Here is a 115,343-nt window from a genome sequence, read left to right as displayed (position 1 = left end):
GTCTGCGCAAGCGCGGCTTCGGTGCCGCGATAAAGCCGTGCCAGATCGCGCAGAACGCGCTCCACGAAAAACGTATCCACATGGCGGAACTCCGCCGAGATCTGCGCGACGAATTCCAGCGCGAGCTTTTCCAGCCAGCCGCTTGCGTCGGCGTAGAGCATGGCGATCTGCCGCGTTTCCCAGGCGCGATTGGGGAAGGTACTCACCTTTCGCGCCCGCCAGGCATCAGCGGCCTTGCACATGGGCGCCATGACCGCCTCGATTTCCTTCACAACGTCTGCGGCAGCTGCACGCGAGCGCGCCAGCGACTGAACGTCGGAGGCCGGATCATCGATCAGGAGTACGATCCGGCGGTTGCGATAACGCGCGACAGCGGCCGAAAGCAGCGTCATGGCGATAACGCGCCGCTCTTCCCGATAGGAGGGAATGAGGATGGTGATCGACGGCGCTTTGTCGCCGAAGAGATAGTCGGATTCAGCACAATCCGGAGCAGCTTGGCGCCGGCTGCGCCGCGCCAGCCCGTAACGGCTTAATTCGTAGGAGAAGCAGCAAAATACAAGGCAAATAAGAATAACCGCATACGCAACCCGTTGAAATAACGGTATATCGGCAACAAAGATCACAAAATAAACAAACCAAAAGAACAAAGCGAGGGAACACAGAGAAACAGCGGCGGAAAACGCCGTTTCTTTGCGACCATATCCTCCAAAATGGATCGGCCTGTATATTAGTTTTCCCAAAATCAATATTATTTCCCGACCGATTCACAAGATGCCGAGATTTAGTACATCAACCACATAAAAGGCAACTTCAATGTAGAAAACCCCTTACATTTAAGATATTTTTCATGGAAACAAAAAAATCTGATCACCAGTAATAAATATAACTCGGAGCCAGCGCACTGTGCAGACCTTGAATTTCCGCCAAAACAACGATCTAATTCCCGCTTTGCGCGGGATATTCCACCATCTGCACTCCCATCTGCGCTTACGCTTCTTGATCGTGACGACAGTCTCTCTTGCAGCCTGCGGATGCGTTACGGCCCAATCAACCTATCCGGACATGGTGAATGCCGGCGACGCCGCAATGGCGCACAAGCAATATGCCTCGGCCCTGCGCTCCTACATGAAAGCGGCAGAGCGCAATGATTCCTGGGGCGAACTGAACGTTGCGAAAATCTACGAGAATGGTCAGGGCGTGCCAAAGGACGATGCCGCCGCCGCCGATTGGTATGCAAAATCCGCGCAGCATGGAAATCCCTGGGCCATGAACAGCCTGGGATCGATGTATGAAGAGGGCCGTGGCGTCGCCAAGGACGCCGTCAAGGCAGCGGACCTTTATGCGCGCTCTGCCGAACAGGGAAACCCCTGGGGGCTCTACAATCACGCGCGCGCGCTTGAACTCGGCTTCGGTGGCCAGAAGGACATCGCAAAAAGCCTGCAGCTTTATCAAAAGGCCGCAGAGCTCGGAAACGCCTGGGCACAGTACACGCTGGGCGACAAATATGCAGCTGGCGATGGTGTCGCGCTCAACAACAAGACCGCCGTCGAATGGTACCGGAAATCCGCCGATCAGGGCAATGCCTGGAGCCAGTACAAGCTCGGCGTACTGCTGGAAGGCGCAACGGATGTGCCCGCTGATCTCCCCGCCGCCTTTGCCTCCTACAAGAAGGCTGCAGCTCAGGGCAATGCTCTGGCACAGGCCAATATGGGCCGGATGCTGGAAAACGGCCAGGGGACGGCCGCCAACCGGGAAGAAGCGCTGCGTCTTTACAAGCAATCGGCGGCCAATGGCGGCCCTGCCTGGGTGTCTGCACGCATAAAAGCACTGCAAAAGTAGCCGTTCGCGCCACCAGCACCCTCATTGCGCGCCGGCGATACTGCAATCTTCACGTCCGCCTCAAGCGCCTGGTAGCCAACCGCCGCTGCCGGGCGCGCAAGACAGCGTCGTTCACCCGCCGCCCGCCAAGGGGCGGCGGCGCATCCGGCCGGACAGCGACAAAGCCGGCAGACAAGCCATGCCGGATAAGGGCAGCCCCTTGCAAGGTTGCCTGCCCGTCTCAATATGAATTGTCTCTCCACCGTCATCACTCTGTCGGCGGCTCAATCTTCGTCCAGCGAGACATCCTAATGGCCAAGTCGCTTCACCTTACCGCCTTCATGCGTCCCGTCAGCCTTCATACCGGCGCCTGGCGCTATCCAGGTGCCTATGCGGATGCCAATTTCAACTTCGGCCATCTGAAATCCTTTATCCAGACGCTGGAGCGGGCGAAGTTCGATGCCTTCTTCATGGCCGATCATCTCGCCGTTCTCAATATGCCGGTGGAAGCCTTGAAGCGCAGCCATACGGTGACCTCCTTCGAGCCGTTCACGCTTCTCTCGGCGCTTGCGGCCGTCACCGACAAGATCGGCCTTGCCGCCACCGCCTCCACCACATTCGACGAGCCCTATCACGTGGCACGCCGGTTCGCCTCGCTCGACCATATCAGCGGCGGACGCGCCGCCTGGAACATCGTCACCACCTCCAACCCGGATAGCGCCCGCAATTTCGGCCTTTCCGAGCATGTGGAGCATGGCGAGCGCTACAAGCGCGCCCGCGAATTCTTCGACGTCGTCACGGGCCTCTGGGACAGCTTTGCCGACGATGCCATCATCCGCAATCAGGAAAGCGGCATCTTCTTCAATCCGGAGAGACTGCACGTGCTGGATCACAAGGGTGAGGAATTCAGCGTCCGCGGGCCGCTGAACATCGCCCGCCCCGTCCAGGGCTGGCCGGTCATCGTACAGGCTGGCCAGTCGGAACCGGGCAAGCAACTGGCCGCCGAGACGGCGGAGGTTGTCTTTGCCGCCCCGCGCGATCTTGCCACCGCAAAGTCGCTCTATGCCGATATCAAGGGCCGCATGCCGGCCGTCGGCCGTGACCCGAAACACCTGAAAATCCTGCCCGCGGCCATGATCGTCATCGGCGACAGCGTGGAGGAAGCCAAAGCCAAACGCGCCAGGCTCGACAGCCTCGTTCACTACGACAGCGCCATTGCCTCGCTCTCCATCGCGCTCGGTCACGACGCCTCCGGCTTTGATCCGGATGCCGCCCTGCCGGAGATCCCGGAAACCAATGCCAGCAAGAGCGGGCGGGCACAGGTACTGCGACTGGCGGAGCAGGAGAAATTAACCGTTCGCCAGCTTGCGCAACGCTATGGCGGCTATGCCGGCCTCGCCTTCATAGGCACACCCCAGACAATCGCCGACGAGATGGAAAACTGGCTGAACGAAGAGGCCGCCGATGGCTTCACCTGCGTCTTCCCGTTTCTGCCGCAAGGGCTGGAGGACGTCACCGAGAAGCTGGTGCCTGAACTGCAGCGGCGTGGCCTGTTTCGAACGGATTATGAGGGCACGACCCTGCGTGAGCACCTTGGCCTGCCCCGGCCTGCCAACCAGTTCTTTCCCGCAGAATAATCAGCCTGCTCGCGGCATCAGGAGCGACGATGAAGGCCTACCGCCGTGCATGTCAGGCGGGCGCCTTCTCCTCGGGTGGCAGATCGATCCAGTGGCGCGATGCCGTCGCTTCAAGGACCGCGTCCAGCACCCGCTGGTTCGCCAGTCCGTCGAAGAAGGTCGCCCCCTTTGCCAGCCGCCGCCCGCCGGCGATGGCCGCCGTCACTTCCCGCAGCGCCGCGACGACGGAAACGTTCCAGATGCCCTTGTTCAGCCCCGGCAGCGCGGCGTTCGGATCCTCCACGGAAATGTCCTCGAACGACTGTCCGGCGGGCGCGTACATCAACCTTTCAGTCTCGTTGTCGAGAAGGAGCGTGCCGCGGGAGCCGAAGACCTGTGTGACATTGCCCATGTTGTGGGCGGCAACGCCGCTCATGAATATCTGCGCCAGCGCCCCGCTTTGCATCTGCAGCGTCAGGTGGGCAAGATCGTCGGCGGTCGCCGTCCAGCTTTCGCCGGTCCGCTTGTCGGTCCGGTCGGGAACCATGGTCAGCGCCTGTCCGATCACCGAGGCGACGGGCCCCAGCCACCAGCGCACGAGATCCACCTGATGGCTGCCATTGGCGCCCAGCCGCCCGCCGCCCTTTTCCGCCAGCGACCACCAGTCACCCTTAGGCCGCGAGGCCGGATCGGCCCAGGACGAGCCGATATTGGCGATATTGACGTGACGAATCTCGCCGAGCGCGCCCTCGCCGATCAGTTCCGCCATCCGCTGGCGGTTCGGGTTAAAGCGCAGCTCGTGGTCGATCATGTGAACGCGTCCGAGCGCTTCCGCCTTTTCCAGCATGGCGGCCGCTTGCGTGGCATTCATCGCTGTCGGCTTTTCGCAGACCACATGCGCGCCAGCATCCAGTGCGGCAAGCGTCATCGGGTGATGCGTGTCGGTCGGCGTCGAGATTAGCACAAGGTCGAGGTGGTGGGCGGCAAGCATGGCGCGCCAGTCGTCATAGGCATGCGGGACCGCAAAAGCGTCTGCGGCATCACGAGCGCTTTCGATCCGGCTTGCGGCAATCGCCACCACTTCGGCCCCTTCCACGTGGCGAAGCGCCGGCAGATAGGCAGCGCGGGCGAAACTTGCGCCGATGATTCCAACTTTCATGAGGGATGTCCTTGGGGTCAGCCGAGCGTCTTCAGGCGCGGATCGAGGAAATCGCGCAGCCAGTCGCCCAGAATGTTGAAGGAAAGCACCGTCATGACGATGGCGATGCCGGGATAGAAGGCCAACCACCACTTGTTGGCCAGAAGCTGGTCGCGGCTCTCCGCCAGCATCGATCCCCAGGTGGGAACAGACGGCGGCACACCGAGGCCGAGAAAAGAGAGCGATGCTTCCGACAGGATGACGCTTGCCACGTTGAAGGAGGCAATGACGGTGAGCGGCGCCATGATATTGGGCAGGATGGTGCGGAAGATGACAGACACCGTGCTGTCGCCCAGCGCACGGGCCGCCTCCACATATTCCTTTTCGCGCAGCGACAAGGTCTGGGCCCGGACGATGCGGGCATAGGTTACCCATTGTCCGACGCCCAGCACCAGAATGATGTTGGCAAGCCCCGGCCCCAGAATGACGAGGAACATGATGGCGAAGAGGATGAAGGGAAAGGCGAGCTGGATATCGCCGAGCCGCATGATCACGTCATCGATCCAGCCGCCGAAATAGCCCGACACCAGCCCCGCCACGACGCCGATGGTGCCGCCAACCAGGATGGCGCTGATGCCGACCAGCAGCGAAACACGCGCACCGTAAAGGAGCCGCGAGAAGACATCGCGCCCGAGCCCGTCGGTGCCAAGCAGGAAGAGCGTCTTGCCCCGGCCCTCGGTCATGGGGCCGGCGAGCCGCAGCATGATGTTCTGGCGGTTGGGATCGAGCGGCGCGATCTGCGGACCGAAGAGGGCGGCGAAGATGACGCAGACGAGGATGAGCAAGGCCAGAAGCGGCCATTTCGCCGCGACCATGCTGCGCCAGGCGCGCCTGAATTCCCGGCGTCGATAATTCATGGCCGGTTGTGGGAGGCCTTGGGTTGCTGAAGCCATGGTTCGGACCCTTACAGTTTCACGCGCGGATCGATCCGCACATAGATCAGATCGACAAGGAGATTGAGGCTGATGAAGATGACCGAGAGCATGATCACGCAGGCCTGCACGACGGGAATGTCGCGCTGGTTGATCGCGTTGAACACCAGCCGGCCGATGCCGGGCCAGGAGAAGATCATCTCGACGACCACGACACCGCCAAGCAGGAAGCCGAATTCCAGCCCGACCATGGTAACGACCGGCAACCAGGCATTGCGCAGCGCGTGATGAATGACCACGGCGGCTTCCGGAATGCCCTTGGAGCGGGCGGTTCTGACGAAATCCTGCCCCAGCACTTCCAGCATGGAAGAGCGCACCAGCCGTGCATTGCGCGAGAGCGAATAGAAGCCCACCGCGACACCCGGCATCACGAGATAATAGAGCGCCATCGGCAACTGGCTGAAGGCCTCCACCACATGGCCCTGCAGCAGGGGCACCAGGAACGGCACATGGCCCGAGATCGGCAACCAGCGGAGATAAAGCCCGAAGAACATGATCATCATGATGCCGAGCCAGAAGCTCGGGATCGACTGTCCCAGCATGCCCATGGTCATGATCGACCCGTCGAGCGCCGAGCCACGATAGAGCGCCGCAAACACGCCGAGCGGAATGGCGAGCACGATCGCAAAGATCATGGCAAACAGCGTCAGCTCGATGGTGGCTGGCAGGGCCTCCAGGACCGCTTCGAGAGCCGGGCGTTTATAGGAGAGCGACGTTCCGAAATCGCCCTGGACCAAGTGACCGACGAACGTGAAATACTGCTCGTACAATGGACGGTCGAAGCCGAGCGCCACGCGCGTCTGCTGGATCTCTTCTGCCGTCGCACGCTCCGACACATAAAGATACGTCGGATCGCCGCCGATCTGCAACGCGACGAAGCTGATCGCAGTCACGCCCAAAATCACGATGATGCTCTGAAGCAACCGGCGAATGATGAAAGTCCACATGCCACGTCCTGTCTCGTCTGTGATGGCTTGCGCTGCGCAGGCTGATCCTGCGCAGCGCGGGGGCTGCTATTTCAGGGAGGCGTCGAAGAGATCGATTTCCTCGTCACGCCGAGGCTTCCAGGCGACGCGCTTCGACACGCCGTAGAAATCCGGCTGGAAATAGAGTTGCAGCCAGGGGCCTTCCTCGTAGAAGAGTTTCAGCATGCGATTGATGACCGGCCGGGCTTCGGCCACCGAGGGGGCGGCCAGCGCCAGCTTCCAGTCGTCGAACCAGCGCGGATCTGTCCAGCTCTGGTAGTTGGTGGTGGCGTCCGGCGTCGAAAACAGGCTCATGTCGTAGAGCGGGTTCCAGGTGACGCCCCCCTGCCCCAGAAAGAACAGCGGCGCCATTTTCTTGGCCCGCAGCAGCGGCGAGTAGACGGAGGCCCATTCGAGAAGCTCGACATCCGTCTGGACGCCCACATCCGTCAGATATTGACCGATGGCCTGCACGACATTGGCGTCGTTGAGATAGCGGCCGCGCGGACCCTGCAGGCGGATGTGAAACCGCACGCCATCGGCGCCACGCGGATAGCCGGCCTCGTCCAGAAGCTTTTCGGCCATGGCCGGATCATAGGGCACCGGCTTCAGGTCCGGATTGCCGTTCGGCGGATTGACGAGGCTTGTGGCCCGCTCGCAGGTGGTGCCGAGCAACTGGCTGCAGATGCCCGGCACATCCACCGCATATTGCAGGGCAAAGCGCACCTTGGGGTTCTGGATTTCGGCCGCACCCGGCATGCCGGCGGCATTGGGACTGAGGTTGTAGCCCACCTGCATGCGGCGCGTGCCGCTCACCTTTTCCACCGCTGCCGTGCCGGACGCATCGATGGCGCCGATCTGGTCGGGCGACACGTTGGTGATGATGTCGACATTGCCGGCGATCAGTTCGGCCGTGCGGGTTGATGCCTCGGGAATGATCCGCCAGACGATCCTCTTGAAACGGCCGGGATCCTTGACCTTTTCCAGAACGATCTGCGCGCCGCGTTGCCAGGACACCAGCCGGTAGGACCCGGAGCCGACCGGGTTCGTGGACGCCTGCTCCAGCGTCATCGCCTCGTAGGCATCCTTACAGTGGATGTAGATCTGCGCCATCATACCAAGCGCGAGCGTCGTCCTCGCCGACAGGTTGATACGCACCGTCAGATCGTCCACCACCTCGGCGGACTTGAAGCCGAGCGTCGGAAACACGAAGCCTGCCGAATTGCCGGTGAACTTCTTGGACTTGTCCGCCGGCCGGTTGAAAGAATAGGCGACATCCTCTGCTGTCAGCGCCTCGCCGTTGTCGCAGGTGAGGTTCGGCTTGATCTTGACGAGATAGGAGAGGCCGTCGGCACTCACATCGGTTTTCTCCGCAAGATACGGCTTGATCTCGCCCTCGAAGTTGACGGTGTAGAGCGTTGCGAAAATGTGCTTGGCGATATTGGCGTTATCCCGGCTGGAAATCTGGGCGGGATCGAATGTGGAAGCGTCGGCGCTGAGGCCGACCACCAGTGTGTCTGGCGGCGGTGCGGCCTGCGCGGCGGCAAGGCCGCAGAGCAAGGCGCAGCCCGTTGCCAGGATGCGGATCAGGCTTGTCATCGTGGGTTCCCCTTCAAGACGTTTTTGTCTTTGATTATGCCCATGCAGTCCCGATCGCCGCCGCCCCTGACGAAAAGAGCGGCGGCGACTGTCATCCGATCACTTGTTCAGCTTGGCGTCGAAGAGATAGACCTTCTCGTCGCGCCGCGGCGCAAAGGCGACGCGCTTGGAAACGCCGTAGAAATCCGGCTGAAAGTAGAGCATCAGCCACGGCGGGTCGTTGTAGAAAACGTCCAGCATCTGGTCGATGATCTTGCGCTGGTCGGCAGCCGAGCCGGCGGCCGCAATCTTGGCCCAGCCGTCGAACCAGGCCGGATTGCTCCAGGAGGTGTAGTTCGTGCCGGCGGTCGGCGTTGATAGATCGGTCATGTCGTAGAGCGCCGACCAGGTGGCACCGCCGCTGCCGAGGAGGAACAGCGGGCCTGCATCGTGCTTGGAAATCAGCGGCACGTATACCGACGACCACTCCAGCAGTTCGACATCCGTCTTGACGCCGACATCGCTCAGATACTGACCGATGGCGAGCGCCACATTGGCATCGTTCAGATAGCGGCCGCGCGGCGCCTGCATCTTGATCGTGAAACGGGTGCCATCGGCGCCCCGCGGATAGCCTGCGGCATCCAGCAGCTTTTCCGCCTGGTCGGGATCATAGGGATAGGGTTTTAGCGCCGGATTGGCATTCGGCGGATTGACGAGGCCGGTGGCGCGGGTGCACTCGAAGTTCAAGAGTTGCTTGCAGATCGCCGGCACATCGATCGCGTATTGAAGCGCCTTGCGGACATCCGTCTTCTGGATGGCCGCACCGGCCGGGGTTTTGGCAAAATCGTCGCGCAGGTTGAAGCCCACATAGATGCGGCGCGTGCCGGCAACGCTCTTCACCTCGGCGACGCCGGACTTGTTGATCGTCTCGACCTGATCGGGCGCGACATTGGTGATGATGTCGACATTACCCGCCATCAGTTCGGCGGTGCGCGTCGAGGCTTCCGGAATGACCCGCCAGACGATCGTCTTGAAGGTTGCCGGCTCCTGGCGCTTCTCCAGCACGATCTTGGAGCCGCGATCCCAGGAAACGAGACGATAGGGACCGGATGCCACCGGCTTGGTGGCGGCATCCTGCAGGCTCATCTTCTCGTAGCTGTTCTTGCAGTGCATGAAGACTTCGGCGATCAGGCCGAAGGAGACCGGGTTCTTCTGGCCGAGCTTGACCTTGACCTCGAGGTCCGACACCGCTTCCGCGCCCTTGAAGGCGATGGAGGAATAGACGAAGCCCGGCGTGTTGCCGGTGAACTTGTTGGCGGGGTCTGCAGCGCGGTTGAAGGAATAGGCGGCATCCTCGGCGGTGAAGGCCTCGCCGTCCTCGCAGGTGAGGCCGGGTTTCAGCTTGTAGGTATAGGACAGACCGTCCGGCGCTTCCTTGTAGGATTCGGCCATCTGCGGCACGATTTCGCCGGTCGCGCTCACCTCATAGAGCGTGCCGAAGATATGCTTGGCGATGTTGGAATTGTCGCGGCTGCTGATGGCGGCCGGATCGAAGGTGGTTGCGTCCGCGGAAATGCCGAGGACGAGCGTGTCATCCGGCGGCGCGGCGGAGGCGATGCTGGCGGAGGCCATAAGGGCCGCCAACCCGGCAATGAAAAGACCGTTCTTTCCCATTTCTGAAGTTCCTTGCCCTCTGTGGTTATTCTTGGCTTGTCTGCTTTGGCCGATCGATCGCCCCGTCACGTCATGAGATCGGCAATCTGGATGGCTTGCCCTGTCCGGGAGGACTGAATGCAGGCTTCCACCATCTGGAGCGAATGGAGATGGTCGCGGCCCGAACACTCGAGCGGGCCCTCGCCCCGAAGGGCTGCGACGAAACGGATGAGGAGTGCGGAGGCATCGTCGATCCACTGCCGGTAGGCCGGCAGCGGCACCTCGGTCAGGGCGCCCTCTGCACGCCGGGCAAAACCCAGCGATCCGAACTGATCCTTCTGGATGACTACGCCTTCTGCGCAATCATGACGCCATTCGAAGCCGGGTACGCTCCAGTTGCCCTGCCATGTGCCCTGGTATTCGGTGACGACACCATTGGCGAAGGTGATGATGGCGCTGACATTGGCGTCATCGGCATACATCGACCACGGCGGATTGAAGGTGCGGGCATAGATCGACACGGGCTCCGCACCATAGACGAAACGCATCAGGTCGAAATGATGGATCGACTGCTCCCAGAGCATCGGATGCTGCATGGTGAGCGGGTACTTGTTGAGATGCGGCAGGTAACCATCCCGCCAGCGCTCGTAGGTGAAGCGCGAGAATGCGGGTTGCCCGACCTCGTCGGCAAACAGACGCAGCGCCTGGCGCGTAACCGGCAGATAGCGGAAGTTGAGCACCACCATCAGCGGCACGCCGGCGGATTCCGCCATGGCGACATAATCGCGAGCGCGAGGCACGCTGTCCGCCAGCGGTTTTTCGGCAAGGATCGGCAGGCCTGCACGGCAGCAGGCCTCGATCTGCGCTTCACGCCCGGTAGGCGGCGTGCAGAGCAGCACCGCATCGGCCGGAAGATGGTCGATCAGCGTCAGATCCGCGCCGGTCACCGCATCCGGGCACTGGTCTGCGGCGCGGGTGCGGTTGGCCTCCAGCGGGTCGATGAGGCCGACGATCCGGCAATCGGCATTGGCCTGCAGGACCTTGATCCAGTACTGGGCGCGGGCGCCGAGGCCGACGATGATGAAACGCAGCGGCGTCATGAGCGAACCTCCGACATCAGGTGCAGGCCGCGCTCCAGCGGCGTCCAGGCAAAGCCCTTAAGATCCGGGCGGCGCGAGACCATCGGCACCCGCCTTGGCCCGGTTTCGTCTGCACGCTCCGCGACTAGGCCGGGCGTGCGCGCGGCAATCGTTTCGGCAAGTGCGAGATCGGAGATGATCTCCCCGGATGTCAGATGCATGAGGCCGCGCGCCTCTGCGCGGATCAGGCGGTCGATCGCTGCGGAAAGATCCGGCAGGAAGGTCCAGTCGCGCCGCGATTGCGGACTAGCGACGTCAAGCGGCATTCCCTTCTGCGCAGCGTCGAGCCATTGGCGGACCGGCGAGACGAAGCGACGTGTCGGGCGGCTTTCCTCGTGCGGTCCGTAGAGCGGCCCAAGCCGCAGCACGAGCGTTTCCGGCCGCGCCAGGGCGATCACTTCGCCGGCACGCTTTGCCAGCGCATAGGCGGACGTGCCCTGCGGCGCGACGGCCTCATCCAGCAGTTCGGCCTCATCAAAGGCGAAGACACCGGACGAGGACAGAAAGATGAAGCAGCCGATCCCCCGCGCCACGGCCTGATCGAGGCAATCGATCAGCAGGGTGACGTTGTCCCGCACATGGGCAATCTCGGAGATCCCGAGGCATTCCGGCGGCGTTGTCAGCGCCGCACCATGGATGACGATGCCGATGGTCTCGTCCATCGCGGCCCGCAGTGTCTCAGCGGTCAACTCCGCCTCGATCAACCGGATGCCGGCAAGCCGGCTTCGCGTCGCGGCATCGAAGGCGCGATCGAGCGCCGTGACCGGATAGCCCAGCGCCCAAAACCCCTCGGCCAGATGCGAGCCGACGAAACCGCCGCCACCGGTGATGAGAATACCGGGCCGGGTCATGGCGCGACCTCCAGCCATTTCAGGTCGATTTCCGAGGCGGATCGGCTGTGCTGCGACACAAGAGAGAGCACACGGTCCAGGTCGCGGGCGGTAAGTGCCTCCACGATCGGCGGATGATTGGCCGCAACCTGGCGCAGGTCCGCATTGGCGCGATTGCGCAGAGCCATGATCTGCCGGATGCGCAGCGCCAGATGATCCCAGAGCGTCAGCAGCAGGCCGTGATCGGCAAGCCGGATGAGGGTGCGATGAAAGGCGGCATCGGCGGCAATCAGGGCCACGAGATCGGCCGCATCGGCTGCGGCAAACATCGCCGACACATGCTCGCTCAGCGGGCTAACATCCGCGCCGCTCTCGATGATACGCCGGACGGCGAAGGCCTCGAACTGCTCGCGGATGCTGTAGATTTCCTCGACGGATTTGGCCGTCAGCGGCTTTACCCGCTTGCCCTTGTAGGGAAGGTTGTCGATCAGCCCGTCGGCTTCGAGGATCTGGATCGCTTCGCGCACCGGCGCGCGCGACACGTTCAGCTGCTCCGCTAGCGCCGCCTCGACGATCGGCGTGCCGGGCCGCAACCGGCCCTCCACGATGCCGGTGCGCAGCATGTCGGCCACCACCAGCCTCAGCGGCAGGCTTTCGATACGGGCGATATCGGCCTGTGGCTCAACCATGCGCGCCTCCTACCATCGCCTTCTCCGGGTCCGGGCCGACGAGAAGCCGCGCGATCGGCAGATGCACGTCGTCGTTTTGCGAACCGCGCCACATCAGCACGGCAAAACTGCCCTCGCGATCCAGAACACGGGCGCCCGCATGCCAGATGCCGGGCCGGTAGACGACGCCGAGGGAGCCCGGCATCACGAAGGCCCTGAGCGCGCTGATCAGGGGCCGACCGTCCGCATCGGAGGGCGCCACCATCACCAGATAGCGCGATACATCGAGAGGCAGAAAAACCTGGGCCGCGTGCGGGTGATGTTCCAGGCTGTCGAGCGCGACCGGGCATTCGCTGGGAGCAATGCGGTTGGTGTGCAGCACCGGTGCGCAGTCCGGGCGGGCCGCACCCAGCCAGTCCGAATAGAACCGCCGATCGCCGATCACGCCCGGCCTGTCTATGAAGCCGCCGAACGGCGCAAAATCCTGCGCGGATAGTCCCTGCTCCAGAGGCACGAAATTCATGTGCTCTCCTTTGCAGCCAGCGCGTCGAAGGGCATTTCGGCCTTGCAGTGGCGGGCGATATCCTGCCGCCGCGCCATCCAGACGCCCTCACAGCCCGCCACGTGATCGAGAAAACGTTCGAGACCGGAGGCGCGGCCGGGATGACCGATCACCCGCGGATGCAGGCCGACCGACATCATGCGCGGCTGCGACCGGCTTTCCTTCAGCAGCATGTCGAAGGTTTCGATCAGGAATTCCGCATAGCTGCGGCCTGTGACCCAGCCGCCCTGTACGAACTTGGCGTCATTGGTGACGAGAGAATAGGGAACGACAAGATGCGGGCGTCCATCGACGCGGACCCAGTAGGGCACCTCGTCATTATAGGCATCGCTGTCATAGTCATAGCCGCCATGCTCGACCACCAGCCGCCGGGTCGCGGCACTGCGGCTGTAGCGGGAATACCAGCCGGCGGGCGGACGGCCCACGGTTGCAACGATACTGTCGAAGGCGCGGGCGATATGCTCGCGCTCGGTCGCCTCGTCCAGCCGGTAATGCTCCACCCACCGCCATCCGTGGCAGGCAATGTCCCAGTCGGTGCGGGCAATGGCCGCTGCCACCTCTGCATTGCGCTCCAGCGCCTGGGCGCTGGCAAACACCGTCAGCGGCAGATTGCGCTCGGTAAACAGCCGGTGCAGACGCCAGAAGCCGACACGGCTGCCATATTCATACATGCTTTCGGATGCGAGATCGCGATCGCCGGGGGGCACGCGCGGCTGGTTGATCTCCAGCAGCGCGGTTTCCGAACGGCCATCACCGTCCGCGACCGAATATTCCGATCCCTCCTCGTAGTTCAGGACGATGTTGACCGCGAGGCCGCTGTCACCCGGCCAGCGGAACTGAGGAGGTCGATTGGCATATCCGATGAAATCTCGCATGGTGCCCCCTGACGCCCTGCCGGCTCACGCCGGCCAGACGCGCGCTCCCTCGACCTTGTTGAAGAAGCAGCACCAGTCGCCGGTGTTGACGTTCGGCAGGGCTCTCAGACCAAAGATCATGCCATCGGCAGGCGCCACGAGTTCGGCAAGTTCATCCCCGAAGATGTTGACGATCCGGGCAATCGACTGCCCCTTGGTCATGGGCTTGAGGAAATCCACGCCGGGCGTCGGAATGAAGATGCCGGAGGCAGGCGCCAGCAGCGCCTCCTGCTGGCCCTTCGTCGCATCCGTCGGATAGGTCGCGGTCCCCGGATACATCTTGTAGTGCCTGAGGATGTTGAGGATCGAGTTCGCCAGTTCGCGGGCGACATGGGCAAAGCGTTCCGGCGAGGTGGCGGAGCGTCCGCCAAGCTCGACGGTGATGCCCGTCTTGCCGATCTCCTTCATCTGCGCCATGGGCGAGCCCTTGGGCAGGAAGTTGGACATGATGCAGCCCCAGCCCTCGCCCATGGCCATGGCCAGTTCGACCGAGGCCGGGCTTTCGTCCACGAAGATCGCCTTGGCGAGGAAGGAATGCGCGCCGCCGGAATGGATGGAGATCTCGAAATCGGCGACCTTGCTCATCCATTGCGAATGCGCCCAGGCCACCCGTTCGGAGAGATAACCGTTGGCACGACCGGGATAGATACGGTTCATGTCGAAGGAGAAGGTGTCGAGCGGATTGCCGCGATTGGCGTTCTCGAACGCCATCACGTTCATGACCGGCACCATCACGAGCGTGCCGGACAGTTGCTGCGGATCGACTTCCTTCAGCGCAATGGCGCAGGCAAGCGGTCCTTCCGGCTCGTCGCCATGGATCGCGCCATCCACCCAGAATACCGGGCCGGGCTTGACGCCGTTGACGATGACCAGCGGGATTTCAACCTTCGAGCCGCCGGCAAGCTCGGTGACGGGAATGAACCCGCGCACCACTTCGCCGGGCCTTGCGGTTGCAGTACCAACGGTAACGGTCTTGGCTTCCGACATGCTCAGATACCCTTGTACTGATTATACTTTTCAAGCTCTTCGGGCGTGTAGACCTGCATGAACTCGATCTCGATGCCGCCGGCATCATTGTCGAGGAAGGCGACATAGCCTTCCGGGTGCGGGTGCGAGCCATAGACGCCGCAGGCCTTGCAGATGCGCAGTTCCGCGCCCTGTTCCTTGGCGTGGTCGAGCGCCTGGTCGATGTTCTCCACCTCGTAGCAGATGTGATGCAGGCCCTCGGCGCCGCGCTCCTTGATCCACGCATCGAAGCGACCGCCCTCCTCCAGCGACTGGCAGAGCTGGTATTCGATTCCGCCGAGATTGAAGAGCGCGACGCGGTTCTTCGACTTCGGGTAGTCGATCAGCGCCGTCTCGGCGGGCACGTCGAGGAACTTGGCATAGTTTTCCAGCGCGGCCTTGGCGTCACGCACGGCAAAGGCCATGTGCTTGATGGACTTGACGTTGGGATTGTCTGACTTGACGGACATGAGAACCTCTCTTCAGGCGGCTGGCGCGGAGCGCTCGGACCGGATGGCATGGACGACGGTCTGGATGCGGGTCATTGCCTCGCGGATGCGTTCCACGGGCTGGGTCAGCGACATGCGGACGAAATCATCCGTGTAGTCGCCGTAAATGCGGCCGGGATAGATCATTACCCGGCCTTCGGCGAGCAGGCGCTCGCAGAAGAGACTGGCCGGGATGCCCACCACCGAGACATTGGCATAGACATAGAAGGCACCCTGCGGCTCGGCATAGGGAATGCCGATGCGATCAAGGCCCTCGCAGAGCGCCTTGCGGCGCTCGTCATAGATCAGGCGCATCTCCTCGACGCAGTCCTGCGGGCCAGTGAGGGCTGCGAGTGCCGCGTGCTGGCTGACGGATGCCGTCGAAATGGCAAAGGCATGGTTGATCTCGGCCATCGCCGTGATCAGCGCCTTCGGCCCGGCGAAATAGCCGACGCGCCAGCCGGTCATGGCATAGGCCTTGGAAAAGCCCGAGAGCGTAATTGTCCGCTCGCGCATGCCCGGTAGCGCCGCCACCGGCTGGATGCGCTGGTTGCCATAGACGAGGCGGGCATAGATTTCGTCGGAAATGACGATCAGGTCATGCTTGATGGCGAGTTTGGCGATCCGTTCCACCTCGTCCGGCGGCGTCACCGTGCCGGTCGGGTTGTTCGGATTGATCAGCACCAGAACCTTGCTGCGCGGCGTGATATGCGCCTCGATCATCGCCGCCGTCAGTGTGAAATTGGTGTCCATGCTCATGCGCACCGGCACCACCTCCGCCGAAGAGAGTTCGGCGGCCTGGCTATAGGGATTGTAGCCCGGGCACGGCACGATGATCTCGTCGCCGGGGTTCAAAAGGGCAAGCGCGATGACGAACATCGCGTGCTGACCACCGGGGGTGACGACGATCTCGTCCGGCGCGTAATCGGCGCCGCCATGCGCCCTGATGTTTTCGGCAATCGCCTGGCGCAGCGCCGGCAAGCCGAGTGGATGGCCGTAATGGGTCTCGCCCCGCCCGAGCGCATCCTGCCCCGCCTTGACGATATGGGCGGGTGTGTCGAGATCGGGATCGCCTCGGCCAAGGCGGATCACATCCGTCAGCTTTTCCGCAATATCGGCCATGCGGGTAATGACATGCTCTTCCCGAAGCTTCACGCGGTCGGCAAGGCGTCCGGACAGTGGCTGGTTCTCGGACATGGCTGCCCTCCCTTACAGTTCGTAAAGCTCGGAATATTTGCGCGTGAGGTGGGCGATGTAGGGTTCCGGATCGAGCGGCCGGCCGGTTGCCTTGACGAGCAGCGTGTCGCGCGAATAGCGGCGGCCGTGCTGGTGCACATGCTCCACCATGAAGGCGCGCAGCGGATCGTAATTGCCGCTGGAGAGCCCTTCGGCGATGACGGGATCGCGGCTTGCCGTCTCGAACAGCTGGCCGGCCATCACATTGCCGATCGTATAGTTGCAGAAGGTGCCGATCTGCCCGGACGACCAGTGCACGTCCTGCAGCACGCCCAGCGTATCATTGGGCACATCAAGACCCAGGTACTCCTTGATCTTGGCGTTCCAGGCCTCCGGCAGGTCCTTTACCTTCAGCGAACCGTCGATCAGCGCCGCCTCGATGTCGGTGCGCAGCATCACGTGGAAATCATAGGTCAGTTCATCCGCCTCGACCCGGATAAAGCCCGGCTTGCAGCGGTTGATGGCCCGGTAGAATTCCTCGGCCGTGACATCGCCAAGCTGCTCGGGATAGAATTCCTGCGCTGTTGCAAAATGGATGTTCCAGAAAGCGCGGGCGCGGCCGACATGGTTCTCCCAGAGGCGCGACTGGCTTTCATGCGCGCCGAAGGAGACGCCGCCCACCGCATAGAGGCCCACGAGATCCGTGGCGAACGGAGTGCGCGTATAGGCCTCGTCGACGCCCTGCTCGTAAAGCCCGTGGCCTGCCTCATGCAGCGCGCCGAACAGGCTTGCCGGCATGTAGGTCGGATTGAATCGCGTGGTGATGCGCACGTCGTTGCGGGTGAAGGACACCTCGAACGGGTGGACAGTGGTGTCGAGGCGACCACGGTTCAGATCATAGCCCACCGTCTCCGCCATCTTCAGGGCAAACTGGTGCTGCCGGTCGATGGGGTAGTGGCGCCTCAGGAAATCGAAGCGCGGCTCCGGCTTCTCGCCGATGGCGCGGACCAGCGGCAGAAGCGCCTCGCGCAGGCGGCCAAACAGCGTCTTCAGCGTCGCCACCGTCTCGCCCGGCTCAAAGCGAAACATCAGTGCATCATAGGGATGCTCCGAATAGCCGATCACCTCGGCCATCTCGCGGTTCAGCGCCACCGTCTGCTCGAGGATCGGCGCGAAGGAGGCAAAATCGTTCTCCGCCCGCGCCTTCGCCCAGACAACCTGGCCGATGGAGCCGAGTTCGGTGCGCCGCTGCAGAAGGCTTGCGGGAATGGCGAGATGGTAGTCGATCGCCGCGCGGGCCTGGGCGATCATCACCTGCTCGACGGCATCCTCCGGCTTGGCCGCCATCTCCCGTGCGGCCGCGTCGAGTTTGCGTCGGGTATCGTCTGACACCAGCAGGTCGCGGGCGAGGACCGCGAGCGTCGAGACCTGCTTGCCGCGTGTCACGGCGCCGCCGGGCGGCATCATGGTCCGGGCGTCCCACTTCAGGATCGATTCCGCGTTCAGCAGGTCGTTGACCTGGCCCATCGCGTCCATAAAATCCGCATAACTCATTGTTTCTACGAGACGATCGCCTCGCACCCCTCTGTTATTTGCATTTCTTTATCGTGGCCAACTGGACGCTTGACGTCTAAATTTCAATATGCATTCTGTGTGCTTGTATACAGTCGACAATCGATGCGCAGATACTGATCCGGAAAATCACCAGCTGTCAAGCGAGCGCTCCGGAACTTTTTCGAACGGCGGAAAACAGCCGAAGGGGAACGGAAATTGAGTGACCTGAAGAGCAACGAGGACAGCCTCGTGGAGATGGCCGTGTGCGGCTATGTCAGCCAGCCGGCGCTGCGGCCCGGAGGCTATCTCCACCATCCCGACGGCCGCGGCGTCATGCTGCCCGGCATGTACGGGGTGACCTACAATGCCCGCGTCGGCGACCGTGCCTTCGGCTGGGCGGGCGACCATGTCGAGCCCGGCGTCTCCATTGCCCACCCAGACGAGAAATCCGATTTCGCCCTGCACTATCTCACCTGCATCGGCAACGAAGCCATGGTGACCTCGGGCCTTGCCAAGGGGGCACGCGGCGTGGTGACCGGCGAACATGCGCGGCTGCTGGTCGATTTCCCGGACGAGGTGAACGAGAAGCTCAACATCGGCGACCAGATCCAGATCATGGCCAAGGGGCGTGGCATTGCGCTTGCCGATTTTCCCTATGTCGAATTCAAGAAGACCAGTCCGCGCCTGCTGCAGGCGCTGCGCCTGACGCGCGGCAAGGACGGCACCCTGCATGTGCCGGTTGCCATGGAACTGCCGATCGACATCATGGGATCGGGCGCCGAACTGAATTCCGAATATGTCGACCAGGACCTGATGAGCGGCGACCGCCAGCTGATGGCCGATCTCGGCATCGACCGGATGCGGCTCGGCGATCTCATCGCCATCCACCATGCCGATCACCATTTCGGCCGATCCTACCGCGAAGGCGCGGTGTCGATCGCGCTCTGCATCCACGGCGATTCCGTCATGACCGGCCACGGTCCCGGCATTCTGACCCTGATGACCGCAGCCATCGGCGGCATCACCTTCCACATCGATCCCACCGCCAACATTGCCGACTATTTCTCGATCGGAGCCCGCGCATGAGCATTGAGTTGAACGAGGCCGATCTGGTTTCCGTCTCGGTTGGCGGCGCCATCGCGCATCCGGGCTTTCCCGGGCTTCCGGCCGAACCTTATAGGCTTGCAGCCGACGGCACGCCCTTCCTGCTACCGACCTTCGGCGGCATCGTCTACAACGTCTCCGTCGGGGATCGCGCCTTCGGCTGGGCGGCCGACTGCATCCATCCCGGTATTTCGATCAAGGGCACGGATGACCTCAAGAACCGCGGGCTGAACGTGTTTGCCTGCCTCGGCAACACCGCCATGGTGATGACCGGGCAGGCGCAGGGCGCCAAGGGTGTGGTCACCGGCAAGTCCGGGCGCTTCTCCGAACAGGTGATCGTGCATTTCCCGGTCGAGGTTCGCCGCAAGATGGCGGTCGGTGACCAGATCGTGGTGCGCGCGCTCGGCACCGGCATGGAGATCCGTGGTCATGCGGCGGTTGCCTGCAAGGGCCTCTCTCCGGCGCTTTTGAAGGCGCTGCCGAAGACGGTGGAAGACGGCGTGTTGAAGATCGGCGTCGTCGCGACCGTTCCGGCCCATCTCGTTGGTGCTGGCGCCGGTCTCACCAGTGAAGGCGGCAGCCTGCACATCCAGACGACGGATCGCGCCGAGGTGGAAAAGGCCGGGCTTTCTTCGCTGCGGCTCGGCGACGTGGTGGCGATCGAGAACACCGACAGCCGCTACAATCACGGCTATCTGCGCGGCGCACTCGGCATCGGCGTCGTTGGCCAGACCGACGGTCCGCGCGCCGGCTACGGCCCGGGGCTCACCGTCATCATGACGGCGCCGAAGGGCGAACTCGGGTCGTTTGCAGCGCCCGGCACCAATATTGCAACCCTTCTTGCGCTGGAGCCCTGACGATGCCGATTTCCATGACCAGCGTCGACAGACAAAGCCTGTCCGGCTTCATGACCGAGGGTTTCGAGGTTCTGGGGCTCAGCGCTGAGGATGCCCGGATCTTTGCCGATGCGCTGATCTTTTCCGAACTGCGCTTCCATCCGGGCCACGGACAGGGCGTGCGGCGCCTGCGCCGCTATCAGGAACGCATCAGCCAGAAGCTGGTCGATCCGCGTGCGCTCTTCGAAGTCGTCAAGGAAAGTCCGGCGCTTGCTTTGGTGGATGCGCATAACGGCATCGGCACCGTGGCGGCGGCGCGCGCCATGAAACTTGCCATCGAGAAATCGAAGACCTGCGGCATCGGCCAGGTGATCGTGCGCAATTCCACGCATTACGGTTCGTCCGCCGTGCATGCCTGTCAGGCAGAAGAAGCCGGCTGCATCGGCATCGCCTATACGAACGCGGGACCAGAAATGGCCCCCTGGGGTGCCCGCGAGGGCGCCGTCGGCACCAATCCCTGGGGGATTGCCGCGCCGACCGGCCTCGGCTTTCCTGTCGTGATGGACTTTGCCCTGACGACCGCCGGCAAGGGCATGATGCTGTGGCGCTCACGCGAGGGCCGGAAAATGCCGCTCGACTGGGCACTGACCCCGGACGGCGAGGTGACCGACGATCCCGATGCCGCCATGAAGGGCGCGCTGCTCGCCATCGGCGAATACAAGGGCTACGGCCTTGCCTTCATGACCGACGTTTTGACCGGCGTGATCGGTGGCGGCGGCTTCGGGCTCACTCCCTATGCCGATCCGGCACGCCTTGACGTCTCCCATGCGCTGACCGCCATCGACATCGAATGGTTCATGCCGCTCGACACTTTTCGGGCGCGCATGGACGAGTTCGCCGGCATGGTGAAGAGCCGCAAGACACGGCCGGGCTTTTCCGAAATCCTGCTGCCCGGCGAACAGGAGGCGCGCCGCGTCGCTCGCAAATCCGCGGACGGCGTGCCGCTGGATGACGAGGTGCTGGCCGACCTTCTGGCGCTCGGCCGCGAACTCGGCGTCTCTTCCCGCATCGACGTCATCGGCCCCTACCACGAGCACGTGCTGTGAGCGCGCCCGCACAGGCCGCGCCCGCCAAGGCGCCCCAACACAACGCGCGCAATCGCGCATTCCCACCCTTCCGGAGGTTTTGACCATGCCCGAACCCGCAGCCTGGCACTATACCAAGATCATCAAGCCGATGTTCGACATCCCTGCCCCGCACCGGGTGCTTCTGGGGCGCATCATCACCGCCGTCGATGACGAGATCATCGAGGACGGTTTCGTCGAGGTGCAGGGCGGCCGCATCACGGCGGTCGGGCAGCGCGCGGATCTCACCGCAATGCCGGAGGGTGCCGAGGTGATCGACACCGGGGGCAAGACAATCATGCCCGGCATGATCAATTCCCATGCGCATCTCTCCTGGGACGGCATCCACGAACTCTCCTTCCAGTCCATGTATGACAGCCCGGAAATCCGCGCCTACAAGGCGGCCGGCAACATGCTGCGCAGCCTGCAATCGGGCATCACGCTGGTGCGCGATCTCGGCGTCCACAACGCCAATCTCTTCACCAAGCAGGCGGTCGCACAGGGCATCTTTCCCGGCCCGCGCCTCAAGGTGAGCGGTGAGGCCATCATCCAGACCGGCGGCCACACCTACTGGGTCTGCCGGGAGGCGAGCGGTGCCGACGAGATGCGCCGCGCCGTGCGCGACCAGCTGAAGGGCGGCGCCGATCTCATCAAGATCATGGCCTGCCACGACACGCTGGAATTCACCGATGCCGAGCTGGAGGCGCTGATCGACGAAGCGCACCGGCACCGCCTGCCGGTCACGGCGCACGCGACCTATGACGCCTGCATCCGCCGCGTTGCAGAATTCGGCGTGGACTGCGTCGAGCATGGCGGCTCGATGAGCGACGAGACGATCCAGATCCTCCTCGACAAGAAGATACCCATCGTCACCACCTTTTCGGCGCTGGTCATGCAGTCGAAGCCGGAGATCGCCCGAAAATTCGGCATCCCGGAATGGAAGATCCTCGAGCGGCAGAAGGCGGTGGCCGACAAGTCGCGCTTCGGCGGGCTGGTGCGCGCGGCAAAGGCCGGCGTTCCGATCGTCTTCGGCACCGATGCCGGAAGCCCCGCCGTGGAACACAGCTCGATTGCGCCGGAACTTGATTTCATGGTCGAGGTCGGCGTCTGCCCCGACCGTCTGGATGCCCTGAGGGCCATCACCATCCGCGGCGCAAAACTGTCGAAGATGGACCACCTGATCGGCACCGTGGAGACGGGCAAGGACGCGGACCTGATCGTCGTTGACGGCAAGCCGGACGAGGACCTGTTTGCGCTGGAAAAGATCGCCATGACCTTCATTGCCGGAAAACGGATGCATTGATCCCATGAGTTTCGTCACAGACTGCCTCACCGACCGCATCACCGAGGAAGATGGTGCCTTTCGCAGCAAGATGCTCGCCATCGCCGCCGGCCTGCCGGATGTGATTGCCATGGGTCGCGGCGACCCGGATTTTCACACCCCCGCCCATATTGCCGAGGCCGCGATCCGCGCAATCCACGACAACCAGCACCATTACACCGGCCCGACCGGCATTCCGGCGCTGCGCGAGGCAATCGCTGCCGATCTCAACCGGCAATACGGGCTTGCCTACGGCGCCGACGACATCGTCGTCACCGCCGGCGTGCAGGAATCGATCACGCTGATCATGCTGACGCTGATCGGCGCGGGCGACGAGGTTCTGATCACCTCGCCGCGCTTCACCACCTATGACACGGCCGTGCGGCTGGCGGGGGGCGTGCCGGTTCCGGTTCCGACCTACGAGAAAAACGATTTCGCGCTCGACGTTGCCGAGATCGAAAAGCGCATCACGCCGCGCACGAAAATGTTCGTGCTGGTCTCCCCCAACAACCCGACAGGGGCGGTGACGCCGCCCGCCGTGATCCGGGAGATCGCCGATCTCGCTGTCAGGCACAATCTCCTCATCGTTTCCGACGAGATCTATGCCCGCATCATCTACGAGGGCCACGCGCATCTGGCGATCGCAAGCCTGCCCGGCATGAAGGACCGGACGATCACCCTCAACGGCTTCTCCAAGACCTATGCGATGACCGGCTGGCGAGTCGGCTATCTGGCGGCCCCCTCCGATTATGTTGCAAGGATCGTGGAAGTGCGCCACACGCTCTCGATCAATACCTGCACCATCTCGCAGCATGCGGCCCTTGCCGCGTTGACCGGTCCGCAGGAGCCGATCGAGGCGATGATTGCCGAATATGCCGCGCGACGCGCCTATCTTCTGCCGGCGCTCGACGAGATGGGTTTGACCTACGGAGATCCGGGCGGCGCCTTCTACGTCTATACCAACGTTTCCTCCACCGGCATGCCGACGCCGGAATTCTGCGAGAAGCTGCTGCGCGAAACGGGCGTGATGCTCTTTCCCGGCACCATGTTCGGCGATGCGAACCCGGATTACATCCGCATCTCCTTCCTCCAGCCGCTGCCGCGCATCAAGGAAGCCGTCTCCCGCATGAAAACCTTCATCGCCAGCCATGGAAAGGCCGCGGCATGACCGGAAAACCCGATCCGAGCCAAAAATTCGTCGGCATCCAGATCAGCCCGATCAGCTTTCTCGACGAGGGCGTCGAGGCCGTTCTCGATACGCTGCAGAACCGGGTGGGCGTCAACGTGCTGATGCTCGGCACCGTCTCGTGGCTCGGTCTGAAGACCGGTCGCTCGATTTCCTGGCAGCTCGACGGCTGGCCGGACCATGGCGTGCCGGAGCCCTTCGCGATGACGGGCGGCGCCTATTTCGACCCCGACCCTGCCTATTATGGCGGCACCTTCATGAAGGATTATCGCACCCGCGACCCGCAATTCGACGGCAAGGACATCCTGAAGATGGTCCTGCCGGCGGCCCATGCACGCGGCATGAAGGTCTATATCGAACTGATGGAGCCCTTCTTCAAATATACCGGCCACGGCTCCGTTAACACCGTCGATATTCCCAACCTCGCCCAGGCGATGGAAATCGACATCTTCGGTCGCATCGGCTCCGATCCCTCGACCAGCCATCCCGGCTATCGCAACTGGATTCTCTCGATGATCGAGGATCAGGTGCGAAACCATCCGATCGACGGCGTGATGTGGTGCAACGAGCGCAACTCGCCGCTCGACACGCTGATCCAGGGCGGTGCACCCGGCGATTTTTCCAGCCATGCCCGACGCGAGGCGATGGAACGCGGCATCGACGTGGAGGCCTGCCGCAAGGCCCTCCTCAACCTCTATGACTTCATGCAGGAGGCGAAGGCCGGCAAGAGTTTTGCGGACGGCGCCTTCATCACCTTCCTGCGCACCCTACTTGCCAATCCCGAGGCGCTGATCTGGGAGCGCTTCTGGCTGGAGCGCAACAAGGATCTGGATCGCGAGCTTTATGGCCTCGTCAAATGGTGCAAGCCATCGCTGCCCTTCGGGCTCAATGTCTGGAACCGCAACCATTTCAACATCTTCCGCAAGGCGCAGTGGCCCTGGGAAGAGCAGACGCTCTATGCGGACTGGGTGAAACCCATCACCTACCAGCATCAGGCCGGCGAGGTGTTCGCCAAGGAACTCGGCTTCTTCCAGAAGACCATCCTGCGCGATTTCTCGCCAGACGAGGCAACCGCCGTGCTCTACCGGCTGCTCGGCCTCAAGGAGGCGCCCTATGCGAGCGTCATCCAGACGGGCATGGATCCCGATACCTATGTGGAGGGCCAGTGCGCCGATGCGGTGCGCGGGGTGAACGGCAAGGCGAAGGTGTTCATGGGGATCGGCGTGGATGCCCCCCGCACCCGCGCCGATCAGGCACAATGCACGCCCGACATCGCCTATCGCAGCGTGATGGCGACCTACCGGGCCGGCGGAGATGGCATCGTTCTTGCTCCCAATTATGCCAGCATGAAGCTGACCAACCTGGATGGCGTGGCCAAGGCATTGACGGAACTGGGTCTGAAATGACGGCTGCATACGAGACCCTGATCCGCAATGCCCAAATCGTGTCTTCCGATGGCATCGCAGCCGCCGACGTCGCGCTCGCGCATGGCAAGATCGCAGCCATGGTGGCACCCGGCACCCCCGTTGCAGCAGACCACGTGATCGATGCCACCGGACTGCATCTCCTGCCGGGTGTGATCGACATTCACTGCCATGTGCGGGCGCCGGCCTTTCCCGAGCGCGGCAGCGTGGAAAGCGAAACCCGGGCAGCAGCAGCCGGTGGCATCACCACGCTGTTCGAGATGCCGATCTCGAAACCCTGCTGCAACAGCGCCGAGCGCGTGATGATCCGGCGCGATCATTTCGCAGACCGGGCGCTGGTGGATTTTGCGCTCTATGCCGCGCCGGGAGATCTCTCGGCGAAGGCGCTGGAGGCAAGCGCGAGCGCCGGCGCCATCGCCTTCAAGATCTTCACGACCGCCGCCCCGCCCGGACGCGATGACGAGTTCGCCGGCCTGTCCTTTCCAGACGAGGGAAGCCAGCTTGCAACGCTTGAGGCGCTGGCACGCACCGGCCTGCCGGTGGTGGTGCATGCCGAAAGCGAACAATTGCTGGCCCATTATGCCGCGGAGGCGGCCGGTCTCGACCCCTCGCTTGCCACAACCCATTGTGCGCTTCGGCCCGAGATCTGTGAGGCCGTCGCCGTTGCCAAGCTGCTTTTGATGAACATGCAGGCCGGGGCCCGCCTGCATATCGCGCACGTCACCAGCGCACTCACCGTCGACGTGCTGCGCCGCTTCAAGGGAACCTCCGACTTTTCGGCGGAGACCTGCCCGCATTATCTCGTGCGAACCGTGGAAGATGTGCAGGCGGCGGGCGTGTTTGCAAAAATCAATCCGCCGGTGCGCAGCAAGGTCGATCAGGATGCGCTGTGGGAAGCGCTTGCCGATGGCACCATCGATCACGTGACGACGGACCATGCCGCCTTCGCCTTTGCGGAAAAGCAGGCCCATCTCGGCAATTTCCCGAAGGCGCCTCCCGGCTCGCCCGGGCTCGAAACCATGCTGCCGGCCATGCTGGATGCGGTCTGCAGGAAAAGGTTGGATCTGCCGCGCATGGTGGAACTGCTGTCCGGCAATGCCGCCCGCCGCTTCAACCTGCCGGACAAGGGTGCAATCCGCGTCGGTGGCGATGCCGATCTGGTGCTCGTGGATCTGAAGGGCCGCACGCGCATTACCCCGCAGACGCTCTTCACCCACGCACGCGACATTTCACACCTCTACCAGAACGCCGAATTCGAAGGCGCCATCCGCCGCACCCTGGTGCGCGGACGCACCGTGTTCGAGGACGGAAAGATCAGCACAGACCCCGGCTGGGGCCGTTACACGGTTCCGACGGGCGCAATAGCGGCGAGGGCCGTGGCATGACAGGCAGACAGGAGACGCGACGATGAGCGAGACCGCAGCACCCCCTCTCGCATCCGCGCCACCGCTTCTGGAGGTGACCGGCCTGCAGACCAGCTTTCTGGCCGGCGAAGGGCAGATCATCCGTGCAGTCGACGGCGTGAGCTTCAGCGTCAACGGCGGCGAAACGCTGGCGATCGTCGGCGAAAGCGGTTCGGGCAAGTCGGTCACAAGCCTCTCCATCATGCGGCTCCTGCCGAAGAAGACGGGCTTCGTGTCCGCCGGCGACATCCGGCTGCGCGGCAAGAGCCTGCTTGACCTTTCGGAGCGGCAGATGCGGGACGTCCGCGGCAACGACATTGGCATGATCTTTCAGGAGCCGATGACGAGCCTCAATCCTGTCCACACCATCGGCCGGCAGATCGCCGAAGTTGTCATACAGCACCAGAAGCTCAGCAAGGCACAGGCCCGCGCCCGTGCCATCGAGATGCTGGAACTCGTCGGCATTCCCGAACCGCAGCGTCGTGCCGACAGCTATCCGCATGAAATGTCGGGCGGCATGCGGCAGCGGGCGATGATTGCCATGGCGCTCTCCTGCGAGCCCTCCGTGCTGATTGCCGACGAACCGACGACGGCGCTCGACGTGACCATCCAGGCGCAGATCCTCGACATCATGCGCAACCTGCAGCAAAAGCTCGGCATGGCGATCGTGTTCATCACCCACGATCTGGGCGTGGTCGCCGAAATGGCGGACCGGGTGGTGGTGATGTATGCCGGCCAGGTGGTCGAGACCGGCAGCGTGCGCGACATCTTCGCCGGCCCCCTGATGCCCTATACGGCGGGCCTGATGCAGTCGATCCCGAGGCTCGGCTCGACGGACCGTCGCGAAAAGCTGCAGACCATTCCCGGTTACGTGCCGCCGCTGACGCGGCTGCCAAGCGGCTGTCGCTTCCGTACCCGATGCAGCTTCGCCACGGACCTTTGCGCCGCCGCCGAACCGGAACTGGACATGCCGGAACCCGGCCGCGCCGTGCGCTGCGTCCGCTGGCGGGAACTCCAACTCATGACAAGGAAGGTTTCGTGATGCAGGCTGCAAACGTGCCGGATCGATCCGAAGCCCTGTTGATCGTCCAAAACCTGAGAAAGGTCTTCCCTCTGCGGGGCGGCATCCTCAACCGCGTCGTCCGTTCGGTGCACGCCGTCAATGATGTCAGCTTTCGTGTGGACCGTGGCGAGGTCGTCGGGCTGGTCGGGGAATCCGGCTCCGGCAAGAGCACGGTCGGCCGCACCATCCTTCGGCTTCTCGAACCGACCTCCGGGACGGTGGACTTCGACGGCACCAATCTCAACCTCCTGTCGCGCCCGGAGATGCGACGCTTTCGGAAGAGGATGCAGATCGTCTTCCAGGACCCTTATGCCAGCCTCAATCCGCGCGAGAAGGTCCGCACCATCCTGTCGCATGCCCTTTCGGTGCACGGGATCGGCGCCCCCAGCGAGCGGCAGGACCGCGTCGTGGCGCTTCTCGAACAGGTGGGCCTCTCGGCGGACTATCAGGACCGTTTCCCGCACGAATTCTCGGGCGGCCAGAGGCAGCGCATCGGCATTGCGCGCGCGCTTGCCGTCGAGCCCGATTTCATCGTCGCGGACGAGCCGGTTTCGGCGCTCGACGTTTCGATCCAGGCCCAGGTGATCAACCTTCTCGATGACCTCAAGGAACAGTTCAACCTGACCATGCTGTTCATCGCGCATGATCTGGCGGTCGTGGAGCACATCTGCGACCGGGTGATCGTGATGTATCTCGGGCGGATCATGGAGGTAGCGCCCACCAGGGCGCTCTACAGCCGTCCGAACAATCCCTATACCCAGGCGCTGCTGTCGGCCGTTCCGAAGCCGGATCCGGATGCGCCGAAGAACCGCATCATCCTGAAGGGCGATATTCCGAGCCCGCTGAACCCGCCGAGCGGCTGCGTCTTCCGCACCCGCTGCCCGATGGCGATTGCCGATTGCGCCAAGGTGATCCCCGCCCTCAACGAGATTGCCCCCGGCCATTTCAGCGCCTGCATCCGCACCGCCCCCTGACGCCCTGCAACACAGTTTCCGGATGGACACGACATCATGAGCCTGCCCGATATCGCCTTTGACCGCTACTATACCTATGACGAGATGACGGAGCGCCTGAAGGCGCTCGCCGCCGCCTATCCCGAGCTTGCAACCCTCTCCTCCATCGGAAAGAGCCTGCAGGGCCGCGATGTCTGGCTGATGGAGATCGGCAATCCGAAGACGGGACCGGCGCTCGAAAAGCCGGGCTATTACATCGACGCCCAGATCCACGCGGAAGAACACGCAACCAGCGCCACAGCACTCTACGCCATCTGGCATCTGCTGACGCAGTATGGTCGGGACGAGGAGGTGACAAGGCTGGTCGACAGCCAGGCCTTCTACATTCTGCCGCGCATCAATCCGGATGGGGCGGAACTGTCGCTGCAGCCACCCTATTACAACTGGTGCGGCAACGGACGCTTCCTGCCCGGCTTCGACCGGATCGAGGGCCTGATCCCCGACGATATCGACGGCGACGGCTTTCTGGTCTGGATGCGCGTTCCCGACAGCCGGGGCGAATGGAAGAAGAGCGAAAGCAATCCCGACATCATGGTGCAGCGGCGCCCCGGCGAGGAAGGCGGCCAGTATTACCGTCTCTACCCGGAGGGCACGATCCGCAATTTCGACGGCGTGAACGTGCCGATCGAAAAACCCTTCGATGGCAACATGAACCGCAACTTCCCCACCAACTGGTCACCGCAGGAATATGGCGCCGGTACGCATCCGCTCTCCGAACCGGAAGCGGCGGCCATGGCGAAGCTGATCCTCGACCATCCCAATATTTGCGGCATGTGCGCCTATCACACCCATGGCGGCATCATCATGCGCCCCTCGATGACCAAGCCGGACAGCGCCATGAGTGCCGCCGATATCAACCTCTACAAGGAGATCGGCAAGGTGGGCACCGAACTCACCGGCTATCCGACCGTCTCGATCTACGAGGATTTTACCCCCGACAAGACCAAGGTTAGGCGCGGCGGGCTGATGGACTGGACCTATGAGGAGATGGGGATCATCAGCTTCGGCACCGAACTCTGGGATCTCGAACGGACGGCCGGGGTGCCGAAGGAAGGCTATTACAATCTCTATCCCCGCAACGAGGCCGTCCAGCAGAAGGTCTATGACTATGTGAAGACCCACATGGCGGACAAAGGCTGGCGCGACTGGAAGCCCTTCGACCATCCGCAGCTCGGGCCCATCGAAATCGGCGGCATGGTCAATATCTGGACCTACCGCAATCCGCCGGGTTTCCTGCTGGAAGAGATCTGCCGCACCAACGTGCTGTTCAACCTGAAGCATGCAGCCGCAGCCCCCCGCGTGAAGATCGATCACGTCGCGGTGGAGCCGCTGGGCGCCGGCCTCTACAAGATCCGCGCCGAGATCAGCAATCACGGCTATCTGCCGACCAACCTCTCCAGCGTCGCCATTGCCAACAACGTGGCAAAACCTGTCATCGCCACCGTTGAAATCGAGGGCGGCGAACTGGTGATGAACCCGCTTCGCACCGATCTCGGCCACCTCGCCGGCCGCAACGAACGACTTTATCCGTGGTCGCCCTGGGGCCAGCAGTGGTCTGCCACGGCAAAGCCCGTGGAATGGCTGGTGCGCATCGAAGGCAAGGGCCGCGTCACCGTGATCGCCCAATCGGAAAAAGGCGGCACGCACCGCGTCGAAACGAGCATCGGATAGGCTTGAGGGCGGTGGGTCGATACCCACCGCCCTGCCCGTTTCCGAAGGCGAAAGACAAGAGACAAAAGACGGGCGGGCGGATCACCCGCCCTTGCCAAGCTCCACCACCATGTCCCAGGCACGGATGCGCTGGTCGGTGATGCCGGAGGCATCCTGCAGCGCCAGATGGACGAAGGCCGGCGTCAGCTCGATCGGGTCCTTCCAGATCTTGCGCAGTTCTGCGCTGTAGGTGATCTCGCTCATCGCCGTATGCATGGGATGGCCGGGCGTGATCGAATTGACCGAGACATTGTAGGGGGCAAACTCCACGGCCAGCGCCCGCGACAGACCTTCCAGCCCGAATTTCGAGGCGCAGTAGGCGCTTTCGTCCGTATCGCCCTTGATGCCGGCATTGCTCGACACGTTGATGATGGCGCCGCTGCGCCGTGCCTTCATGCCCGGCGCCACCGCCCGGCAGCAGAGAAAGGCCCCGCGCAGGTTGATGTTCATCAACAGGTCCCAATCGGCGAGCGACACCTCTTCCACCGGCTTGAAGAAGATGATGCCGGCATTGTTGACGAGCACGTCGATCCGACCCGCCTCCGCCTCGATCGCCGCCATCACCTGCTCGATATCGGCAGGATCGGCCAGATCGAGACGACCGGGACGCAGATCCCCCGGCTCGGCCCTCAGCGTCGCCACTTCGTCCTCCAGCACATCGAGCGCGTAGACGATCGCGCCCTCCGCCGCATAGGCCCTGGCGATTGCGCGGCCGAGGCCGCGGGCAGCACCGGTGACGACCGTCACCTTTCCCTGAAGAACCCCGCTCACGTGGCAATCCTCCCACCATCGATGACGAGACCGATCCCCGTGACGAAGGAGGACTGGGCAGAGGCGAGAAACAGCACGGCCTCGCCGATCTCGTTGCCCGTGCCCATGCGGCCCATCGGCGTGATGCTACGCCACGTCTGCTCGACGGCATCCGGGTCGCTGGCAAGCGCCTTGTTGCGACGGTTCATGTCGGTATCGATGACGCCCGGATTGATCGCGTTGCAGCGGATGTTGCGCCCGGCATATTCGATGGCGATCACGCGCGTCATCGACATGATGCCGCCCTTCGATGCCGCATAGGAAAGGTTGCCGCCCACATTGGCAAAGGCGCTGACGGAGGAATTGTTGACGATGGTGCCGCCGCCATTGCGCAAAAGCGCCGGCAGCGCATGCTTGCAGCCGAAGAAGGTCCCCTTGAGGTTGATCGAGGTGACCCGGTCGAAGAGGTCTTCCGACACCTCCGTGGAGGGCGTGACCGGCTGCTCCACACCGGCATTGTTGAAGATGGTGTCCAGCTTGCCGAACCGGGTTTCGGCTGTGGCAATCAGATCGACGACATCCTTTTCCTTCGAAACATCGCAGTGAACATAGGCAAGCCGCCCGCCCGCGGCGGCCACTTCGCCGGCAAGGGCCTGACCCGCCGCGTCATTGACATCGCCCACCACCACCGCGGCACCTTCGCGGGCAAACAGCAGCGCCGTATCGCGCCCCATGCCGCCGGCGCCACCCGTAATGACGGCCACCATTCCTTCCAGTCTCACCGGTCTACTCCTTGTGTTTTGTGATGCAGTCACCATAATTTTTGTATACTTGTATTACAATATATTTTTCGTAAGCTTGCTCTCACGAGAGAGACGGGGGAGGAGCATGGGATGCATGAGGGAGTGACCCTGACCAGCCCGGCGGATGTCAACCGCGTGGCAGGATACGAACATGTGGCGCTGGCCGGAGGTTTTGCCTTCGTGGCGGGACAGGTGGCACGGGATGTCGATGGCAACTGGGTGGGCGGCGAGGATGCGGGTGCTCAGGCGGCGCAGATCTATCGCAACATCGACCGCATCCTCGCCCATATCGGCGCCCGCCGCGAAGAGGTTGTCCGGATCAGCACCCTGCTGGTCAACCGGGAGGATGCGCCGGCGGTGACGCGCGAGCGGCTGGCCTTCTTCGGGGCCCATCGCCCGCCGCACACCGGCATGATCGTGGCCGGCCTCGGCTCCGCCCATGTCAAGGTCGAGGTGGAGATTACAGTCTACGTAGGGCCGGCGGCGACAGCGTGACGGCACGGGCAGGACTGGTGCCGCCCGCGCACGTCGATCAGGAAAATTGCCCGTTGCGGCGCTTGGTCCGCTCGATCAGCAGCATGTGATCCTCGAGCGCCTTGGCAATATCGCCGAAGCGCGAGGACGGCTTGGCGACCTCCGCCAGAATGAACTGGCGAAATTCCTCGTGCTGCTTCGGGATCGCCTCGAGATCATTGTCGCGGTAGCGGTCGAGATTGAAGACGATCATCACGTGCCGGGCAATCGTATCCCAGAGGGTGCCGACAATCGTGTTGCGGGCGGCAAGGCGGATGCTTCGGTGAAACTCCAGATCCGCCAGCAGCGAAGCCCTGACATTGCCGGCCCTTGCGGAGGTGCGCATCTCGTCGATCGCCTTCTGCAGCACACCGACGTCTTCCACGCCGCTGCGCCAGTTCTCGATCGCGTCGCGCAGGAGGATGGATTCCAGCGCAAGCCGGGCTTCCATCACCTGCTGGGTCACTTGCGGATCGAAGGCCGCAATGCGATAGCCCTTGTGCCCGCCGCCGCTGAGGATGCCCTGCGCATGCAGCACCTTGAGGGCCTCGCGGATCGGAACGCGGCTGACGCCGAGCTTTTCCGCAAGCGTCGTTTCGACCACCCGCTCACCCGGCTGGATGACGCGCGTGGAAATGGCTTCGGCAATGGAATCGGCCACGCCCTCGGACAGAGAGATCCGCTTGGGCTGCCTCAGGGTTTCCACGGCTCCGATGTCCGGTCCGTCCTGATTCATGGTGTTTCCCCCAATGATGCCTGTGTTTGCTTTTGCCGCAGCGCTTAGCATCCTGTATGATTGTATTCAAATGGCGAACGAGCGCAATGAACAGAAACAGTGCTGAATGCACATTCCTTCATCCCAGATTCGACACCAACGAGACCTTCCGGATCAGGTGCCGGAGATGCTCGACAAAAAACCTGGCAAGTGCGTGCCCAGACGCAGTTGGCATCGTAGGCATTAAAGACCAACGATTTGACCGGGATGTCGCGACACTGACGTCGACCATCACCCTCCACTGGATGGCGTGAGGCTTCCGGCAAAGCGTTCCGCCAGCCTTTGTTCCTTGAAGGCCGAAACGACCCAATCGACAAACACGCGTGTCTTTGCAGGGATCAGCGTGCGTGACCCATAATAAATGGAGATCGCGCCGGCGTCGGAATACCACCGCGGCACCAGACGAAGCAGTTTGCCGGCTTCCAGTGCAGGATGCGCGTCAGCCGTCGCCAGCATGGCCACGCCGAGGCCGAGAAGAGCCGCTTCCTGCATTGCATTTGGATCGTTCACGACAATGGTCTCGGAGAGCGGTGCAGCCATTTCCCGACCGGTCACGTCCCGCATCGTCCAGTGCCGGGTTCGGCCCGATTGCAAGGAGCGCATGACGATGCCGTCCAGCGCTTTCAGGCCGGAGGGATCGAGCGGGAATGTCCGTTTGGCCATATAGGATGGCGAGGCGACGGGGATGATATGGGCGGGCGCCAAGGCGCGCGAGACAAGGCCCGATGACAGATCGAAGCCGCCGACGATCGCGGCGTCATAGCCTTCTGCGATGAGATCCACCTGACGGTTCTCGAAATGCCATTCGGGCCGGATGCGCGGATACCGCTCCATGAAACCGGGCAACAGCGGCAGGATATGGGCAACGCCGAATGTGGGTGCAAGGCTGACCTTCAACGTGCCCCCCGGCTCTCCCCGATCTGTCGCGAGAGCGGCGATAGCCGCCTGAATGCCCTCCAGATTGTCGGCAATCGACAGCTGAAACTTTTCTCCGGCCTCTGTCAGCGTGAGTTGCCGGGTCGAGCGGTGAAAGAGTCTGACCCCCAGATTTCGCTCCAGCATCGCGACATTGCGGCTGACGGCTGCAGGCGTCAGCGACAGACGACGCGCGGCACCCGAAAAGCTGCCGTGCTCGGCGCTACGAACAAAGGATTCGAGATTGGCAAGCGTTTCCATTCCAGCCCCTTCAAGCAATCATTGAAAATCATACAAGCCATACCCCGCTAATCAAGAAGGAATAAGTGCGCCATTGTGAGATCCAACGACCTCATGGAGTGAAAAGACATGGCCGCGATATCCAACCCCCTTTCCGGAAAAGTTGCACTTGTTACCGGCGGATCCCGTTCGATCGGCGCGGCGATTGCCAAGCGCCTGGCCGCCGATGGCGCTTTGGTGGCGCTGACCTACAGCGCGTCTGCGGAGCGTGCGAACAAGGTGGTGCTTGAGATCGAGGCGGCCGGCGGCAAGGCGATCGCCATCGAAGCCGATGCAGGTGTCCCAGCGGCCGTCCGGGCGGCGGTCACCCGCACGGTCGAAGCCTTCGGCGGGCTTGACGTTCTCGTCAACAATGCCGGCATTGCCGTCAACGCGCCGATCGAGGACTACAGGTTCGAAGACTACGAGCGGATGATTGCCGTCAACGTGACAGGCGTCTTCGTCGCCACCCAGGAAGCGGTTCGCCATATGAAGCCGGGTGGGCGCATCATCTACATCGGCTCGTCGATGACGCGCTACGCAGCCTTCCCGACCGCCTCCGTCTACACGCTCACCAAAGGCGCGATCACGGGCTTCAACCGCAGTCTCGTGCGCGATCTTGGACCAAAGGGCATCACGGTCAACACCGTGCATCCCGGCCCGACCGACACCGACATGAACCCTGCGGACGGCGCGGTCGCGGCCATTGTCGGCCCAGGAATGGCCATTGGCCGTTATGGGCAACCCGTGGAGATCGCAAGCCTCGTCGCCTATCTCGCCAGCCCCGAGGCGGCCTTCATTACCGGTGCCGACATCGTCGCCGATGGTGGCCTGACAGCCTGACCTTTCCAGTCACAATCGGAGAACGAACATGTCTACTATCGGTATTATCGGCGCTGGGCAGATTGGCCTGGCCATTGCAACGGCACTCGCTCGTCACGGCATTGCTGCGACCCTTTCCAACAGCAGGGGACCGGAAACGCTGGCGGACACCGCAGCCAGGCTCGGGCCGACCATCACTGCGGGAACCCGGCAGGAGGCCGCTTCGAAAGACATCGTCTTCGTTGCGGTCAACTGGTCGAAACTGCCGGCTGCGCTCGCAGACCTGCCGGATTTCGGCGGTCGCATCGTCATCGACACCAACAATCCGATAGAGGCCCCGCTGTTCAAGCCGGTCGACCTCAACGGCCGCGCTTCCTCGGAAGTGTTCGAAGGCTTGGTACCCGGCGCGCGCGTCGTGAAGGCCTTCAATCACCTTCAGCCGCAGCTTGTTGCGGGAGATCCGGCCAGCGACGGCGGCAGGCGTGTCCTCTTCTACTCGGGCGACGATGCCGGCGCCAAGGCGGAGGTCGGTGCTTTGATCGAGACACTGGGTTTCTTCGGTATCGATCTCGGCCCGCTGTCTCTCGGCGCGCGTCTCGCCCAGTTTCCAGGTGGCCCCCTGCCCGCCCTCAATCTCGTGAAAATCGGTTAAAACCCCTCACCCGAAAGGTCAAACACGATGTCTGCTTCCCCCATTGAAATCGCCCACACGTTTTTCGGCCACTGGAGCGCCAACCGCATCGACGAGGCCCTGGCGATGCTCTCCGACGATGTGCTCTATGACAACGTTCCGTTTCCCGACATCCTTGGACGCGAAGGCGTGCGCAAATTCCATGCCGACTTCGGTATCGGCAAAACCTTCAAGGTGGATTGGAAGGTCACCCAGATTGCCGCCTCTGGCAAGCTGGTCCTCAACGAACGCATCGACGTCTTCACGCACGAAAATGGCGGCACGATCAGCTTGCCGGTGATGGGAACGCTCACCGTGGAGGGCGGCCAAATCACCGTGTGGCGCGATTATTTCGACCCGACGGATTTCGACAGGCAGCTTCAGCAGATCAGGCGGTAGCTGCGAAGGCGGGTGTCTGGGAGACAGCACGATCTGATTGCGGTGATGCCGGCCCTTCGATCCTGAGCCGAAGGCGTGAGTGCGGTCTTGTTCAAGGTCGCCGTCATTCCCTTGCCGGCATCTCGTGGCGTCGAATTCAGCCTGCTGCATATGGCGCATCTCCGGCAGAACCCCGCTCCAGCCCCGATCGAACTTCTCACGCAAGCCCTGTCGGAGCTGAAGACCATCACCACCGGGGGTGCGTTGCATCAAGCAAGCTTTGCCCGTATTGCGGGATCACCAAAGACCCTCTGGCAATAGGCGCGAAGCCTTTCGGGCCTATCGGCGCCGCCACGAAAGGCGATATGCCCGTCGGGCCGCACCAGCACCAGGGAAGGCTTGTTGAGCCCATAGGCAGCGTGTGCCTCATGGTCCAGATCGGAGAACGAGGTCGGGTCGCTCTCCTCCGGCACGGCCGCGGCGAGGACAAGCCGCGGGCGCACGAAATCCCAGTCCTTCACCTCGGCGCAAGCGTCGCGGAGGAGAGGAAGCGCATTCTGGTCGCGTCCGTCAAAAGCCAGAAGCGACCAGCCCCAGCTCAAGCCGTCGGGGTTGTAGATCTGCCGGAACAAGGATGTCGAGCTGCCATCCCTCGCAATCACCGGGGCATCGGGAGCACGGTCGCCCGCCTTGGGATCGCCGCCCGTGATCTTATCGGTGAGACCGGTGAGGTGGTCCTCGTTCAGCGGGCTGTCCGGATAGGTGACCGACAATTGCTGCAGGTCGTCGGTGCCCTGGATCAGGGTTCCGATGTCAGGAATGACACGGGCGGCGAGATCCATGGCGGCGTCTTTGAGGGAGCCGCGATAGATGCTGTTCTTGAAGCCACGCAGCTGCTGGTCATCGAGACGACGATGCTCTCCACCCCGCTCCGCATCATAGGAATCAAGCGCTGCTTTGCCGGCATTGCCGTTCAGCACCATGGCCAATCGCCAGGCGATGGCGACAGCGTCGTGGAAGCCGGAATTCATGCCCTGGCCGCCGGTCGGCAGCGACTCATGGCCGGAATCGCCGACGAGGAACACGCGGTCTTTTGCATAGTGCTCTGCGGCGCCATGCTGAAATCGGGTGTGATTGATCCAGATCGGATCGCTGAAGGTGAGCGTCTCGTCTTCCGTCACCTCCCGGGCAGCAGCCTGCAACTCTTCAAGCGTCGGGTCCCGGTCAAGAATGCCGGTGTCGTCGGACAGGAAGAACATGCGGTGATAGCCCTCCCACACCGGCAGCACGCCGGCGAAGCCGCGGTGAAAGTAGAACAGCCAGATACGGTCCTGATCGGTGGAGCGACGCCAGGAGAGCTTTGCATCGATCTGGCGGCTGATGACATTCGGCAACGTCTCGTGCTCGAACTCGAGACCCAGTTCCTTGCGCACGAAACCGGAATTGCCATCGGCGCCGATCAGGTAGCGGCAGCGCAGCGTCTCGACGGGTTCGATGATGGAATGGTTTTCGTCGTCGCTGGCGGTTCCAATGGTGACCAGCACACCGTCTGCGTCCTGCACGAAAGACAGGACCTGGCGACCGCGCTCGACATGGCGGCCCGCCTTTTCGATCTCTGCCGAAAGCGTTTCCTCGATGACGTTCTGGCCGCTGTAAAGCACCGGACCATAAGGGCTCGGCACGCCCGCGACATCGACCGGATCGACGGGACGACCGTTCAGAAGCGTGTTCACCTTGGTGATGCGGTAGGATTTTTCCGCAAGCGCATCGCGCACGCCGATGCTTGCCAGAAGCTCCTGCGGACGCGCCCAGACATTATTGGCGCGCGAGTGGGTACGCGGCGTTTTGCGCCTTTCGAACAGGCGGAAATCGACGCCATGATGAGCGAGCGCACAGGCCGTGGTGAGACCGATGGGACCTGCGCCTATAATGATGACATCGGCATCAAAGCCGTCATTTCTATGGGACATAATCTCTATCATTCCTCGTTATGATGATGGGGTTCGCCGGCATGCGCCGCCAGACCGAAGGTTTCGTCGAGCACCGCACTCATTTCGCGCAGGACCTCCATGGCGATCGCAAGTCGCTGTTCGCCGATGCGCGCCAGGATGCGCTGGTCGAGGGGACGCACGGCGGTTTCGGCCTGCTTCAGCACCGCATGTCCGGCTGAGGTCAGCACCACGAGCTTGGCGCGTCGGTGATGGGGATTGGGCTCCAGCCGCACGAAACCCTGCGTGACCAACAGATCAGTCACGCGCTGCACAGCCTGACGGGTAAGGCCCATGTTGCGGGCAATATGGGCCACCGGCAGCGGCACGCTCGAATAGCCAAGTGCTCCCAGCACCTGCCACCAGGCGGTGGTGAGGCCGAGCGGCTTCACCAGTGCATTGCCGGCATCCGACAGCCGACCATTGGTCTCGAAAACCTGAAGGACGAGATTTCGGACGGTTTCCTGCGTTTCGATCGGTTTCATGACAGCCTAACGTCGATACGACAACAGACTGTCAATTCACGGAGGCTGTTTTGGTTGCAGGAGGCTTCTGCTTTTTAGCCAAGCCGATATACGCCCCGAAATCTGCTTTACTTGCGGTGCGCAATTGACCCTAGATATAACCGTTATATCTTAGGCGGCAGATCGAGCGTCTCTCCGTGAGCACAGCCGATCGCAATTCTCGAAAGCTTCCCAGGCGGCTTTGCTGTGCAAAGCACCACTGCGCGTGGGCGCTGTTTAATGAACGACTGGAGTGTCTTATGCATTCATCAACATTGAAACGAGCCGTGGCGCGCGTGGTTGTCACCACCATTCTCGGCTCTGCGGCGGTTGCCGCGGTCTCCATCGTCCCGGCGGGGGCTGCGGAAGAGGTGGCAACGGCCGGATCCGTCATCTCTCATAAGCCGCACGCGATTTCACCGCAAATCAAGGGGCGTGCGGAGCTGATCGTCCACACCATGCAGTCGGTATCCGGAAAACTGACAAAGGCTTCCACCCTCCTCTTCGTCCCGGAGGGACAGGCGCCGAAGGGCGGATGGCCGGTGATCGCCTGGGCGCATGGGACAACGACACCCGGCAACAAACTATGCGCGCCGAGCCTCACGGATGATCTCGATGGCGGGCTTACCAAAGACGGTTTCAACAGCGATTACCTGTTCGAAATCTCGACGCTGGTGAACGCAGGATATGCGGTCGTTGCTCCGGATCTTGAAGGTCTGGGCGAAGTGGCGGAAGTCCCCTACCCCTATTTCAATGCCAGCAGCTTGGCCCGTTCGCTGATCAGCGGCGTCGTTGCCGCGCATAAAGTGAATGCCGACCTGTCGAACGAATATGCCGCGGTCGGGCATTCCGACGGCGGTCATGCGGTTCTCGGCGTCGAAGCCTATGCCGACGAAGCCCCGCAGTTCGAATTCAAGGGCACGGTGGCTATTGCGCCCTACACCTCGATCGAGGCTTTCGTGAAGGAGCTTGCGCAAAGAACCGCCGCGAACCCGCAAAAAGCGGACGACTTCCGTCTCCTGCAGAATTTCAACGTCGCCCTCATGACAACCGGGCTGAAGGTGATCGATCCTTCGTTCGAGGCTTCGGCGGTCATGGGCCCTGATCTTGCAGCGCAACTGAAGGACTTCACCACACGGTGCTCGGTTCCTGCCATTGGCGGGCTCTCCAAGGCGATGACCGCAAAAGGCGTCGCGTTCGAGGGTTTCAAGGAAAACTGGGCAGACGATCCGAAGATGGCTGCGTTTCTTGGCGTAAATGATCCGGCAGCAAACCCGAACTTCCGCCTCAGGAAGCCGACCTTCATCTCGCTCGGTCCAGACGATGCCTTTGTCTTCCTGAACACGACGCGGGCGCTGGTTGCCCGACTGAAGGCAGATGGTACGCCGGTGACGTACAACGAGTATCCGGGCACGGACCACTTCACCGTTATCCGCGCCGCCCAGGCGGACACTATGGCCTTCCTGAAGCAGCGGTTTGCAGACTGAGGAGCAGCCGCGACCGCCGCGACGAGACGAGGCGCGCGGCGGTCCATCAGGACAGATTGGAAGGACCCCATCCATGACAGACACCATCAGACGGATCGTGCTTGCATCAAGGCCTGCCGGACCGCCGAGGCCCGGCGATTTTCGACTTGAAGAAACAGCCATGCCGGACGTGCCGGAAGGTCAGCTTCTGCTCCAAACCATCTATCTTTCGCTCGACCCCTATATGCGGGGGCGCATGAGCGACGCCAGATCCTATGCTGATCCGATCAGGATCGGCGACGTGATGCTGGGCGCCACGGTCTCCCGGATCAGGCAATCCCGTCACCGCGATTGGAAGGAAGGCGACATCGTTGTTGCCTATTCGGGCTGGCAAACCCATGCTCTCTCCGATGGACGCGATTTACGGCGCATCGATCCGGCTGTCGCTCCGATCTCGACCGGACTGGGTGTGCTCGGCATGACGGGCTTTACGGCCTATGCCGGCCTGCGCAACATCGGTCGCCCGAAGCCCGGTGAGACTGTGGTTGTCGCTGCCGCCAGCGGCGCCGTGGGCTCGGTCGTTGGCCAGATCGCGAGGATAGGAGGCGCGCGTGCCATTGGGATAGCCGGAGGTCCCGACAAGTGTGCATTCGTGAAGAACGAACTGGGATTTGACGCCGCTATCGATCATCGCGCCCCAGATTTTGCGCGCCAACTGGCCGAGGCCTGCCCGGACGGGATCGATGTCTACTTCGAAAATGTCGGCGGCGCCGTCTGGGATGCCGTCCTGCCGCTCCTCAACGATTTTGCGCGCATACCGCTTTGCGGGATGATCTCCCACTATAACGACGAGGCTGTGGCTAAACCCTCCATCGATCGGCTCCCCGCTTCGATGAAAACGATCCAGCAGAAGAGCATCACCATCCGGGGCTTCATGAACGTGGAGTTTCTGGATCAGCAACCGGCATTCCTGGAGGAAGCGACAGGTTGGGTCCGCGATGGCAGGTTGAAGTGGCGAGAGGACATTGTCGACGGGCTTGAACAGGCCCCGGCCGCATTCATCGGACTTCTGAACGGACACAATTTCGGCAAGCTGGTGGTCAGGGTGTCGAGCGAAGCATAGAACGCAAAGGATGCTGGTCGGGCTAATCGCGCAGCCGGTCGTATTCTTCCTGAGCGCGCTGAAGCTCCGGGCCATAGGCCATGGACCATGCATAAAGCGCTTCGAACGGTTGCTGAAGGGAGCGACCGAGCGCGGTGATGGTATATTCGACGCCGACCGGCGTCGTCGTCGTCAGCACTTCCCGGCGGATCAGCCCATTGCGTTCCAGCCGTTTCAAAGCGTCTGCGAGCGCCTTGTGCGTGATCCCGTCCAGGCGCCGCATGATCTCGTTGAACCGCGACGGCCTCGTGCACAAGACGGTCAGGATCAGGATCGACCATTTGTTTGCGATCTGCTCAAGCACAGGCCGCGCCTTCTCGACGTCGAGCAAGGCCTCGATTGATACGGCCTTCGGCCTTCGGGGCACCGCGGCTTTGGGTGACAGGCCTTCATCGCTGAGGGACATAGGTATACTCCTCGATATCTGCTTTACTCTTAGTGCATTATTGACCCTAGGTATAGGGGGTATATCTGTGCTTCATCATCATGAATGGAGTTCACATGAGCAGATTAGCAAACAAAACCGCCCTCGTTGTCGGCGGTGTCGGTGGCATCGGCGGAGCCATTTCGGAGAGATTTGCCCGCGAAGGCGCGCAGGTCTACGCGACCAGCCGGAAGGGTGTCGAGAGCACCGAAGCGTCCGTCGGCCCGGGTAGCATTCGATCGATCCAGGCGGATGCCAGCGACAAGAGCGATCTTCAGCGCGTCTTCAAGCAGATCGGATCGGAACAAGGCCGCCTCGATGTGCTCGTCGTGAATGCCGGCCTGTCGGAATATGCGCCGCTTGCAGACATTTCCGAGGATCATTTCGATCGGACATTCGGCCTCAACGTTCGGTCGCTCGTCTTTGCGGCCCAAGGGGCGATCGATATCATGCTTCCCGGCGCCACGATTGTGCTCATTGGCTCGATTGCCGGCGATATCGGCACCAAAGGCTATGGTGTCTATGGCGCGACCAAAGCCTCCGTCCGATCCTTCACCCGCACCTGGGCCAACGAGCTTGCTCCCAAAGGCATCCGCGTCAACGTCGTGAGCCCCGGCCCCACCGACACGGCGATGATGGCAAGCGCCTCGCAGGAGGTGCGTGACGCATTGTCCAGCATGATCCCTCTCGGACGCATGGGCAGACCCGACGAAGTGGCCGCGGCCGCCCTCTTCCTCGCAAGCGACGAGAGCAGTTTTACCACAGGTGCAGAACTGGTTGTCGATGGCGGCATGGCCCAGGTCTGACCTCAAGCCTAAACCCTTCATCTGAAAAGCGGGCCCTGAAGACATCATCGCAGCCGTCAGACGCGGGAACCAAGTGTTGGAATCAATCCACGAGCAGCAAGGCTACTCCCCACGCTCCTCCTGAAGCGGCCAACTACAGGCCGTCCGGGTTCAACGAGGCGTAGTACTCTGCCGCTTGGGCAATTTCATCCTTCGACATTTGTCGTGCGATGTTGCGCATCTGCTGGCTCGTATCATTCGTCCGGATACCGACGGCGAAGGCGTTGAGTTGGGCGGTTATATATGCTGAAGGCTGGCCACCAAGCCAGGGGCTGCCCGCCTTGTTCTCGACACTTCCGTGGCAGGAGCCGCAAGGCGCGATGCCGCGCAGTGGCGCACCGTACGCGACAATGGCGGGAACACCCGCTGTTGATGCATGGTTTGTCGGCACGCTCGGCAGATAAGCATAGTAAGCCGCGACATCCCGAATGTCCTGATCGCTCAGATTTGCCGCAAACGGGCTCATCACCGCGCTCGACCGTGCTCCGCTCCTGAAATCCTCAAGCTGCTTGTAGATTGCCACCGCATACTGCCCGGCAAGGTTCGGCGAATCCGCCCGACTGACCCCCGTGGGGCCGTGGCAGATCGCACATTGCAGCGCAATGGTTGCGCCGCGTCCGACTGAGTCGGCTTCGGCCTTGGGCATCGTACTCAGCACCACCCGGCTGATCTTGTGATCAGGCTCGACCGGATCTGTACTCGATGCACGCCGGGGCAAGCCAGCAGCGCTGCAAATGGAATCCCAAAGGTTCGTGAACGGATCGGTTCCTTGCACAGAAGGAAGAACCACCAGCCCAAGAATACTTGACGACATGAACAGCACCGCAGCTATCGCGATGCTGGCTGAAGCCCAGGCGCGGTTTGATGCCGGCGTCTTTTCTATGCTCATCGTCTCTCTCCAACGAAGACGGCGGGCACTGACGTGTCGTCGCGAACCGCGAGCTGCATGATCGGGAGGCCGTAATTGGTGATTGTCAGAGCAACCATCAGCGCGACCCAAAGTCCGTGTGCGTTGAGAGCTGCAGGCACCCGAGTAACAGCGTGCGCGGCTTGGGCGTAGGTGTACTGCCCGGGCTCGATCCGGCGCTCGAAATGCGACCGAACGAGGATGAACAGAAACAAGAGACCGGAGGCCAGCAGAATGAAGCCCCCGATTGCCGACATCACCACAGGCGCTGCCTCATCTGAAAGCGCCGGGTTGCTGTAATCGTAATAGGCCATGCGGCGGGGCATCCCCAATATGCCGACGTAGTGCCACGGAAACGTCGTCACAATCATTCCGATGAACCAGAGCCAGAGCTGCAGCCTCACGAGGGACATGCTGGCGATGGCGCGTCCGGTCAGGTGGGGCCAAAGGTCGTAAGCAATCACGAAATACATGATCACGATGGCGCCGCCGAAGATGAGATGGAAATGCCCGGTGATCCACTGGGTGTTGTGGATCGAACTGTCGAGCTGATAGCTCATGTTGATCAGGCCGCCTGCGCCACCGAAACCAAGCATCAGGAAGGAGAAGGCAATCGCCAGCATAGCAGGATTTCGCCAAGGCAGCGTGGCGAGCCAGCCGAATGGTCCCTTGCCGCCCCGCAGACGTCCGGCAATCTCCACCGACGCGCAGATCGTGAACACCGTCAGGAGGGTCGGCAATGCGACTACGGCCGTGAAGGCAGAGTGGATGAACTTGAAGCCAGCGCCAACCTGAGGATCCGCGAACGTGTGGTGAATGCCGATCGGCATCGCCACGACAAGGAAGAGACTGAAGGAAATGCGCGCCATCGAGTCGCTGTAAAGCCGTCCGCCGATGGCGCGCGGCACGATCGTATAATAGGCGATATAGGTCGGCATGAGCCAAAAATAGACAATCGCATGCAGCGTCCACGAGAAGAACACCCGGGCAAGCCCGGCATCGATCGTGGTCCGTAACCCGAGAGCGACGGGAATGATCTGCAGCAGAAGTTCAAGTGCCGCGCCGACCGCCGTCCAGCCCCAAAGATAGGAGCCGGCGACATTGGCATACATGGCCAGCGGAACGACCGCACCGGGATTGCGCTTCTTCCAGACAATCAGATTGACGGACATCAGCGCGACCCAGATCCATGATCCGACAACGACCATCACCACGCCGATATAGTAGAAGGGGTTGCCGATCATCGGGGGATAGAAGGTGTAGAGCACCGAAGCTTTCCCCAGTGAGACGGGTACCATGGCCGTGACGGCACCGAGGACCACCAGCCCCAATCCTGCCCATGCCCATCGTCTGCCGATCAGGTCTGTTTTCAGGGATGTTTCCGTAATTGCATAACCAAATCCCATGGCGACAAGCGTGGGAAAGACATACCCCATGATCGTTCCGTGCGCGGTCACGGAACGATAATACCATTCGGGATTGCCAAGCCAGCTTGCGAGAGGGCTGCGGATGAACATCTGCCAGGCACCCAGGATCAGCGCCAGACCGAACACTGAGAAGGCAACCCAGAAGTGGGCGATGATCAGTCGGCGGCTATTCAGCACAGGAGAGTCTCCTCTTGTTGGAGGCCATTGCAAGGAACTGCGGCTTGTCGATCACCTGCACCTTGGCCCACATTCCCTCATGTCCGACGCTACAAAACTCCTGGCACGGCATGAGATGCTCTCCGGTCTCCTCGAATTTGGCGGTTTGCACGGAGACATAGCCGGGCACCAGCATGGTGTTGACGTTGGTCTGCTGGATCAGAAGGCCGTGAACCACGTCCGCGCTGGTTGCACGAAGCGTGATCGGAGTATCCTTCGGGACGACGATGCACGCAGGGGTAAACGAGTACTGCTGGGCCACAGCGCGTACTGTCACCGAGCCGTCTGGTTCGAGAGCGCTGCCGAGATTGCTTTCAATGAACTCACCCGTCATGTGCAGCGTGGTGGGATTGATGATCTCGACAGTCGTTTGCGGCATCACCGCCTGGTGGATGCCGGCATAGGCCGCCATCCCGGTCAAAAACGCGATGATCAGGATGCTCACCGCAGCCCATCGCCGCTCAATTTTCAAAGCGACATCGCCGCTTGCGCTCTTCTCGACGCTCACGGATTGGCTCCTCGCGGCAGGAAGACGAGCAGGTAAAAGAGGAACCAGATGCCGATGACGATCGCGGTTGCAATGCCGGCCACGGTGAGTGCACCGATGGGACCACTTCGCACGATCGCGTCGATCTCCTCCTCGCGCGACATCGGGACTGTCCCTGTTACGATTTCTGGTTCGATCATATGAGCCTCACTGGAGCGGGACTGAGCGAAGTTCGTTCGCTTGAGCTGCGCTGATTGTCGTTCCCCGGTTGCCCCAGGACGTGCGGATGTAGCTGACGACGGCGGCGACCTCGTCGTCGGACAGGGAGACGCTGAAGGGTGGCATGCCGTAGGGCATTGGATTCCCTCGGGTTCCGGGGGGATAGCCGCCATTCAGAACCATACGAATGGGATTGACCGCAGATTCCATCTGGATGGACTGATTGCCGGCAAGCGGCGGATAGTCTGGCGCCCGGCCCTCGCCGTTCACGCCATGGCAACTTGCACATTGACGGTCGTAGACAGTCTTGCCGAGGTTCAGCAGCAGACTGCTTTCGGCGTGGGAGAGATGTGAAACGGGAGGAGCCGGGGAATCCGTCGAGATGCCCTTCAGATAAACCGCCATAGCCTTGGTATCGTCATCGCTCAGATACTGGAGGCTGTTATAGACCACGTCGGCCATCGGCCCGTAGACCGCGCCTCGCTTGGACACACCCTTCTGGAGAAGGTCGGTGATGTCTTCGATGCTCCAGTCGCCCAGTCCCGCTTCCTTGTTGGAGGTCAGCGAAGGTGCGTACCAGTCTTGCATCGGGATCAGACCGCCCTTGAAGGCATCGGCCTGGGAATTGCCCCCGAGCGCATTGATCGGGGTGTGGCACATTCCGCAGTGCCCCAACCCTTCGACGAGATAGGCTCCGCGGTTCCACTCGTCAGACTTCGTCTTGTCCGGGGTGAATGCGCCCTCGCGGAAAAAAAGCGTGCGCCAACCCAGAACGAGCGAGCGGTTGTTGTAAGGAAATTTCAGCTCGTGCGGTTTGTTCCTCTTCGAGACGGGGGCGATGCTCTGAAGATAGGCATAGATGGCATCGCTGTCTTCGCGTGACACCTTGGTGTAGGACGCAAAAGGCATTGCCGGATAGAGCAGCCCCCCATCGGGAAAGCGCCCCTCGTGCATGGTGCGGTAAAAGTCGTCGGCCGACCATTTGCCGATGCCGTTTTCCGGATCCGGCGTGATGTTCGATGTATAGAGGGTACCAAAGGGGGTTACCATCGGAAGGCCGCCCGCGAACGGTTCCCCCTCGGGAGCCGTGTGGCACGCGATGCAATCTCCTGCCCGCGCGAGGTATTCGCCCTTTTTGATGATCGCCGGGTCGACTGGTGCCTTCTTGTCCTGCGCGGAAAGTGGCAAGGCTGCCGCCATGGCAAATCCCGCAGCCAGAATGGTCGCATACACTGCTGGGTATTTCATCGTGCGGCCTCCGATGGCTGGCTGCCGCACGCGAATGGAAGCGCAAAGCTCCCTGCGGGAGAGGGGGCGGGGTTTGCTGGAAGTGGGCGTCCGGCAAGAAAATCCGAGACAGCCCTGACGTCGTCTTCCGTCAGGTGCCCCGCAACGATCTGCATGCAATCGGGCGCGATGGCGGTGCGGGTCCCGTAACGCCATCCTCCAAGCTGGGCGCTCAGATAGGCCGCCTTGAGCCCGAGCAATCCGGGGATGCCCGGCTCCTGCCCGGTGAGAGACAAGCCATGACAACTGACACAGGCAGGCACACCACGGTCGGTGTCGCCACCTGTGACGATTTGCTCGCCTCGCTGCAGGAGTGCTTCGCTCACGGCGGGGGCGGCGGAATTGTCAGGAAGGGGCGGCTGCTGTGCCGCGAAATGGTCGGCGATCTGGCGCAGGTACGAATCCGGGAGGTAGTGTAGAAGATAGTTCATCGGTGGGTAGTGTCGACGACCGCTCCTGAAAGCGAGGAGTTGATTGTAGAGATAGCCTGAAGGCTTGCCTGCGAGCCTTGGGAAATAGGGATCTTTCGTGCCCTCACCATTGGCTCCGTGGCATGGAGCACATGCCTGCACGCGGGCGCTCATATCCATGACGTCCTGAGCGCGCACCACCCCGGCCATGCAGCCGACACCGATCAGAAGACCGATGATGTGAGCCCGCTTTGACATCATCGTGAGCCGGCCCCAAGCCTTAATCCCATAGCCCCTGTGCCCACTGGCGCAAACTTCGTCGGAACGACCGCATTGCCTCGGACTCTGCGATCCTTGGATGAGCCGCCGTGAGATCATCATGAGAAGGCTGACCTGTGCTTTGTGACGTTCGACGGTCGGAAAATACGAGATCAAGATGCATGTCCTTCCGTTCGCCGCAGTGGCAATCCGTCGTCCAAAGCGAGCCTGCCCACGATTGACCCTGGCCTCGGCAAACAGCCATGTTCACCATGTCGACGCACCAGCACGCGGCGTCATCACCTTCAGGTCAGGCGTCTCGTCTCACATAGCGGACGACGTCAACGTCGGGCTGAGGTCAACCACCGCGCCAGACATGCTGCAGGTGACCTGAACTTTTTTAACGGCACGCGACCGCCGTCGGAAGTGATGTAACTCTTAACTCACGGTGAGTTGGGAAGGGCTGAAGCGGTCAGCGTGCTGACTCACGGCGAGCTAACTTTCGTTGCCGCACAAAAATATTACTAATGATCGAAATCAACCTGTCGATGCCGCCAGCAGAACGATGAAAAAAATGCCCGGCCCCGATCTGAAGTCAATCGATCACGAGGAGCAGCCGGTATTTCCATTTGCAAAGTAATCTTTCCCGGTCTCAGGAAATATTTTTCAATGTTGATCCCCTTGCCTCACTGTCTGGACAGCAAGGGTCGCCGAGATTGCAAGACGATCGGTCCTGTCTGGCGTCGGCGGCAACGGTTCTGCAGACACCCATCAGATCCGTGACATCCAACAGGTTTGGATAAGAGCAAGTAAGTCTGGCGCTAAGAATGCCCGTCGCCCGTATCGCACTCCCGGCCGTTCGGTCCTGGCTCACCCTCGCCACCTGCTCTGGATTGCTGTGAGAGGTTGCGAAGGCGCACAGTCCAGCCGGCGCACGGGGCACCCGGCGTACCCGGCGCGACTGCGACGAGGTTCAAGACTTCGAGTTCCCCGGCACGGCCTGTTACCTCGGGGAGATGATCATTGTGGGTTCCCCTGCCCTGGTTGGCGGTACGGCCTTAGTACCGCTTCACCTCAAACTGTTTGAAGGAGACCCACGTGGTCAGAAAGCTGTTCGCTGCCAACCCGGCCCGCATCGGGCGATTTGAATGCGCGCCCGTCGCGGACGCGGCTCCTGGCAGGCTTGTCAACGGAACGCCGCAGGACCTTAAATCGGATCTCGTTTCGCTTCTTGGAGCCGATCGCGTGAAACACCGCGCGATCGATCTGGTGCGCTACGCCTCCGACGCAAGCCCGTACCGGCTGATGCCTCAGGTGGTGGTGATGCCGAGATCGGCAGAAGACATCGTGAAGCTCTTCCGGTATTGCCGCGAAAAGGGTCGGCATGCGACGTTCCGCGCCGCCGGAACCAGTCTCAACGGCCAGTCGCAATCGGACGATATCCTGATCGACGTCCGCCGGCACTGGTACGGCGCGACGATCGAGAAAGGCGGCGCAAGCGTCCGTGCCCGTCCGGGTACGATCCTCGGACATGTCAACTCCATGTTGGCAAAACATGGCAGGCGACTGGGTCCAGATCCCGCAAGCGCACACGCCGCCACGATCGGCGGTGTGATCGCAAACAATGCGGGCGGCATGCGCTGCACAGTCACGCGAGACGCCTATAGTACTGTTTCAGCCCTTAAATTCATCATGCCGTCCGGCACCATCATCGACACCCAGGCGCCTGGAGCCGAGGCGGCATTCGCCGAGGCCGAGCCGGAGCTGGCTCAAGGCCTCCTCGATCTCAGAGGTGAACTGCTCGCGGACGCTGATCTGGCGGCGCGGATCCGCCGGAAATTCGAGATTAGAAACACCCATGGCTATCGCCTCTGCGCGCTGCTTGATGGCGAAACGCCGCTCGAGATATTCCGCCGACTGCTGGTTGGATCGGAAGGGACGCTCGCCTTCGTGGCCGAGGCCACTCTTGAAACCGTTCCCGTCGCAAAGGTCACAAGCGTCGCATGGGTGCCCGTGCCATCGATCGACGAGGCGGTATCGCTTGTTCCCGGGCTAGTCGGGCTTGGCGCCTCTGCCGTCGAACTCATGGTCGCTCCGGCCCTCACGGCGGCCGGCAACGCATTTCCCGAAACGCCGTCTTACTGGAAGACGCTTGATCCGAAGGCGGCGGCGCTGCTTGTCGAGTTCGGCGCAGAGAACGAGGCCTCTCTCACGGCAAAGCAGGCCGAGGTGCTGGAACTCGTCGGCAAAGCCAATCTGGTTCGACCGGTCGAATTCACCAGTGTCGAGGAAGCCATCGAGCTCGCCTGGCATGTGCGCGAAGGTCTGCTTGGCCTGATCGGCAAGAACCGTGAGGAAGGTTCGACACTCATCACCGAGGATGTCTGTTTTCCGCCAGCCAGGCTCGCTCAAGGTGCACATGACGTTCAGGCACTTTTGGCCAAGCACGGTTTTCCCGGAGGGGTCGCCGGCCATGCCGGACACGGCAATCTGCACTTTACCCTCGTCGCGAACTTCACGAATCCGGACCAAGTGACACGATACGGCGCTTTCATCGCGGAGCTTGTGGATCTGGTTGTTCGAAAACACGACGGCTCTTTGAAGGCAGAGCACGGCACGGGCCTCAACATGGCTCCGTTCCTCGCCGCCGAATGGGGTGAGAAAGCGACAGCCATGATGTGGCGGATCAAGCAACTCGCCGATCCTCTTGGCGTGCTCGCACCAAATGTGATCCTGACGCACAATCCTAACCTCCATATGGAAAACCTGAAGTCGGTCCCTCAGATCGAGGGCGTCGCAGGTTCTTCGCATTGTATCGAATGCGGCTTCTGCGAACCGGTCTGCCCAAGCCGCAATGTCACGATGACACCGCGCCAGCGCATCGTGCTGCGGCGCGAAATGGCCCGTCAACGGCCAGACTCGGCCATGCTGGCGCAGCTACAGTCCGAATACCAATACGATGGGGTTGAAACATGTGCTGGCGACGGCACGTGCTCTATCGCGTGCCCGATCGGCATCAATACGGGCGACGTGATCAAGGAATTGCGGGCGAAGGAAAACAGCCCGACCTCCAACAGGGTGGCACTGCGTATCGCCAAAAACTGGAAAACGTTTGAAGGCTTGTCACGGGTCGCGCTCGCGGGCACCCATGTCATGACCAGTGCCGTCGGGACCAAACCGCTGACGGCTCTGACTGGTCTCGCCCGAACAGTCGTCAGTCCCGATCTCATTCCCTCTATCCCCGGACCCATGCCACGACCCGCAAGGCCTCTGCCTCGGACGAGGAGAGAGGGTGCTGCTGCGGTTTATTTCTCGGCCTGCATCAATCGCATCTTCGGACGCGATCCGGCGGGACCGGCAGCGCCCTCCCTGCCAGAAGCTTTGGTGAAGCTGTCCGCTCGCGCCGGAAAAAAGCTATGGATCCCGCCCGACTGCGGTGGCCTCTGCTGCTCATCACCGTGGAAATCAAAGGCTTTTGGTGATGCTTATGCGTTTATGGCCCGCGCGACGGCCGAGGCTCTCTGGGACTGGAGCGACGGTGGCACTCTGCCGATCGTTGTGGATGCGGCGTCTTGTTCACTCAGCCTGATCGAAGACATACCACCAAACCTTACGGAGGAAGCGAAAGCGAGATACGCCAAGCTCACCATCATTGATTCGATCGCATGGTGCCACGACCTGCTCCCCGAGCTTTCGATCACGCGAAAAATCAACCGCGTGGCCGTTCATCCCAATTGTTCTGCGGTCCATCTGGGGCTCGACAGAAAACTGAAAGATATCGCGGATCACCTCGCCGTCGATGTTGAGATCCCCATCGGAACGACGTGCTGCGGCACGGCCGGGGATCGCGGACTATTGCATCCTGAACTGGTGAGATCGGCATCGCGCGAGATCAAGGCGGTTCTCGATGCCGAGCCCGCGGACGTTTATGTGTCAGCCAACCGCACCTGCGAGATGGGCCTGCGGCATGCCACCGGATATCCCTACGAGTCGTTTGTCTTCCTTCTGGAGGAACTGAGCCGACCGGTGGAAACCGAACTCATCCAGCAAACGTGATGCTCTGGCGCAGCAAATGCGGGCGCTTGCGCAGACAAGCGCGTCCGCATCCTTCTGACAAATCCATGCGCTGAGACCGACGCCTCCGACTTCTCACAGGCATGCTTCCAGGCGGGGGATAGGCCCACCCGAAGAAGGCGGCCCGCCAATATCCAGCATTGTATTCCAGCTTCATCTGAATTTATTGCGAGAATAAAATGGTCAGTTTTCGTGCGCATCTGATGGTGGCTTTTCTCAAGCTGTCCGGCCGTCGCCTGGTCTATGCCAGGCCCTTTACACCAGAGGGCCTTCGCAACGAGAGCCCTGCGCCGGCGAAACCGGGATCGGCCGTGCGTGGGAAATGCCATGTCGAGCAAGCCTCCCGTGAAGGCCGGGATATCTACACGATCTCGCCATTGGGTCAGGATATCTGCACAACGGTGCTTTATTTTCACGGCGGCGCCTATATCAGGCCGATCATGGCGCAGCATTGGACGTTCCTGGCCGACATGGCCGTGCGCCTGAAGGCACGGATCATCATTCCTCTTTACCCCAAAGTTCCCGAGGTCGATTGTACAGCGACAGTCCATTTTGCGCTTGCCATCTATCGCGAAGTGCGCGCTCAAGTCGGAGAAGGATCGCTCTTTCTGATGGGGGATTCTGCCGGGGGCGGGCTGACACTGTCGGTTGCGATGCAGACTGCCAGACAGGCAATTCCACCGGCAACGGGCGTTATCCTCCTGTCACCCTGGCTCGATGTGTCGATGTCAGCCCCGGAGCAGGTGAAGATTGCCGTCAGCGATCCAATGTTGATGCTGCCCGGCCTCATGTCGGCTGGCCAGCTCTATGCCGGAAAGCGCGCAACGAACGATCCTTTACCGAGCCCCCTATACGGCTCACTCGCCGGCCTGCCGCCCATCCAGATCATTTCGGGAAGCCGCGACGTGCTGGTGACGGATTCTCGACGTCTTGCAGAAAAGGCAAAGATCGAGAGGCACCAGTTGATATACCATGAGGCGCCGGGCCTCATGCATGTCTATACGATCCTGCCGCTTCCGGAAGCCGACAGGGCGCGGGATCTCATCACCCATTTCGTCCGGACCCATTCGGACGGCATCGCCCGCGCTTCGAGCTGACCAATGATAATGTTGCCGGTTGTGGGTGTAATGTCTTTCCTGAAGGAATACGAACCGGCGACCAGATTGTTCGCCAAGGCGCAGAGGCTCTTGATTTCAGAACGGTAGCAAACCCTCTGTGCCACAGGGAAATGGTGGCGAGCAGGCCGAACTGCAACTGAAGATCAAGGACATCTGCCAGACGCGGGTGCGCTACGGCTACAGGCGTGGCCACGTGCTGCTCAAGCGGGACGGCTGGCCATCGAGTGTCTCTTGGCAAGTTCGGCGCCGAGTGCCTGAACGCCCACTGGTTCATGACCTTGAAGCCGCGCGGGCAAAGATTGAGGATTGGCGTAGATACTACAACGAGCTCCGGCCACACTGGCCCGTTGCAACGGGTGAACGACACGGAGCAAAATGCAAATGAGGAGATCTCCCGAGTGGGAGAATTTACAAGTGTCGGTGGTTGCGGGGGCTCGCAGATACCGATACCGACATTCGATCCAAGTAGCCATCTAATGAACTACTCAAACGGTTGCGAGGACAGGGTTTGATCATAACTAGCGGAGGCTAAAGCCGGCCTTCCAGGCGAAGCACAGTCTCACCATGAGCTCCAAACTCGGGCTTTTTCGTTCCATCGCGTTAAACTTGTTCACCAGCAGTTGCAGGCCGCGGAAGCGAAGGCCGGTGGGGACGCCGCCAATGTCGGTTTCTTTTGCCGCATAAGAAGGAAGTGGATGAGGATCTAGCGAGACAGATAACTCTGTTCCATCAGGGGCCATTGCTAAGATCCCAAACGTAATCATCGTCGACGTTCAAATTCGCTTCATCTGAATAGCCCTAGACTTGTAGACAGCTTCTCCCGGCCATTCCACAGTCACATTTGCGGGAGCAAGCTGAACCACAACTGGCAGCTTTGTCGAAGTTGTTGTCGCAACTTTTCATGCCATCGTGCATGCATTACTTGTCGTGTTTAGACGAAAAATGCAACCATATGGATAGGGGCTGGCGAATCGGCGCTAATGGGGCACGCATCGAAAATGACACTTAGCTTGGTAGCGACGGACCATGACGAACTATGTCACGGCTGGTCGTGGGAGATCGAAGACGAGGAGGAACTGGTCGACCAGGTAGCACGCGTCACGCTTGGACAATATCGACATATTTCCAAGGTCCTGCAGCGACTCGCCCCGAGACCACCAACGACGACCGCCGAGCACGTTGCGGACGCGCTGGATAAGCTTGCGTTGGATGCGGACGGATCGTCTTCAAAGCGCGATGGTTGGATTTTCCAGGTCATCTCTTGGATTGCGGCCAACGCAAACCGCGGTAACGCGTTCATTCGCGCCCCTCATATTCGTAAGGCTGATCATGGTTTCGATGGCATGCAGCTGGAGATGTCGCCAGACGGCAGCACAGTATCCGCAGTCGTGATTTTCGAGGACAAGGCCACCACGTCACCTCGAAGCACAGTGATCAAAAAAGTCTGGCCTGAAGTTAAGAAGCTCGAAATTGGTCAGCGGATAACCGAACTGACGCATGAGGTGACGTCGATGCTCGAGGCCATCCATGGCTCCGCATCCGATTTCGCGATCGAGGAAGCCGTTGAGAATATCATCTGGAAAAATGCACGACGCTATCGGATTAGCATCACCGTCGGAGACGAGCACGTCGATCAGAAGGCCCGCAAGGGCCTCTTCAAAGGCTTTAACGATCGCGTGAGCGGCAATGTGAACCGACGTCGAGCAGAAACGATCTGCATCCCAGATATGAGGGATTGGATGGAGGCCTTCACCGACAAGGTGGAAACTCGAATATCCGAGCTCGCGCCTCATGTTTGATGCCTCAACCGTATCACTTATCGCCTCAGGCCCAGAACTAACGGGTGTCAACCTCGAAGAACTTCCCAGGGAGTTCACCAAAGCATACGCGGAGATAGTCGCGGCGAGATTGCGGTTTAGAGACAACAAGGACGAAAATCTTCCTGCCCGCTTGGTACGCACGCTTCGCCGAATGAAACGCCTCGCAGCTACGCACGAAGCCCTCGTCGCGCTGCTACCGGACCGCGAGAACCGCGCAGCGGCGGCGTTTATTTCAGGAACCGCGCACCAAGTGTATGCTCAGGGCGTTGCGTTACGTAAGGCTCTGACCCGGCAGAGCTATATCGATAGATCATCCGTATCGCCCGATGTCTGCGCGACACTTCTGTTCATGATTGCCGACTCTTTCGCCGACGCTGCCGAAGCCTCGAAATCAATACTCCCTGAAGTTGAAGAAGCGACGGATATTGAAACGGCTCTATCGCTAGCTATCCGTCGCCTTGCAAGGGGGGAACTGAACGGTATCCTGGCAATGGCGTCTCCCGTATTCGACGAATCTGCTCCCCTCGACGACCAGGCGCAAGAGGCACTTCTTCTCCATCTGTTCATCGGTGTCAGGAGCCTAGCTAGGCAGCTTCTATCAAGAACGGACGAAGAATCCCTGACTGGGAGCGGAACTGCTCAAGCGACATTTATGAAAGTAAAGGCTCTCAGCGTCGATAAAATAGCCGACGCAGAGGACGGCCCGGTTTACAGTCTCTTCCCTGGCCCTCTTCACCTTGCAAATCTCCTACTTGCCGTCGAGCGTGACCTAACGGCTACGGCGATCGCCCGCACCCCGACCCCAGGCGGCGTCGGAGAAGCGGCCTGGTGGAAGATAATTAAGAGGATGGCGACAACGCGACCATATCTCTGGCGCAATCACCGGGATGCGATCGACAAGGGCTATCTCGAAGAGGGTGTTTCTGCCGCGATCAGCTTCCCGACTGGGGGTGGGAAGTCAACGCTGGCTGAATTGAAGATCGCGGCGGCTCTCTTGCGCGGCGAGCAGGTAGTGTTCCTCGCACCGACTAATGCTCTTGTTGACCAGACGGCGACATCGCTTAAAAACACATTCCAGGATTACGACGTCGTCGGCGATCTCGAGGACGAGGTTACTGTCGCCGACGTCGTGGTGCTTCCCGCGGTAATTGTCACTACGCCGGAAAGATGCCTCCTTCTACACTCAGTGCAACCCGAGGCGTTTGAAAACCTCGGCCTCATCGTCTTCGATGAATGCCATTTGCTTCATCCAAGAGACGACGACAGAAGCCGACGCGCTGTAGACGCAATGTTGACCCTGCTCAATCTGACAGCGGCGGCACCTGATGCGGACGTCTTGCTGCTTTCTGCAATGATGAAGAACGCAGGCGAGATAGCATCGTGGGTTCGGAACCTAACCGGACGGGATTGCCTCGCTCTGGATCTTACATGGAAGCCAACCCGGCAGGTCCGTGGCACCGTCGTTTACGCCGCGAACCGTATCGCCGAGCTAAGGGAAATTTTAATACAAGCGCGAAAAGACTATCCCAAAAAAAAGAACAACGCTCCAGCAAAAATCGAGCGAGAGCTGACCGCGCCGCCGGTCGGCCTTTTCTCTCTGCACCAGACATGGGCGAGTACGGATACCGAAGACTACACATTACTGGGGATGATCAACAACGCACCCCATTTCAGCACAGCACCGGATAGGTTCCTTCGGTGGCGGCTGACGCCCAACGGCAACAAACTGAGCGCTGCGATCGCTGCGGCATCTTCGGCGAGCGGCATCAAGACCCTAGTCTTTGTCCAGACGACTGTTCTGGCAAATGCCTCGAGCCGGGATTTTCGGGAACTTCTTAAGGCTCCGTCGGTCACACTTAACACAAGTGAACAAAAGTGGCATCACCTCGCCGTCGAGGAAATGGGGGGCCCGGAGTATTGCTATCTCCGTCTCGACGAAGATGGAACCTTTAGTGGCGGGGCGGCAAGCCATCACGGTCTTCTTCTAAGAGAAGAACGCTATCTCCACGAGTCGCTTTTCAAACGACCAGACGGAATCGGGGTGCTTTTCGCCACCTCAACGCTTGCGCAGGGTATGAATCTCCCCGCTGAAATTGTCATTATCGCAGGTGATAGCCGCTTCGATCCCAAGGCAAAACGAATGGAGGTTTTAGAAGCTTACGAGGTGCTCAATGCCGCCGGACGCGCCGGCCGGGCAGGAGAACGTTCGCAGGGGCTCGTCTTGGTCGTCCCGAGTCGTGTCATCGAATTTGACGACGAAACCGGCGAAATAGGCGATCACTGGGCAACATTGCGAAATATCTTCGAGCAATCGGATCAGTGCCTCAAGATCGATGATCCACTTACGGAGTTATTGGATCAAATTCATATCAGTGCGGCAGAAGGTGGCATGTCTTCCTATCTTGTTAGCAAGCTTCCTCTCTCTCCTGGCGACGATGAGTTTGATGGGGCAAGAAAAATGCTATCTCGTACCCTTGCCGCCTACAGGGCAAACCGGGACGGCAACCAACGATGGATCGAAACCCGCATCGAAGCGGCGCTTCACGCAAAAGCTATCATGGGCGACTCGTCCGGACGGGGGTGGATTGACCTTGTCTCTGGATCGACGGGTGTGTCGGTGCAGAACCTGCGCGGAATCCAGACACTCCTCGACAATGGCTTTTTAGAAGGAAGCGCCATTGAGATTATGACGCTTCTACTCCGATGGATCGCTGAAATCCCGGATCGACTGCTTGACTTCGTCAGGCCTGAAAACCTCGAAGGACTCTTTGGCGAAGCGTACAAGAAACTGCCTTCCGACGAAGAGCGAGGAAGGCAAGGGCTAGCCGCGCTTCTAAAAATTCTGCCGTTATGGATGTCCGCGCGCCCTCTATGCGAAATAGAGCGCCACTACACTGGAACACAGGATGTCGGAAACTGTAAGTTTGCGAGGCAGTTTGCGCTCAGAATTGTACAGGATCTAGCATTTGTCGCGGGCTTACCTGCGAGGATCTTAGTGGCACGAAATGCCGCCAATGATCTCGAGGGAGAGCCGACCTTCCCTGTCCTAACGGTCTTGTCCACGCTGGCTGCGATCGTTCGTGAAGGATGCGACAGTCCCGATTCTCTAGCAAGCCGGCTGGAACATGGCCGCGACGTTTCTCGAGTAAGGGCAATGATACTGCACAACGACTACAAAGCGTTCATTGAAGCTGGTGGCGAATTTGAGAATTTCGACGACACACGTGAACGTGTGAGGCGTGGGAAGAACTTGTACAGCTTCCTGGAAGACGAATGATTTGACGACATCATCGTACTCGCCGAGCCTTCCCGTTCATCATTTCTTCGGCTGTCATCGTTGATATATCAGTAGACGCTTATGCGCCCTGCCAAATGGAAAGATCAGATATCGTGCAAAACTGATGACCTTTCCCTCAAGTTTTATCCAGTTTTGAGTTCGCTCCAGCTGTTTCGGGTTGCGCGGCAATTGGAAAATGCAAACGAAATGCTAATCAGTCATCAGGTGCATGTCATTGACATCTCGTTCCTTCCTCAGGGTCTTCATGCCGCGAGAGAAATTGTATCTTCACGTTTAATCCTTGTTCTGCCGGCCAATCATCCTACGTTTTGACTCCCACTCTGCTCAGGTTTTCTTGAGATCGCACGATTAATGGGGCGTTTTTTCTTTTATCGGCCCAAGGCAATCGACATTCTGCATCGCTAAGTTTATTGTGATGCAAAAGACACGTTTAGGGGGAGTGATGCGGTCAAAACATCGTCCGCATGATCATACATGAATCAGTTTTTTGCCGGTAGTCCCTCTTGACGGGAGCGAACGATATTTCTGCCGCGGTAGAGGTATGGCCATCTATCGACGATGCTCAGCCCGTCGAAGAAGGCGGTCCTAGTGCTCGTACTGGCTTCAATTATCAAGATGAAATAGCTGTCGGCTTTTTGATCGATATGCTCGCAAATCCTGCCCTCGTTAAGGTGCACCTTGAGACACACGACGATATAGTGCTCGTCTGGGAAGAAATCGACGCGCGCACAGCCGAATATATACAGGTCAAGGCAGGAGAAGAGGAGAAGTTCTGGTCGGTGGCCGACATCTGCCAACGCAAGAAGGCCAAAACTGGGACATCGATTTTCGAGAAATCGCTAGATAGAGATGGCTACCTTGAAAATTCCCTATTTCGGCTGGTTACGCTGCGACCAGTAGTGAGCGCATTGAAGCCACTGACCTTCCCTCGCTCCTCGCAGGGACGCCAAAGCGCTGATGCTGATATCGTTGCGCTCGCCGTGGAGATAGAAGGCCGGTGTCCCGGCTTCAGATCTCCGAAGGGTAGAGATGCCGCCTTCTGGCTCGCCAACTGCTTATGGGACCATAGAGACACTGAAAGGGCTGTCGAGAAGGACAACTTAGTCAGGCTTATGCGCCTAGCACATCAGGAGGGAACGTCCATCCTTTTTGAGCCGGCGGAGAACTTGCTCCTCGAGTTGCGAGCAAGAGCTAAGGCCGCCGGGGCAGCCAGATGGTTGCCGGATTCTTCAAGGAAGATCATTACCCGCGAAGAGTTGCGGACTTGGTGGCAAGAGCGGCTCCTTGATATTTCCCAAGGTGCAACTCGCTCGGGCGGCAAGCTGGCCTTGAAAATGGCCGAGGCCGGACTGCCGGACGAGATGACGGCTCTCGCCGCCGCGCTAAGGCGTGGCTATGCGTCTGAAGCCCGCGCACCACGCTACCTTGATGAAAGCGACGTCAACAACCTTCAAGGCAGAGTTCTGTCAGAGGTAGCGTCCCTTCGCGCACGATTTGTCGCCGGTGAATTAGACATCGATCCCGTACAGTTTCATTCGCTTTGCCTGAGCCGCATGGACACGCTCAACGCGGAGCGTGGTGCGATGGTAGAGGACCGGTCTGCATTCTTGAAGGGTTGCTTATATGATATCACGGATCGCTGCCTCCTAAGATTCAATAGGCCAGTGCTATGAGGTCTCTCAACCGCGTTGGGTTGCAGCCCGTCAGTCTGCCTTTGGCGGCGGACGACATAGTAGAATTTCACGCCGCCCGCCTTCTGCTGCTCATGGATATCTGCGGTGTCAAAGGTCGCATTAACGGATTGACGAAAATGGCAAAGCTGGATTTCTTTTCGCGATATCCTGATTTTTTCGAAATTGCGCGAGCCGCTGTTGCTCCTTCGCCGACAGCCCCCGCGGAAAAGCTATCTGAGGATACTGTGGAGTCGGCCATGGTCCGGCATCATTACGGCCCTTGGGACAAACGCTATTATCATGTGCTTGCCCATCTTGAGGCGCGCGGGCTCATTAGCGTTCGGAAGGAAGGAAAGAGCTATCAAATTGGCCTAACGGACTTCGGACGAGAGCGAGCAAAGTTATTAGCTGACCGACCATCTTTCGCTCCGCTCGTTGCCCGGATGAAAGATGTCAAGAAGGTTTTCGGCGGAAAGACAGGCACATTCCTCAAGACGCTGATCTACAGACTATTTGACGATGAGGTTGGACAGCGCACTATGGGGAAGAAAATCACCAAATGAAAATCCCGTTTCTAAGCATCGCACGCCTTCAACGAACATTTTCGACAGGTAATGTCGAGGAGCTTGTCTTTGCACCCGGCGTCAACCTGATGGTAGGGCCCCCCAATGCCGGGAAAACAAAGTGGCTTCAGACGCTGGATTTCCTGCTCGGGGATCCTGGTGAGAACCCTTTTGAAGGAGCCGAGGAGACCGGCCTCGCTGATAAATATGAAGCGGCAGCCGTTGATCTAATAATAGGTAGCGAAGCTTTCAGACTAGAGCGCAAGTGGCGGGAGCCGGGATCGAAAACCAAGATATTCGTCGGCGAGGAAGCTATGTCGCCAAAAGAATTTCAGCATTGGCTAATGCAAAGCCTACAAATACCCTTGCTCAATTTCCCCAAGGGCAATCCCATGTCGGGACAAACTTGGCCTGAGCTCAGCTTCCGGATGATGCTGCGACACATTTATCGCCAGCAGCGTTTTTGGGGAGATATCGCCGACAAGCAGCCTGAGGCGGAGCAGCATGCTTGTCTGCTGCAGTTCTTTGGCCTCGCCGAACGCATCTACACTGACGACTACGGAAATTTGATAGACCTGCGGATGAAGGCGGAACGTCTGAGATCGCGGCGGGAGCAGTTCAACCAAACACTCGACCAACTCGCCCGCGACATCATTAGCGAGCCCGAACTATCGGTGGCCGTAAACCGCGCGTCTGTTCGATCCGCGCAACTACGTCTTTCTGAGCAGGCGACGGAACTTCGGCAGCGCAGAGCCACGCTCCTCAGAGACGGAGGACGAAGGGCTATCACCGCTGATACGCAGGGTCATATTTCGCGTCTTGCAGAGCGCCGGGCCGAAGCGCTAGTCACGCTTGAGGAAAGCCGACGCCGACTTCGCTTAACGACTGAGCGGCAAACTGAGCTCAAACGGTATCGCACCGAGCTGTCAAACGAACTGGAACGGATCGCTCGCGCAGAAGACGCGGGCGCGGTACTGGCAGACCTACGGATCACACATTGCCCGGCATGCGACCAAGCCGTCTCCCAGAAAGCGAGTGCGGACCACTGCTTTCTCTGCCACCAAGTCATGCCCGACGAACCCACTATCGAAGAACTGGGCGCAGTTCGGCTTCGATTCGAGCGAGAGCGCCTCATGGCCGAACTCGTTGAGGCAGATGAGTTACTTAATGTGTTATCGAAAGAGTCGGCGAATGTGGGCGCGACGCTTAACGACGCCGAGGAAGAGTTTGGACTGATTGAGCGCGAGCTCGCCCCAGCTCGGGAAAGGATCTCTGCTTTCGTCCAGGAAGAAGTTAGCGGCATCGACGTAGCACTCGGACAGGCTAGCGAACGCGAACGTCAGCTGGGGCGGATAGCTGGCGCGCTCGAGCTGGAGGGAGATTTAACCGAGCAAATTAGCAGGTTGGAGAAACAAATAGAGCCGCTGCAAGAGAGCGTAAACGAACTTGTCAAATCGACAGATTTTGAGGCAAGCGCCAGCAAACTTGAGGACGGCATGAACGCCTACCTTAATGCGCTTAACGTATTGCGACCAAACGTTTGGCGGCACAGCGCAGTAACGGTAGACCTTACAAGATCGAGTTTCACGATAAGGGTGGGTAAGCGTCGGTGGCACGTTGCGCTCGGCGGCACCGACACTCTTTATTTCCTGATGGCCTATCACTACGGCTTACTTAGTCTGAGCGCCGACCCGCAGACACATTATCCCGGATTTCTGATTATAGACGTGCCGGGGGAATTCTCTGGTGAAGCTGTGGAAGATAAGGAAAACTTCATCGTCCAGCCCTTCGTCGACCTCCTGCAAACTGATGCATTCGCAGGTGCGCAACTTATAATGACGGGAGCTTCCTTCAGGGGTCTTGATGGTGCGCACTTCCAACGCCTCAACCAAGTCCACGTCGCATGACGTTCGAGGATACCCAGTTGTTGGTCTCGATGAGGCTTCAAATGCGATCTTAAAATCTGGGTGCATCAAGCTTTTTTCAAAAACTTTCGCATGCCCTTCCCATTTTCTTGCCAAGCAGCGCAATGTTGACAAAGGGCAGTGAGAAGGGCTCATGTCAGACGAGGTGGAACATCTTTCACGTGAGGAAGTCGCCCGGTTGCTGCATCGTCAGCGACAGGCCGATATCCTGCGCTTGGCGGCAATCGCCGAGACTTGGGTGCGTGGTGTGCCTCGCCGCGATGCGTCCGATCTATTGAATGAGGCGTTGGCGCGAGTCCTTTCTGGAGATCGGCCGTGGCCTGTTGACATTGGCCTCCATCCCTTCTTGTCACAGGTGATGCGTAGTATCGCTAGCCAATGGCGCCGCGAGGACATCCGCGAGCCGCTCATCGGCGATGGCGATGAGCCCAACGTTGAAACGGCGGGACACCTGGATTTTGATTTCAGTGATCTTGCTGTCCGCATGCGCGCGACACTTGTGGACGATCCGCCGGCACTCGGCATCTTCGATCATATCCTAACGCAAACCAGCCGGAAGCAAGCCTTCGACCAGCTTGGCCTTGACGCAACCGGCTACGACACGGCCCGCCGCCGCATGACCCGAACGCTTCGACGCCAATTCAAGACTGGATGGACACAATGACGACACCCTTTGAATCCGACCAGATCCTCGCACTGATTGCAGAAGGCATACTCGACGCCAGCGACGAAGAGATTGTTGAAACCGCGCAAGCCAATGGGGTCGATGTAGCTGCTCTCGAGAAGAAGGTGCGTGAGCTTATCGCCGCTCGCGTGTCAGGAATGGAGACTGTCCAACCGCTTCGGATCGGCGAGACCGTTGCTTTGCGCTCCGATGCCGCGCGGATTGGTGTCATTACAGGCATCACGCCGAGCAACCGCGAAACCCGCTTGAGCGTCTTCATCGACGGTCGCCTTGAAACACTCTACATCAGCCAGGTTGTCCGCGCCGATCTCACCCCGGGAGCGGTGCGCGCGACCTTGAGCGAGTTTAACGCCCGCTTGACCGCACTTCAGCTCGCCGAACCAAGCATCGCCAATCTCTATTCATTGCAGGCCGGGCGCATCGACTTCATACCCTATCAGTTTCGGCCAGTGCTCAAGTTTATCCGCGCCGACCGGCCGCGTTTGCTAGTAGCCGACGAGGTAGGTGTCGGGAAGACCATTGAAGCTGGCTTGCTGCTGAGGGAATTGCAGGCACGTCGTCCTTTGCGCTCCGTTCTGATCATTTGCTCGAAGGCTCTAGTCGCCGAGGAGAAATGGCACCGTGAAATGCGGCGCTTCGATGAGGAGTTTGTAACGCTCGGCAGTGATGAGTTGCGCTACTGCCTCGATCAGACCGATCTCGAGGGCGAATGGCCGGACCGCTATTCTCGAGCAATCTTGCCGTTCTCGCTTGTGAATGACAATCTTCTGCAGGGCTATCCTCAACGGGGTGCCGTTCGAGGGCCCGGTCTAAGCACTCTAGACACCCCGCCTCGGTTCGACCTTCTGATCGTGGATGAGGCGCACAACGCACGTAATAGCGATACCGGACTTCACCAAGGATTGAGGATTCTCGCCGACGAAGCAGAAGCTGTCGTACTCATAACCGCAACACCGGTGCAGCTCGGGACCGGTGACCTCTTTTCCCTTTTGAATCTACTTCGCCCCGACCTTGTCATCGACCGTCCTACATTCGAGCGGATGGCCGAACCAAACGAGACGATCAACGCAGCCATTGCCGCTATCCGAGGCGCAGCTCCTGGCTGGCAGAATGAGGTTATTGCGCATCTGGGTGAGGCTGCCGCCACCGATTGGGGCCGCGTGATGCTCGCGCCGTCTCCGGAATACCGTAACCTGGTGTCCGCCACACAAAATGCCGCGACAGATGATGATAGGGTTCGCCTCATCCGCCCAGCAGAAGGTCTCCACAGCTTCTCGACGATGATCAGCCGCACAAGGCGGCGCGATATCGGCAACTTCACCAGCCGCAAGGCGCGGACTGTCGAGGTTCCGTTCACCCCGGAGCAGCAGAGCGTTCACGACGACCTGTTGGCATTGCAGCGCTCCATCTATCTGCGCACCCACGGCACCGGGCCCCTCGGCTTCCTTATGACCACAATTCGGCGACAAGCGGCGAGTTCACTGCATGGGCTTGCACCCTTTCTGGAAGATATTTTGTCTCGCCGACTGAGCGACCTCGAACTCGCTGAGATCGATTGCGACACTTTAGATCATGGCGACAATGACATCGCGTCCGTTCGCTCCGAAATCGCTGCGCTGGTTGTACGAGCGAAGAACTTGTCGGATGATGACCCCAAGCTCGCCGCTTTCCTCGATATTGTTGTTCAGAAGGCCGGCATGCCGAATCGGCGCCTCCTGGCGTTCAGTTCATTTCGGCACACGCTGGCTTATCTTTACGAGGCGTTGCGCTCCCGAGGCGTGCGGACAGGGCTCATTCATGGCGGCATCCCGGATGACGAGCGCCGATCTTTGCGTAAGGCGTTCGCCCTTGCCCCCGGCAATCCAGATGCGATTGATGTTCTACTTTCATCCGAAGTCGGCTCCGAGGGCTTGGATTTCCAGTTCTGCGACGCGGTCGTAAATTTTGACATCCCTTGGAATCCTATGCGGATCGAGCAGCGGATCGGTCGAATTGATCGCTACGGGCAGAAGAGCCAAACGGTTGCGATCTACAACTTCGTCACGCCAGGTACGGTCGATTTCGATATCTTCCAACGCTGCCTATCGCGGATAGGCGTTTTCGAACGGGCTATCGGAGGTAGCGAGGCGATCCTTGGCGAGATCGCTGGTCGTTTACAAGCGGTGGCAGACGACTTCCGGCTGACCGACGAGGAGCGCCAGGCGCGGTTGCAGCAGCTTGCAGACAACGAGATCCGCCAGATTATTGAAACCGATGCACTTGAGGAGCGAGAAGCAGAGTTGTTTGGAGTGCGTATCGAGCGCACCCGTATGGACGATGAAATTGCTGAGGCATCAAGTCGCTGGCTCGAGCCGGCAGCGATCGAGCGCTTAGTCGGGCTTCATCTCGAGCGTGAACTTGATGTCGGTCGCAATCCCATCAGTGGACAGGGTCCAATCAAGAGCCTGCGGCTGTCGGCTGATGCCCGCCGTCGGCTTGTACCACCACGCGCCCGTGGCACGCGTCTTAGCCTTGCCGAACGCGAATGGGAAACATGGTTGCGAGGTGACCAACAGACGCTTTCTCTTACATTCGACCGTGAGGCCGCCAACGAAGACCGGTCGCTTTCCTTCATCACACCGGTTCACCCACTAACCCAAGCGGCAGCGCGGTCGTTCGCTAGTGACGAGGAGGTTCTCGTGACCTTGCGAATAACTGACTCCGCTTTGCCTGTAGGGGAACACCCATTCGCGATCTATCAGTGGCAAATGCGCGGTCTTCGGGAAGACGCGATGCTGGTCCCTGTGGTCGAGGATCCGCAGGTCGCGGCGGCATTTATGGACGTTTTCACAAGGGCTCACGATGCCCCGGACGTCGCGCCGCCAAGCAGTTCAGAAATCGAAGGTCTTGAAGGCTGGCACCACGAGATGTGGACACGGCGCCGGGCAGCCCACATTGCTGAAGCAAGTGAGATCGCGCGTTTCCGGCGAGATAGCTTGGAAGCAAGCCATCGAGCTCGAGTTGCAATTCTAGAAGAGCAACTTGCCGCCACTACGGAAGAGCGGATCCGACGTATGCGGACGGGGCAGTTGGCACGGGCGAATGCAGATTGCCGCGAGTCGCTCGATAGTCTCACTATAGCAGAACGGCGGGCGGATATATTGCCTCGTCGCGTCGCCTCGGGAATGTTGCGAGTGGAGCATTGATATGGCTGATACTTTCCAGGATTGGTTAGGAAACTTGCGAGCGAAACGGCAGCGTTGGGTCGACGCTAGCCATGAAAACGATTTCGATCGCGGCATTTGGAACGCGACCGTCGACAAGTACGCTGACCCCAGCCACTTCATCTTTGAACTCCTGCAAAACGCCGAGGATGCTGCGGCATCGTGGGTCCGTTTCGAGCTGCAGCCCGACCGTATCATCTTCGAGCATGATGGGCGGCCCTTCAACCGTGACGATATTGAGGGAATTACCGGCATCGGCAACACTACCAAGCTGGACGATGGTCACAAGATCGGCTGCTTCGGCATTGGCTTTAAATCCGTATACGTCGTCACCGAGCGCCCCGAGGTTCATTCGACAATCGAAGACACGCCACTCGCCTTCGCCATCGACCGGCTGGTGGTCCCTAGCCTCATCAACTCCGACCACCTCGAGCGCACTACGCAAATTGTACTGCCACTTCGACCAGACCGTGCAGGGCTGGCGCTCGACCGGGCGCGGGAGGGGCTAATCGCGTCGGGTGCTCGATCACTTCTGTTTCTTCGCCATGTGCAGAAGCTTGATTGGATTGACGGTGATCGACGTGGTTCCGCCGAAGTCGTTGATTCCGGCAACTCGATCCGTTCAATCAAAGCAACGATGCCGGATGGAAGCACGAACCTCGATCGTTATCTGGTGCTGGAGCGGGCAGTCGAGCAAGAGGCCAATCGCAAACAGCATGCGGTAAAGGCGGCATTAAAGCTGAACGGGGCCGGCGATCTTGTTGCGGAGGACGCACCAACCCGCCTGATGGTGTTCTTCGAAACGGAGGAACTTACTGGGCTACACTTTACGATCCATGGCCCTTTTCAGCTCACGGACAACCGCGGTAACATCAAGCGCGACGACCCCTGGAACACTCAGCTCGTAGCCGCTATCGCCAACATGGTTGCAGATGCACTTCCCGATTTGCGCGAGCGCGGGATGCTCAAGCGCGGCGTGCTAGATCTGCTGCCCAACGCAATGGACGAGTTGCCATCAACCTTCGCTCCAATACTTGAGACGATCACGAAGAAATTCGCCGAGGAGGATCTGATTCCGGTCCACGGCGGCGGCTTCACTAGAACGGCGGCCGCTATCCGTGGCCCGGCTGACCTTCGAGATCTTCTTGGTGAGGCAGGACTAGCCGAGTTCTCCAATCGGTCAGATCGACGGTGGATTGTCCCCGCCCTCCGGAACAGTCGGGCCGACCATTTTGTCAACACGCTGAAGATTGAGGAATTCGGCTCGGCGGACTTTTTCACTTCCTTCCGCCACGTCTTTGGGCTTCACAATTTATATAGCGAGAGTGACAAACTCTGGCGCACTCGTGGGCTAAAGTGGTTTGGCGAACGCACCGATGAGCAAGTTCAGTCATTCTACCTTGCTCTGGACGCGGCGCAAAAAGCACAACGGCCTCCGATATCGATCGCGGACATGCCATTTGTCCGCCTGGAAGATGGCCGTCGTCATTCGCCCCGATATGCTGTGTTCGCTCCTGCCGACAGCGACTTGGAGTCAGAGACTGACCAAGGTGAGTTGTACCTTGTCAAGAAAAGCCTGATCAGGCTCGGTCGCGGCAGAGGCAAAGACGTAGAGCAATTTCTTCGTCGCGTAGGTGTTCGTGACATCGATGAACGCGCCTTCTTAAGCGCAATCATCCGGACACGGTATAAGGGTGAAAGTCCTCGACCTAACCGCGAGCAGCATATTCAGCATATGCGTCGGTTTTTGCGGTGGTGGAAGGAACACAAGGATTTGGGCCTCTTTAATGGTCTTGCGTTTGTCCGAGCCGGAGCCGACGCAGCCTACAGCAATCCTGGCGAGGTTTATTTCGGATTGCCCTACCAGGATACGCTACTATCCAGAATATACGACGGGACGATCCCCGATCGCAGTCGAGTTGCGTTGTGGGAAGGATACAAATCTCTCCCCCGTGCTGATCTTGTAGCATTTCTTGAGGCATGCGGCGTTGAGCGGCAACTCAAGATCCTGTCGTCCACAATTCCCTACGGCCATCCGCACTGGAGCAGTCTACGCCATAACTGGGGCTCAGCACGGCACACTGGCACAGGCATCGACATCGACTACCGTATTGACCAACTGGCATCGTTGTTGGAGCGCCAAGACCCCCAGATTTCAAAGCTGGTTTGGGACGCAGCCCGTCAAGCCGGGGCGGTGGCTATGGTAGCCCAGTATTCGCCTAACCAACAGTATTCGGCCCACCGGGCCCCCTCATCAATCGGCCATCTTCTGCGCCAGACACCATGGATACCTGCAAAGGATGGATCTCTTCGCAAACCGAGCGAGATCACCGCTCCCGACCTAGCAAAAGGGTTCTCAATAGGAGGTAACGAGGATTGGCTCCGTGCAATTGGCTTCGGCGAACAGGAACGTATGCGCGGCGAGCAAGCCAGAGCGCGGCGCCAGGCCGGCGAACTGATAGGACTGACACCGGAACTAATCGATCGGTTGAATGGCCTCTCGCCGGAGGCTCTAGCAACATTGAGTGCGGACATGATGCGCACCATTGACAGCGGCGCATTAGAACCAGTTGAATTCCCCGTGCGCGAGACCGGAAATGCCGCGCGACGAACAGAACGGCTTGCCGCGCGCGCCAAAGCAGCGCCCACCAAGACATATGAAGTTCGCGCGCGATCGGTGCGAACAAGCAACGCCGAGAGCCACAAGGTCGCTCGCACATACCTGGAAGATCAATACACTAATCCCTTGGGGGAAATGGTCTGTCAGGGATGTCACGACAAAATGCCGTTTAACCGGCCAGATGGCTCTCCATATTTTGAGGCTGTCGAATGCCTCGATTCCCTACCCCAAGAACAACCCGAGAACCATCTGGCGCTATGTCCGACCTGCTCAGCGAAATGGCGGCATGCAAATCCGATCACCGACGCTGAATTGCGCGAGAAGATCGCTGCCGCCGAAGCGCCCGAGGTATCAGTAGAACTTGCGGGCGCATTCGTGCGGCTCCGTTTCACGCAGGTTCATCTGGACGATATTCGGACAATAGGAGGCATCCCGTAAACAAAGAAAGGACATCAGGCGTTAGCCCTATTGTTGCTGGACTAAACGCACTTTCGAGCTTTCATCACTCTTCGATCGCACCGGAACTCCTGGAGAACGAGAGCCACTCGACGATCATCGTCGAAAGCCGAGCGAGGCTCTGCAAACGGGAATTCGACGGGTTTGCCTCAGCGAGAGCCGCAACGAGATGCGAAAACGGCCACTGTCATCAGTCATCGTGATCAGCGCTGAGACGATTGCGCTATTCGGACGTCGTTCAAAGCGGTCCGGCGAAAGTTCGCTCGGCCACCACGAGATGCCTGACGTAGCTTGTTGTGTTCCGTCTATGCTCGGGCGTCTCTTTCACCACGGCTGAACGGCTATATCCCTGCGCATCATTCTATGGATTGAAGTTGCCACGTTCTCGGCAACGCCTGCTTTATCGGCATATTCTATCCAGTTTTCGACATGGGTACGCATGTCTCGAACGATTTTCTCGGCCTTTTTCGGCTTCATCCCACAAAAAACGCCAAACTGAATAAGATCAGACAGGTCGAAACCATCACGTTTGCCATTGAGGCTCATCTGGTGCTGGTGTGTCCAACTACCGTTCGGATTATAGGCGTAGCTCACGTCAAATGCGGGCGACAATCGCCATTCGCCTTTCCTGTTCATCAAAAATGCGATGTTCTTGACGTGATCGTCCTGGTTTCTGATCAGGATATTGAACACAGCCCGGCGGAACTGCTGTTCAATGTCGTAAGCGGGAAGATCGAGCAATCGGATCGTTTCAACAGCCTGTTCGTAGGAGTAAGCGCCGGCCGCGTTGAAGTCGTAATGGCGAAGCGCCGCAAGCGATTGCATGTGCAGCTTCTGACCGCTGGCGCTGCGATCGAAGCGCCGTGTCATGAAATGCGAACGACCGCCCTCCCTGTGAATACGGCATTCACTCATGTCGATGCCTGCGGCGACCGCAAGGAGATAGAAGCCGTATTCGATCAGCCCGAACCCTTGCGGGTCTGCCAATTCCTTGTCCTTGTTGTTCGAGATACCGTCGAACTTTATGAGCCAGTAGCTGAAACCCTCACCGGCCTTGACCTGACCTGAACGGAACTCTCCGGTCTTCTCGTTCCAGGCCAGGATCGCCTTCGCGCGAGCGCCACCTGCGGATGTTCCAACCCGCAGGATTTCTTCAAGCATTTCCCGATCATCGTCACCCTGCAAAACGCCTGTCAGCTTCTCACGGTTATTCAGGACATCGTTGGCGAGTTGCGTCAGAGCGTCAATCTCAAGGATACGGGATTTTCTGGTAGCCTTGAGGATGGTCGGGTGAAACTCCAGCGCGCCCATGCCGCGCGTTCCAATGTAGCAAAGGCGTTCGACCGGATTGAAACTCCCGGCCGATCTTCCCTGCGCCGCAAGCCATGTGTCGATCAGGGCATTACCGAACTTGTCAGGCAAGGAGTCGGCGAGAAGGCCCGGAAGACCTTTGAAGGCATCCCGCGGCAAGGCCGGGAACTCATAGGGATTCGGCCCAAGCCGCATCATGATCGGCGCCAGTTGAATGTCGCTGGGAACAAACTCAGGCATATACTGGAATACGCCGACGCCACGCTCTTCGATCCAGCTCACAGCGCCAATGTCTTTGCCCCAAAGGCGAACGGTTGCGTCCGTCATTCTTCATCGTCTCCCCACGCCCACTCGGTTGCTTTCTGGACGGCGTTGCGCTCGCGAGCGCGTTGGCGCTCATGTCCCTCATGCCTGATGCGCTCAACCGGCCTGACATCGGGATCTGGCAAGGCTGCCGCCAGCCGATCACCGAGGTTGAGCGCCGCCAGCACACGTATCAGCGTGTCGAGAGATACATTCTCGCCGGCCTCAAGCCGCTTGATGCTGCGGACTGATGCGCCGGTCTCGCGTGCAAGGCTCGCCTGAGTGAGGTTCCGGCTGAGGCGAATACGGGCAATTCGCGTACCCAGGTCGCGCAACTCTCGCTCTACCGTTGTGAAGCCCACCGCCGAAATTGGAGCCATATCTCGCACCTTATCTAGAAAAATCCAGTTAGAGTGCATTATATGGCCTGCAATCACATTCTTCAATGGAAATCACACTAAGGGTCACATTCGACCTATTAAATTAAAATTTTCACATAACGGGCAATATGTGACCCTATATTTAAGTAGACAATCCTTCAGGTAGCTCGCCGCGCCTTTGCAAACCCACGATCTGTGGCAATGAACCGCTCAAGCATCGGGACGATCAGTCGGACGGGATCGGCGGTGGGCTGGCCACTTTCGCGGGCCAGCACCTCAGCATAGGCGATCAGATCACGGTGGAGCGCGCCCGGCAGTTCCACCGTCACTTTGACGGCTTTGTCCTCAACAAGCGGTCCGAGTTTCAGCTTCGTCATGGTCAATTCCTGTAAGGTTCGAGTACGAGATCTCGGGTGACGATGACCCTGACCGGATAGCCAGGCCTGATGGTCAGCGTTGGGGCAACCTGCAACTGGCGCTGGACGATCTGCTGTCCGGCCTGATTGATGGTGTCCTGCGCCCCATCGCGGATGGCGCGGATCAGGCGGTCTTCGTCGTCGGTCGCCAGTTCTGTCCCGATGCCAAGCAGCGTGGACAGGCCGGCAGCCTTCATCAGACCCCACCAGTGGTAATCGACGCCATCTTCCAGACCGGCATATCCGGAAGCGTCAGCGCCGGGCTGGCGCTCCAGCACGATGGAGCGGCCATTGGGTAGGATCAGGCGGTTCCAGACCAGCAGCACACGGCGTTGGCCGAACTGCACACCGGCATCATACTGTCCGATGATGCGCGTTCCCTGCGGGATCAGGAGCAGCGCGCCGGTCGGGCTGTCATAGACATTTTCCGTGACCTGCGCGGCGATCTGGCCGGGCAGATCCGAACGGATGCCGGTAATCATTGCAGCCGGGATTACAGCCCCTGCCTGAAGGATGTATGGCGAGGCTGGCGCCATGATCCGATCCATGGCGACGGCCTGACGGTCCACCGGACCATTGAGAAATGCCGTGTGTCGGTCCTGCGTGGCGGGTTGACCGCCAAGGTCAAGGCCAGCCAGGCCCGGCATACTGGAACCGGGTGTAGTCGCTGATCGCTGCCCCGACTGGAAAAACACCGTGCTGAGACGTGCAGCTTCTTCCTCCGCGAGACGTCGCTCCTCGGCAGGATCACGAGTTGGCGTCACCATTACGCGCGGCGTAACGGGTTGCCCCCTGTTCTGCGCATCGAGGATCGGGCCGCCGAGGTCGCCCGGCAAAGCTGGTCCCAGGACGGGGCCGGTATAATCTTTCGGCAGACCGGCCAGCCCGTCCGCTGTGGCGCGGTTCTCGGTGGAATAGAGTTCCTCGCCATTTCCACTCATATCGCGGGTCTGGAGCGCATAGATCAATGCGCCGCCAATACCGAGGAGCGCGACGGCGCCCACACCGGCCAGCATCTTGCGCGACAGCCGGGTGACGCGCGGCGGCTCGGCGCGCAGGCGCATAGGAGGCGCGTTGGTGGTCGTCTCGTCGCTCATTACGGATTCTCCCCGGTCTTTGCGGGCTGGGCCGCCTGCCTTTGTTCGACGCGGACGATCCTGACGGTCTGCTGGCGATCGCCGCTGCCAAGGCGCAGCTCGGCAGCCCCGAACAAACGATCCACGATCAGGATGTTCTGGTGGATGCGGCTGTTGACGATCTGCGTTTCGCCCTCGGAGCCTATGACGAAGATCGGCGGCATCTCGCCCTGCACGATGCCGCGCGGGAAGACGACATAGACACGGCGGCCATCGTCGAAGACGGAGATGGGGCGCCACGGTGGCGTGTCTCCAGTCAGTCCGTAGCGATAGTTGCGGGCCGTCTCGACAGGGATGATGGGGGCTGCCGGCACGGTCACGCGCTGACCGGCAGGTAACGCGGGATAGGCCCAGGCCACAGCGGGCATATAGAGCGCCACGCGGGCGCGAAGCTCAATGAGATAAACGCGGCGATCCGTGCTGATGACAAGATTGGTAGAAATATCCTCGCGGGTCGGTTTGACGAGGATATGGACGCGGCGGCTTGTACCCGATCCACTTTCGGTATCGCCAATGATCCATCGGGCGGTATCGCCTGCCGCGATCGGTCCCGCGCCAGTCAGGCTTTCGCCGGGTTCCAGCGCGATTGTCGTGATCTGCCCCGGTGCGGCATAGACCTGAAACAGCGCCCCTTCCGACCAGGGGTAGATCTGGACGGCGTTGTAATAGCCTTCCCGGCGCGGTTCGACACGGGCGGCAGCATTGGCATTCTCGACGCGGCCACTCGGCGTCGTGGCAACGGTCCCGCCGCGCGCCACAGTCCATGCCGGGGGTGTGTGCAAAGGCCGGGGCCGGTCATCGGTAACGGCTGCCGGCACCACGGGCAACGCGGGTACATCGGCATCATAGCTGAACTGCGGGGTGCGGTTGGTTGCGCAACCGGCCAGCATGGTGGCTGACAGCAACAAAGCCGCCAAAGCGGGTTTACGGAAAACCGGCAAGCCGGAATTACGAACCATTGTGCGGGTCATTGGCTCATCTCCCGCGACCATGAAATTGCATTGACGTAGATACCGAGCGGATTGGCGCGCAGGCGCTCAGCATCGCGCGGCGTCTGGATTACGATGGTCAGGATCGCCGTCCAGCGTTCGGTCGTGGAGAGCTGGCCATTTTCGTAATGGCGCTCGGTCCAGGCGACACGGAAGCTGTCATTCGAGGCTCGGATCACCGACGACACCTCGACCGCAATCTGCTGCCGTCCGACCCTGGTGAACGGGTCATTGGCACGGGCATAATCATTGAGGGTCGCAGCACCCCGATCCGTAGTGAACTCATAGGCGCGCAGCCAGTTCTGGCGCACGATGATGGCGTCGGACGCGATCGAGCGCGTCTGCTCGATGAAGCGGCCGAGATGGAATGCTATCTGCGGATCGGTCGGGCGATAGTCAGCCACGGCAGGCGCGACGGCTTGTGACTGGCCGAGATTATCGACCTGTACCACCCAAGGAACGACCGTCCCCCGCGCCGATTGCCAGATCAGGGCAGAGGCGAAACCGGCCGAGAGGATCAGCGAGCCGAAGGCCATGATGCGCCAGTTCTTTGCCTGCACGCGAGCCGAGCCGATACGCTCGTCCCAAGCTTGGGCAGCTTTCTGATAGGGCGTCTCGGGTTCGGGCGATTTGCCGTAATGGGCCGATGGACGTTTGAAGATGTTCATGAGCGGTCACTTTCAGAAAGATTGATGGAGGAGCCGCCGCCATGGCTGTCGCCGGAGCGCACGGCATGGGCGGCCATCGACGTGCCGTGGCTGAGTGTCTGTTTGCGCTGCATCTGCTTTGCCCATGCCGGAAAACCGCCAACCTGAGTTGCGGGTGATGGGGTAGCGTTCGCGGCCTCGCTCGCGCCTCCGACTGTTCCAGCCGTCGAAGACCCGCCGCTGACGCCGAAACCGGCACGCGCTCCATCGGAAAAGCTGGACTGGACGCTTTCCGATGCCTTCGAGGCGGCACGTTTCAGGGGCGATGCGGCGGCGGAGCCTGCGGCACGGGCAACACCGCCCAGACCGGAGGCAACGCCGGCAGCACCAGACTGGCCAAGCGAACCGACACTGTAGGCGGCGCTCGCCGCCCCTGCGGCGGCAGCACCACCCCGGACGGCAGCCGCTCCACCAGAGAGCGCAGCGGCTCCTCCCTTCGCGGCCATGCCAGCGGCGGCCCCCCCGGCAAGCACCATGCCGCCCGCAGCAAGGCCGGTTCCGACGGCAGCACCGGCGCCAAGCTGCGGGCCGCCGGAAACCAGACCGGAAGCGATGCCGGGACCAAATATGCCGAGGCCGAGAAGGGAAAGTGCGGCCAGCACGATCGCCATGGCATCATCGATGGTCGGCGTCACGCCGCCGAAGCCTGCCGTGAACTGTGAAAACAGGGTCGATCCGATGCCGATGATGACGGCCAGGACCAGCACCTTGATGCCGGAGGAAACGACATTGCCGAGAACGCGCTCGGCCATGAAGGCGGTCTTGCCGAACAGGCCGAAGGGGATCAGCACGAACCCGGCCAGCGTGGTCAGCTTGAACTCAATCAACGTGACGAAGAGCTGCACGGCCAGAATGAAGAAGGCGAGCAGCACCAGCGCCCAGGCAAACATCAGGCAGGCGATCTGGATGAAGTTCTCGAAGAACGACCAGTAGCCCATCATGTCGGAGATGGATTCGAGCAGCGGTCGACCGGCATCAAGGCCGGTCTGCGCCACCTTGCCGGGACGAAGCAGATCGGCAGAAGAAAAGCTGGTGCCTGACCCTTTCAGGCCCAGACCGGCGAAGCTGTCGAAGATGATCTGCGCGAGATTGTTCCAGTTGCCGATCAGATAGGCGAAGACGCCGACGAACAGCGTCTTCTTGACCAGCCGGGCGATGATGTCTTCGTCCGCGCCCCAACTCCAGAACAGCGCCGACAGCGTCACGTCGATGACGATCAGCGTGGTGGCGATAAAGGCGACTTCCCCGCCAAGCAGACCGAAGCCACTGTCGATATAGCTGGTGAATACGCCCAGAAAATTGTCGATGACGCCGGTGCCGCCCATGTTTCACTCTCCCCCGTTCTGATGCGGGGAAGCGGGCACCGGCGTCCGGCCGAGAAAGCGGTCGCGGTTCTCGGCCCAGGTGGCGAGGCAGCCGGGATCACTCACGGCGGCTTCGCCTAACTGCTGGCAACGGCGCAGGCTCTGGCGCAGCGGATCGGCAGAGGGCTGAAGCGATGGCGCCGTGCGGTTCTGCGCCGGTTCATTCTCGCGGGTCATTTCGATCACCGTGGCGGTGATGGCGATAGCCACGAATATGATCGCGCCCAGTCGTGCCAGCATCTTGCCGTCCATGTCGCGCCCCTCCTGTCCGGTCAGTTGTTGCCGTTGCCAAACATCCGGGCATTGCCGGGCTGGTAGCCCGATCCCGGCGTCAGAAAACGTTCACGCTGGACACGGCCCTGTTCGGCGGCTGTTGCTCGTTCGGCCTCGATCAGCGCCTCGGACCGGCCATTGGCCGACATCAGCGCGATAAGATCGGAAAGCTGCTGCGACTGGAGGGCGAGAAGCTGATTGCCCGCCTGCGTTGCCTGCAAAGCGCCGGTGGCGTTCTGGCTCTGGCCGACCAAAGCGGACATCTCGGCGCGGTTGGTGTCGATATTGCCTACAACGCCAGCCTGCACGCGCATGGCATCCTGCAAACCGCCAACTGTGTTCTGCCAGCGCGAACGCGCATCTTCGACAAGCTGGGTGTCGGTGGCAGAGAGCGAGACATTGCCGTATTTTTGGCTGAACATCCGATCGACGTTCTGGACGTCGAAGGCGATGTTTTGGGCCTGGCTCAGGAGCTGCTGTGTGCGCTGCACATTTTTCTGCAAGGTCTGGAGCGAGGAATATGGCAGGCTGGCGAGGTTCTTCGCCTGATTGATGAGCATCTGCGCTTCGTTCTGAAGCGAAGTGATCTGGTGGTTGATCTGCTCCAGCGTGCGCGCGGCGGTGAGAAGGTTCTGCGCATAGTTGGTCGGATCATAGACGATGCGGCCAAAGCCAAAGGCGTGAGCCGGACTTGTCAGGATTGGTGATAGTGCGACCGACATAGCGAGGGTCAACGCCAGCATGGATGCACTGGCAAAACGCGAAATGAGTATACGGATCATGGCAAGGTCTCCTCTTCCTGGATGTCATCGGGTTGGATTGGATCTGGCCTGACCGGCTGAGCGGGCTCGGGCCGTTCGGCAAGATTGGTGAGATCGGGGATCAGCTCGGCCGCCCATTCGACGCCGCGCTCGCGCAGCCAGGCGGCGAGGAAGCCTTCCTGCCCATGCTCGGCGACGAGAGCGGCAATGCGGGTTTGATCGGTTTTGGATGATGCGGCGCAGAGCGCGAGGCCGACTTCGGACAGGCCCAGCTCGAACAGGCGATTGCCGCGGCGCGACTGGCAGTAATAGTCGCGCTTGGGCGTTGCCCGTGCGAGGATCTCGATCTGCCGGTCATTGAGGCCGAACCGCCGATAGATCGCAGTGATCTGCGGCTCGATCGCGCGTTCATTCGGCAGCAGCAGCCGTGTCGGGCAGCTTTCGATGATGGCAGGCGCGATGTTGCTGCCGTCGATGTCCGAGAGCGACTGCGTGGCGAAGATAACGCTGGCGTTTTTCTTGCGGAGCGTCTTCAGCCATTCGCGCAGCTGGTTGGCGAACCCTTCGTCATCCAGCGCCAGCCAACCTTCGTCGATGATGAGCAAAGTCGGCCGCCCGTCGAGCCGGTCGCCGATGCGATGGAACAGGTAGGCGAGCACGGCCGGGGCCGCGCCAGTTCCGACCAGTCCCTCGATCTCGAACGCCTGCACACCCGCTGAGCCGAGTTGTTCGGTCTCCGCATCGAGCAACCGGCCATAGGCACCACCGATGCAATAGGGTCGCAGCGCCTGCTTGAGATCATTGGATTGCAAGAGCACCGCGAGACCGGTGATGGTGCGCTCGCTGACGGGTGCAGATGCCAGCGAGGTCAGCGCCGTCCAGATATGCTCCTTCACCTCAGGCGTGATGGTCATGCCTTCTCGCATCAGGATTGCAGCGATCCAGTCACCGGCCCATGACCGCTCATAGGCATCATCGATCCGCGCGAGCGGTTGCAGGGAAACGGAAACCTCCGATCCCTCGGTCAACCCGCCGCCGAGGTCATGCCAGTCGCCGCCCATGGCCAGCGCGGATGCCCGGATCGATCCCCCGAAATCGAAGGCGAAGATCTGGCTGCGTTCATAGCGGCGGAATTGCAGGGCCATCAGCGCCAGCAGCACGGATTTGCCCGCGCCGGTCGGGCCGACGACGAGGGTGTGGCCCACGTCGCCGACATGAAGGGAAAGCCGGAACGGCGTCGAACCTTCGGTCTTGCCATACAGCAAGGGGGGCGCTCCGAGGTGTTCGTTCCGTTCCGGCCCCGCCCACACGGCCGATAGCGGGATCATGTGGGCAAGGTTGAGCGTCGAGATCGGCGGCTGACGGACATTGGCGTAGGCATGTCCGGGGATCGAGCCGAGCCAGGCATCGACGGCATTGACGGTTTCGGGCATGGCCGTGAAGTCACGGCCTTGAATGATCTTCTCGACCAGACGTAGCTTCTCGTCGGCGATCCGCGGATCAATGTCCCAGACGGTGACGGTTGCTGTGACATAGGCCATGCCAGCGACGTCAGCGCCCAGCTCCTGCAAGGCCATGTCGGCATCGAGCGCCTTGTTAGACGCATCGGTGTCCACCAGCGCCGATTGTTCGTTGGTCATCACCTCCTTGAGGATCGCGGCGATGCTCTTACGCTTGGCAAACCACTGGCGGCGGATTTTGGTCAGCAGCTTCGTTGCATCCGTCTTGTCCATCAGGATGGCGCGGGTGGACCAGCGATATGGGAACGCGAGCCGGTTCATTTCGTCGAGCAGGCCGGGTGTGGTCGCTGTCGGGAAGCCGATGATGGTCAGGACGCGCAGATGCTGATCGCCAAGGCGCGGCTCCAGTCCGCCGGTCAGGGGCTGGTCGGGCAACAGCGCATCAAGGTGCATCGACACTTCGGGCACGCGCACGCGATGCCGGTTGGTCGAGATGGTCGAATGCAAATAGGTGAGCGTGCCGCTATCATTGAGCCAGCCGCATTCCGGCATAAACCCGTCGAGCAAGGCCAGCACGCGGTCGGTGCGGTCGATGAAGCCGCGCAACAATTCATGCGGATTGACGCCAGATTGCTCGCGGCCTTCATAGAGCCATGTTTCGGCACGAGCCGCGTCCTCGGCAGGTGGCAGCCAGAGGAAGGTCAGGAAATAGCCTGAAACGAAATGGGTGCCAGCTTCCTCGAAGCCAGCCTTGCGTTCGGCATCGACCAAAGCGGAGGCCGCATCTGGAAAACGGCTGTCTGGATAGGTCGCGGCCTCGGAGCGCTGCGCCTCGACGAAAATCGACCAGCCCGAACCCAGACGGCGGACGGCGTTGTTGATGCGACCGGCGACGGCGACCAGTTCTGCGGCGACAGCAGAATCCAGATCCGGCCCGCGAAACTTCGCCGTCCTCTGAAAACTGCCATCCTTGTTCAGCACAATGCTTGGTGCGACCAGAGCTGCCCACGGCAGATAGTCGGAAAGCCGGGCGGAGGTGCGGCGATATTCGCTGAGGTTCATCATAGCCGCGTCCTCACACTGACAAATGACCGGGGATGCGCAGATGCCTGCGGCCGACCTCGACAAAGAGCGGATCTCGCTTAGCCGCCCATACCGCGAGGAAGTGTCCGACCGCCCAGATGGCGAGGCCGACCAGCCACAGGCGCAAGCCGAGGCCCACGGCCCCGGCCAGCGTGCCATTGACGATCGCGATGGAGCGCGGTGCGCCGCCGAGCAGGATATGCTCGGTCAGCGCCCGGTGGACCGGGACGGAAAAACCCGGCACCGCATCGAGCTGTTCGAGGCCGCCCGCCATCAGATGAGCGCCCCGCCGCCAAACGAGAAGAACGACAGGAAGAACGAACTGGCCGCGAACGCGATAGACAGACCGAACACGATCTGAATCAGCTTGCGGAAGCCACCACCCGTATCACCGAAGGCCAGCGCAAGGCCGGTGGAGATAATGACGATCACTGCGATGATCTTGGCGACCGGCCCTTCGATCGACTGGAGGATACTCTGAAGCGGCGCCTCCCACGGCATGGAGGAACCGGAGGCGTGTGCTGCAGGCGCCAGCATCAGGCTGACGGAAACGGTGGCGGCGGCGGTTGCCATGACGTGGCAGCCGCGCGAAATCGTGCGGATCATGAAGGATCTCCTTTTGAGGTGGTTGCGGGGGTAATGGCGTAGTCGCCGTCCGGCCCCAGCCCGTCGACGCGGGCGAGTTCAACCAGCCGACGCGACGATCCACGCCCGGCAAGGACAGCAACAAGGTCGATCGTCTCGGCGATCAGGGCGCGTGGAACCGTGATCACGGCTTCCTGGATGAGCTGTTCGAGGCGGCGCAGCGCACCGATGCCGGAACCGGCGTGGATAGTGCCGATGCCGCCCGGATGTCCCGTCCCCCAAGCTTTGAGCAGATCGAGAGCTTCGGACCCGCGGACCTCCCCGACCGGGATGCGATCAGGGCGTAGGCGCAGCGAAGAGCGCACCAGATCGGAAAGCGTGGCAACGCCATCCTTCGTGCGCATTGCCACGAGATTGGGCGCGGCACATTGCAGCTCGCGCGTATCTTCAATGATGACCACGCGATCCGAGGTTTTCGCCACTTCGGCCAGCAGCGCGTTGGTCAGCGTGGTTTTGCCGGTGGACGTGCCGCCTGCCACAAGGATGTTGGCGCGCGTGGCGACGTTCAGGCGCAGCACTTCTGCCTGAATGCTGGTCATGATCCCGGCGGTCACATAGTCATCGAGCGTAAACACCGCGACGGCGGGCTTGCGGATGGCGAAGGCGGGCGCGGCGACAACGGGCGGCAATAGCCCTTCGAACCGTTCACCGGTTTCGGGAAGCTCTGCCGAAACGCGCGGATTGCGGGCATGAACCTCCGCCCCGACATAATGGGCCACGAGACGCACGATCCGCTCGCCATCGGCGGCGGACAGAATTTCCCCCGTATCGGCCAAGCCCTCGGACAGCCGATCCACCCAGATGCGGCCATCCGGGTTCAGCATCACCTCGACCACACCGGGATCTTCCAGAAACCGGGCGATGGATGCCCCAAGCGCAGTGCGCAACATCCGCGCACCACGGGCAATCGTTTCCGGCTTTTGATTTGATGCGGTCATAGCGGCCCCGTTCATGACGGGGCGCGCAAAAGACGGACCCCGGATCGGGGTCGATTAAAAGAACCTGATTTTGGGCTATTTCAACAGATGTTTACGCGCGTGCGGCCATCGGCGAGGCCTGGCGGTGAATAGGACGAGTTCAAATCCTGAGGCTAATCCCCATCGCCTTCGGACACACCCTCCGGCGGGGTGTCGTGTAGCGCAGCCATGTCGTGCGATATTTCTTTGAGGAACCTGTCACCGGTGGCGAGGCGCTTACCAAGCGCCTGCATGAATCCCTCGAAACGCTCGTTTCCCTTGATTCGCGCAGATTGTTTTGCGCTGTCGGGCAGCGGCGGCGTGAGGGTCAGCCAGAATTGTACGAATAGCGAAAGGGTTTCGCCCAGCACGGCGATATCCTCGTCCAGTATGTCGAACTGACGGCCAAGCTTGTCCAGGCGGCGCGACATGGCGGCTTCCAGTCGCTCAGTCGTATCGCCTGACATGAAGGATGCGACCGCGGCCTCGATCACTGCGGATTTCGAGACATTTCGGCGCAATGCCAGCGCTTCCACCTGTTTCAGCAGAGCGGGATCGAAGTAGACATTCATGCGGGTGCGCGTCGTCATGCCTGTCTCCGCTCTCAAAGCTCGATGCCGTCATTTGGGTCAAGTGACGCGTGCCGCGCCACCATGCGCATACGCTGGCGCATGGCTCGGGCTTTGGCGGCATCGACGTCCGGCTCATCATCGAGGAAATCGAACTCCTGCGATGGTGGCGGAGGTGGCGGGATGATTTCCTCATGCTCAGGCAGTTCCGGTTCACGCCGAATACCAGCATTGGCCGGATCGTCATCGGATGTATCTGAGGCAGAGACATTGCCGGTCGCAGCCGCAACAATGCGGCTCGTCCAGTCGTCCTGTGCCGATGTGGCGATTTTCACCGGCTGTTTGTGCAGATCGGGCGGTGACATCACCCGCTCCTGAAACCGCGCATCAGCATAGTAGCGTGCCTTGGCTGCGCGGATCGGCAGCACCCCCGCCACCATGACGATCTCGTCGGTGGGCGGAAGCTGCATGATCTCCCCGGGTGTCAGCAGCGGCCGCGCCGTTTCCTGCCGCGACACCATGAGATGCCCCAGCCATGGCGCGAGGCGATGGCCGGCATAGTTAGTGGAATCGCGCATTTCGGTTGCCGTGCCGAGCGCATCGCTGATCCGCTTGGCAGTACGCTCATCATTGGCCGCGAAGGCAACGCGTACATGGCAGTTGTCGAGAATGGCATTGTTCTGACCATAGGCGCGCTCGATCTGATTGAGCGATTGGGCGATTAGGAACGCTTTCAGCCCGTAGCCGGCCATAAAGGCCAGCGCCGATTCAAAGAAGTCGAGCCTGCCCAATGCCGGAAACTCATCGAGCATCAATAGCAGCCGATGCCGCTTGCCGGAGGTTTCCAGTTCCTCGGTCAGCCGGCGCCCGACCTGATTGAGGATGAGGCGGATCAGCGGCTTGGTGCGGTTGATGTCAGAGGGTGGCACTACGAGATAGAGGCTGACCGGTTCTTTCGCACCGACCAGATCGGCGATGCGCCAATCGCACCGCGCCGTCACGCGGGCCACAACTGGATCTCGGTAAAGGCCGAGAAAAGACATGGCGGTCGAAAGCACGCCGGAGCGCTCGTTCTCGGATTTGTTCAGCAATTCCCGCGCAGAAGAAGCAATGACGGGATGCACCCCGGCTTCGCCCAGATGCGGCGTGTCCATCATCGCACGTAATGTCGCTTCGACCGGACGGCGCGGATCGGACAGAAAATTTGCGACACCAGCCAGTGTCTTTTCCTTCTCGGCATAGAGAACATGCAGGATCGCGCCGACCAGCAGGCTGTGCGAGGTCTTTTCCCAATGATTGCGCTTGTCGAGAGAACCTTCGGGATCAACTAGGATGTCCGCGATGTTCTGGACGTCACGGACTTCCCGTTCACCCTGCCGCACTTCCAGAAGCGGATTATAGGCTGCGGAATGCACATTGGTCGGATCGAACAGCAGGACGCGGCCATGACGGGAGCGGAAGCCTGCGGTCAGGTTCCAATTCTCCCCTTTGATGTCATGGACAATGCAGCTTCCCGGCCAGCTCAGCAGCGTCGGTACGACGAGGCCCACGCCCTTGCCGGATCGGGTTGGTGCAAAGCACAGTACATGTTCTGGGCCGTCATGACGCAGATAGTCCTTGCTGTGCCGTCCCAACACGACGCCATCAGGACCAAGCAATCCGGCCGCATGGATTTCCTTATCCTCGGCCCATCGCGCCGAACCGTAGGTGGCGACATTGCGGGCTTCCCGTGCCCGGATGATCGACATGAAGAGGGCGGCGGCTATTGCAAGAACCGCCCCGGACGTGGCGATGAACGCACCTTCGGTAAAGATGCCGGGCGCATAGGCGTCATAAGAAAACCACCACCAGAAGAAGGCAGGTGGATAATAAAATGGCCATCCGGAAATATCGAACCAGGGGGCGCCGAGCTGGGGCTGGAAGCCGAGCCGGAAAGCCACCCATTGCGTTGCAGTCCAGACCATCACCACGACGATGGTGAGCACCACAATGATCTGGCCCCAGAGTATTCGCCCTCCACGCATACAGACCCCAATCGGCAAAAGAGACGGAGGCGATCAGAGAATGTGCTATTTTGAGCGTTGCAACAGCAAAGGTGTGGCCGTAGGGCTGCCGAATACTATCGGCGGCGAATCGGATGGGCTGCAGCGGCACCATCAGGGTGCGTTAACGTGTATCAGAAGAAAGGTGTTGGCAGTCCACTTTCTTCGTAACGCTGAGGAGTTTTAAAAGCGCAGGATCGCAGTTTTGGGGCGACCAGACAGCAGAAAAGGCGATCGTTTCCGGTTCGTCGCTGATCGGCAGAAAGCAAACGTTCGCAGTATTGGCCTGGACCACTTCCTCCACGAAAAGAGAAATACCGTGTCCGGCCGCAATCATCGACAGCAACGTGCTGCGTCCAACATCGCAACGGTGAATTGTCGGCGTCAACCAGTTTCCAGTCGCCCGCGTGACGATCAGGTCATGAATCTGTGGGCCGCTTCCGCCATGCCGAACGAGAAATGTTTCCCCGGCGAGTTGACGCCACTCGATGTTTGTCTGCAGGGCCAAGGGATGCCCAAATGGTAACGCGACCACCAGACGATCGCGCCATATGACGCGCGAATTGAGGTCAGAAATTTCATGATTCTGAGCCATGAAAGCGATATCAATTTTGCTTTCACGAAGCATGATCTCAGCGTCACGTGCCGTTGCTTCTGTGATTTGCAATTGAACATCTGGGTACGTGTCGTGGAATTGATTTAGTAATTGGTCGAGGAACCAGCCTGCTGTAAGAGCATAAACGCCAATCCGCAGTTCGCCCTTACCCCCGCGCGCGTTGATTCCTGCGGTGTTGATCGCAGCATCAAGAGTGCTGATAGCTTCCTGAACCTGATCGACGAACTCGCGTCCAGCATCGGTGAGTCGAACGCCGCGCGTGTTGCGCTGGAAGAGGATGACGCCTAGGTCCTCTTCCAGCAGCTTGATCCGGGCGCTGACACTCGATTGACTGGTGCCCAACGCCGAAGCGGCCCGTTGGAAACTCAAATACTCGGCAACAGCCAGCGTTTGGACGAGCGATTTCAGCGAAACCCGTCCGTCTATAAGTGCGTAAACCCGTGACGCTCTTGCGGCGCGACCTTTGCTACGGCGCAAAACTACCTCTCTGATAAGACTCGCAACAATCTAAGGTGACCGCGAGTTTGCCATCGCCGCTGACAACTCATGCCCACGAAACCACTCACCGTGAGCCGGATGGGGAGGTGTTTCGCTGACTTGGGTCCGCAACTGTCCAGTCGCCACTTGAAAGGCTTAGGCATGAACATGTCCTCGATCATCATTGATATCGTGAGAGCGCATGGTGTAGTGATGACACTCCTCCAGCGCAGCACTACCGTGATGCCCCTAGCTCAGCTTGTTTGTCCGTCCAATCAGGCGGAGCCCCCAGCCGATTAGCGATCCGGCCAGCTACACCCGGTGAGCGCCCGAAGGTATCGCACGCGGCGTGCTTGGGCTTCCCACCAAACCATGACTGGATCCGGTTGGCTGATGGCAGCGAAAAATCGGGTCCATTTCGATCCTTGCCATCGACAAGAAGCTTTGCGAACTCGCTCCCAAAAGTGGCCGCTAATGCGTAAGCATCTCCTACCTCGGATACTTGGGGCGTGTTCGAAATCGAGTTAGCTCCGCGCGCCCAGACCGATGCAGCGAGCTGATCCCCTCGCTGGCCAACTGCTTCGGCCTCAATCGCAATGCCGCCGAGCCCGATTGGCAGGCGTGGAGCGGCTAGGGGAAGCGCTACTGCGGTCCCGAGCGTTAACGCCGTTGAAGCTCCCGCTGCGACCTTGTCCGTCGGTATTATGTCCGTGACGACTGCGCGAACGGTGACGTCGGCACTCTGGCCGAAGGGTACCATGTAAAACCGGTCACTAAGCGAGATACAGAGTGAGCGATCAAGGATGTTCGTCACCAATCTGCGATCATCCGGGGTCTGCACTCGCAAAGCGGCTGCCTGAGTGAAGCTCGTAGGAATGATCGTAGCAGTTCTCAACGGTGACAGAGCCGCGCTGTCGACATAAGTTCGCCGCTTGGACAGTTTGCCTTTCTCAGGACTAAGGCGACTGTACGAGCTGAGCGTACCGCCCTCTTTTAGAGACACGGTTGTGCATGCGGTAAGCAACGGCATAGCCAACAAAAAAAAGAGTCCCGTACGGCATGAGGATACCAATGTTCCATCAAGACGCCACGCGTGTTTCGTGATGAACCGCATTCTGCCCCGTCCGGACTTTATCGCACTTGTGTGCGCGGGCTGACCCCTTCCAATACTTAATTTTATCAACGCTCGACACCCCTGCCCTCGCGCGCAAACGGGCTAGAAAGCAGCCTCTCAGTTGCAAGTCCAGTCGCACCCTCTGCTTGCAGCGAGACGACAGGTCGAAAACGGTACTCGTGGATATTGGCTGGCGTTTCCTTGCCCTGCATCCTTGAGATCAGCGCACTAAGTGGTGGCGACAGTAGCCAGTTGCGGGTGAGAATACCCAAGCGGGTGCGAGGCGTAGAAAGCCCCGTGAATAGCTGCTTTTGCTTTTGCGCAACCAACGGGCGCTGGCCAGCTTCGTAGCCTGACAAGGCTGCGGAAGAAATTCCATGGGTAGCCAGTTCTCCTGCCAACCGGTAAGCGCCGGTTAATGCAAGAAGCGCGCCTGCACCTGACGCAGGGGACGCGCAATATGCGGCATCTCCCACAAGCACGACCCGCCCCGACGACCATGATGGCATCTGCACTTGGGCAAGCGCATCAAAGTAGAAATTAGGAGCGCTGTCGGTCTTCTCAAGCAACGCAGGTACATGCCAGCCGAGACCCGTAAAGGCCTGGCGTAGTATAGCGCGCTGCTTCTCGACGTCGCGGTAATCGTAGCTGAGCGGAGTATCGCTGCGAAACATGAAGTTTATTTGCCCAAGCCCAGGCTCGGCGCGGAAGATTGCCGCGGATTTTCCAGGCTCGTTGTAAAACGTGACCCAGCCGTATTCGCCCATGGAAAGATCGACGTTTACAAATGCGAAGTAATGTTGCTTGAATTTCAGGAACGCCTCCTCCGCCCCAAACACTGCGCGACGCACACTCGAATGCAGCCCATCCGCGCCGATGACCAGGTCGAACCGTTGAGGCGGCCCCTTTGCGAACGTGACATCCACCCCACGTTCATCTTGGGTGAAAGTTTTGGTCGTTTCGCCAAATATGTAGTTCACGTCGTTCTTGGTTGCGTCGAAGAGCAGTTCCGCCAGATCGCCGCGCTTGATCTCCAGATCCTCGGAACCAACCATCCGTTCCATTGCCGCAAGCGGCATTCTCGCGCGTTCCCGATCGCGGTGATCGACGAAACGCATACCCTTGATTCTGAGGACCTTGGCGCGAACAGCAGATGTAAGGCCCATTCTCTCGATAACAGCGAGCGCCTCCGACCTTACATCAACACCGTTTCCGCCCCGGCGCAACTCAGATGCCTGCTCCACGATGGTAACATCGAAGCCGGCACGCACGAGCCAGAAAGCGGCCGTAGGTCCAGCGATGCTGGCCCCAACAATAAGTATTCTGGGTCTGGTCATGGCTGCACAATCTCGGTCATTCCGCGCGGCGCTGCCGGACCCAGACCGATAGAGCACAGCCAATTCAATACGACCTCATGCGTGACGTTTCGATTGTCCACCTGGCAATGTTCAAGACCACCCAGCCGCCGATCTTCGATCGCGACGAAGGATTTGTTGGACGTCCCTGCCTGCTGATAATTTGTCAGAGCTTGATGGAGCGGATTTGGTTGCACCATCACCTCCTCTACGCCGTGCACGACGAGAAGAGGGCACTCGATTTTTTCCACAAAACCATCGAGATTGTAGTTGAAACGAGGGTCGTTCGCAAAATCGTCCAGGCTTTCTGCGCCCAAAATTTGCATTGCGTGGGCTGCGTAGCTGGGCGGCATCCACTTGAGCATTTCACCCCAATTGAATTTGTGTGGCCCTCCATTAGATATCACCGCGGCCAAACGAGGATCCTGTGAGGCAAGCCTGAGTGAATCGTAGCCTGAGAAACTCTCGCCGAACACAATGATCTTGCTCGCATCAACCTCGGGCCGGGAAACAAGGAAATCTATTGCCTTGGAATGGAAGTGTTCCGCGTCTGCGCGCCTTGGCTTTCCTTTTTCATAAAGTGATAGTCCTGTGCCGGGCTGGTCGTAAACGAAGAAGTTGTATCCGCTTTGGATTAGTGCTGGGCCAATGTTGAAATAGTTTTCCGTAGTCTGGCAATCGCCGCCATTTAGAGACAATACAGTCGCTCTTGGCTCCTGCACCCAGGGTGGGGCGAAAAAATACCCCTCGAGTTTCACACCTTCGTAGTCGATTTGCACCTTCTCAGGAACCACATCGAAATAGCGAGAGGCGGCGTCGAATAGCTCAGATGTCTTTTTAAGCAGATCAATTTTTCGCGTGTCTTGGGCCTCAATCAAGAATTCCGCGACACGGTTGTAGTTGCACGCTCGGCAGTAGGCGTTTCTTGCGGAGAGCCAGTTGCCGGTGGCTTCAGCATCCCGCCCATGCTTTTCCACGGCTCTCGATGTCGCAAGCCATTCCCTGATCCAAGAGTCGTCACTCTCCGGGTCAATTCTCTTGCAGGCTTCAAAAATCTCGGTGACGTCTGCAAATCCAAGGGACGCAAGCCCCAGAATCTTGGTAACCTGAAATGATCTCACGGGATTTTCTGGCCAGTGGCCAAACTCGATTGTCATGTCTCTGCTCCATTTACGGGTATCAGCGCAAAGCCGACGGTTGTTGACCGAGCGCAGCTAAATCGAAAATTTGTATGCGGGCGGTGGGACAGGATCGCGTGCGTTAAACAACACATTCCAGGACACTTGCTGCCTGTTTAGGCTGGATGTTCCCGCCTGTTCTCGTTCAGCTAGTATTTCGGAAGCTTTAGCTGGTTATAGGCTTTGACGGAGGTCTCACTGGCCGCTCCTAGAGTTTCCCCGTTTGCTGAGCGGATTAACATCTCGTCACGTTGTTCAATTTCTTCAGGTGTGCGGGGAAGGAAAAAGGAATGACTTCCTTGACCGGTCGCCAAGGCTTGGTTGGCTTCCACGTAAGGGCGAATGGTTTTCTCATAAGCCATAAAACCCTCGACAGGGTCAAAATGGGAGGCAAGCTCGCCGGCGAGAACATAGGCACCCACAAGTGCAAGGCTCGTGCCTTGCCCAGACAGAAACGATGGCGCGTAAGCTGCATCTCCGACTAAACCAACTCGCCCCTTTGCCCAATTACTCATTCGGATCTGGCTGACGGAATCGAAGTAAAGATCATCCGCATTGGACATTGCATTGAGCAATTTAGGTACCTGCCACCCGCTTTCTGCATAAACCGCTTCTGTAAGCCGTCTCTGTTCGATCAGATCACGCGATAATGCTGGACCAGGATTTTCTGTCGCAAAGATTAGGAAAGCGAAAACGTCATGGCTTTCTCGTACTGCGATCATGCCAGCGGCGCGACCCGGTTCTGCGTAGGTGATTGCCTCGTGCGCCAGCCGCAGGTCATTTGGCATCGTGAAAAGATTGAAGCAGTAGCCCAAATAATGGCTGAACTTATCCTCTGGCCCGAATGCTAGTTGACGTGTGCGGGAATGAAGGCCGTCCGCACCGATAACGACATCGTATTTCTCTCTTACTCCATCTTCGAAAAGCACACTAACGCTTGGACCGTCATCATCGAGTGCTTCAATGGAGTTTCTGAAACGGCAAGTAACGCGGCTTTCTTTGACGAAACCATAAATAAGACCGGTGAGCGCCCCGCGAGGAAGTTCGACGTCGCGTTCTATTTCGTTCCCCATGACGACGTAGGGCGGAATGGTACCGATCACCTTTCCATGACCGTTGACGAACGTCATGGAGCGGGAGTCTATGTGCTCCGACCTAACCTGCGGCGCGAGGCTCATTTTCTCAAGAACGCCAATCGCCGTCCCACGCACGTCAATGGGGTATCCCCCACTACGTACAGTTGATGCCCTCTCGACTAGAGTGACGTCAAATCCAAATCGGTCAAGCCAGTACGCTGTCGTCAGACCAGCCACGCTTGCTCCCGAAATTAGTACTCTTCGTGGAAAGTTCTCACGTTTTGACATACGGGTATCTCCTGCTTATAAGATACACGTCGCATCCTATTTCGAAAGAGTCAAGATGCGCTCCGCATCTTATTTGAGGGAAAAATGAGCGCTAAAGCCCAGAGAAGACGTGGTCCGGAGTTGGACGAAGCGATTTTAGATGCCGTTTGGCATGAAATAACGACCAAGGGATATGGTGGTTTGACTTTAGATTCCGCCGCAAGCCGCGCGGGTACAAGCCGACCAGTTATTCACCGGCGTTGGAAGAGCCGTAGTGAACTCGTCGTTGCTGCGCTTGCTCGCTACGTAGCCCGCAACCCTATTAATGTGACGGATCGAGGCAGTGTCCGCAGCGAGATGATATTGCTTCTTCAGGGGTTGTCAGAAAGAGCACAACCGCATCTGATTCGGATCCTTTTCGATATGCGAGAGGATCTCCTGAAAGACAATATTCACCTGGCAGACCTTCCAGGAAGAATTGGCGAGCAAGGATTAGTGGCTGACATATTAGCGCGAGGGGCGCAACGCGGCGAAATTGATCCATCGCGGATCACGCCCCGTATAATTTCTCTACCGACTGACTTGGCACGCCACGATATGCTAATGACGCTCAGACCTCTTTCTGACAAAAGCGTCGAGGAAATCATAGACGAGGTCTTCTTGCCCTTGGTTCTCCGAACATCGAAATAACTGGAACTTCCGCCACGTTCGCCTGTAGCGCGAAAAATTGAGCAAAGCTAAATCGTACCGCCGCCGAATAGAACGGTCGACATCGTCTTCATCATCGATGATTGGCGACGAAACTGTCGCTTAGGACATCCGAGAACGTCGTCTATCGTTCTCAAAGGGGGGCGCCAACTTATCCAATAATAGCCGGGCTAGATGGCCATCATGGTCGCTTGCTCGCTACGGCCTCATCATCTGAGATGAGTATTTCAACTGTTGCCGTCATACCCGCCGCGAGTTCAACACCGGACGGCACCTTTTCGATATGGATGCGCACAGGGATGCGCTGGGCAAGCCGCACCCAGGAAAATGTCGCGGCCACATTGGGGAGGCCGAGATGACCGGGCGCATCGTTGCTGTTGTCGATCCCCCGACCGAGGCTTTCGACATGACCAGTGAGTGGCTGATCAAAGCCCAACAGCATGATCCGTGCCGGGCCGCCAACTCGGATCTGGCCGATCTTCGTCTCCTCGAAATAGCCGGTGATCCAGAAGCTGGCGGCGTCGAGGACGGCGACCTTCGTCACACCCGCCGTCGCATAGTCGCCTGGCCGAAGCCTCAAATTGGTAACATAACCGTCGACCGGCGCACGGACCGTCGAGCGGGCAAGGTTAAGCTTGGCCAGATCGAGCGCCGCCACCGCTGACTGATAGGCGGCGCCGGCGACCGCAGCAGCACCGCTCGATTGCTGAGCCGCCTCCTGGGAAACGACGTCCTTGAGTTGGCTGTGCCGCCGCGCCGTTGCCTGACGAACGATCACATCCTGGCGCTTGGCTTCAACCTCAGCCTCAGCCAGCGCCACTGCCAATCTGAGCCGCTCGGGGTCGATCTCATAAAGGATGTCACCCCGACGGACATATTGGTTATCAACCACGGAAACCGCGTTGACCGTGCCGGAGACTTCCGGCGCGATCTGCACGACATCGACGCCAACCCGCCCGTCGCGGGTCCAGGGCGTCCGCTCGTAATGGTTCCATGCCTTCAGCGCGATAAAGGCGGAGACGGCGACGAGGCAAAGGGTCAGGGCATAGCGGCCCAGCAAGGATAGAACAGACGTCAAGGCAGGTTTCCGATCGATGGCAGGTACTGCACGAGCAGACCGTAGATGATGACAAAGATGGCGAGCTCCACGAGCGGCCAATAAGCGAACCGCCGATGCAGGCCAGCTGCGGAAAACAGGCGGAGCGTTGCCATGGTGATGACCAGCGCGATGAACGCGATAACCACAAGGCCGGGGATCAGGACGCCTCCGATATTGAGATCAACGATCATCGGTCGTGATCCTCCTGTCTGCCTGAGAGCCAAGCGCGAACCGCATGTCGATGAGCAGATCGACAATCTGCAGGCGGTTCTTGAACACGCCGCCGGCCGTCTTCTCGATCAGGGTCTCTATCCGCTTATCGAGGTCTCGGAGGTCGGCAGGCGTTGGCGGCCTCCGGCCACTGAAGCGTGCCGCGATGACGAATAGAAGCTCGTTCAGTTCAACGCCGGCCTCGCCCTTGATCTGCGGAATTGTCTTGCGAAGCTGTCCGGCGACATGCCCGATGCGAAGATGGTTCAGCGTATCGTCGAGCACATCTGGATAGGCTTTGCCGGTCAGCCGCAACCTTGGCAGCAGCAAGGCTGTCCGATCAATCATCAGGCTTGCCCAGCGCGCTTCGTTAGGCGCAGAGCCAAGCGCGCGTCGGCCAACGTCCCGACGGCTTAAGCGAAGCAAGCGGTTGATCGCCCCGTCGACCGGCACGGTCTGGAACAAGGACATGCTCACGGCGCCGAAGCCGACCGCAGCAAACAGCGCGATCGTACTGTTGAGTGAGGTGGCGAAGTCGCCTGTGTAATAGGGACCGAGAGCCGAAAGGATTGGAATAGTCAGCGTGATGCCGAGCGCCATGAAGGTTGTCGGCAGGCGTGCCTGCAAAGAGCCGGCGAACAGGAACGCCGGCGCAAGCACCGCGACAAGAACTCGGAAGTCCGTGACCTGGGGCAGGATGACGAAACTGTAGATGAGGCTGATTAAGACCCCGTAGATTGAGCCGACGATATATTTGACAACAAACGGCACAGGCGCATCGAAATTGCCGAACAGGGTGCAGCAGACGCCAAGAATGGATACGGCCATTCCGCCCTCCGGCCAGGCCGTCCAGATCCAGAACGCGCAGCCAATGAGAATGCCGATGATCGCGCCGAGCGCAGTGCGCCCCGCCATCCATGGATCGCGGTGATAGACATAGCCCTTCGCTCGCTTCGGTCCATGAAGCGACGTGGCATCGCGCAACCGCCCGGTCGCTGCGACGTTCCGCTCCAGCCTGTCGCAGTCCTGTAGCAGACCGACCATTTCGGCGAGATGACCTGCCAGGTTAGCTGCAAGCCTGTCGTCGGGCATCGTAGCATCGGCGCCATAACGCTTCTGGACTGATCGTGCGTGCGCGATGAGTTGGGCTGTGGCAGCCTCCCGCTCTTCCGTTTCGGCGTTTGCGGCCCAGGCACCGACGTCACCGACCAAGGCGATCAGCTCACCGGGCGCATCGCTGTCGCCTAATCGAAGTGCCTCAATCCGGTCTTCGATCTCGCCTGCGAGCCACAGCAAGCGGGCAAGCCGGTCATGGATAAGTTGCAGTATCTGACGTGGAGGTGTCGGCGCCGGATCATAGGGTAGATGCGTGGCAAGTCCCTGAATTGCTAACAGGTCCGCTGCGAGTTGGTGGCGGTCTCGGCGGTTTTCTCCGGGCGTTCCACTCAGTGCATCGCCTGTCAGCCGACGAGCGTCCCGCAGCGTGGCCGATAGCTTGCCGGTGAACTGGCCGGTCATGCGTTTCGGCACGATGTAGCGATGGATCAGGACTGCGCACAGAATCCCGATTGAGATTTCTTGAACGCGCACCGACGCTGTCTCGAAAATCGCGCCTGGATCAAGCACACTCGGGAACCCGATCAGGCTTGCGGTATAGCCGGCAAGAACAAAGGCATAAGCGCGCGGTGTGCGATCAAGCAGCGAGAAAAACAGGCACAGTCCGATCCAGGCCGCAAGCACGACGCTGCACACCATCGGATCGTTCACGAAGTTCGGAACGATCGCGACCGTTGCTATGGCGCCGACCAGCGTCCCGGCGAAGCGATAGACACCACGGCTAAAGGACGCCCCGGCAGACGTCTGTGAGACGATGTAGACAGTTACGATGGCCCAGAACGGCTTGGGAAGCCCGATCCGCAGCGAAATGTAGTAGGCCAGCATCGCCGCAGCGAAACTCTTCGCCGAAAACAGAATCGCATCCGCATCCGCCTTCAAGGTGGGCGTGCGCAGGAAGCTCATCCCAGCTTTAACCATGGCTGCAAGGGTCGTGTTTAAGGGGGGTATGAGCTTAGCGGTGTTCATGCCGCTAGTTGTGATCGATTTGCAAAAGCAAATAAATTCGATATTGTGACATAAAATACCTAAAAATGGCCATTCTCATGTCGCTATCGCGATCTGCTGTTTCCGTTTTCGATCCCGACCTGACGCTACTTCCTGCGGTCGCCCACAAGCTCGACTTCGCGGATCATGAGGCGGAAGTGCCTCTGCACGTGCATCGCAAGGGGCAGCTGATCCTCGCTCTGCACGGAGCTGTTACCTGCACTGCGGGCAACGAAATCTGGATCGTGCCGCCCAATTGCGGTGTGTGGATTCCGGGCGGCGTGCCCCATAGTGCACGCGCAACCGCCAATGCCCGGCTCAACTATCTGTTCGTCGAACCGGGGTCTGCCAAACTGCCTGAAAACAGCTGCACGCTGGCAGTTTCCCAAATGATCCGCGAAATGGTCGATCGGCTTGCTCGCGAGCGTGCGGACTATCACGCCGACAGCCATGCCGCCCGCATCGCGCGGGTGATCCTCGACGAACTCGTGCAGATGCCGCATGAGCGGTTCAATCTGCCAATTTCCAGCCATCCGAAAATCCGAGCGATGGCAGACGCTCTAACAACCGAGCCTTCCGATCGCAGCACGCTGAGCGATTGGGGGAACCGGGTCGCGATGAGCGACAGATCATTAGCTAGGCTGCTGATACGGGAGACAGGACTGACGTTTGGACGTTGGAGACAGCAACTCCATCTGGTTGTCGCACTTCGTGAGCTCGCAAGTGGTGAGAGTGTTCAGAATGTTGCGGCGACACTGGGATACGATTCCGTGAATTCGTTTATCACGATGTTCAAGAAGGCTCTCGGCAGCACGCCGGCGCAGTATTTTGCGATCCGAAATCCACCGACTGCTAAATCTGCTTAAGTCATGCGCCTGGCACCGGCTGGTGCGGCACAAGAAAAAGTGGCGCAAACGTTTTGCAAGCGATTGAACAGAAGCTCCTACAATCCCAAGCCCCGGTGCCGCCCAAGCTGCCACGACACTGATCCGCCCTGCACAATTCCGGCAACCTCTCGGCCAAGTTGGCGGTCGATGACAGGTCGCCATGGGACAAGGGTGAACTCATGGCTCTCTTCGACAATGGCGAACTTGCCGCTCGATAGGTGGGCGGTCCCGGTGAACTTGCCGCTGACATTTTCGCCATCGGCAGCCGCCCGGAATGGCAATCCTTTGCTCCCGGCCATTTCTGCACCGACGCGGGCCACTTCCCGTTCCCGCAGATTGGCGAGCAGATTGCGCCTATAGAGGATGCGTCCATTCTGCTGCCGCGTGGCATCGCCCTGTGCGACATGATGCTCGCGGCGCTGATCCATCGCCTCGCGCACCTGCTGACCGAACCCTGCCGAGGTAATGTCCGAAGCGCCCGGCGTAACCAGTCGCCGATCCAGCCAGGTCGCACCATCGGCGCCGATCTGCTTTTCCAGATCGAAGGTCGAGACAACGCGGATGCTGGCTTGCCGGTTGCGACCGGCATCATAGGCGGTGGCGCGGCTCTCGAAGTCATCGGGTATGCGCCACTGGTCAGCGTCGATCCGTTCAGCAATGCCAGCGCGGCGCAGCGCCTCCAGTCGCCGGACATGGGCATCGACATAGCCCTCGTAATCACCACCCGGCACACGTCCCTCGAACTTCGCCTGTTTGAGATGGCGGCTGGGCTGGTAGATGCCGCTCTCCGAGATCGCAGCGATGGTGCGATCAGAGGGACGTTGTGCTGTGTCAGCGGGGCCGACTTCCACGATACTGCCGATCCGGGCATCTTCGACGTGGGCCGGATCAATGCCAGGAAGATGGTGTGTTCGCCCGTCAATGCCGTCCACCACAAGCGTCAGGTTCTCGCCCATCTCGTCGGTGAGATATTTGTCCACGACGCGGCCGGTGATGGGTGCTGCGGGTGCTGCATCGTGAAGCTGGAAGGTCATTGGATCACGTTCCTGCCCATCGGCCTTCAGCGCCTTGCGCATGTTGCGGATGATGTCGCCGTGTTCACCGAGTTCACGCAGCGCCGGTTCCATCTTCGCGCCAAGCTCCCAGACGCCGGGTGCATGTTCCGAGGCCAGCCCCATCTTTTCCAGCTTGGCGAGACGGCGCAGGCGAAGTGTGCGGTTGAACTGGCGGTGTGCATCTGACTGTTCATGGCGCAGATCGAGGAACCGTTCGTCGGCCTCCTCGGTCATGGCGCGGTCGATGCGCGTGAAGCGATCCTGATCGATTTCGACAGACAGCTTGCGGCTCTGCTCGATCTCGGTCACGGGGCCGAGTTCCAGCGTGGTCAGTTCGCTTGCCCGCTCACGAATACCATTGGCGAGATAGTCGCCATTGATGACCAGGTTCTCGCCCAGATCGTCCTTCCCCCGAATGATGATATGGACATGAGGATGGCCGGTATTGTGGTGATTGACAGCCACCCAATCGAGTTTCGTGCCAAGGTCGGCCTCGATGCGGCTCATCAGATCGCGGGTGTGTTCGGTGAGATCGGAAAGATCGGCGGCATCTTCGGGGGAAACGATGAAGCGGAACTGGTGGCGATCATCCTTGCCGCGATCAAGAAAGGCATCTCCATCAGCGCGATCGTCGGTCGCCGAATAGAGCTGGCCACGTTCGCCATCACGCGAGGTGCCGTCGCGCTGGATGTAGCGCAGATGGGCAGCCCCTTTGCCGTTCTTCCCCGCGCCCTGGACGTACCGGGTTTTGACGACGACGCGGCGCACGCCAGTCGCACTGTGACGCCACCCGCCCGACAGGGTTCGGGCGCGGACAAAGGCCGCGCCACGGCCCCGCTTGACGCCCGGACCTTTGCCAGCCCGCGACGCATTCCCGCTATTTCCGGCCGAACCAGATGCAGGCGACGAGGACGTCCGGGATGCGAATGATGATGATCTGCCGGTGCTGTTGCTGTGCTGACGCGCCAGCTTCTTCACCTGCGTCAGAAAGCTCTTCGCCTTGCTCGCCTTCGGCACGTCGGATTTGATCCGACCTGGCCTGGGACGAAAGCGGTTCTCGTCGTCGGCGCTCATGGGCGCATCCCATGCCGTTTAGGCACGCAAACGGCAGATATTCGGCTATAGTGCCGGTCAAAACCCAGCAAAGCCAAGGCTTTGCGCCATATCGCGGCACGCGAGACCCAAAAGCAGGGTGCCGTGCGCCGCGCCCCAAAACAGTGTGCAGACAAGGGCTTGCCCAGAAACAGGCCCGACAGGGTGCCGGTTTCCTTTATCTTGCCCTCCGCCTTCCCTGCCCTTTTTGCCCTTCCTGCCGGGGATGCAGCCAGGCGACCCCTTGTCTGACTGCACACCGGAAGCGGACCGAAAGCGCGTGGAGACGCCATGCTCATGGCGCATCTCCATTGCTCGCACGAGCCACGAATATGCCGCCGTCCTGCGGCTCCTGATCGACGGAATCGCGCAGAGGAACGGTTGCGCGGACGTCGCTCGACGGCTGATTGGCCGCAGCCGAATTGCCGCTGGATTGCGCAACGAAGAGCGGAGCTTCGCGCCAATCCGGCGGTGGCGGCGGCACGATCGTCGGCACATCAGGCGCAGCCGCATGCCCGAGAACAGGTGCGAGCGTGGCGACATAGGCGCGTGTTTCTGCGGGCAAAGTGCGACCTGTCGCCAGATGCTCGTCATAGCGACCGGGACCGGCATTATAGGCGGCAAGCATGGCCGCGACATTGCCATAGCGGTCCCACATCTCCCGCAGATACGCTGTACCTGCGAGGATGTTGTCGCGCGGATCGTAAGGATCGCGCCCGAGGCCATGGCGGCTGCGCAGGCCCGCCCAGGTATCGGGCATGACCTGCATCAGTCCCATTGCACCCGCCGATGAGATGGCGCGCACATCGCCCGCGCTTTCGACACGCAGCACGGCCCGTATCCAGTGCTCTGGAATGCCGAAACTCTGTGACGCCTCTACAATGAAAGCAGCATGGGGATGCGGGGTGACAGGCGCGGGTTGCGGCGTGACCTGCGCAATGGCTGGCGTCAATCCGCTGTCAGCCGACAGAAGGGCCGTGAAGAGAAGAAGGGCGCGGGATCGCATGATCTCAGTCCCGATCTTCGCGGGGCCGCGGGCGGTTCCAATGCAGTGACCATGACGAGCCTGCATCGTCGTCGCGGAACAGATTGGCGCGGATCGGCTGCGGCAAAGCGGGATCGTCGAGCAGCACCGAGAGATATTCGCCAGCCTTCTCGCCGGTGCGTCTCCATGCAGCGCCGACCTCGGGGCCGTCATCAGCACCGTGATGGACACGATAGTCCGGCGCATTTTCGGCGTCCGAATGCTCGGCTGGTAGGATGGTAAGCTCACGGAAGAGCGTGAGCGTGTGAACGCGCCCGGAAAAGCCCGTTTCACCGCGCGTGAACAATCCGATCTGCGGCATGAAAAATCTCCTGTTGTTGAGGTTTCGGCGTGGGTTCAATGCGTGGCCGCCCGCCATTCATAGCGGCCATCACCTTCCCCATCGGTCCAGAGCGGGAGCGCCCGGCCGATGACGGAACTGACGGGAACAGGTCCGAAGTAACGGCCGTCGAGGCTGTCCCGGACTTCCCAATTCATGAGGAAGAGTTCACCGTCACCGATGATACGGCAGCCCTGCCAGACCGGCAGATCGCGGCCCATGCGGTCGCGCTCCAGCGCATCCCCCATCTCGACATTATCGACGGCAATGGTCGCACCGTTGCGGCAGACGCGCTGTCCCGGCAGGCCAAGGACGCGCTTCAGCAGCGGCACGCCGCGCCCGACATAACCGCGCTCGACCATGAACCGCTCCAGCGGCTCAGACGGCATGATGGCGACCAGTTCGGGCACTTCGAGCGCATCGGCTGGAGCAACGGTGTAGAAGCCGATGGGCGCGCTGGCGGTTGCATTCCAGATCAGCCGGGTTGGCAGATCGGCAACCGCCGTGGCGACAAGTGTTCCGACAGCCAGTATGGACACGGCGAGGATATGACGGCGGCTCATGGTGCGATCCTCCGGCGGCTGACCCAAGCGGCATGGCGCTCTGGCGTGTAGGGATTGGGTTGCTGACCGGCACTCAAACGGTTGTGGACATGCCGCCAATAGTCCGGCGCAACATCCGCCGGATCGACGCCAAGCGCGTCCACGGCATCTATCAGGGCCAGCACCCGCTGGACCTTCGGCCAGCCGTCGATACGGAGCAGTATCTCGCCGCCAGGACGAACGAAGGGCACGGTCTGGTATGGTTCGCCACGCTTGGCAGCGCGCAGGATGTCGAGCCGCGAAACGATGGTGCCGTAATCGTTGGAGGCCCAGCGGACGAAGGCGAAGATGCTTTCGGGCGCAAAACCGACCAGACTGCGGCGGCGGTCGATGATCTGCTCAAAGCTCTTGCGGCCGAAGCGTATCCATCGCTCGACCTTCTTCTTCTGGAACGTCAATTCGACCATTGTGGTGAACGGTGCAGGCCCGTCTGCCAGCAGATGTTCATGCGCTGCACGCACGGTTTTGTCGGTCATGGCTGGTCTCCTTCGGTGGGTGGAAACTCGCTGACCAGCAGCTCGCGCAGCATCACGGCGACGGTGACATCGCGCCGGAAAGCGGCAACCTTGATGCGCCCGCGCAGTACGGGCGTGATGTCGATGGTCAGGCGGGCGGTGAACGCCTCCGTCGGCGTCTTGCCGGTTGCCGGCGCCTCGGTGGCTCTGACCCAGCTATCGGGATTGCCCGGACGCGATGCGAAGCCGGATTTGACGGGCGGACGTGTCATGGCACGCTCCTCCCGATACCGAGGCCATCGATCTCATCCGCCAGCGCTGTGACCTCCTGTGCGGCCCGTTCACCGCCATCGGTCTCGCAGACCAGCCGTCCGGTCTGTGCGGCTTCGGCGAAGGCGACACGCTGGCCGATCGTTGTGGCCGGCAAGGGCGGATCATGGTCAGCCAGTGTCTCGGCCGTTTCGCGGGCGATGACGGTGCGCGCACCGCATCGGTTCAGCACAAATCGGGCGGCAAGTTGCGGGCGATAGATGCGTGCTTCGTTCAGCAGCGACAGCATCTCGGCCTATGCCCAGCCGTCAAAGGGGGATGGCTGCACCGGGATCAGCAACAGATCTGCCGCAAGCAGCGCTGAGCGCATGAGGCCAGCGACACGGGGCGGACCATCAATGACGACATGATCGGCGTCACGCGCCAGCTCCGGCGCTTCCCGGTGCAGCGTATCGCGGGCCAGGCCGATGACGGTGAACAACCTTGGCAGTCCTTCATGGCTGCGCCGCTCCGACCAGTCGAGCGCAGAGCCTTGCGGGTCTGCATCGATGAGGATGACGCGCTTACCTGCCGCAGCCCAGGCTCCGGCGAGATGCAGCGCCAGCGTGGTCTTGCCCACGCCGCCTTTCTGATTGAGGAGCGCGACGATCATGGCGTACCCCGCCCAGGTCGGCGGGAAGTGGCACTGGCACCGCGCCTCCCATGCGCGCGCGTCAAAGAAGAAAAGTTAGATTCTATGTTAGATTCTAAGTTAGCAGCCGGATTCTGGTTTTCATTCCAGAGACTTGATTGGGGTTCGTGCGCCTGATGTGCCGACAGTGCTGCGCCTGATGTACCGATACCCTTTGCGCCTGATGTACCGACAGCATGCACAATGTTATCCACAGGCACTGTTGATGAATTTTCAGGGCGGATTCGCAGCAGTTCGCGGCGATCTTCACGCAGGATCTTGAGCCTGTAGCCGGGCAGCGGCTGGCGGGCAGCAATGCGGCGCAGGTCGAGCGCAAAATCCGATGGTCGGGCCATGCTGCCGGATTTCTGGTAGAGGTGCACAACCTCGAACAGCCAGCCATGCGGCTGATGTCCGGCATGTTTACGGGCGACACGGTAGAGCCAGCGCTCGATACCGCCGGTCAGCCGGAAATAGTCCGGGTCGATGGTGAGGACGAGCGAACGGTCGAGGACGCTGTTGTAGAACCACTCGGGCAGGACAAACTCCATGCCCTCGACACGCCCGTCGCGGGTGGTCATCTCTTCCCATTCGTTGATCCAGGAGAACTGGCGGCGGCGCCAATGCTTGCCGTTACGGATCGTCGTGGCGACGACGGTGGATTGCAGGCGTGCCAGCGCTGCCTTCAGCAGCAGATATTGGCGATTGCCGGTGTCGCGCCCGATGGCGCGCAACAGATGATAGGGCGTAAAGCGCAAGAAGCGGGATGTCTTGATGCCGTCGTTCTCGGCGGCGACGATCTGGCTCGCAGCCCAGATCAGCACATCGGCATCCCAGATCGTCGCCATGCCGTGTTCAGGCATCCCGAATACCTGCACCTCGACATCGGTGGTCTTGTAGAGGATCGGCTTCGTGCGCGGCGTCTTCGCCAACGAGAAGAAGGGCCGTTCCATCAGATCGCGCTGGTCGCGCGGACTGGCATCGCCAGTTGCGACCACGAACGGATCGAGGTGCCTGCGCTCGCTGCCCCCTTCTCGCCGCAGGGCGTCAAGTTGATCGACGGGCCGCATTCAGAGCTTGCTCCGCTCTTCAGGCGTCAGGGGGCGAGCCGGAAAGACCGTGCCTGCGCCCTCGTCACTGGTGGATTTGCGCGTGCCAATGTCGGCCCAGGACTGAAGATCCTCGACGGTATAGAGGACGCGGCCGCCGATTTTTCGATAGGTCGGACCGGTCCCGTAGGTCCGGTGTTTTTCCAGCGTGCGAAGAGAAATACCGAGGAAACGTGCAGCTTCCTGAGTGCGCAGCATGCGCGGTGGCATTTCCGTGTTGCGGCGCTCGGCCATGAGATCACCTCCGGTTCGTCAGGTTGATGCGGCTGCCGGAGACGGCGGCGCGCTATAGCGAACCATGGGAAGTGATCAGCGGCGTGTAGCGTGCCGCATTTGTGCCCCTGCGCAGACGGCACCCCTGAAATTGGCTGTGTCAGCGCGAAAAGACGTGAGATTTCAGCAACTCAGGCAGGCCGATGCGGATTTGCCCAAGACATCCGCACGCAGTTCGGCTATTAATACAGATGGAGCAGACGCACTGCTCCGGGGGCGTAGTAACCCCTGACTAGCGGTTGGTGTCGGCCGTGACGGCACCATACTCCTTGACCCTATGGTCGGGGAGCCTGTGGCGTATGCAACAGGCTTTCCAGCTAAAGGCCATGGGGCCGTCTAGTCACGGTTACTAACTCCCCGATCACCAGGAGTCAGAGAGTTTTATTGCGGGGGCGAACCGCAGAAACTCTTCTGAAAGAAGGGGAATGACCGTGAAAGCACCCGTCGAACTTGATCCCGATGTGGATGATCTAGCGCCGTCCGGCAATGTCATGACCGCCTATGACGAGCAGCATTTCGTGACCTATCTGCGCCTTCTCGACGCCAAGGCCGAGGATGCGGACTGGAAGGAAGTGGCGCGAATTGTTCTGCACCGCGATCCGGCATCAGATGAGATGCTAACCCGGCGATGCTGGCAGAGCCATCTGGAACGCGCCCAATGGCTGTCGCGGGAAGGTTACAGGCAAATACTGGAACAGGCTGCGGCAAACAGGAATCGGTGAGACTGCCTCATTTGCCCTTTGAGCGCGGACCTGGCTTTACCGGATAATGCAAAAGTAGCCGATAGCCCCCGCGCATCATCCTGATGCCGTGGGAAACAAGACGACGTGCCTTATTCTTGCGCGGATCAGTCTCGAATTCTTCCTTGTTGCCAAGGAAGCCGAGTAGGACTTCGGCAACGGCGCGATAGCTTTCGCCGTGTAGCCGTGCGTCCAACGCCCGTAGCGACAGAAGGTGCCATTGCCGAAGCTGCGCTGGCATGGTGCGAATATCCGGCCCCGGAGAGCGGCCTGTCAGGCACCGCCAGAGGCGGCGGGCAGCATGGGCGCGCAATTCCATGAACTCGTCCATAGGCAGGATTGCAGCATAGAAAGCTGCCGCATCGATCGCGCCCTGCGGCAGCCAGAATTGATGCTCCATCCCACCGATACGCCAGATTGCGTGCCAGCCATCCGGCGCGCGACGCAGGATCAGGCCATCGAGATGTGCGAGAGCGACAAGCCGCCCGCCATCGGGATCGTTCTGCTCGACCGGTGACAGAGTAATCGCCTGCGGATTGAAATGCGGCGACCAGAAAGGCGGTGCGCCGTCAGGCTGCGCGTCGGGGTCGTGTGCGAAATCGTACCCCCCAGCGGGAAACAAAGGCGTCAACCTCTTCTCCCGCGGGTTCTCTCCTCTGCGCGAGTCTCTCGACGTCATGGCGATAGTCTTCGTTACGACGAAGGTATTCCCAGGCGAAACCGGCGGGCGGAAGGTCCCTAATGCGTTTATAGGCCGCCGGATTACGCCAATCTATGCTCTGCATGGCGCGTCCTCCCAAAGCCGGACGGCGCAAGGCCACGTCCGACCTGAAAAGGCTGCGCTATTGAATGGTTTTGCGGTAGCGTGTCTAACGCGATAAGTGGATCGCCTAACCCGATCAATCAATTCGACAATCTTTCGTTAGCACTGTTGCGCATCACATGGGAGACACCCTGACGACATTCCCGCGTCAGTGATCGAAGCCGAATGGCGGAAATGCGCGACTGCGTGATTGCGGCGCGCTCGACAAGCGCGGCCCGCTGAGAGACAAGGCGGTCGCGCATTACGGGCAGCCCGGCGCACACGCCCGTAGCGAGGGGCTGATCGTGGTGACGAACAATATGAAGGAGTTCGTCCGTATGCCCGGCGTGCGGGTGGAAAACTGGGTGTAGCGGTTGCGATGAGCGTGACGGCTTACGCGCACGCAGTCATAAAGGACCCGTACTTCAGACAGGTAGCGGTGATTCAGCGTTTGAATCCAATCTTCTGCTGGCGGCACTGAACGCCTGAAAGTCGACTCCCGCTTTGTCTCAATCAGGATGTCGGCAATGTCGCACGAAATGCTCTTTTCTTTCAATCCATTATGGCTATAATAGCTCCAACTTTGGAGGGGCACATGCAGCACATGTCGGCGCGCGACGCTAAGAATGGCTTTGGTCGGCTGATTGATCTGGCTCGGGCATCCCCTGTCTCCATAGACAAACACGGCAGACCTGTCGTGGTCGTGCTGTCGGTGGAGGAATATGAACGGCTCTCGGCCCAAGCCGAAAAGAACGGAACCAATGCCTGATGGCCACTCATGCCAACCTTGCCAACCTGATCTGGGACATCGCCAATTTGCTGCGCGGCCCTTACCGACCGCCGCAGTATGAGCGAGTCATGTTGCCGCTGGTCGTCCTTCGCCGCTTCGATTGCGTCCTGGCGGATACGAAGGCAGCGGTCGTTGCCGAGGCCAAGCGCCGCGAAGGCAGCAAGATTAAAGGCGATGCGCTCGACAGCAAGTTGAACCAGGTGGCTGGCCATCGCTTTCATAATCGCTCAGAGCTTGATTTCAGAAAGCTTCTCGGGGACCCAGACAACCTCAATCGCCATTTGCAGACCTATATCGACAGTTTTTCCGCCAATGTCCGGAAGATCTTCGAGTATTTCGAATTCACGGCAGAGATTGAGCGGATGCACGAGGCAGGCATTCTGTTCCTGATCGTCAAGGAGTTCGCTGCGGTCGATCTACACCCCAACAAAGTCAAGAATGAGCAGATGGGGCTGCTTTTCGAAAACCTGATCCGGCGCTTCAACGAATTGGCGAATGAAACGGCGGGCGACCATTTTACCCCGCGCGAAGTCATCACGCTGATGGTTGATCTGCTGTTCTACGATGATGACGACCTGTTCGTGAAGGAAGGGGCGGTCCGGACCATACTCGATCCCGCGTGCGGCACGGGCGGAATGCTGGCCGAAGCGCAAGCCTATATGCGGCGGCACAACTCGCCGGCGAAGCTGTATGTCTACGGCCAGGATTACAACAAGCGGGCCTTCGCCACCGCCGCTTCAGACATGCTGATGAAGCAGGTTGACCACAACGGGCACGGCGAGAACATACAGTTCGGCGATACCTTCACCGACGACAAGTTCGCGGAAGAGGGCAAAAACCGGTTCGATTACTTCATCGCCAATCCGCCCTTTGGCGTGGACTGGAAAAAGCAACAGAAGGAAATCGTGGCCGAGCATGAGCGCGGCAAATCCGGCCGCTTCCACGCCGGGCTGCCGCGCGTTAATGACGGGTCGTTGCTTTTCCTGCAGCACATGATCTCGAAGTTCGAAGACTATGCGCCTGCCAAGCAGAAGTACGGCTCGCGTGCTGCCATTGTCTTCAGCGGTTCGCCACTGTTCACGGGCGGCGCCGGGGGCGGGGAAAGCAACATCCGCAGATGGATCATCGAAGCGGATATGCTGGAGGCGATCATCGCCCTGCCGGAACAGATGTTCTACAACACCGGCATTGGCACCTATATCTGGATCGTCACTAACCGGAAGGCCAAGGCCCGCAAGGGCAAAATCCAGCTGGTAGACGCGCGCGAAACCTATGTCCAAATGCGCCGAAGTCAAGGGGACAAGCGGCGCAAAATTGGCGAAGGGCCGGCACTCGAAGGCGATGACCGTCCAGACGAGCCGGACCAGATTGCAGATATCGTCCGCCGCTATGGCCAGTTTACCCCGAGTGAGCAGTCCAAGATCTTCGACAATGACGATTTCGGCTACACCCGCGTCATGATCGAGCGGCCATTGCGTTTGCGCTATCAGATGACGGTGGAGGACAAGGCCCGCTTTCTCGATGCTGCACCGCATCTGCTCGACGATATTCAGGCAATTGACAAGGAGCTTCGTCGCGAACCGTTGATGGATTGGAACGCCGTGTCAGAGACAGTCGAGCGGATTCTTAACGATCGTGAGTCGAAGTGGCGTGCGGCGGACGAAAAGCTGTTTCGCAACGTTTTTACCACCAAGGACGCAAGTGCGGAAAAGGTACGTAAAGGCAAGGGTTTCGAACCAGATCCTGATCTGCGCGATTTCGAGAATATCCCGCTCAAGGTCGATGTCCACGCCTTCTTCGTCCGCGAAGTACTACCCCATGTACCCGATGCTTGGATTGACCGTGCCAAGGACAAGGTGGGCTATGAAATCAACTTCAATCGCCACTTCTACAAGTTCACCCCACCTCGTCCCTTGGCGGTGATCGACGCCGAACTGAAGCAGGCGGAGGATGAAATTATGCGCCTTCTGCGGGAGGTGACGGAGTGAGCAGCGCGCCAGGGAAAAGCATGATGCGCCTCAAATTCGCGGCAACCATCAACGACGAGGCGCTGCCCGAAAACGTCGATCCGGACTTTGAAATCGCCTATGTTGATATCGGCAATGTGGACTCCTCCGGGACCATCCATGAGATTGTTGATTATCGGTTCGAGGCGGCGCCAAGCCGTGCTCGCAGGATCGTGCAGGATGGCGATGTCATCATTTCAACCGTTCGTACCTACCTTCAGGCAATCGCTCCGATCATTTCTCCACCCGAAAACCTGATTGTCTCCACGGGGTTCGCGGTTGTACGCCCTCGTTCGAGCCTGCTCGATCCGGGTTTTTGTCGTTATGCCGTCCGGGAGCCTCGGTTTCTGGCGGAAGTCGAGATGCGATCAACGGGGATCAGCTACCCCGCGATCAATGCGTCCGAAATTGGCGACATTGTGATCGCCTTGCCGGAACTGCCGGTCCAGCGAAGGACCTCCGCATTTCTCGACGCAGAACTGGCCCAAATCGATGCTCTGATCGAGGCCAAGCAAAAGCTGCTGGATCTGTTGGCCGAAAAGCGGCGGACGCTGGTGGCAGAGGCAATCATGCGCGGACTTGACCGCTCCGCTCCCTTGCGCCCTTGCGGCATCGAATGGCTTGGCGATATCCCGGCCCATTGGAAGATCGAGCGGTCCCGATGGCTGTTTAGCGAGCGGGATGAGCGTTCCGACACCGGCGAAGAGGAAATGCTGACCGTCTCCCACATAACTGGCGTCACGCCCAGGTCCGAAAAAGACGTCAACATGTTCGAGGCGGAAACGACGGCAGGATACAAGCTGTGTTTCACTGGCGATCTGGTCATCAACACGCTTTGGGCGTGGATGGGAGCGATGGGCACGGCTCCGATCGATGGCATCGTCAGTCCGGCCTATAATGTCTACTCACCCGGCCCATGCCTACTGCCCGCCTATGTCGACGCACTGGTCCGCATCCCTGTCTTCGCACAGGAAGTTACGCGATACTCGAAGGGTGTTTGGTCATCCCGTTTGCGTCTGTACCCAGAAGGCTTCTTCGAAACCTTCTGGCCGGTGCCGCCACTTAACGAACAGGAACAGATCGTGGCCCACATTGCCGAGGAGCGCACCAAGATCGACAAGCTGGCAAGCGCCACTGAGCGCTCCATCACCTTGCTGAAGGAACGCCGCAGCGCTTTGATCGCCGCCGCCGTCACCGGCCAGATAGACATTCCGGAGGCCGCATGAAGATCACCAGCCTTTCGCTGTTTAACCTTCGCGGCTTTGAGTTCGCCGAGTTCACCTTTAACCCGCAATTCAACCTGATCGCTGGGATCAACGGCGCCGGCAAGAGCACTGTGCTTGACACTATCGGTGCTTGCGCCTCGCATATCCACCGACAGGTTCAGAGCGTCCGCATCAATCCGTTCGGTTTTGACGCGGAAGACATCCGCTTCGGTTCTCCGTTCGCCGATGCCACGATCTACTTCTCGCTGGATGGGCATGAGTGCCGATTTACTTTGCGTGAGTGGCGGGAAGCCGTGGTGCGGGACGACCCCGCCAATATAGAACGTTTGCGGCGTGAAATCCTTGAAATCGAGCGTCCCGGAGAACGTCCGCGAACACTCATGCGAGAGCTAGCAGATACGCTAAGTTCTCCCGAACCAACGCTATTTAACCCTCCAGTTGCCGACATGAAAGGCTGGGCTGCCCAAGAGAGGAGCGCTCCGCTGGTCATGCACTTCTCGACCCGACGATCAATGCTTACAGAGCGTGACGTCGAGGGCTCGAAGACTGTGGCGGCCAAATATCCAGCCTACTTCAACGCCCTTCGCAATTCGATGCTCAGCATTGTGCAAACTGCTGACCGAATGCGCGCACAACGTGTCCAGGCGGCTGAACATCCTCCTTCTCGCCGGGCGGTCGAGTTGCTAGAAGAGGCTATCTCGACTTTTTTGCCGCAATTTTCGAACTTACGCCCGAGTGAGGAAGGACCGCCCAGAATCCTTATCGACTACGAGGGTGTCACGCTCGATATACGTCAGCTGTCGGATGGTGAGCGAAGCGTGCTCGTACTGATTCTCGATATTGCGCGCCGTCTGACCCAGGCTAATCCGACGCTCGAAGATCCGATGCGGGAAGCCGAAGCGGTCATCCTGATTGACGAAATCGACCTGCATCTCCACCCGCAATGGCAGCGCAAGATCGTTGGCGACCTGACGCGGACATTCCCCAACTGCCAGTTCATCGCCACAACGCATTCTCCGCAAGTGATTGGCGAAGTGGCACATGAACAAATCCAGATGATCGATGGCGACAATGTATTCGTACCGTCGCACTCTTTTGGTGTCGATTCCAGCCGGGTGCTGGAAGAATTGATGAACACCGCGCCGCGTAATGCCAGCGTAGAGGGGAGGCTGGCAACGATTGCGAGGCTGATAGACGCTCAAAAGACAGAAGATGCCCGCACAGCCCTGAAGGCACTTGCCGAGGAAATCGGTGAAAGTGATCCTGAGGTAGTCCGAGCCAAGCTTTTACTCGATTTCCTTGAAGGGGACGATGAATGAGAGCCATCGTCAAAGGCAACGAACCTGCGTGCCTTACCCAGCATCGTGCGATTGATCCCACTGACTATGCGAACTACGGCGGGAAAACCGCGCTTCGGGTGGCCTTGGTATCGGAGCAACGCGGGCTTTGTTGTTACTGCATGTCTCCCATAGCCGCAGACGGGCTCAGCATGCGTATCGAGCATTGGCAAAGCCAATCAGGATACCCGAACCAAAGGCTGGTATATGCAAATTTGTTGGCAGCCTGCCGGGGTGGAGAGGGTGGAAATGCCGATCAGTACCACTGCGACAAGCTGAAAGATGACCAGGATCTGAAGTGGAATCCGGCGACGCCAGCCCATGCGATAGAAGCACGCCTCAAGTATCGAAACAACGGCGAGATTGTCTCTGACGATCCTGAACTCGATGAAGAACTGAATACGATACTTGGCCTGAACATTGCGACGCTAAAGAATCGTCGCAAAGGCGTGCTCGACGGCCTTATTAAGTGGTGGCAGATGAAGCAGCCAAATCAGGGCAAGGTCAGAGCAAAAGTGAACCAGTATGAAACTGGTGCAGGCAATCTTGAGCCATACAGTCCCGTCGCAATCTGGTTCTTGAAACGGAAGTTGGCAACATGACCAAAGTGAACCCCGCCCGCCATACAGAAGGTGCGTTCGAGACCGTGATTGAGGACATTCTTGTGGCGAACGGGTGTAGCCTGCTACCATCCGAAAAATTCGACCGGGCTTCCGCTTTGTTCCCCGACCCGGTTATTGACTTCATCCGCGCCACCCAACCGCGCGAGTGGAAGGCACTGGAGGCTTTGCACGGCGACAAAGCGCGCGCCCAGGTGCTGGCCGATCTGGTCAAATGGATTGATGCCAATGGTTCCCTTGCGACGCTCCGGCACGGATTCAAATGCTATGGCAAGACTCTGCGTGTCGCCACCTTCAAGGCTGCTCATGACCTCAATGCAGAGCTAGAGGCACGGTATGCGGCGAACGTTGTTAGCGTCACGCGCCAGCTTCGTTACTCGCTCAGCAACGACAACGAACTTGACCTGGTCCTTAGCGTCAACGGCGTTCCGGTGATTTCGGTAGAGCTGAAGAATGCCATGACGGGATCGACGGTTGAGGATGCCATTCGCCAGTACCGCCGCGACCGCGATCCGCGCGAGCCGATCTTCGAGTTCAAGCGGCGGATACTGGCGCACTTCGCCGTAGATACGGATGCGGTCTTCATGACAACGCGATTGGCCGGTCCGGCCACGCACTTCCTGCCCTTCAATCGCGGGAACGATGGCGGCGCGGGTAATCCTCCTGACCCGAAGGGCCGGAGCTATCGCACGGCTTACCTGTGGGAAGAAGTGCTTCAGCGCGACAGCCTGCTCGATCTGCTGGCCCGGTTCATTCATTTGCAGGTGGAAGAAAAGCGCGATGACGCTGGCCGAAAGGTTAGGAAAGAAACACTGATCTTTCCGCGCTACCATCAGCTTGAAGCTGTCCGCGATTTGGTCGCGAGGGCGAAATCCGAAGGTCCCGGCCACAATTATCTGATTGAGCATTCAGCTGGCAGCGGTAAGAGTAATACCATCGGCTGGCTTACGCACCGCCTTGCGTCGCTGCACGACAGCGCCAATGACCGCGTGTTCGATAGCGTCATTGTCATCACCGATCGCTTGGTGCTCGACAAGCAGTTGCAGGACACGATTTACCAGTTCGAGCACAAGCACGGGGTCGTGCAAAAGATTGATGACAATTCCCGGCAGCTGGCGGAAGCACTCGAAAACTCCGTACCGATCATCATCACGACCTTGCAGAAGTTTCCATTCGTATCGCGCCAATTGGTTAGACTGGCGGAAGAGCGAGGTGATAATGGAAACGGTGTACTCAAGACCCGGAGCTTTGCTGTCATTATCGATGAGGCGCACAGCTCTCAGGGTGGTGAGGCGGCAACCGACCTGAAGGAAGTGCTCGGCGGCCAACGGCTCCGCGAAGAGGCGCAGCGCTATATGGTCGATAATGACAGCGTCGGCGAGGATGAGCTGTTCCGCAGCATGGCGAAGCGCGGTCGTCAAGCGAACATCAGCTTCTTCGCATTCACCGCGACACCGAAACACAAGACATTGGCGGTGTTTGGCAATGGCGGGAAACCAGCCCATCGCTACACCATGCGTCAGGCCATCGAGGAAGGCTTCATCCTCGATGTGCTGAAGCACTACACCACCTACGCGACCTATTTCCGGCTATTGAAGGCAAGTGACGATGATCCGAATGTGATCAGAAAGAAGGCGGCACTTGCGCTAGCGCGTTTCCTGAAGCTGCATCCTCACAATATCGCCCAGAAGACGGAGGTGATGGTCGAGCATTTCCATGCAGCCACCCAGCACAAGGTTGGCGGCCGTGCCAAAGGCATGGTCGTAACCGGCTCGCGGCTTGAGGCCGTACGGTACAAGCAGAGCTTTGACGCCTACATCAAGGCGAAGGGCTATGCGATCAAATCACTTGTCGCCTTCTCCGGTGCGGTCGCCGACGACAAGCTTCTGGATGTCACCTACACCGAGGAGGGGATGAACCTTGGCGTGCGCGAAAAGGAACTGCCGGACGTCTTCGCCACGTCCGAATATCAGGTTCTGCTAGTCGCAGAGAAATATCAGACCGGATTCGACCAGCCGCTTCTTCACACAATGTATGTTGACAGGCGGCTTTCAGGCATCCAGGCCGTTCAGACCCTGTCGCGGCTGAATCGTACTCACCCTTTCAAGGAAGATACGTTCATTCTCGATTTCGTGAACGACCGAAATGAGATTCAAGAGGCCTTCCAGACCTATTATGAAGGCGCAGAAATCGGCGAAGAAGTCGATCCGAACCGAATGTATCACATCAAAGGCGAACTGGATTCAAGCGGCATATACTCCCTGAGCGATGTCGAAATTTTCTCGCAGATATACTTCAAGCCAAAGCTGAAACAGAGCGCTTCCGACCACCAAAAAATGAATGCCATTATCGATCGGCCGGTGTATAATTTCTCTGATCTTACGAAGACGGAGCCCACAGAGGCCGAGGTGTTGCGCGGAAAGATCCTCGCATTTGGCAGTCTCTACAGCTTCCTTAGTCAGATTATTCCCTATCAGGATTCAGATCTGGAGAAGTTGTACGTTTTCCTGCGCCATTTGGCTTCGAAGCTACCAAAGAAGGGCGGCAGCCCGTCATACCAGTTCGATGACGAGGTCAGGTTGGATTACTATCGCCTCCAGAAGGTTAGCGAGGGTTCAATCAGCCTGTCCGATGGGACTGCCAATAAACTCGACGGGCCATCTTCTGTTGGCTCGAAGGTCGCTCGTGAGGAAGAAGTCCCCCTTTCCCGGCTGATTGATGTCGTGAATGACCGCTTCGGCACTGACTTCAACAATGCCGACCAGCTGTTCTTCGATCAGATCGTTGAGGCTGCGATGGCGGACGCCAATTTGCGGCAAGCTGCCATTGCAAACCCAGGTGAAAAATTCGAACTGTTGTTTAAGAATCTGCTGGAAGCTTTGTTTGTTGAGCGCATGGATCAGAACGAAGAGATTTTTGCTCGGTTCATGAATGACAAAACCTTCCAAGGCCTTGTCACGAACTGGCTTGCGACCGAGGCCTACTCAAGGTTGCGTAGATCACATGAATAGACGGGGGAAGATCGCTTCATTGTGGCGGTTCGGTTGCTCCAGACAGCCACTCGCTGGCGAGCACCCGACACATGACCGGGGATCCGTCAGCCCTGAGTCCAGGTCATACTTAGATGGGTCCATGCGAGGCTGAATTCCGCGCGTGGTTGGATAAGCACTGGGTTAAGCCGCCGAACCGGCACGGCGAAGCCACTCTGGCTAACCGACCCGATGAGCCTGCCTGCCTTTAGACGCTTCAGGTAGAGCGATATCACGACGCCGTCCTGCCACGGGACCTCGATCAGGTCACCTTTGCGACCTCGAAAGCTGAAGACCTCTCCGCTGTGGGGATCGCGGCCAAGCCCCTGTTGCACATTCAGCGCTAGGCTGTTAATGCCACAACGCATGTCCATCAGGCCGCCTGCAATCCACACCTTCGCTCCGGTCGGAAAAGCGATCATGACGCGTCCAGAACCGGCAACAGCCGAGCAAGGATAGTTGGATCAAGCGGAGCCGGGATCGTCAGGCGACGACCGTTCGGCAGGCCGATCTCGATCATCCTGTCTTCTTCAGGCCGCGGCGGGGCCGTCTCGAAAGATGCCGCCGGTGGTGGCGAAATCGAAAGCGACACGAAGCCCGTTGACGCGGAAACGTTTAGAAGCCCGCTTCGGTATTTCCGATGCCAACGGGTCAACATTGACCGCAACACTTCATAACACCGCGCCGTGACCGAGCCATGCCGAAAGCCTTGCAGGCTCTCCTCAACGATCCGAACCTTCTCTTCGTCCGACCAATCCAGCCCGCGACCAAGACCGTCGACAGACAAAAGCTCAATGGCCGAAATCACTCTACAGCGCTTGATGATCATCCTTTTTCTACGCCACCGCGTCCCATTCACCGCACAGCGGTGCCGGAGGCCTTCCCAGCGATGACATTCCGGGTTTCCATTGTACCAGCCCCTTCCCGGGGATGGGATGATGGAGACAATGGCGGTCAAGCGAAACAGGATCAATATCGAGGTTACACCCTCGACCGGACCGGAAACGGACCGGCACGATCCTGCGCGCAAAGACGCTGCTCTGATGTCGCTGGCTCGCCTAATTGGTCGCCAGATCGCCCGCGAGCAATTTGAACGCAAGCTGGCTGCAGAGCGCAAAGTACGACGCCACCTGCTTAGCTGACCTGCAAACTCCCTTGCTCTTATACGTATAACACGTATTATATAGGCAGGCTTATTCTACTGGAGTCTGCGATGCCAACCACAACCTCCCTCGAATTCCAGCGTAAGTTCGGAAAGTATCTGAACGAATCTCACCGTGAGCCGGTAGAGATCACGCGACATGGACGGCGCGAGTTTGTCCTGATGTCGGCCGCCCACTATGACGAGCTACTGTCAGCGGCGCAGCGCAGGGACGAGACAGTCGAAGCCGCCTCCAAACCTGAACGGAATTAAGACACCTCCACCGACACGGAGCCTGAAAGGACTGCCAATATGACTCGCGTTGCGCTTTATGCCCGATATTCCTCCGACAATCAGCGTGAGGCGTCGATCGAGGACCAGTTGCGCATCTGCCGCGAGCAGGCGAAGCGCGAGAAGTGGAAAATCGTCGGAACCTATAAGGATGCTGGCATCTCTGGCGCAAGCATGATCCTGCGTCCGGGCATTCAGGCGCTCCTTCAAGATGCGCAGGCTGCACAGTTCGACATCGTGCTTGCTGAGGCACTGGATCGCATCAGTCGCGACCAGGCTGACGTCGCCACCTTCTACAAGCACCTCAAATTTGCCGGCGTTCCCATTGTCACGCTGTCAGAGGGCGAGATCAGCGAGTTGCACGTCGGCCTCAAGGGCACGATGAATGCGCTGTTCCTGAAAGACCTTGCCGCCAAAACCCATCGTGGCATTCGCGGCCGCGTCGAGGACGGCAAATCGGGTGGTGGCCTGTGCTTTGGCTACAATGTCGTCAAGCAGCTTGACGCGCGCGGCGATCCCATTCGCGGCGACCGGGAGATCAACGAAGCCGAGGCGAATGTTGTCCGGCGCATTTTCCGCGAGTTCGCCGCTGGCGTCGGTCCACGCACAATCGCCCGCACATTGAACGAGGAAGGTGTCCCCGGTCCGGCTGGCAAGCTCTGGAGAGACACCACCATCCGCGGCCATGTGAAGCGCGGCACGGGACTGGTGAACAATGAACTTTACATCGGCCGCCTCATCTGGAACCGCCTCCGTTACATCAAGGATCCATCGACCGGAAAGCGCGTCTCACGCCTGAACCCGGAATCCGAATGGATCATCAAAGACGTTCCGGAGCTGCGCATGGTCGATGACGAACTCTGGCATTCGGTCCGTGTCCGGCAGGGCGAGATCGCCGAGAAGTTTGCCAACGTCACCGAAGCCGTGCGCAAGCATCACAAAAAAAACCGTCTGAACGGTACACGTCGGCCGAAGTCCCTTCTGTCCGGCCTGGTGTTCTGTGGCTGCTGCGGAAGCCCCTACTCACTTCGCGGTGCTGATCGGTTCGCATGCTCGAACCACATCAGTAAGGGCGCGTGTTCAAACAGCCGTACGATCCCGCGTGAGGATCTGGAAGCCCGCGTGCTCTCCGGCCTGAAGGACCGCATGATGGCGCCCGAGATCGTTGAGGAGGCGATGCGCGCCTATGCCGAGGAAACCAATCGGCTGAACCGGGAACGCCGCTCCAGCGGCGATGCCTGGAAAGCTGAACTGGCAAAAATCGAGAAGCAGATCCGCGGCATCATCGAGGCGATCAAGGCTGGCATGTTCCATGAGAGCATGAAGGCCGAGATGGACACGCTGGAGGCTCGTAAGGTCGAGCTGACTGAGCGTCTGGCCGAAGCGCCTCAGGACACGCCGGACATCCTGCCAAGCGCCTCGGCGATCTATGCGAAGAAGATTGCATCGCTCACAAAGGCGGTGAACAAGAAGGAAGAGCGTCAAGAAGCGGCCGACAATCTGCGTAGCCTGATCGAGCGAATTTCGCTCACTCCCGGCCCCGAACGCGGCGAAATTTACGCAACGCTACATGGCGAGTTGGGTACGATCGTCAATTGGACAGAGCGCCAAGCCATTGGAAAGGCTGCAAAAACAACAAAACCCGCAGCGGATGCGACGGGAGTGTCGTTATCAGTGGTTGCGGGGGCAGGATTTGAACCTGCGGCCTTCAGGTTATGAGCCTGACGAGCTACCGGGCTGCTCCACCCCGCGTTATTTTTTTCCGGGTTC

Annotated in this window: 105 protein-coding genes, 1 tRNA gene and 3 pseudogenes (1 of these 109 running past the window's edge); 43 read left to right on the top strand and 66 right to left on the bottom strand. The window is 60.0% G+C overall.

Annotated elements, in window-relative coordinates; all coding sequences use genetic code 11:
- Positions 1 to 392: the 5' end (the start) of a glycosyltransferase family 2 protein gene (locus tag J2858_RS13500; protein ID WP_210105331.1), read on the bottom strand. Its footprint begins 1,660 nt before the window's first position; the window shows 392 of its 2,052 coding nt (coding positions 1-392); the start codon lies at positions 390 to 392; the stop codon falls past the left edge of the window.
- Positions 393 to 1,086: 694 nt separating this feature from the next.
- Here J2858_RS13500 and J2858_RS13495 point away from each other — a divergent pair.
- On the top strand, positions 1,087 to 1,839 hold the full coding sequence (locus tag J2858_RS13495; protein WP_210105330.1) for a tetratricopeptide repeat protein: 753 nt from the start codon (positions 1,087 to 1,089) through the stop codon (positions 1,837 to 1,839).
- Positions 1,840 to 2,129: 290 nt separating this feature from the next.
- Positions 2,130 to 3,455: an LLM class flavin-dependent oxidoreductase gene (locus tag J2858_RS13490; protein ID WP_210105329.1), complete on the top strand. Its 1,326-nt coding sequence runs from the start codon at positions 2,130 to 2,132 to the stop codon at positions 3,453 to 3,455.
- 52 nt (positions 3,456 to 3,507) lie between these two features.
- Here J2858_RS13490 and J2858_RS13485 read toward each other — a convergent pair whose 3' ends face one another.
- The 14 genes from J2858_RS13485 to J2858_RS13420 form a co-directional block, all read right to left on the bottom strand.
- Positions 3,508 to 4,593 carry a Gfo/Idh/MocA family protein gene (locus J2858_RS13485; protein ID WP_210105328.1) on the bottom strand — a complete coding sequence of 362 codons (1,086 nt, stop codon included), beginning with the start codon at positions 4,591 to 4,593 and terminating at the stop codon, positions 3,508 to 3,510.
- A gap of 17 nt (positions 4,594 to 4,610) precedes the next feature.
- Complete coding sequence (locus tag J2858_RS13480; RefSeq protein WP_188134367.1) at positions 4,611 to 5,525, bottom strand: ABC transporter permease; 915 nt, start codon at positions 5,523 to 5,525, stop codon at positions 4,611 to 4,613.
- A gap of 11 nt (positions 5,526 to 5,536) precedes the next feature.
- The gene (locus J2858_RS13475) at positions 5,537 to 6,511 is read right to left on the bottom strand and encodes an ABC transporter permease (protein ID WP_210105327.1); all 975 of its coding nucleotides are present in this window, start codon (positions 6,509 to 6,511) and stop codon (positions 5,537 to 5,539) included.
- Between the two features lie 66 nt (positions 6,512 to 6,577).
- Positions 6,578 to 8,128, bottom strand: coding sequence for an ABC transporter substrate-binding protein (locus J2858_RS13470; protein WP_210105326.1), 1,551 nt, complete (start codon positions 8,126 to 8,128; stop codon positions 6,578 to 6,580).
- 99 nt (positions 8,129 to 8,227) lie between these two features.
- A complete protein-coding gene (locus tag J2858_RS13465; protein WP_245366025.1) occupies positions 8,228 to 9,781 on the bottom strand; it encodes an ABC transporter substrate-binding protein in 1,554 nt (517 codons plus the stop codon).
- Positions 9,782 to 9,846: 65 nt separating this feature from the next.
- The gene (locus J2858_RS13460) at positions 9,847 to 10,860 is read right to left on the bottom strand and encodes a Gfo/Idh/MocA family protein (protein ID WP_210105325.1); all 1,014 of its coding nucleotides are present in this window, start codon (positions 10,858 to 10,860) and stop codon (positions 9,847 to 9,849) included.
- A complete protein-coding gene (locus tag J2858_RS13455) occupies positions 10,857 to 11,750 on the bottom strand; it encodes an NAD-dependent epimerase/dehydratase family protein (protein WP_210105324.1) in 894 nt (297 codons plus the stop codon). The genes J2858_RS13460 and J2858_RS13455 overlap by 4 nt, the downstream gene beginning before the upstream one ends.
- On the bottom strand, positions 11,747 to 12,418 hold the full coding sequence (locus tag J2858_RS13450) for a GntR family transcriptional regulator (protein WP_210105323.1): 672 nt from the start codon (positions 12,416 to 12,418) through the stop codon (positions 11,747 to 11,749). Before J2858_RS13450 ends, J2858_RS13455 begins: the two co-directional genes overlap by 4 nt.
- Positions 12,411 to 12,920: an ureidoglycolate lyase gene (locus tag J2858_RS13445; protein WP_210105322.1), complete on the bottom strand. Its 510-nt coding sequence runs from the start codon at positions 12,918 to 12,920 to the stop codon at positions 12,411 to 12,413. Before J2858_RS13445 ends, J2858_RS13450 begins: the two co-directional genes overlap by 8 nt.
- A complete protein-coding gene (locus tag J2858_RS13440; protein ID WP_210105321.1) occupies positions 12,917 to 13,834 on the bottom strand; it encodes a polysaccharide deacetylase family protein in 918 nt (305 codons plus the stop codon). The genes J2858_RS13445 and J2858_RS13440 overlap by 4 nt, the downstream gene beginning before the upstream one ends.
- A 24-nt stretch (positions 13,835 to 13,858) precedes the next feature.
- Positions 13,859 to 14,860: a succinylglutamate desuccinylase/aspartoacylase family protein gene (locus tag J2858_RS13435; protein ID WP_210105320.1), complete on the bottom strand. Its 1,002-nt coding sequence runs from the start codon at positions 14,858 to 14,860 to the stop codon at positions 13,859 to 13,861.
- Between the two features lie 2 nt (positions 14,861 to 14,862).
- On the bottom strand, positions 14,863 to 15,348 hold the full coding sequence (locus J2858_RS13430) for a VOC family protein (RefSeq protein ID WP_149746092.1): 486 nt from the start codon (positions 15,346 to 15,348) through the stop codon (positions 14,863 to 14,865).
- Positions 15,349 to 15,360: 12 nt separating this feature from the next.
- Positions 15,361 to 16,563, bottom strand: coding sequence for a pyridoxal phosphate-dependent aminotransferase (locus tag J2858_RS13425; protein WP_210105319.1), 1,203 nt, complete (start codon positions 16,561 to 16,563; stop codon positions 15,361 to 15,363).
- Between the two features lie 12 nt (positions 16,564 to 16,575).
- Positions 16,576 to 18,069: a carboxypeptidase M32 gene (locus tag J2858_RS13420; protein ID WP_245366022.1), complete on the bottom strand. Its 1,494-nt coding sequence runs from the start codon at positions 18,067 to 18,069 to the stop codon at positions 16,576 to 16,578.
- Positions 18,070 to 18,312: 243 nt separating this feature from the next.
- Between J2858_RS13420 and J2858_RS13415 the strand changes: the two genes are divergently transcribed.
- The 10 genes from J2858_RS13415 (at position 18,313) to J2858_RS13370 (ending at position 30,241) form a co-directional block, all read left to right on the top strand.
- Positions 18,313 to 19,182 carry a DUF4438 domain-containing protein gene (locus J2858_RS13415; protein ID WP_245366020.1) on the top strand — a complete coding sequence of 290 codons (870 nt, stop codon included), beginning with the start codon at positions 18,313 to 18,315 and terminating at the stop codon, positions 19,180 to 19,182.
- Entirely contained in the window at positions 19,179 to 20,057 is an 879-nt protein-coding gene (locus J2858_RS13410; protein ID WP_210105317.1) for a DUF4438 domain-containing protein, read from the top strand. The genes J2858_RS13415 and J2858_RS13410 overlap by 4 nt, the downstream gene beginning before the upstream one ends.
- 2 nt (positions 20,058 to 20,059) lie before the next feature.
- A complete protein-coding gene (locus J2858_RS13405) occupies positions 20,060 to 21,142 on the top strand; it encodes an Ldh family oxidoreductase (RefSeq protein WP_210105316.1) in 1,083 nt (360 codons plus the stop codon).
- 85 nt (positions 21,143 to 21,227) lie between these two features.
- A complete protein-coding gene (locus J2858_RS13400) occupies positions 21,228 to 22,463 on the top strand; it encodes an amidohydrolase family protein (protein WP_210105315.1) in 1,236 nt (411 codons plus the stop codon).
- 4 nt (positions 22,464 to 22,467) lie between these two features.
- A complete protein-coding gene (locus J2858_RS13395) occupies positions 22,468 to 23,649 on the top strand; it encodes a pyridoxal phosphate-dependent aminotransferase (protein WP_210105314.1) in 1,182 nt (393 codons plus the stop codon).
- On the top strand, positions 23,646 to 25,073 hold the full coding sequence (locus J2858_RS13390; RefSeq protein WP_210105313.1) for a hypothetical protein: 1,428 nt from the start codon (positions 23,646 to 23,648) through the stop codon (positions 25,071 to 25,073). The genes J2858_RS13395 and J2858_RS13390 overlap by 4 nt, the downstream gene beginning before the upstream one ends.
- Entirely contained in the window at positions 25,070 to 26,476 is a 1,407-nt protein-coding gene (locus J2858_RS13385; RefSeq protein WP_210105312.1) for a dihydroorotase, read from the top strand. Before J2858_RS13390 ends, J2858_RS13385 begins: the two co-directional genes overlap by 4 nt.
- A gap of 22 nt (positions 26,477 to 26,498) precedes the next feature.
- A complete protein-coding gene (locus J2858_RS13380) occupies positions 26,499 to 27,536 on the top strand; it encodes an ABC transporter ATP-binding protein (protein WP_210105311.1) in 1,038 nt (345 codons plus the stop codon).
- Entirely contained in the window at positions 27,536 to 28,531 is a 996-nt protein-coding gene (locus tag J2858_RS13375) for an ABC transporter ATP-binding protein (RefSeq protein ID WP_210105310.1), read from the top strand. Before J2858_RS13380 ends, J2858_RS13375 begins: the two co-directional genes overlap by 1 nt.
- Positions 28,532 to 28,567: 36 nt before the next feature.
- On the top strand, positions 28,568 to 30,241 hold the full coding sequence (locus tag J2858_RS13370) for a M14 family metallopeptidase (RefSeq protein WP_210105309.1): 1,674 nt from the start codon (positions 28,568 to 28,570) through the stop codon (positions 30,239 to 30,241).
- Positions 30,242 to 30,322: 81 nt separating this feature from the next.
- Here J2858_RS13370 and J2858_RS13365 read toward each other — a convergent pair whose 3' ends face one another.
- Positions 30,323 to 31,051, bottom strand: a complete 729-nt coding sequence (locus J2858_RS13365; RefSeq protein WP_210105308.1) for an SDR family NAD(P)-dependent oxidoreductase — start codon at positions 31,049 to 31,051, stop codon at positions 30,323 to 30,325.
- Positions 31,048 to 31,812 carry an SDR family NAD(P)-dependent oxidoreductase gene (locus J2858_RS13360; RefSeq protein ID WP_210105307.1) on the bottom strand — a complete coding sequence of 255 codons (765 nt, stop codon included), beginning with the start codon at positions 31,810 to 31,812 and terminating at the stop codon, positions 31,048 to 31,050. Before J2858_RS13360 ends, J2858_RS13365 begins: the two co-directional genes overlap by 4 nt.
- A gap of 111 nt (positions 31,813 to 31,923) precedes the next feature.
- On the opposite strand from J2858_RS13360, the gene J2858_RS13355 reads away from it, so the two are divergent.
- Entirely contained in the window at positions 31,924 to 32,328 is a 405-nt protein-coding gene (locus tag J2858_RS13355; protein WP_210105306.1) for a RidA family protein, read from the top strand.
- A 37-nt stretch (positions 32,329 to 32,365) separates the two neighbouring features.
- Here J2858_RS13355 and J2858_RS13350 read toward each other — a convergent pair whose 3' ends face one another.
- Both J2858_RS13350 and J2858_RS13345 read right to left on the bottom strand, forming a co-directional pair.
- On the bottom strand, positions 32,366 to 33,082 hold the full coding sequence (locus tag J2858_RS13350; RefSeq protein ID WP_210105305.1) for a GntR family transcriptional regulator: 717 nt from the start codon (positions 33,080 to 33,082) through the stop codon (positions 32,366 to 32,368).
- A gap of 270 nt (positions 33,083 to 33,352) precedes the next feature.
- The gene (locus J2858_RS13345) at positions 33,353 to 34,297 is read right to left on the bottom strand and encodes a LysR family transcriptional regulator (protein WP_210105304.1); all 945 of its coding nucleotides are present in this window, start codon (positions 34,295 to 34,297) and stop codon (positions 33,353 to 33,355) included.
- Between the two features lie 108 nt (positions 34,298 to 34,405).
- Between J2858_RS13345 and J2858_RS13340 the strand changes: the two genes are divergently transcribed.
- From J2858_RS13340 to J2858_RS13330, 3 genes are read left to right on the top strand one after another with little or no spacing between them, the layout of a single operon-like run.
- Complete coding sequence (locus J2858_RS13340; RefSeq protein ID WP_210105303.1) at positions 34,406 to 35,158, top strand: 3-oxoacyl-ACP reductase family protein; 753 nt, start codon at positions 34,406 to 34,408, stop codon at positions 35,156 to 35,158.
- Positions 35,159 to 35,186: 28 nt separating this feature from the next.
- Positions 35,187 to 35,789 carry an NADPH-dependent F420 reductase gene (locus J2858_RS13335; RefSeq protein ID WP_210105302.1) on the top strand — a complete coding sequence of 201 codons (603 nt, stop codon included), beginning with the start codon at positions 35,187 to 35,189 and terminating at the stop codon, positions 35,787 to 35,789.
- Positions 35,790 to 35,816: 27 nt separating this feature from the next.
- Positions 35,817 to 36,206 carry a limonene-1,2-epoxide hydrolase family protein gene (locus J2858_RS13330; RefSeq protein WP_210105301.1) on the top strand — a complete coding sequence of 130 codons (390 nt, stop codon included), beginning with the start codon at positions 35,817 to 35,819 and terminating at the stop codon, positions 36,204 to 36,206.
- A gap of 248 nt (positions 36,207 to 36,454) precedes the next feature.
- Here J2858_RS13330 and J2858_RS13325 read toward each other — a convergent pair whose 3' ends face one another.
- Together J2858_RS13325 and J2858_RS13320 are read right to left on the bottom strand one after the other, a co-directional pair.
- Positions 36,455 to 38,155: an FAD-dependent monooxygenase gene (locus J2858_RS13325; RefSeq protein WP_210105300.1), complete on the bottom strand. Its 1,701-nt coding sequence runs from the start codon at positions 38,153 to 38,155 to the stop codon at positions 36,455 to 36,457.
- Between the two features lie 8 nt (positions 38,156 to 38,163).
- Positions 38,164 to 38,658, bottom strand: a complete 495-nt coding sequence (locus tag J2858_RS13320; RefSeq protein ID WP_210105299.1) for a MarR family winged helix-turn-helix transcriptional regulator — start codon at positions 38,656 to 38,658, stop codon at positions 38,164 to 38,166.
- 278 nt (positions 38,659 to 38,936) lie between these two features.
- Here J2858_RS13320 and J2858_RS13315 point away from each other — a divergent pair, with 278 nt between their 5' ends.
- Positions 38,937 to 40,163 carry an alpha/beta hydrolase family protein gene (locus J2858_RS13315; RefSeq protein ID WP_210105298.1) on the top strand — a complete coding sequence of 409 codons (1,227 nt, stop codon included), beginning with the start codon at positions 38,937 to 38,939 and terminating at the stop codon, positions 40,161 to 40,163.
- A 73-nt stretch (positions 40,164 to 40,236) separates the two neighbouring features.
- Positions 40,237 to 41,265 carry an NADP-dependent oxidoreductase gene (locus J2858_RS13310; RefSeq protein ID WP_210105297.1) on the top strand — a complete coding sequence of 343 codons (1,029 nt, stop codon included), beginning with the start codon at positions 40,237 to 40,239 and terminating at the stop codon, positions 41,263 to 41,265.
- Positions 41,266 to 41,287: 22 nt separating this feature from the next.
- Here the strand turns inward: J2858_RS13310 and J2858_RS13305 are convergent, their stop codons facing one another.
- The gene (locus J2858_RS13305; RefSeq protein ID WP_210105296.1) at positions 41,288 to 41,710 is read right to left on the bottom strand and encodes a winged helix-turn-helix transcriptional regulator; all 423 of its coding nucleotides are present in this window, start codon (positions 41,708 to 41,710) and stop codon (positions 41,288 to 41,290) included.
- A gap of 95 nt (positions 41,711 to 41,805) precedes the next feature.
- On the opposite strand from J2858_RS13305, the gene J2858_RS13300 reads away from it, so the two are divergent.
- Positions 41,806 to 42,534 (top strand): SDR family NAD(P)-dependent oxidoreductase, encoded by a 729-nt coding sequence (locus J2858_RS13300; RefSeq protein WP_210105295.1) that lies wholly within the window; start codon positions 41,806 to 41,808, stop codon positions 42,532 to 42,534.
- A 133-nt stretch (positions 42,535 to 42,667) separates the two neighbouring features.
- Here J2858_RS13300 and J2858_RS13295 read toward each other — a convergent pair whose 3' ends face one another.
- The 6 genes from J2858_RS13295 to J2858_RS13270 are packed head-to-tail and all read right to left on the bottom strand — an operon-like array spanning position 42,668 to position 47,787.
- Positions 42,668 to 43,462 carry a c-type cytochrome gene (locus J2858_RS13295; RefSeq protein ID WP_210105294.1) on the bottom strand — a complete coding sequence of 265 codons (795 nt, stop codon included), beginning with the start codon at positions 43,460 to 43,462 and terminating at the stop codon, positions 42,668 to 42,670.
- Positions 43,459 to 45,084 (bottom strand): b(o/a)3-type cytochrome-c oxidase subunit 1, encoded by a 1,626-nt coding sequence (locus tag J2858_RS13290; RefSeq protein WP_210105293.1) that lies wholly within the window; start codon positions 45,082 to 45,084, stop codon positions 43,459 to 43,461. The genes J2858_RS13295 and J2858_RS13290 overlap by 4 nt, the downstream gene beginning before the upstream one ends.
- Positions 45,074 to 45,631, bottom strand: coding sequence for a cytochrome C oxidase subunit II (locus tag J2858_RS13285; protein ID WP_348635487.1), 558 nt, complete (start codon positions 45,629 to 45,631; stop codon positions 45,074 to 45,076). Before J2858_RS13285 ends, J2858_RS13290 begins: the two co-directional genes overlap by 11 nt.
- Positions 45,628 to 45,810, bottom strand: coding sequence for a hypothetical protein (locus J2858_RS13280; protein ID WP_210105675.1), 183 nt, complete (start codon positions 45,808 to 45,810; stop codon positions 45,628 to 45,630). The genes J2858_RS13285 and J2858_RS13280 overlap by 4 nt, the downstream gene beginning before the upstream one ends.
- 7 nt (positions 45,811 to 45,817) lie before the next feature.
- Positions 45,818 to 47,029 carry a cytochrome c gene (locus J2858_RS13275; RefSeq protein ID WP_210105642.1) on the bottom strand — a complete coding sequence of 404 codons (1,212 nt, stop codon included), beginning with the start codon at positions 47,027 to 47,029 and terminating at the stop codon, positions 45,818 to 45,820.
- A 44-nt stretch (positions 47,030 to 47,073) separates the two neighbouring features.
- Complete coding sequence (locus J2858_RS13270; RefSeq protein ID WP_432443359.1) at positions 47,074 to 47,787, bottom strand: c-type cytochrome; 714 nt, start codon at positions 47,785 to 47,787, stop codon at positions 47,074 to 47,076.
- Positions 47,788 to 48,882: 1,095 nt separating this feature from the next.
- Here J2858_RS13270 and J2858_RS13265 point away from each other — a divergent pair.
- The 11 genes from J2858_RS13265 to J2858_RS13215 all read left to right on the top strand — a co-directional run bounded on the left by J2858_RS13265 (position 48,883) and on the right by J2858_RS13215 (position 69,201).
- A complete protein-coding gene (locus tag J2858_RS13265; RefSeq protein ID WP_210105292.1) occupies positions 48,883 to 51,840 on the top strand; it encodes an FAD-binding and (Fe-S)-binding domain-containing protein in 2,958 nt (985 codons plus the stop codon).
- Between the two features lie 197 nt (positions 51,841 to 52,037).
- Positions 52,038 to 52,955, top strand: coding sequence for an alpha/beta hydrolase fold domain-containing protein (locus J2858_RS13260; protein ID WP_210105291.1), 918 nt, complete (start codon positions 52,038 to 52,040; stop codon positions 52,953 to 52,955).
- 118 nt (positions 52,956 to 53,073) lie between these two features.
- Entirely contained in the window at positions 53,074 to 53,361 is a 288-nt protein-coding gene (locus J2858_RS24355) for an integrase core domain-containing protein (RefSeq protein ID WP_210105290.1), read from the top strand.
- Between the two features lie 625 nt (positions 53,362 to 53,986).
- On the top strand, positions 53,987 to 54,775 hold the full coding sequence (locus J2858_RS13250; RefSeq protein ID WP_210105289.1) for a hypothetical protein: 789 nt from the start codon (positions 53,987 to 53,989) through the stop codon (positions 54,773 to 54,775).
- A complete protein-coding gene (locus tag J2858_RS13245) occupies positions 54,768 to 58,073 on the top strand; it encodes a DEAD/DEAH box helicase (protein WP_210105288.1) in 3,306 nt (1,101 codons plus the stop codon). The genes J2858_RS13250 and J2858_RS13245 overlap by 8 nt, the downstream gene beginning before the upstream one ends.
- Before the next feature lie 524 nt (positions 58,074 to 58,597).
- Complete coding sequence (locus tag J2858_RS13240; protein ID WP_210105287.1) at positions 58,598 to 59,767, top strand: dsDNA nuclease domain-containing protein; 1,170 nt, start codon at positions 58,598 to 58,600, stop codon at positions 59,765 to 59,767.
- A gap of 137 nt (positions 59,768 to 59,904) precedes the next feature.
- A complete protein-coding gene (locus J2858_RS13235) occupies positions 59,905 to 60,330 on the top strand; it encodes a hypothetical protein (protein ID WP_162698030.1) in 426 nt (141 codons plus the stop codon).
- Positions 60,327 to 62,237 carry a hypothetical protein gene (locus J2858_RS13230; RefSeq protein ID WP_210105286.1) on the top strand — a complete coding sequence of 637 codons (1,911 nt, stop codon included), beginning with the start codon at positions 60,327 to 60,329 and terminating at the stop codon, positions 62,235 to 62,237. Before J2858_RS13235 ends, J2858_RS13230 begins: the two co-directional genes overlap by 4 nt.
- 151 nt (positions 62,238 to 62,388) lie before the next feature.
- On the top strand, positions 62,389 to 62,919 hold the full coding sequence (locus tag J2858_RS13225; protein ID WP_112524441.1) for a hypothetical protein: 531 nt from the start codon (positions 62,389 to 62,391) through the stop codon (positions 62,917 to 62,919).
- Entirely contained in the window at positions 62,916 to 66,125 is a 3,210-nt protein-coding gene (locus J2858_RS13220; protein ID WP_162698029.1) for a DEAD/DEAH box helicase, read from the top strand. The genes J2858_RS13225 and J2858_RS13220 overlap by 4 nt, the downstream gene beginning before the upstream one ends.
- 1 nt (position 66,126) lies before the next feature.
- Positions 66,127 to 69,201, top strand: a complete 3,075-nt coding sequence (locus J2858_RS13215) for a sacsin N-terminal ATP-binding-like domain-containing protein (protein ID WP_210105285.1) — start codon at positions 66,127 to 66,129, stop codon at positions 69,199 to 69,201.
- A gap of 342 nt (positions 69,202 to 69,543) precedes the next feature.
- On the opposite strand, the gene J2858_RS13210 is transcribed toward J2858_RS13215, so the two are convergent.
- The 20 genes from J2858_RS13210 to J2858_RS13115 all read right to left on the bottom strand — a co-directional run bounded on the left by J2858_RS13210 (position 69,544) and on the right by J2858_RS13115 (position 89,718).
- Positions 69,544 to 70,857 (bottom strand): type II toxin-antitoxin system HipA family toxin, encoded by a 1,314-nt coding sequence (locus J2858_RS13210; RefSeq protein ID WP_210105284.1) that lies wholly within the window; start codon positions 70,855 to 70,857, stop codon positions 69,544 to 69,546.
- Positions 70,854 to 71,213: a helix-turn-helix domain-containing protein gene (locus J2858_RS13205; RefSeq protein WP_112524484.1), complete on the bottom strand. Its 360-nt coding sequence runs from the start codon at positions 71,211 to 71,213 to the stop codon at positions 70,854 to 70,856. Before J2858_RS13205 ends, J2858_RS13210 begins: the two co-directional genes overlap by 4 nt.
- Positions 71,214 to 71,371: 158 nt before the next feature.
- The gene (locus J2858_RS13200; RefSeq protein ID WP_112524430.1) at positions 71,372 to 71,590 is read right to left on the bottom strand and encodes a DUF2274 domain-containing protein; all 219 of its coding nucleotides are present in this window, start codon (positions 71,588 to 71,590) and stop codon (positions 71,372 to 71,374) included.
- A gap of 2 nt (positions 71,591 to 71,592) precedes the next feature.
- A complete protein-coding gene (locus J2858_RS13195; RefSeq protein WP_210105283.1) occupies positions 71,593 to 72,726 on the bottom strand; it encodes a TrbI/VirB10 family protein in 1,134 nt (377 codons plus the stop codon).
- Positions 72,726 to 73,736 (bottom strand): P-type conjugative transfer protein TrbG, encoded by a 1,011-nt coding sequence (gene trbG, locus J2858_RS13190; RefSeq protein ID WP_210105282.1) that lies wholly within the window; start codon positions 73,734 to 73,736, stop codon positions 72,726 to 72,728. Before trbG ends, J2858_RS13195 begins: the two co-directional genes overlap by 1 nt.
- Positions 73,733 to 74,422, bottom strand: a complete 690-nt coding sequence (trbF, locus tag J2858_RS13185; protein WP_112524420.1) for a conjugal transfer protein TrbF — start codon at positions 74,420 to 74,422, stop codon at positions 73,733 to 73,735. The genes trbG and trbF overlap by 4 nt, the downstream gene beginning before the upstream one ends.
- The gene (gene trbL / locus J2858_RS13180) at positions 74,419 to 75,786 is read right to left on the bottom strand and encodes a P-type conjugative transfer protein TrbL (protein ID WP_210105281.1); all 1,368 of its coding nucleotides are present in this window, start codon (positions 75,784 to 75,786) and stop codon (positions 74,419 to 74,421) included. The genes trbF and trbL overlap by 4 nt, the downstream gene beginning before the upstream one ends.
- Positions 75,787 to 75,789: 3 nt before the next feature.
- Positions 75,790 to 76,077 (bottom strand): putative entry exclusion protein TrbK-alt, encoded by a 288-nt coding sequence (trbK-alt, locus tag J2858_RS13175; RefSeq protein ID WP_112524414.1) that lies wholly within the window; start codon positions 76,075 to 76,077, stop codon positions 75,790 to 75,792.
- Positions 76,078 to 76,097: 20 nt separating this feature from the next.
- Complete coding sequence (gene trbJ / locus J2858_RS13170) at positions 76,098 to 76,880, bottom strand: P-type conjugative transfer protein TrbJ (protein WP_113436933.1); 783 nt, start codon at positions 76,878 to 76,880, stop codon at positions 76,098 to 76,100.
- Positions 76,877 to 79,384, bottom strand: coding sequence for a conjugal transfer protein TrbE (trbE, locus tag J2858_RS13165; protein WP_210105280.1), 2,508 nt, complete (start codon positions 79,382 to 79,384; stop codon positions 76,877 to 76,879). The genes trbJ and trbE overlap by 4 nt, the downstream gene beginning before the upstream one ends.
- A gap of 10 nt (positions 79,385 to 79,394) precedes the next feature.
- Complete coding sequence (locus J2858_RS13160; protein WP_210105279.1) at positions 79,395 to 79,676, bottom strand: VirB3 family type IV secretion system protein; 282 nt, start codon at positions 79,674 to 79,676, stop codon at positions 79,395 to 79,397.
- Positions 79,676 to 80,008, bottom strand: coding sequence for a TrbC/VirB2 family protein (locus tag J2858_RS13155; protein ID WP_112524402.1), 333 nt, complete (start codon positions 80,006 to 80,008; stop codon positions 79,676 to 79,678). Before J2858_RS13155 ends, J2858_RS13160 begins: the two co-directional genes overlap by 1 nt.
- Positions 80,005 to 80,985: a P-type conjugative transfer ATPase TrbB gene (trbB, locus tag J2858_RS13150; protein WP_210105278.1), complete on the bottom strand. Its 981-nt coding sequence runs from the start codon at positions 80,983 to 80,985 to the stop codon at positions 80,005 to 80,007. The genes J2858_RS13155 and trbB overlap by 4 nt, the downstream gene beginning before the upstream one ends.
- Before the next feature lie 152 nt (positions 80,986 to 81,137).
- Positions 81,138 to 81,593: a CopG family transcriptional regulator gene (locus J2858_RS13145; protein ID WP_140903594.1), complete on the bottom strand. Its 456-nt coding sequence runs from the start codon at positions 81,591 to 81,593 to the stop codon at positions 81,138 to 81,140.
- Positions 81,594 to 81,607: 14 nt separating this feature from the next.
- Positions 81,608 to 83,596 (bottom strand): conjugal transfer protein TraG, encoded by a 1,989-nt coding sequence (locus tag J2858_RS13140; RefSeq protein ID WP_210105277.1) that lies wholly within the window; start codon positions 83,594 to 83,596, stop codon positions 81,608 to 81,610.
- Positions 83,597 to 83,738: 142 nt separating this feature from the next.
- Entirely contained in the window at positions 83,739 to 84,707 is a 969-nt protein-coding gene (locus J2858_RS13135; RefSeq protein WP_245366018.1) for a LysR family transcriptional regulator, read from the bottom strand.
- A gap of 235 nt (positions 84,708 to 84,942) precedes the next feature.
- Entirely contained in the window at positions 84,943 to 85,737 is a 795-nt protein-coding gene (locus tag J2858_RS13130) for a DUF3313 domain-containing protein (RefSeq protein ID WP_210105639.1), read from the bottom strand.
- A 149-nt stretch (positions 85,738 to 85,886) separates the two neighbouring features.
- Positions 85,887 to 87,158 (bottom strand): FAD-dependent monooxygenase, encoded by a 1,272-nt coding sequence (locus J2858_RS13125; protein WP_210105276.1) that lies wholly within the window; start codon positions 87,156 to 87,158, stop codon positions 85,887 to 85,889.
- Entirely contained in the window at positions 87,155 to 88,333 is a 1,179-nt protein-coding gene (locus J2858_RS13120) for an alpha/beta hydrolase (RefSeq protein WP_210105275.1), read from the bottom strand. The genes J2858_RS13125 and J2858_RS13120 overlap by 4 nt, the downstream gene beginning before the upstream one ends.
- A 170-nt stretch (positions 88,334 to 88,503) precedes the next feature.
- Positions 88,504 to 89,718 (bottom strand): FAD-dependent monooxygenase, encoded by a 1,215-nt coding sequence (locus J2858_RS13115; RefSeq protein ID WP_245366016.1) that lies wholly within the window; start codon positions 89,716 to 89,718, stop codon positions 88,504 to 88,506.
- An 84-nt stretch (positions 89,719 to 89,802) separates the two neighbouring features.
- Here J2858_RS13115 and J2858_RS13110 point away from each other — a divergent pair, with 84 nt between their 5' ends.
- Positions 89,803 to 90,387 (top strand): TetR/AcrR family transcriptional regulator, encoded by a 585-nt coding sequence (locus J2858_RS13110; protein ID WP_210105273.1) that lies wholly within the window; start codon positions 89,803 to 89,805, stop codon positions 90,385 to 90,387.
- A gap of 199 nt (positions 90,388 to 90,586) precedes the next feature.
- Here the strand turns inward: J2858_RS13110 and J2858_RS13105 are convergent, their stop codons facing one another.
- The 3 genes from J2858_RS13105 to J2858_RS13095 are packed head-to-tail and all read right to left on the bottom strand — an operon-like array spanning position 90,587 to position 93,733.
- Positions 90,587 to 91,483 (bottom strand): efflux RND transporter periplasmic adaptor subunit, encoded by an 897-nt coding sequence (locus J2858_RS13105; protein WP_210105272.1) that lies wholly within the window; start codon positions 91,481 to 91,483, stop codon positions 90,587 to 90,589.
- Positions 91,480 to 91,695 carry a DUF1656 domain-containing protein gene (locus J2858_RS13100; protein WP_112520453.1) on the bottom strand — a complete coding sequence of 72 codons (216 nt, stop codon included), beginning with the start codon at positions 91,693 to 91,695 and terminating at the stop codon, positions 91,480 to 91,482. Before J2858_RS13100 ends, J2858_RS13105 begins: the two co-directional genes overlap by 4 nt.
- On the bottom strand, positions 91,685 to 93,733 hold the full coding sequence (locus J2858_RS13095) for an FUSC family protein (RefSeq protein ID WP_245366005.1): 2,049 nt from the start codon (positions 93,731 to 93,733) through the stop codon (positions 91,685 to 91,687). Before J2858_RS13095 ends, J2858_RS13100 begins: the two co-directional genes overlap by 11 nt.
- Before the next feature lie 128 nt (positions 93,734 to 93,861).
- On the opposite strand from J2858_RS13095, the gene J2858_RS13090 reads away from it, so the two are divergent.
- Positions 93,862 to 94,680 carry an AraC family transcriptional regulator gene (locus J2858_RS13090; protein WP_432443352.1) on the top strand — a complete coding sequence of 273 codons (819 nt, stop codon included), beginning with the start codon at positions 93,862 to 93,864 and terminating at the stop codon, positions 94,678 to 94,680.
- A gap of 77 nt (positions 94,681 to 94,757) precedes the next feature.
- Here J2858_RS13090 and J2858_RS24120 read toward each other — a convergent pair whose 3' ends face one another.
- From J2858_RS24120 to J2858_RS13045, 9 genes and pseudogenes are all read right to left on the bottom strand, one after another.
- Positions 94,758 to 95,990 (bottom strand): DUF3363 domain-containing protein, encoded by a 1,233-nt coding sequence (locus tag J2858_RS24120; protein ID WP_281067735.1) that lies wholly within the window; start codon positions 95,988 to 95,990, stop codon positions 94,758 to 94,760.
- A 1,153-nt stretch (positions 95,991 to 97,143) separates the two neighbouring features.
- On the bottom strand, positions 97,144 to 97,854 hold the full coding sequence (locus J2858_RS13080; RefSeq protein WP_210105270.1) for a lytic transglycosylase domain-containing protein: 711 nt from the start codon (positions 97,852 to 97,854) through the stop codon (positions 97,144 to 97,146).
- 4 nt (positions 97,855 to 97,858) lie between these two features.
- Positions 97,859 to 98,194 carry a DUF736 domain-containing protein gene (locus J2858_RS13075; RefSeq protein ID WP_210105269.1) on the bottom strand — a complete coding sequence of 112 codons (336 nt, stop codon included), beginning with the start codon at positions 98,192 to 98,194 and terminating at the stop codon, positions 97,859 to 97,861.
- Between the two features lie 35 nt (positions 98,195 to 98,229).
- A complete protein-coding gene (locus tag J2858_RS13070) occupies positions 98,230 to 98,775 on the bottom strand; it encodes a S26 family signal peptidase (protein ID WP_210105268.1) in 546 nt (181 codons plus the stop codon).
- Positions 98,772 to 99,290, bottom strand: coding sequence for a DUF2840 domain-containing protein (locus J2858_RS13065; protein WP_210105267.1), 519 nt, complete (start codon positions 99,288 to 99,290; stop codon positions 98,772 to 98,774). The genes J2858_RS13070 and J2858_RS13065 overlap by 4 nt, the downstream gene beginning before the upstream one ends.
- Positions 99,287 to 99,541, bottom strand: a complete 255-nt coding sequence (locus tag J2858_RS13060) for a hypothetical protein (protein ID WP_210105266.1) — start codon at positions 99,539 to 99,541, stop codon at positions 99,287 to 99,289. The genes J2858_RS13065 and J2858_RS13060 overlap by 4 nt, the downstream gene beginning before the upstream one ends.
- A pseudogene (parA, locus tag J2858_RS13055) lies at positions 99,538 to 100,191 on the bottom strand (ParA family partition ATPase). The gene J2858_RS13060 and the pseudogene parA overlap by 4 nt, the downstream one beginning before the upstream one ends.
- Positions 100,188 to 101,279, bottom strand: coding sequence for a replication initiator protein A (locus J2858_RS13050; protein ID WP_210105265.1), 1,092 nt, complete (start codon positions 101,277 to 101,279; stop codon positions 100,188 to 100,190). Before J2858_RS13050 ends, parA begins: the two are co-directional and overlap by 4 nt.
- The gene (locus J2858_RS13045; protein WP_204157982.1) at positions 101,280 to 101,552 is read right to left on the bottom strand and encodes a helix-turn-helix transcriptional regulator; all 273 of its coding nucleotides are present in this window, start codon (positions 101,550 to 101,552) and stop codon (positions 101,280 to 101,282) included.
- A 470-nt stretch (positions 101,553 to 102,022) separates the two neighbouring features.
- Here J2858_RS13045 and J2858_RS13040 point away from each other — a divergent pair, with 470 nt between their 5' ends.
- Complete coding sequence (locus J2858_RS13040; RefSeq protein ID WP_204157983.1) at positions 102,023 to 102,313, top strand: DNA -binding domain-containing protein; 291 nt, start codon at positions 102,023 to 102,025, stop codon at positions 102,311 to 102,313.
- A gap of 7 nt (positions 102,314 to 102,320) precedes the next feature.
- On the opposite strand, the gene J2858_RS13035 is transcribed toward J2858_RS13040, so the two are convergent.
- Positions 102,321 to 102,962 carry a DUF2285 domain-containing protein gene (locus J2858_RS13035; protein ID WP_348635486.1) on the bottom strand — a complete coding sequence of 214 codons (642 nt, stop codon included), beginning with the start codon at positions 102,960 to 102,962 and terminating at the stop codon, positions 102,321 to 102,323.
- Positions 102,901 to 103,116 (bottom strand): transcriptional regulator domain-containing protein, encoded by a 216-nt coding sequence (locus J2858_RS24115; RefSeq protein ID WP_245366001.1) that lies wholly within the window; start codon positions 103,114 to 103,116, stop codon positions 102,901 to 102,903. Before J2858_RS24115 ends, J2858_RS13035 begins: the two co-directional genes overlap by 62 nt.
- 253 nt (positions 103,117 to 103,369) lie before the next feature.
- Here J2858_RS24115 and J2858_RS13030 point away from each other — a divergent pair.
- The 7 genes and pseudogenes from J2858_RS13030 to J2858_RS13000 form a co-directional block, all read left to right on the top strand.
- Positions 103,370 to 103,504: pseudogene (locus tag J2858_RS13030) on the top strand (VapC toxin family PIN domain ribonuclease); the annotation flags it as partial.
- 224 nt (positions 103,505 to 103,728) lie between these two features.
- A complete protein-coding gene (locus J2858_RS13025; RefSeq protein ID WP_210105263.1) occupies positions 103,729 to 103,902 on the top strand; it encodes a type II toxin-antitoxin system Phd/YefM family antitoxin in 174 nt (57 codons plus the stop codon).
- Complete coding sequence (locus J2858_RS13020; RefSeq protein ID WP_210105262.1) at positions 103,902 to 105,911, top strand: type I restriction-modification system subunit M; 2,010 nt, start codon at positions 103,902 to 103,904, stop codon at positions 105,909 to 105,911. The genes J2858_RS13025 and J2858_RS13020 overlap by 1 nt, the downstream gene beginning before the upstream one ends.
- A gap of 20 nt (positions 105,912 to 105,931) precedes the next feature.
- A complete protein-coding gene (locus J2858_RS13015; RefSeq protein ID WP_210105261.1) occupies positions 105,932 to 107,155 on the top strand; it encodes a restriction endonuclease subunit S in 1,224 nt (407 codons plus the stop codon).
- Positions 107,152 to 108,474 (top strand): AAA family ATPase, encoded by a 1,323-nt coding sequence (locus J2858_RS13010; protein WP_210105260.1) that lies wholly within the window; start codon positions 107,152 to 107,154, stop codon positions 108,472 to 108,474. The genes J2858_RS13015 and J2858_RS13010 overlap by 4 nt, the downstream gene beginning before the upstream one ends.
- Positions 108,471 to 109,094: a TIGR02646 family protein gene (locus J2858_RS13005; RefSeq protein WP_210105259.1), complete on the top strand. Its 624-nt coding sequence runs from the start codon at positions 108,471 to 108,473 to the stop codon at positions 109,092 to 109,094. Before J2858_RS13010 ends, J2858_RS13005 begins: the two co-directional genes overlap by 4 nt.
- Positions 109,091 to 112,123 (top strand): type I restriction endonuclease subunit R, encoded by a 3,033-nt coding sequence (locus J2858_RS13000; RefSeq protein WP_245365984.1) that lies wholly within the window; start codon positions 109,091 to 109,093, stop codon positions 112,121 to 112,123. The genes J2858_RS13005 and J2858_RS13000 overlap by 4 nt, the downstream gene beginning before the upstream one ends.
- An 86-nt stretch (positions 112,124 to 112,209) precedes the next feature.
- Here J2858_RS13000 and tnpB read toward each other — a convergent pair whose 3' ends face one another.
- Both tnpB and tnpA read right to left on the bottom strand, forming a co-directional pair.
- Complete coding sequence (tnpB, locus tag J2858_RS12995) at positions 112,210 to 112,563, bottom strand: IS66 family insertion sequence element accessory protein TnpB (RefSeq protein ID WP_210105258.1); 354 nt, start codon at positions 112,561 to 112,563, stop codon at positions 112,210 to 112,212.
- The gene (tnpA, locus tag J2858_RS12990; protein ID WP_210105257.1) at positions 112,560 to 112,970 is read right to left on the bottom strand and encodes an IS66-like element accessory protein TnpA; all 411 of its coding nucleotides are present in this window, start codon (positions 112,968 to 112,970) and stop codon (positions 112,560 to 112,562) included. The genes tnpB and tnpA overlap by 4 nt, the downstream gene beginning before the upstream one ends.
- A 106-nt stretch (positions 112,971 to 113,076) precedes the next feature.
- On the opposite strand from tnpA, the gene J2858_RS12985 reads away from it, so the two are divergent.
- The 3 genes and pseudogenes from J2858_RS12985 to J2858_RS24325 all read left to right on the top strand — a co-directional run.
- Positions 113,077 to 113,283: a hypothetical protein gene (locus tag J2858_RS12985; protein ID WP_210105256.1), complete on the top strand. Its 207-nt coding sequence runs from the start codon at positions 113,077 to 113,079 to the stop codon at positions 113,281 to 113,283.
- 71 nt (positions 113,284 to 113,354) lie between these two features.
- Positions 113,355 to 113,555, top strand: a complete 201-nt coding sequence (locus J2858_RS12980; RefSeq protein WP_210105255.1) for a type II toxin-antitoxin system prevent-host-death family antitoxin — start codon at positions 113,355 to 113,357, stop codon at positions 113,553 to 113,555.
- Positions 113,556 to 113,594: 39 nt separating this feature from the next.
- A pseudogene (locus J2858_RS24325) lies at positions 113,595 to 114,650 on the top strand (recombinase family protein); the annotation flags it as partial.
- Positions 114,651 to 114,653: 3 nt separating this feature from the next.
- On the opposite strand, the gene J2858_RS24320 reads toward J2858_RS24325, so the two are convergent.
- Positions 114,654 to 115,058 (bottom strand): hypothetical protein, encoded by a 405-nt coding sequence (locus tag J2858_RS24320; protein WP_348635485.1) that lies wholly within the window; start codon positions 115,056 to 115,058, stop codon positions 114,654 to 114,656.
- 190 nt (positions 115,059 to 115,248) lie between these two features.
- A tRNA-Met gene (locus tag J2858_RS12970) sits at positions 115,249 to 115,325 on the bottom strand.
- Between the last annotated feature and the right edge of the window lie 18 nt (positions 115,326 to 115,343).

The organism is Neorhizobium galegae, from assembly GCF_017877135.1.
Taxonomy (GTDB): Bacteria; Pseudomonadota; Alphaproteobacteria; order Rhizobiales; family Rhizobiaceae; genus Neorhizobium; species Neorhizobium galegae_A.
The sequence above is the reverse complement of the archived record's forward strand: the minus strand, read 5'-3'. Positions and strand labels throughout refer to the sequence as shown.

Bases quoted from the DNA above. Each gene is read 5' to 3' on its own strand.
- J2858_RS13495 (WP_210105330.1), top strand. From the start codon at position 1,087: ATGGCGCACAAGCAATATGCCTCGGCCCTGCGCTCCTACATGAAAGCG.
- J2858_RS13490 (WP_210105329.1), top strand. From the start codon at position 2,130: ATGGCCAAGTCGCTTCACCTTACCGCCTTCATGCGTCCCGTCAGCCTT.
- J2858_RS13485 (WP_210105328.1), bottom strand. From the start codon at position 4,593: ATGAAAGTTGGAATCATCGGCGCAAGTTTCGCCCGCGCTGCCTATCTG.
- J2858_RS13480 (WP_188134367.1), bottom strand. From the start codon at position 5,525: ATGGCTTCAGCAACCCAAGGCCTCCCACAACCGGCCATGAATTATCGA.
- J2858_RS13475 (WP_210105327.1), bottom strand. From the start codon at position 6,511: ATGTGGACTTTCATCATTCGCCGGTTGCTTCAGAGCATCATCGTGATT.
- J2858_RS13470 (WP_210105326.1), bottom strand. From the start codon at position 8,128: ATGACAAGCCTGATCCGCATCCTGGCAACGGGCTGCGCCTTGCTCTGC.
- J2858_RS13465 (WP_245366025.1), bottom strand. From the start codon at position 9,781: ATGGGAAAGAACGGTCTTTTCATTGCCGGGTTGGCGGCCCTTATGGCC.
- J2858_RS13460 (WP_210105325.1), bottom strand. From the start codon at position 10,860: ATGACGCCGCTGCGTTTCATCATCGTCGGCCTCGGCGCCCGCGCCCAG.
- J2858_RS13455 (WP_210105324.1), bottom strand. From the start codon at position 11,750: ATGACCCGGCCCGGTATTCTCATCACCGGTGGCGGCGGTTTCGTCGGC.
- J2858_RS13450 (WP_210105323.1), bottom strand. From the start codon at position 12,418: ATGGTTGAGCCACAGGCCGATATCGCCCGTATCGAAAGCCTGCCGCTG.
- J2858_RS13445 (WP_210105322.1), bottom strand. From the start codon at position 12,920: ATGAATTTCGTGCCTCTGGAGCAGGGACTATCCGCGCAGGATTTTGCG.
- J2858_RS13440 (WP_210105321.1), bottom strand. From the start codon at position 13,834: ATGCGAGATTTCATCGGATATGCCAATCGACCTCCTCAGTTCCGCTGG.
- J2858_RS13435 (WP_210105320.1), bottom strand. From the start codon at position 14,860: ATGTCGGAAGCCAAGACCGTTACCGTTGGTACTGCAACCGCAAGGCCC.
- J2858_RS13430 (WP_149746092.1), bottom strand. From the start codon at position 15,348: ATGTCCGTCAAGTCAGACAATCCCAACGTCAAGTCCATCAAGCACATG.
- J2858_RS13425 (WP_210105319.1), bottom strand. From the start codon at position 16,563: ATGTCCGAGAACCAGCCACTGTCCGGACGCCTTGCCGACCGCGTGAAG.
- J2858_RS13420 (WP_245366022.1), bottom strand. From the start codon at position 18,069: ATGGGCCAGGTCAACGACCTGCTGAACGCGGAATCGATCCTGAAGTGG.
- J2858_RS13410 (WP_210105317.1), top strand. From the start codon at position 19,179: ATGAGCATTGAGTTGAACGAGGCCGATCTGGTTTCCGTCTCGGTTGGC.
- J2858_RS13405 (WP_210105316.1), top strand. From the start codon at position 20,060: ATGCCGATTTCCATGACCAGCGTCGACAGACAAAGCCTGTCCGGCTTC.
- J2858_RS13400 (WP_210105315.1), top strand. From the start codon at position 21,228: ATGCCCGAACCCGCAGCCTGGCACTATACCAAGATCATCAAGCCGATG.
- J2858_RS13395 (WP_210105314.1), top strand. From the start codon at position 22,468: ATGAGTTTCGTCACAGACTGCCTCACCGACCGCATCACCGAGGAAGAT.
- J2858_RS13390 (WP_210105313.1), top strand. From the start codon at position 23,646: ATGACCGGAAAACCCGATCCGAGCCAAAAATTCGTCGGCATCCAGATC.
- J2858_RS13385 (WP_210105312.1), top strand. From the start codon at position 25,070: ATGACGGCTGCATACGAGACCCTGATCCGCAATGCCCAAATCGTGTCT.
- J2858_RS13380 (WP_210105311.1), top strand. From the start codon at position 26,499: ATGAGCGAGACCGCAGCACCCCCTCTCGCATCCGCGCCACCGCTTCTG.
- J2858_RS13375 (WP_210105310.1), top strand. From the start codon at position 27,536: ATGCAGGCTGCAAACGTGCCGGATCGATCCGAAGCCCTGTTGATCGTC.
- J2858_RS13370 (WP_210105309.1), top strand. From the start codon at position 28,568: ATGAGCCTGCCCGATATCGCCTTTGACCGCTACTATACCTATGACGAG.
- J2858_RS13355 (WP_210105306.1), top strand. From the start codon at position 31,924: ATGCATGAGGGAGTGACCCTGACCAGCCCGGCGGATGTCAACCGCGTG.
- J2858_RS13350 (WP_210105305.1), bottom strand. From the start codon at position 33,082: ATGAATCAGGACGGACCGGACATCGGAGCCGTGGAAACCCTGAGGCAG.
- J2858_RS13345 (WP_210105304.1), bottom strand. From the start codon at position 34,297: ATGGAAACGCTTGCCAATCTCGAATCCTTTGTTCGTAGCGCCGAGCAC.
- J2858_RS13340 (WP_210105303.1), top strand. From the start codon at position 34,406: ATGGCCGCGATATCCAACCCCCTTTCCGGAAAAGTTGCACTTGTTACC.
- J2858_RS13335 (WP_210105302.1), top strand. From the start codon at position 35,187: ATGTCTACTATCGGTATTATCGGCGCTGGGCAGATTGGCCTGGCCATT.
- J2858_RS13330 (WP_210105301.1), top strand. From the start codon at position 35,817: ATGTCTGCTTCCCCCATTGAAATCGCCCACACGTTTTTCGGCCACTGG.
- J2858_RS13325 (WP_210105300.1), bottom strand. From the start codon at position 38,155: ATGTCCCATAGAAATGACGGCTTTGATGCCGATGTCATCATTATAGGC.
- J2858_RS13320 (WP_210105299.1), bottom strand. From the start codon at position 38,658: ATGAAACCGATCGAAACGCAGGAAACCGTCCGAAATCTCGTCCTTCAG.
- J2858_RS13315 (WP_210105298.1), top strand. From the start codon at position 38,937: ATGCATTCATCAACATTGAAACGAGCCGTGGCGCGCGTGGTTGTCACC.
- J2858_RS13310 (WP_210105297.1), top strand. From the start codon at position 40,237: ATGACAGACACCATCAGACGGATCGTGCTTGCATCAAGGCCTGCCGGA.
- J2858_RS13305 (WP_210105296.1), bottom strand. From the start codon at position 41,710: ATGTCCCTCAGCGATGAAGGCCTGTCACCCAAAGCCGCGGTGCCCCGA.
- J2858_RS13300 (WP_210105295.1), top strand. From the start codon at position 41,806: ATGAGCAGATTAGCAAACAAAACCGCCCTCGTTGTCGGCGGTGTCGGT.
- J2858_RS13295 (WP_210105294.1), bottom strand. From the start codon at position 43,462: ATGAGCATAGAAAAGACGCCGGCATCAAACCGCGCCTGGGCTTCAGCC.
- J2858_RS13280 (WP_210105675.1), bottom strand. From the start codon at position 45,810: ATGATCGAACCAGAAATCGTAACAGGGACAGTCCCGATGTCGCGCGAG.
- J2858_RS13275 (WP_210105642.1), bottom strand. From the start codon at position 47,029: ATGGCGGCAGCCTTGCCACTTTCCGCGCAGGACAAGAAGGCACCAGTC.
- J2858_RS13270 (WP_432443359.1), bottom strand. From the start codon at position 47,787: ATGATGTCAAAGCGGGCTCACATCATCGGTCTTCTGATCGGTGTCGGC.
- J2858_RS13260 (WP_210105291.1), top strand. From the start codon at position 52,038: ATGGTCAGTTTTCGTGCGCATCTGATGGTGGCTTTTCTCAAGCTGTCC.
- J2858_RS13245 (WP_210105288.1), top strand. From the start codon at position 54,768: ATGTTTGATGCCTCAACCGTATCACTTATCGCCTCAGGCCCAGAACTA.
- J2858_RS13235 (WP_162698030.1), top strand. From the start codon at position 59,905: ATGGCAAAGCTGGATTTCTTTTCGCGATATCCTGATTTTTTCGAAATT.
- J2858_RS13230 (WP_210105286.1), top strand. From the start codon at position 60,327: ATGAAAATCCCGTTTCTAAGCATCGCACGCCTTCAACGAACATTTTCG.
- J2858_RS13225 (WP_112524441.1), top strand. From the start codon at position 62,389: ATGTCAGACGAGGTGGAACATCTTTCACGTGAGGAAGTCGCCCGGTTG.
- J2858_RS13220 (WP_162698029.1), top strand. From the start codon at position 62,916: ATGACGACACCCTTTGAATCCGACCAGATCCTCGCACTGATTGCAGAA.
- J2858_RS13215 (WP_210105285.1), top strand. From the start codon at position 66,127: ATGGCTGATACTTTCCAGGATTGGTTAGGAAACTTGCGAGCGAAACGG.
- J2858_RS13210 (WP_210105284.1), bottom strand. From the start codon at position 70,857: ATGACGGACGCAACCGTTCGCCTTTGGGGCAAAGACATTGGCGCTGTG.
- J2858_RS13205 (WP_112524484.1), bottom strand. From the start codon at position 71,213: ATGGCTCCAATTTCGGCGGTGGGCTTCACAACGGTAGAGCGAGAGTTG.
- J2858_RS13200 (WP_112524430.1), bottom strand. From the start codon at position 71,590: ATGACGAAGCTGAAACTCGGACCGCTTGTTGAGGACAAAGCCGTCAAA.
- J2858_RS13195 (WP_210105283.1), bottom strand. From the start codon at position 72,726: ATGAGCGACGAGACGACCACCAACGCGCCTCCTATGCGCCTGCGCGCC.
- trbG (WP_210105282.1), bottom strand. From the start codon at position 73,736: ATGACCCGCACAATGGTTCGTAATTCCGGCTTGCCGGTTTTCCGTAAA.
- trbF (WP_112524420.1), bottom strand. From the start codon at position 74,422: ATGAACATCTTCAAACGTCCATCGGCCCATTACGGCAAATCGCCCGAA.
- trbL (WP_210105281.1), bottom strand. From the start codon at position 75,786: ATGGGCGGCACCGGCGTCATCGACAATTTTCTGGGCGTATTCACCAGC.
- trbK-alt (WP_112524414.1), bottom strand. From the start codon at position 76,077: ATGGACGGCAAGATGCTGGCACGACTGGGCGCGATCATATTCGTGGCT.
- trbJ (WP_113436933.1), bottom strand. From the start codon at position 76,880: ATGATCCGTATACTCATTTCGCGTTTTGCCAGTGCATCCATGCTGGCG.
- trbE (WP_210105280.1), bottom strand. From the start codon at position 79,384: ATGATGAACCTCAGCGAATATCGCCGCACCTCCGCCCGGCTTTCCGAC.
- J2858_RS13160 (WP_210105279.1), bottom strand. From the start codon at position 79,676: ATGGCGGGCGGCCTCGAACAGCTCGATGCGGTGCCGGGTTTTTCCGTC.
- J2858_RS13155 (WP_112524402.1), bottom strand. From the start codon at position 80,008: ATGATCCGCACGATTTCGCGCGGCTGCCACGTCATGGCAACCGCCGCC.
- trbB (WP_210105278.1), bottom strand. From the start codon at position 80,985: ATGACCGCATCAAATCAAAAGCCGGAAACGATTGCCCGTGGTGCGCGG.
- J2858_RS13145 (WP_140903594.1), bottom strand. From the start codon at position 81,593: ATGACGACGCGCACCCGCATGAATGTCTACTTCGATCCCGCTCTGCTG.
- J2858_RS13140 (WP_210105277.1), bottom strand. From the start codon at position 83,596: ATGCGTGGAGGGCGAATACTCTGGGGCCAGATCATTGTGGTGCTCACC.
- J2858_RS13130 (WP_210105639.1), bottom strand. From the start codon at position 85,737: ATGCCGTTGCTTACCGCATGCACAACCGTGTCTCTAAAAGAGGGCGGT.
- J2858_RS13125 (WP_210105276.1), bottom strand. From the start codon at position 87,158: ATGACCAGACCCAGAATACTTATTGTTGGGGCCAGCATCGCTGGACCT.
- J2858_RS13120 (WP_210105275.1), bottom strand. From the start codon at position 88,333: ATGACAATCGAGTTTGGCCACTGGCCAGAAAATCCCGTGAGATCATTT.
- J2858_RS13115 (WP_245366016.1), bottom strand. From the start codon at position 89,718: ATGTCAAAACGTGAGAACTTTCCACGAAGAGTACTAATTTCGGGAGCA.
- J2858_RS13110 (WP_210105273.1), top strand. From the start codon at position 89,803: ATGAGCGCTAAAGCCCAGAGAAGACGTGGTCCGGAGTTGGACGAAGCG.
- J2858_RS13100 (WP_112520453.1), bottom strand. From the start codon at position 91,695: ATGATCGTTGATCTCAATATCGGAGGCGTCCTGATCCCCGGCCTTGTG.
- J2858_RS13095 (WP_245366005.1), bottom strand. From the start codon at position 93,733: ATGAGCTTCCTGCGCACGCCCACCTTGAAGGCGGATGCGGATGCGATT.
- J2858_RS13090 (WP_432443352.1), top strand. From the start codon at position 93,862: ATGGCCATTCTCATGTCGCTATCGCGATCTGCTGTTTCCGTTTTCGAT.
- J2858_RS24120 (WP_281067735.1), bottom strand. From the start codon at position 95,990: ATGACCGAGGAGGCCGACGAACGGTTCCTCGATCTGCGCCATGAACAG.
- J2858_RS13080 (WP_210105270.1), bottom strand. From the start codon at position 97,854: ATGCGATCCCGCGCCCTTCTTCTCTTCACGGCCCTTCTGTCGGCTGAC.
- J2858_RS13075 (WP_210105269.1), bottom strand. From the start codon at position 98,194: ATGCCGCAGATCGGATTGTTCACGCGCGGTGAAACGGGCTTTTCCGGG.
- J2858_RS13070 (WP_210105268.1), bottom strand. From the start codon at position 98,775: ATGAGCCGCCGTCATATCCTCGCCGTGTCCATACTGGCTGTCGGAACA.
- J2858_RS13065 (WP_210105267.1), bottom strand. From the start codon at position 99,290: ATGACCGACAAAACCGTGCGTGCAGCGCATGAACATCTGCTGGCAGAC.
- J2858_RS13060 (WP_210105266.1), bottom strand. From the start codon at position 99,541: ATGACACGTCCGCCCGTCAAATCCGGCTTCGCATCGCGTCCGGGCAAT.
- J2858_RS13050 (WP_210105265.1), bottom strand. From the start codon at position 101,279: ATGCGGCCCGTCGATCAACTTGACGCCCTGCGGCGAGAAGGGGGCAGC.
- J2858_RS13045 (WP_204157982.1), bottom strand. From the start codon at position 101,552: ATGGCCGAGCGCCGCAACACGGAAATGCCACCGCGCATGCTGCGCACT.
- J2858_RS24115 (WP_245366001.1), bottom strand. From the start codon at position 103,116: ATGCAGAGCATAGATTGGCGTAATCCGGCGGCCTATAAACGCATTAGG.
- J2858_RS13025 (WP_210105263.1), top strand. From the start codon at position 103,729: ATGCAGCACATGTCGGCGCGCGACGCTAAGAATGGCTTTGGTCGGCTG.
- J2858_RS13020 (WP_210105262.1), top strand. From the start codon at position 103,902: ATGGCCACTCATGCCAACCTTGCCAACCTGATCTGGGACATCGCCAAT.
- J2858_RS13015 (WP_210105261.1), top strand. From the start codon at position 105,932: ATGATGCGCCTCAAATTCGCGGCAACCATCAACGACGAGGCGCTGCCC.
- J2858_RS13010 (WP_210105260.1), top strand. From the start codon at position 107,152: ATGAAGATCACCAGCCTTTCGCTGTTTAACCTTCGCGGCTTTGAGTTC.
- J2858_RS13005 (WP_210105259.1), top strand. From the start codon at position 108,471: ATGAGAGCCATCGTCAAAGGCAACGAACCTGCGTGCCTTACCCAGCAT.
- J2858_RS13000 (WP_245365984.1), top strand. From the start codon at position 109,091: ATGACCAAAGTGAACCCCGCCCGCCATACAGAAGGTGCGTTCGAGACC.
- tnpB (WP_210105258.1), bottom strand. From the start codon at position 112,563: ATGATCGCTTTTCCGACCGGAGCGAAGGTGTGGATTGCAGGCGGCCTG.
- tnpA (WP_210105257.1), bottom strand. From the start codon at position 112,970: ATGATCATCAAGCGCTGTAGAGTGATTTCGGCCATTGAGCTTTTGTCT.
- J2858_RS12985 (WP_210105256.1), top strand. From the start codon at position 113,077: ATGATGGAGACAATGGCGGTCAAGCGAAACAGGATCAATATCGAGGTT.
- J2858_RS12980 (WP_210105255.1), top strand. From the start codon at position 113,355: ATGCCAACCACAACCTCCCTCGAATTCCAGCGTAAGTTCGGAAAGTAT.